Origin of the sequence: Shewanella zhangzhouensis, from assembly GCF_019457615.1 — a bacterium.
GTDB lineage: Bacteria > Pseudomonadota > Gammaproteobacteria > Enterobacterales > Shewanellaceae > Shewanella > Shewanella zhangzhouensis.
In genome coordinates this window covers 335,172-427,500 of sequence record NZ_CP080414.1, presented here as the reverse complement: position 1 = coordinate 427,500, position 92,329 = coordinate 335,172, and the positions used below count along the sequence as shown (strand labels likewise).

Here is a 92,329-nt window from a genome sequence, read left to right as displayed (position 1 = left end):
ATCACGGCTTTTTCGAACTGGCGAAGTACCGGCGTGCCCACCATTTGCTCTTTGGCATCGTACGCCTGGCGCCAGGTATCCACGATACGCTCACGCAGGGTCTCTTCGTGCAGGTCGTCTTCTTTATCCAACCATTCCTGCACAGGCAATTGCAGACCAAACTCTTTGGCAAGGCGATCTTCCAGACCCGGCACATCCCACAGTTCTTCCACTGACTGAGGTGGAATATATTGGCTGATTACGCCGTCAACCACATCGGCCTGGATGTTCTTGATCGTATCTTCGATGCTTTCGGCATCCATCAGCTCGTTACGCTGGGCGTAAACAACCTGACGCTGGTCGTTGGCTACGTCATCAAACTCGAGCAGTTGCTTACGGATATCGAAGTTACGTGCTTCTACTTTACGCTGAGCGTTTTCAATGGCACGGGTCACCCATGGGTGCTCAATGGCTTCGCCCTCTTCCATGCCCAGCTTCTTCATCATGTTGGCAACGCGCTCAGACGCGAAGATGCGCATCAGGTTGTCTTCCATCGACAGATAGAAGCGAGATGAACCCGGATCGCCCTGACGACCTGAGCGACCACGCAGCTGGTTGTCGATACGGCGAGATTCGTGGCGCTCGGTACCCAGAATGTGCAGACCACCGGCTTCAACCACGGCGTTATGGCGAACTTCCCAATCGGCGCGGATGTTGGCGATGTCGGCTTCAGTTGGGTTTTCCAACGCCTCAATTTCTGACTTCCAGTTGCCACCCAGCACAATGTCAGTACCACGACCGGCCATGTTGGTAGCCACGGTCACGGCACCACTGCGACCCGCCTGGGCCACAATTTCCGCCTCTTTCTCGTGGAATTTGGCGTTCAGTACCTGATGGGGGATTTTATCCTGGTTCAGCAAACGCGACAGCAGCTCTGACTGCTCAATGGAAACGGTACCCACCAGCACAGGCTGACCGCGCTCACGGCAATCTTTGATGTCGGTGATGATGGCCTGGTATTTTTCACGGGCAGTGAGGTATACCAGATCCGGCATATCTTTACGCACCATAGGGCGGTTGGTTGGCACCACCACGGTATCCAAACCATAAATGTGCTGGAATTCGAACGCTTCGGTATCGGCAGTACCCGTCATACCGGCAAGCTTCTCGTACAAACGGAAGTAGTTCTGAAAGGTAATGGAGGCGAGCGTCTGGTTTTCGTTCTGAATGCGCACGCCTTCTTTGGCTTCAACCGCCTGGTGCAGACCTTCAGACCAGCGACGGCCCGGCATGGTACGACCGGTGTGCTCATCCACGATAACCACTTCATTATTTTGCACCACATAATCCACGTCCTTTTCGAACAGGGTATGGGCACGCAGGGCCGCGTTAACATGGTGCAGCAAGGAAATATTCGCTGCTGAATACAGGGAGTCACCTTCGGCAAGCAGGCCAGCTTCGGTCAGCAGTTGCTCAACCTTTTCCTGACCGCGCTCGGTCATGTGCACCTGACGGGCCTTCTCATCGATGGAGTAGTCACCCTCACCCACGAACTCTTCGCTGTCTTCCTTTTCCTGACGGATAAGGCTTGGGATCAGTTTATTGACCCGCATGTAAAGTTCAGAGCTGTCTTCAGCGGCGCCGGAGATGATCAGTGGCGTACGGGCTTCATCGATAAGAATGGAGTCCACTTCGTCAATCAGGGCATAGTGCAGTGGACGCTGGACGCGATCGTTTGGCGAAAACGCCATGTTGTCGCGCAGGTAGTCAAAACCAAATTCGTTGTTGGTGCCGTAAGTGATATCGGCATCGTAGGCGGCTTTTTTGTCGGCGTGGCTCAAACCAGCCACGTTTACACCGACAGACATACCGAGGAATTCAAACAGTGGGCGGTTGTTCTCTGCGTCGCGGCGAGCCAGATAGTCGTTCACCGTGATCACGTGCACCCCTTTACCGGTCAGGGCATTGAGGTAAGCAGGCAGTGTGGCGGTCAGAGTTTTACCTTCACCGGTGCGCATCTCGGCGATGCGGTTACTGTCCAGCACCATACCGCCCATCAGCTGCACGTCGAAGTGGCGCATCTCAAATACGCGTTTGGATGCTTCACGAACAGTGGCAAAGGCTTCAGCCATCAGCTCATTGAGAGTGTCGCCCTTTTCGAGGCGGGCCTTGAACTCGGCCGTTTTGGCCTTGAGTTCCTCATCGGAAAGCTTCTCGTATTCCGCTTCCAATGCGTTAATTTTTACTACGACCTTGCCCAGTTGTTTCAGGGTGCGGTCGTTACGGCTACCAAAAATTTTTGTCAGTAAATTACCAAACATCTGATTACTTATCTCAATGAAGGCCAAGTCCCTGGACGAGTCTCACAGCCAAAGTTGTTAACCTGCCTTGCGGTAGACATATTTCTGTGGGTCAATCTGCTGACCCGACCGCAACACTTCGTAGTGAACATGGGGACCGGTAGAACGGCCGGTACTGCCCATGGTGGCAATTTTTTCACCCTTGGCGACTACATCACCTACAGCTACTGACAAAGTTTTATTGTGGCCGTAGCGGGTACGCAGACCATTGCCATGATCTACTTCCACCAGTTGGCCATAACCGAACATGTCTCCGGCCCATGTCACTACACCACCTGCGGTGGCGATAACATCGGCCCCCTCTGTGCCGGCGAAGTCAATGCCTTTATGCATGGTTCTTCGGCCGGTGAAAGGGTCATTGCGTAAACCGTAGGGCGACGAGAGATAGCCTTTGCTGACAGGGCGCCCTGATACATAACGTTCTTCATCTATATGGAGATTGGCTGCCACGGTTTCAAGTAGTGCCAGCTGAGCGTCATTGTTATCAATTCTGAGTGCCAGCTTATTCATGTCTTCAATAAGCTGGTTGAGTTCGATAGCAGAGCCGAGATCGCTCGAGCCACCCACGCCGGCTTCGGCGGAGAAGTCGAATTGATCTTCAAGCTTGTAATTTTGAGCAACCTGCTGACCCAAAGCTTCCAGGCGAGTAATCTTCGCCTGCATGCGGCCTACGTAGGCGGTCAGAGTTGCGAGTTGGGATTCGGTCGCATTTTTCAGCTCAAGCACTTCGCGCTTTTGGCTTTCACGCGCCTGGCGTTCATTGTCGACACTGGCCTGCTGGCTTTCAAAACGGGCACTGTTGTGCTGATACAGACCTGCGCCTGTGGCCAGCAACAATACCGGAAGCAGCAACCATCGTTTACCGGGCTGCCAACGGGTTACACCGCTGCGGCCTTGAATAAAAACTGTTACACTCATAGCTTCAATCAGCCATCTTCTTATTGAATGAAAAAGTTACCTCAGGACCTCGCTGCGCTCATGCACACGACCGGCACTCTGCCGGATATCGCCGAAAAGGCGGAGCTGCTCAACAATCTGGATCAAGTCGTGAAACAGATGGTATCAGGTCCGGTCGCGGAGCAACTCAAGGTAGCCAATCTCCGCCACGGTACTCTCGTTATAGAAACGGCAACGGCCGCATGGGCCGCCCGCATCAACTTTCAAAAGCCTATGCTACTGAAACAACTGCAGGCCGAAACGCTCCCAATGCTCACCGCTATTGACGTTAAAGTCAACCCGGCGCTGGCACACTATCGGCCAAAAGCCACAGTGAACACCAATCAACTCAGTGAAACAGCAGCGGCACATCTCGAAGCGCTGGCAGAACATACCGAAGGCAGTCTGGGCCAGAAACTGAAACGGCTGGCTGCATTGGCCAGCCGTCACAGGCAGTCATGAAGTTAACTTATCATGCTCAGGCAAACACTGCATTGCCGGGCATGGCAAAACTGACAGGTGCGTCAGCTTCTTTGTCAAAGCTCACCAATTCCCAGGCATCCTGAGCGGCAAGCACTGCCCTGACCAATTGGTTGTTCAGGGCATGGCCGGTCTTATAGGCACAAAACTCACCTATGATGGCATGACCGGCGACATAGAGATCGCCAAATGCATCCAGGATCTTGTGCTTAACGAACTCGTCCTCATAACGCAGGCCATCGGGGTTGAGGACGCGGTATTCATCAAGCACCACGGCATTTTCCATGCTGCCACCCAGCGCCAGATTGTTGGCACGCAGATACTCAATATCGCGCATAAACCCGAAAGTACGGGCACGGCTGATATCTTTCACAAAGGCAGTAGAGGAAAAGTCCATCACCATATGCTGTTGGCTGCGGGCAATCTCAGGGTGATTAAAGTCAATGGCAAAGTTGACTCTGAAGCCCTGGAACGGACGGATTTCCGCCCACTTGTCGCCGTCTTCCACACGTACGGTGCGCTTGATACGCAGATATTTTTTGGGCGCTGACTGCTCCTGAATACCGGCACTCTGCAGCAGGAATACGAAGGGGCTGGCGCTGCCATCCATAATCGGGATTTCGGGCGCGTCCACTTCGATAACGGCATTATCAATGCCGAGACCTGCCAGGGCGGCAAACAGGTGCTCGATAGTCGAAATGCGAACACCTTCATCATTTACCAGAGCGGTACACATGGTCGTTTCCCGAACCATATTCGCCAAGGCTGGAATGGCCACGGCGGGGTTCAGGTCGGTACGCATCAGTACTATCCCTGTATTGATTGGCGCGGGTTTAATGGTAAGCGTGACCTTATTACCGGAGTGCAATCCAACACCGGTGGTCTTAACCATTTCTTTAACTGTTCTTTGAAAAATCATTCAGTTACCCGTTTTGCATTCAACAAATCTCTGTCACTCAGGCAGTCGAAAACGACAGCCAAGAGTGCGGCTGGTCAGACATGCTACCACAAGTCAGGCATTTCACAAAAAATAAGCTACTTTGCCACTTTGCTGTCTGTACCGGTTTTTTTACTCAGTCAGCCTGCTTGCGCAGAAAAGCCGGAATATCCAGGTAATCAAGCTCGTTCTTCGGTGCAGTCGCTACCTGAGGTGCAGCTGATGGTACAGCATTACCTTTGGGTGCGGCTGGCTGAGTCTGATATACAGGCTCTTCGGCTACAAAGGTTTCAACCTTTGGCTCAACAACCACAGGCTCCGGACGAGGCTGAACCTTGGGTACCAGCTGGATATCAGGCTTCTTATCGGCGCCGATACCGGTGGCAACCACGGTCACACGCAGTTCATCGCTCATCTCTGGGTCGATAACGGCACCCACGACCACGGTCGCGTTGTCTGACGCGTAGGCCTTCACGTGGTTACCCACGGTTTCGAACTCTTCGATGGTCATGTCCATACCGGCGGTGATGTTCACCAGCACGCCACGGGCACCGGCGAGGTCGATGTCTTCCAGCAATGGGCTGGCGACAGCGGCTTCAGCAGCTTCTTCGGCGCGGTCTTCACCACGGGCAACACCGGTACCCATCATGGCGTTACCCATTTCAGACATAACGGTTTTCACATCGGCGAAGTCGACGTTAATCAAACCTGGACGGGTGATGAGCTCGGCAATACCCTGCACAGCGCCCAAGAGCACATTGTTGGCAGCCGCGAAGGCATCCAGCAGTGATGTACCACGGCCCAATACCTTGAGCAGCTTCTCGTTGGGGATGGTGATGAGGGAGTCAACGTGCTTGGCAAGCTCTGCAATGCCCTGTTCGGCATAGGCCATACGCTTTTTTCCTTCGAAGGGGAATGGCTTGGTCACCACGGCCACAGTGAGAATGCCTTCTTCGCGGGCCACTTCGGCCACCACTGGCGCAGCACCGGTACCTGTACCACCGCCCATACCGGCAGCGATAAAGATCATGTCCGAGCCCTTGATAGCAGCGCGGATGCTTTCTTTGTCTTCCTCGGCGGCCGCACGGCCCACCTCAGGATTGGCACCGGCACCCAGGCCCTTGGTCACATCACGACCCAGTTGGATCGTTTGACCCGCAGCTGACTTGCGCAGCGCCTGTGCGTCAGTGTTGGTTGCCACGAACTCAACACCTTCAATATTGTGCTTAACCATATGTTCAACGGCGTTGCCACCGCCGCCACCGACGCCGATGACTTTAATCACCGCCTCGTCAGAATGAGTATCCATGATCTCAAACATGGTCTGAATCTCCGTTTGCCTGCGTTAGTTAAAATTCACCCTTAAACCAGCTCTGGACCCGATTCCAGACACTGGTGACCCCTTGACGCTGCGGACGCTCGTATTGCCGCTCAAGCACCCGACGCGCGCCATAGTGAAGCAGCCCCACCCCGGTGGAGTAAATGGGCTGATCCACATATTCGTATAAACCTTTGACCGGCATGGGCGACGCCACCCTTACCGGCATGCCGAACACAGCTTCGGCTACATCGACAGCACCTTCGATTGAAGCGGTACCGCCGGTGAGCACTATGCCTGCGGCAATCTGATCTTCCAGTCGAGCGCTGCGAAGCTCTTTAAGTACCAGCTCGAACAGCTCCTGATATCTTGGCTCAACCACTTCAGCCAGGGTATGGCGAGACATGGTGCGCGACGGACGGCCCCCCACAGAGGGCACTTCGATACTGTCTTCGCGGCTGACCATGGCACTGCGCGCACTGGCGTATTGCACCTTGATTTGCTCGGCATGTGACAGCGGCGTCCTGAAAATTTTGGCGATATCGTTGGTCACCTGGTTACCGGCCACAGGTACTACGGCGCAGTGACGCAGAGCACCATTGGTGTACACGGTAATGTCTGTGGTACCACCACCGATATCCACCAGGCACACGCCCAGGTCTTTTTCATCATTGGTCAGCACTGCATCGGCCGAGGCGATACCGGAAAACACCAGGTCATCTACCTTAAGACCACAGCGCTCGACGCTCTTGGTAATGTTTTTGGCCATGTCGTTGGCGCAGGTGACGATATGCACCTTGGCCTCCATACGCATGCCAGACATGCCGATGGGGCTGCGGATCCCTTCCTGCACGTCGATGGCGTATTCCTGCGGCAACACGTGCAGGATGCGGCGCTCCGTGGGGATCTTCACCGAGCGGGCCGTGTGGATGACGTTGTCCACGTCTTCCTGAGTCACTTCTTCATCGTTGATGGACACCATGCCGCGCTCGTTCTGGCAGGCGATGTGCTTGCCGGAAATCGACATGTACACAGACGACACCTGACAATCGGCCATCAGTTCGGCCTGATCCAGTGCCCGCTGCACGCTGCGCACGATAGAGTCGAGGTCGTTCACCCCACCCTTGTCCATGCCCCGGGAGGGATGGTTGCCAAGACCCACAATGCTGATCTCTCCGTCAGGCATGACTTCGCCGATGATCGCAGCGACCTTGGCGGTACCTATGTCCAATCCGACTATCAGATTTCTATCCTGGTTCTTGGTCATCAGTTAGCGACTCTCTTGTTTTGTCTCATCCCAGCCTACGGCCAATCCTGTGTCGTAGCGCAAATCCACTCTGGCGACGGCCTTTGGCTGCTTGGCCAGCGTGGGGTACACATTGATAAAGCGCTGTACCCTCGCCATCTTGTCTTCCCGCCCAAGTTCCAGAGTGATGCCGTTATCAAGCACGGCAATCCACGCATGTCTTGGACTCAGGCTCAGGCTCTCAAGCCCATAGCCATTAATCCTCAGCAGTTCCGCTATCTGCCGGTAAGAGGTGAGCACCTCTGCCGACATATTTTCTGGCCCGGACAGTTTGGGCAGGTCGGTCAGCCCCTGCTGCTCAGGTGCGCTGAACACCTCGCCCTGCTCGTTCACCCAATCCATGCCGTTCCAGCGGGCGGCGGCCTGCTGCTCCTGTAGGTACACCTTGATACGCGCCGGCCACATCCGTCGTACCGATGCCTTGTATACCCAGGGCAAGGCTTCAATCGCCTGCTGTATTTCCATCACATCGGCGCTGAAAAAACTTCGCGCCATCAGTTTTTCCATGGCACCACGGATTTCTTCCTCCGTGGTGTACACCCGGTCGCCCTTGATAACCAGGGCCTCAATGGGCAGGGCTTCTGCATTGTTCAACAGCCCATGGAGCCGATAGCCGCTGTACCCCAATCCGGCCAGCACCAGCAGAAAAAAGCTAAAACCGGTAATCAGGTACCAATTAAGCGAACATAATCCAGCCCAAAACTGCGCTCCGCGCTGGCGAAGCTCCGGCCCTCTGGGCCGCTTTTCCGGCGGCGCCCTGCGCGTCGGGGTTTTCCTGTCTCTTGCCAACGCCTGCTCCTCAGCGCCGAGCCACAGAATAACCGGCCATTATATAGACCCGGGATCTCAGGTCAAAGACCAAAGAGAACAACCACTTAACTGATGAAATTTTCAACAGCATTCAGCTATTTTCCACCTTGGCAAATCCAAGCTCGGTAGCCGCCAACTCCCGGGACAATGCACCAATATTGCCAGCCCCCTGGCACAGCAGCAGATCGCCATCGGCCAACACATCCGGCAGCACGGACGTCAGCTGCTCTGGGCTTGCCACAAAAATCGGCTCCAACTGGCCACGCTGACGGATAGAGCGGCACAGGGCGCGGCCATCGGCACCGGGAATGGGCGTTTCTCCGGCGGCGTATACTTCCAGCAATACCAGCTTGTCGACCTGGGACAACACTTCGACGAAGTCCTCGTACAGGTCGCGGGTACGGGTATACCTGTGGGGCTGGTATGCCATCACCAGGCGCTTATCGGGCCAACCGGCGCGGGCGGCTTTAATGGTCGCAAGCACTTCGCTCGGGTGGTGGCCATAGTCGTCCACCAGCATGACCTCACCGTTGGGAGTCGCAAACTTGCCCAGATGTTGGAATCGGCGACCTATACCCTGAAATTCGGCCAGCGCTTTAACGATGGCCTCGTCTTCGATGTCATCCTCTGTGGCCACGGCAATGGCCGCCAGGGAGTTAAGCACATTGTGCTGCCCGGGCAGATTCACCTTGAGTGACAGGTCGTCTTTGCCCTTGCGGCGCACGGTAAAGCGGCAGCTGTGGCCTTCCTGTACAAAGTTCAGCGCCTGCACATCGGCATCATCACTGAAACCGTAAGTCACGACCTGACGGCCAATGCGCGGGATAAGCTCGCGCACCACTGGGTCGTCCACACATACCACGGCCACACCGTAAAACGGCAGATTGTGCATAAAGTCCACGAAGGTGGACTTGAGCTTTTCGAAGTCGCCGCCGTAGGTGTCCATATGGTCGGCTTCGATGTTGGTCACCACGGTCACCATGGGCTGCAGGTGCAGGAAGCTCGCATCACTCTCGTCGGCCTCGGCAATCAGATAACGGCTTGAGCCCAAACGGGCATTGGTGCCGGCACTGTTAAGCAGTCCGCCTATCACAAACGTCGGGTCACGCTCGGCCTGACCATAGATACTGGCAATCAAACTGGTGGTGGTGGTTTTGCCGTGGGTACCGGCAACCGCCACGCCATGGCGATAACGCATCAGCTCGGCAAGCATCTCTGCGCGGCGCACTATGGGAATACGCTTCTCTTTGGCAGCGGCGATTTCAGGGTTGTCCTGCTTGATGGCGGTTGATACCACCACCACATCCACACCACTGACGTTATCGGCGCCATGGCCGATAAAAATACGGGCACCCAGACTTCCCAGACGCTCTGTCACGGCATTGTCGGCGATGTCCGACCCGCTGACCTGATAGCCTTCGTTTACCAGTACTTCGGCAATCCCGCCCATACCGGCGCCGCCAATACCAACAAAGTGGATGCGGCGCACGCGGCGCATTTCGGGGATCATGGTACGAAGCTGTCTGTACTTCTCTGTCTGTGTCATAACTAACCTTTATTTCGCCAGTTCGCGGCAAACCTCAGCCACACGTTCGGTGGCATCCAATACGGCCGCCGCCCTGGCCCTTTCACCCATACGGGTCAATTCATCTCTGTCACCGGCAAGCAACTGCAGCTTGTCGGCCAAAAGCTCTGTGGTGGCAATGGGCTGGGGCACCAAAAAGGCCGCGCCTGCATCCACCAATACCCGGGCGTTCATGGTTTGGTGGTCGTCCACCGCATGGGGATAAGGCACCAGAATACTGGGCAGCCCCACCGCAGCGAGCTCAGATACGGTCAGGGCGCCCGCCCGGCACAGCACCACATCGGCCCAACGATAGGCCGCTTCCATATCATCAATAAATTCAGCAATCTTGACGCCGCCATCCTGGCCCTGCTGCTGATACTCGGCCTGCACCGCCGACAGATTGTTCTTACCCGTCTGGTGCCACACAGTCACAGGCTGGAGCTGGGCGATTCTGGCGGTGACCGAAGGCATCAAATCGTTAAACACCTTGGCACCCAAGCTGCCGCCAACGACCAGTACTTTCAGCGCTTCGGTACGTGACTCACGGGGCTTGGCTCCCAGTGCCACCAGCTCTTCGCGGATGGGATTCCCCACGGTTGTTCCCAGAGTGCCGAAAGCGCCCTCGAACGCGCAGAGCACCCGGGTCGCAATCCGGGACAATAACTTATTGGTCATACCCGGAATGGCATTTTGCTCATGGAGCACCAGAGGAATGCCACAGAGTTTTGCTGCCACACCGCCCGGGCCACTGGCGAAGCCACCCATGCCAAGCACCACATCCGGTTTGAACTGACGAATGACCTTTCTTGCCTGCATCACGGAGCGCAGTACCTTAAAGGGTGCGGCGAGCTTACGCAGCAAACCATTTCCGCGCACGCCCTGAATATCGATAAAGTCGATATCGAAACCATGCTGAGGCACCAAACGCGCCTCCATGCGGTCGGCCGTGCCGAGCCAGCGTATTTGCCAGCCTTCACTGGCGAGACGCCTGGCCACCGCCAGCGCAGGAAAGACGTGACCACCGGTGCCACCGGCCATCACCAAGAGTCTTTTGCCTGTCTGTGGGCCCATTTAGAGTCTCCCCTGTACTGCCTGAATCTGACTCAGGCGTTTTTCATAATCGATGCGAAGCAAAATACACACGGCCGAGGTCATTACCCACAAACTGGAGCCGCCGTAGCTGATAAAGGGCAGCGTCAGCCCCTTGGTGGGCAACATGCCGATACTGGCACCCACATTCACCACGGTCTGGAAACAAATCCAAATCCCGATGGCGTAAGCGAGGTAGCCTTCAAAGGCACGCTCGAGCCCCAAACACTCGTTACCCAGACGTATGGCGCGCAGCGCCACAAACATCAATGCCAGCAGCACCATTACAATGCCGATAAATCCCAGCTCTTCCCCAATCACCGCAAAGATAAAGTCGGTATGGGCCTCTGGTAAGTACTCCAGCTTCTGGATGCTGTTTCCCAACCCCTGCCCCAGCAAATCACCCCGGCCATAGGCCATCAGTGACTGAGTGAGCTGGTAACCACTGCCGAAGGGGTCTTCCCAGGGATTAAGGAAAGACGTCACACGGGCGACACGGTAAGGTTCGAGCACAACCAGTGCGACGAAGGCCATCACGCCGGCAAAAATCAACAAAAAGAAGTCGAGCAACCTGGCACCGGCCAGGAATAGCAGGCCAACTGTACCCACAAAGAGCACAACCACTGTGCCCAAATCCGGCTGGGCCAGGATCAGGAGTGCATAAAGAGCAAATACGGCGATGGGTTTATAAAACCCCTTGGCGTTTTCACGTACTTCCTGGAGCCTGCGCACCAGGTAACCCGACAGGTAAATGGCAAATACCAGCTTGGCCATTTCGGCCACCTGGATACGTATCGGCCCCACACTTAGCCAACGCCTGGCGCCATTCACCGTAGTGCCCACCACCAGCACGGCAATGAGGAGCACAAAGACACCCAGCAGCAACAAGGGGCTGTATTTTTGCCAGCTTGCCATGGGGATGCGCAGCACCACGGCGGCAATCGCCACACAGCCCACCAAATAAAACACATGGCGGTACATAAAGTGGAAGGGATCGTCCTTCAGACTCTGGGCCTCTGGCATAGAGGCCGACATCACCATCACAAAACCAAATGCCATCAATCCCAGCACAACAGACAGCAGCGCACGGTCGTACAACTGGTTGCCGGGCGCACTACGTCCGCTTAACCAGCTGGTCCAGAAATGACCACTACGCTCAAACAGGGTGAGCTGTTTGCTGTCAGTTGCCATAGACCCGCCCCACGTTGGCCCTGAAATCATCTCCTCGGGCCATAAAGTTGGTGTACATGTCCAGGCTGGCGCAGGCTGGTGACAAGAGCACTATGTCACCCGGGTTTGCCAGGGCTTTTGCCTTTTCAACCGCTTCGGCCATGGTTGCCACCTTAATGGCACCTTCTTTCAACGCGGCAATCTTGTCGCCATCACGGCCGAGGGTAATAAGGTAGCTAACGGCCCCCAGCGCATCTCGCAGAGGTTCGAAGTCAGCCCCTTTACCATCGCCACCGGCAATCAGGATGATGTCACCCAGATGCTCCGCAAGGCCATTGAGCGCCGCGACAGTCGCACCCACGTTGGTGGCCTTGGAGTCGTTGACCCAGGCGATGCTGTTATGGCTTGCCACCAGTTCACAGCGGTGTGCCAGCCCGGTAAATTCCTTCGCGACCTTCACCATGGCCTCACGGGAAATACCCGCGGCTTCGCAAAGCGCCATGGCGGCGAGCAAGTTGGCGTGGTTATGGCTGCCAATCAGGGCCACATCCAATAAATTCATGATTTCACTGGCGCCGTGGTAAATCTTGCCATCCATCAGCCCCCAGTCATCAAGCTCGGGGACACCCAAACCAAAACTGACGGTATTGCGTGGTTCATCCGGCATGGTCGCCGCATCGTCACGGTTGTAGACGCTGAGCTTACTTTGGGGATAGAGCCTCAATTTGGCCTGACGATAGGCTTCGAGGTCTGTGTACCTGTCCATATGGTCTTCACTGATGTTCAGGCAGGTGCCGGCAATGCAATGAAGACTGTGGGTGGTTTCCAGCTGGAAGCTGGACAGTTCCAGCACAAAGAGCTCTGCGCCTTTGCCCAGCAGTTCCAGCGCGGGTACGCCAATATTGCCGCCAACGGCAACGGACTTGCTATCAGCCCTGGCCATTTCCCCCACCAGAGTGGTCACGGTTGACTTGCCATTGGAGCCAGTAATGGCCAGCACACAGGGCGGCATGTCCTGAATTTCGCGGGCAAAAAGCTCCACATCGCCAATCACTTCAATGCCCATATCCATGGCCGCGCGCACTTCTGGGGTATCGACGGCAATGCCCGGACTGATGATGATGCTCTGTGCCTGCACCAGATAGCGGCAATCGAAACCACCCGTAACCAGCGACACATCCGGAAACTCTGCACTGAGTACATCCATACCCGGCGGCTGGCGACGGCTGTCCATCACCAGCGGCACTATGCCTTTGCGTGCCAGAAAGCGCACCACCGACAGCCCCGTGGCACCAAGGCCCAGAACGACGTGTGAGTGTGGCTTATCCAGTGGCAGACCCATAATTACCTCAGCTTCAGCGTGGCCAGACCCAGCAACACCAGGAACAGGGAGATGATCCAGAAGCGGACAATCACCCGTGGCTCCGGCCAGCCTTTGAGCTCATAGTGGTGGTGAATGGGTGCCATGCGGAAAATCCGCTGGCCACGCAGCTTGTAAGAACCCACCTGCAAAATCACCGACAGGGTTTCCATCACAAACACACCGCCCATGATCACCAGCAGGATTTCCTGACGTACCAGCACGGCGATGGTGCCGAGCGCAGCGCCCAGAGACAGCGAGCCCACGTCACCCATAAAGACCTGTGCGGGATAGGTGTTGAACCACAAAAAGCCGAGGCCAGCGCCAACAATGGCGGTACAGACAATTACCAGCTCGCCCGAGCCCGGCAAATAGGGAATATGCAGGTAGTTGGCAAATTGCACGTGACCGGACAGGTAGGCAATCAGCGCGAACGCTGCAGCCACCATGACGGTTGGCATGATGGCCAGGCCGTCCAGACCATCGGTCAGGTTCACCGCGTTGCTGGCGCCCACAATGGTGAAGTAGGTCAGCACAATAAACATCAGGCCAAGCTGCGGCAGAATATCTTTAAAGAAAGGCACCACCAACTGGGTTTCACCCGGATGCTTGGTCGAGTAAAACAGATAAAAAGCCACCACAAGCGCCGCCAGCGACTGGAAAATGTATTTCCAGCGCGCAATCAGCCCCTTGGGGTCTTTACGCACCACCTTGCGGTAGTCGTCGATAAAGCCAATCAAGCCAAAGGAGCCCAGCACAAACAACATGACCCACACATAGCGGCTGCCCAGATCACCCCACAGCAGTACGCCGATAAAGATGCCGGCCAAAATCAACAGCCCACCCATGGTTGGGGTGCCACGCTTGCTGAAATGTGACTCTGGACCATCATTACGCACTACCTGTCCAATCTGCAGCACCTGCAGACGCTCAATCAGTTTTGGGCCCCACCAGAGGCTGAACATGAGTGCCGTCAGCAGCGCCAGAATGGCTCTGAAGGTCACATAGGAAAACACGTTAAACCCGGTGTAAAACTGGGTCAGATATTCGGCCAGATAAACCAGCATTTATTTCAGCTCCCCGCGCCCATGGGCGGCTGTTAAGGCCTCGACAACCCGCTCCATGGCGGCGCTGCGAGACCCTTTCACCAACAGGGTCATATCTCCCTCTACCCCGTTGATATAGTTAATCAATTCACTCACGAGAGCATCCAGCTCTTCGAAATGTTTACTGCCAAAAGCCTGGCTGGCATGGCGGCTTAAGCGGCCCAGACAAAACAGGCTGTCGAGACCGGCTTCTTTGGCCTTCTGCCCCAGCTCAAAGTGCAAAAGGGCAGCATTGTCGCCTAATTCACCCAAATCGCCCAGTACCAGGGTCCTGTTTGTAGAAATTTCTTTCAGCCAGTCGATGGCGGCACCCACAGAATTGGGGTTGGCATTGTAGCTGTCGTCCACCAGGAGCAGACGTCCCAACTGACGTGGCATCATACGGCCTTTGACCGGAGCCAGTTTGGCAAGACCCGCCGCTATTTCTTGCAGAGGTAAGCCCAGGGCAATGCAGATGGCGGACGTTGCCAGCGCATTGGATACCTGATGCTTACCTGCCAGCGGTAGACTCACGGTCACATGGTCGCCACCGTGGCACAGGTAAAAGCTGTATCTGCCGAATGCATCAGCGGTCACTTCCCGGGCGGTAATGTCGGCCCCGGCGCCAAGACCAAAAGTCAGTACCCGCTTGCCCTTGAGTTTGGCGAGCATGGTACCTGCATAGCGGTCGTCCAGATTCACAATCCCCACTCCGTCGTCCGCCAGATGCAGATAAATTTCGGACTTGGCCTCGGCAACACCGGCCTCAGAGCCAAAGCCTTCGAGGTGAGCACTGCCTACGTTGTTCACCAACGACACCGAGGGACGAACCAGCGATGAGGTGTAATCAATCTCACCCTTGTGGTTAGCACCCAGCTCAAATACCCCATACTCGTGGCCCTGCTCCAGACGCAGCAGTGTGAGGGGTACGCCAATTTCGTTGTTAAAGTTACCTGCGGTAAAGAGCACCGAGTGCTGCTGCGACAGCACGGTAGCAACCATCTCTTTTACGCTGGTTTTGCCGTTGGAGCCGGTAAGCGCCACACACACGGGATTAACCCTGTCCCGCACTACTGCGCCTATCTGGCCCATGGCTTTTTGTGTATCGGCAACCACCAGTTGTGGCAGCGCGAGCGGCAGCTCACGTTCAACCAAAAGCGCTGATGCCCCTGCAGAAACCGCTGCGTCGGCAAATTCATGGCCGTCAAAACGCTCACCTTTCAGTGCCACAAACAAGCTGCCCGCGGTCATTTTGCGACTGTCGCTGTCGAGATGTGACACGACTACATCTTCGCCGCAAAGACGCCCATGGGTGGCCGATGCCAATTGAGTCAGACTCAGAGGGATCACAGATTTTCCTCACTTAATGTGCGCGCCAGCGCGCGCTCATCGTATTCATGTTTCACACCGGCGATTTCCTGATAGGTCTCATGGCCCTTACCGGCCAGCAAAATGAGATCGCCTGCCTTTGCCATCGACACCGCATGGCGAATGGCGGCAACCCTGTCGACCATGCACAGGGCGCGTTCAGGGGCAGCAAGGCCCGCCTTCATATCGTCGAGAATTGCACTGGGGTCTTCGCTGCGGGCATTATCGGATGTCAGCACCAGGTTATCGGCAAAGGCTTCTGCCGCTGCGGCCATCAGCGGACGCTTGCCCTTGTCTCTGTCACCGCCACAGCCAAATACAATCCAAAGCGCGCCTTCACAGTGATGGCGGGCCGCCTTGAGCGCCTGCTCTATGGCATCGGGGGTATGGGCATAATCCACAACAAGGGAGACCCCATCTTTACGGGGGAAACACTCCATCCGTCCTGGAACGGCTTCGAGTCTGGCGGCGGCAGCGACCAGCTGCGGCACCCCATAACCCAGCTGCGCCATGGCGCACAGGGCCGCGAGCAGATTGGAAAGATTGAAGGCACCCAGTAAGCGGCATTCGAGGGGCAGCTCCCCACCGGGCCACACCAAGGTGGCGGAGAAGCCCGCATGATGAAAATGGGCATTCTCAAAACGCCAAGTCGCCTTGGAATGTCCAAGGCAGCTGAACCCCGTGGCCGAGCCCATGCCGTCAAACCACTGCTCACCGACTTTATCGTCGAGATTGATAACACGGGCGCTTAAACTGCCAAACGCAAAGAGGCGACGCTTCGCAGCGGCGTAGTTATCCATATCGCCGTGGTAATCCAGATGATCGCGGCTGAGATTGGTAAACACGGCCACTTCGAAAGGCACAGCCTCTACCCGCCCCTGTACCAGACCGTGACTGGAGACTTCCATAGCGCAGACTTTGGCACCCTGATGTTCAAAGTCATACAGGTCGGCCATTACACGTACTGCATCTGCGGTGGTGTTGCCCACATCCTGCAACTGTCCCCAAAGGCCGTTGCCGAGGGTGCCCATCACTGCGGCTTTATCGCCCAAAAGTTCTGTAAGCTGGGCAATCAGTTGGCTGACAGAGGTCTTGCCATTGGTGCCGGTAACCCCCACCACCTTAAGCTTGCCCCTTGTCAGGGCGTAATATTGCCGGGCCAGTGCGGATACCTGACGATTCAGTTGGAAAAAGGCGATGCAAAGCCCGGGTTCATGGCTGACCTTACCGTGCTCATCCGGGTCGTCTGTGTGTACCAGCGCCGCCGCAGCCCCCTTGGCAAAAGCAGCCTCAAGGTAGGCCCGTCCATCGGTTTTATAACCCGGCACAGCAATGAACAGGCCACCGGCTGTTAACTGCCGACTGTCTATCACAGGGGCATTAACCGACTCAGTGCCTGCGTAATGAAACCAGGGGGCCAATAAGTCTTTGAGCAACATCATTCAGCCTCCCGCAAATTCGCCGCCAGCTGCACTTGCTCACGGGTACTGATGGGCTCAACGTTCAGCATTTGCAGTGCACCGGCCATCACCTTTGAAAACACAGGCGCCGACACGTCGCCGCCGTAATATCTGTCACCCTTGGGTTCGTTGATAACCACCGCAATGGCAAGACGCGGGTTATTGACGGGGGCTACCCCGGCAAAAGTGGCCAGGTAATCGTCACCGTAACCGCCAGCCACCGCTTTACGGCTGGTACCTGTTTTACCTGCGACCGGATAACCGTCGATATGTGCCTTGCGCGCCGTGCCGCCCTGCTCAGTAACGCCAACCAGCATGTTCATGACGTTGTTGGCCACCTGGGGTGACAACACCTGCTGACCTTCAGGCTTCTGCTTCAACTTCAGAATGGACGCTGGATAAAGCACACCACCGTTACCCAGGGTCGCATACATGCGCGCCAGCTGCAGCGTGGTGGTAGTCAGGCCGTAACCAAAGGCCAGGGTTGCGCGCTCAAAATCAGACCAACGGTGTTTTTCCTGGATAAGACCGGCACTTTCGCCCGGTAAGCCTATACCCGAGTAATTGCCCAAACCTATGGAGTAGTAAGTGCCAAGCAGCTGTTCTACCGGCATTCCCAGGGATAACTTGGCAACGCCCATGTTGCTCGACTTCACCAGAATTTTGGTGAGCGACATATCGCCGTAATTGTTGGAGTCCCGCACCTGGCGTCCACCCAGCCGCATCCAGCCGGGTGATGTGGGGATAATGTCTGATGCCTTGACAGTGCCTGACTCCAGCGCGGCGGCCACCACAAAGGGTTTTACCGTTGAGCCGGGCTCGAAGGTGTCGGTCACGGCACGGTTACGCATCTTGAAACTTTGCCAGTCATCGCGGCTGTTGGGGTTGTAGGATGGGGTGTTGGCCATAGCCAGCACTTCACCTGTCAACACATCGATGACCACCACAGAGCCAGAGGTCGCCTGATGCATCTCGGTGGCGCGCTTCAGCTCTCGGTAGGCAAGCTGCTGAATACGCTGATCGATGCTGAGCACCAGGTCGTTGGGGCTCTCGCCTTCCTGCACTATGTCCAAACGCTCAACCACATGGCCATCGCGGGACTTACGTACTTTCTGTTTGGCAGGGGTTCCTGTCAGCCAGTTGTTGTAGGTACTTTCAATCCCTTCAATACCCAGATCATCAATGTTGGTCACCCCAATCAGCTGCGCAGTGATCTCCCCGGCCGGATAGTACCGGCGTGACTCGGGTTTGAGGTAAACGCCGGGCAGCTTAAGCTGGCGAATATACTCGGCCACAGCAGGGGTAATTTGCCGTTTAAGATAGGTAAAACGTTTACTTGGGTTGTCTTGAACCCGGGAAATCAGTGTATCTGGCTTTTCGTGGAGTACGTCTGCCAGGGCCTGCCAACGACGCATGTCGGCAAAACCATTTTTGTCGTGGACTTCTTTGGGGTCTGCGTATACCGCCTGTACCGGCACACTCACTGCCAGCATTTCACCATTGCGGTCGGTGATAAGCCCCCGCTGCACGTCGCTGCTGCTGGTGCGCAGAGTGCGCATATCGCTTTCACGGCGCAGTTTGTCCGGCTCAATCAACTGAATATATGCGGCGCGGCCAACCAGACTGGTAAACAGCAGACACACAAAGCCCACCACAACGTAAAGACGCCATGGGATGGGTTGTGCTTTCTGGTTGCGTTTTGCCTGCTTACTCATGGCACTCTCACTACCACTTCTTCATTGGGAAGGGGTCTGACCATATTCAGTTCCTTAGTCGCTATCCTTGTGATCCTGCTGTGCTCTGCCAGCGATTGCTCTTCAAGCAACAGATTTCGCCATTCAATGTTCAGCCGATCCCGCTCCTGCATCAGCAGCGCTTCTTCTGAAGTCAGTTTGCGGCTGACATGGCTTGTATATACAACTGCGACACCATTCAACATCACACAGAGCGCGAGTAAAAACGTCCATTTGTGATGCCACAGGTCCATCAACACAATACGTGGCAAACTCAGCGGCTTACTCATCGGTAACTCCTCAGAATGGCAGGCGCTCTGCCACTCTCAGTACCGAGCTGCGCGCTCTGGCGTTTTGTTCAATTTCTTCATCCGACGGCTTCATGGCTTTCCCCACGGGCAGCAGAGTGCGCGACTTATTCAACTGCGCCTCGGTGACAGGCAAACCATGGGGCAACTCTTCACCCTGGCTGTGGCGGCGGATAAAACGCTTCACGATACGGTCTTCCAGTGAATGAAAACTGATAATGGACAGACGGCCGTGGGGAGCGAGCACTTTGAGCGCCCCCTCCAATGCCTGATCGATCTGTTCAAGTTCACTGTTGATGTAAATGCGGATCGCCTGGAAAACGCGGGTAGCCGGGTGTTTGTTACGCTCTTTACTTTTGGCGACTCTGGCTATCAGGTCTGCCAGTTGTTTGGTGCGGGTAAAAGGCGTTTTTTCTCTATCGGCCGCGATACAGCGAGCGATGTGGCGGGCATTACGCTCTTCGCCATAGGTTTTAAACACCCACGCCATGTCTTCGATTTCAGCCCGGGCCAACCATTGGGCCGCCGTTTCGCCCTGGGAGTTATCCATGCGCATATCCAATGGACCGTCGCGCAAAAAGCTGAAACCCCGTTCTGCATCGTCAAGCTGCGGAGAGGAAACGCCCAAGTCCAGCAGGACCCCATCAATCTTGCCAACCAGGCCAAGTTCTTCGACGTACGTAGCCAGTTGACCGAAGCCGCCGTGTACAATCTGGAAGCGGCTGTCGTTAGCAAACCGCTCTGCCGCCTTAATGGCCTGAGGATCCCTGTCGATGGCAATCAGGCGTCCATCAGTTCCCAGACGCGACAATACCTCACGGGAATGCCCGCCACGGCCAAAGGTACCGTCGATATAAATGCCGTCAGCCCGAATATTGAGCCCGTCAACGGTCTCAGCAAGCAGTACGGATAAATGGGCAAAATCCTGGCTCATCGCGTTCTTCTTATATCCTTGGGTTCACTCATCAGAGCGAAAAATCTGCAAGACGCTCATTGGCTGCCAGATCCTCGCTGCGGATAACATCCTGTGCGCTTTGGATCTGGGCCTGCCACTGGGCTTCGTCCCATAACTCAAACTTGTTCAGTTGCCCCACCAGCATTGCTTTCTTGTCCAGCTGAGCGTACTGACGCAAAGGGGGCGGTAACAGCAAGCGGCCATTGCCGTCCATTTCTATCTCGTGGGCATAGCCGAGTAACATCCGCTTAAGCGCACGTTCTGTGGGCTGGGTATCGGACAGTTTCAGTAACTTGGCTTCAATCAGGCTCCATTCGTCGGCCGGGTAGATGAGCAGGCAACTCGCCTGAATGTCCACCGTGATGACCAACTTGCCCTCATGGCCAGACAACAGGGGTTCGCGGTATCGCGTTGGAATCGCGATCCGTCCTTTGGCATCAAGATTGATTGCACTGGCCCCTTTAAACACCGTTGTCTGTTTCCCCTGTTGAGGTTGCTCGATCCACAAAGATCCACAATTTCCCACAATTGCTAAGTGTAGGGACAGTGCGCAACCTATGTCAAGGGCACAAAACAGCGATAAATCCAGACGGCAAGCGGCCTCGCGCGAAGTTTAAACATTGTTGTTCGCGTGGAGAAAAGTGGCAAAAAATTGCTAAACAGTGGAAAAAACACACATTAAATGCCAGTGAATTTTTAATAATCTTCCCGGGATGGTGAGGTGCTGTCCCTTTTTAGAAACAAAAGGTGGATTTTCAACCTTGAACTGGCTCCCACAAATCTGTGAAGATGCGTGACACCTTCGACTGATTAACCCCCTTTAATGGCATCCATCACACAAGTTCGACGCTGGCACCGGCTGTTGGCACCACTGATAGGGATACAAGTCCTGCTCTGGTGCATCAGCGGCGCCTATATGGTGCTGACCGACATAGACAATATTCACGGTGATCATCTGGTGGCCGAACCTTTGCTCCCTATCGATCATGCCCAGGTACGACTGACCTTTGCCAGTGTAAAAGCCGACTACCCAGGTGCCATGCACATACGTCTGAAGCAAACCCCGCAAGGTCCGGTGTATTTCTTTAAAGAGGGTGGCATGGCCAAGGCCATTAACGCCAAGACTGGTGAGCCGCTGACACCACCGGATGAAGCCTCAATCCGGACGCTCGCCACGCTTGTATATACAAGCAATGATCCCATTGCCAAAGTGAGCCTCTATGAGGAGCAGGCCCCCGCAGAAATGAGCCCGCGGCTCTTACCTCTGTATCGTGTTGATTTTGATGCACCTCTGTCACCCAGTCTTTATTTTTCGGCCAATACCGGGGAGCTTGTGGGTAAGCGGTACGACGGCTGGCGCTTGTTTGATTTCCTGTGGATGCTGCACATCATGGATTACGCCGAGCGGGACAATATCCACAATAATCTGCTTCGCATCGCGTCACTGCTGGCCTTGTTATTGGCCCTTACAGGTTCAATGCTGGCATGGCGCAGCTTAAAGCCCACCTCTAAAAGCAAAAAGCCGGAGGGCACGGCATGAACTGGCTAAAATGGCATCTTTATCTTGCAACCTTGTGTGGTCTGCAAATGCTGTTGTGGCTCGGTTCCGGCCTGGCGCTGAGCCTGATTGATGAAGAGTATCTGGACTCAAATAGGAATCGCGTAAGAGACACGGGCATGCCGATGAATGCACCGCGCCACTTCCATGCAAATGAGGTCTCCCTGCCTGCGCAAGTCACCGAAATCCGCCTCGACAGCATCTTATCCAGGCCAGTTTATCGTTTAATGTTGGGGGAAAAGAGCCTGAGTCTATGGGCGGATACTCTGACACCTATGGTGCTGGATGAGCCCCTGCTTCGCCAGATAGCTGCCGCCAGCATCAATTTACCCCTGGAGGAGCAGCCTCAGTATCTGCCCGGCGATGAAACAGGATTTCCCGCATCGGTCAAAGTCGCCTTGTTTAAGGCCTACAACGACAGGAACACCCGCGTGCTGGTCGATGCCGACAGTGGCAAACTCCTGGCCCATAAAGACATAGGTTCTGATCTTAAAGAGCTGCTGCTGATGCTGCACTTTATGGACTATGCACCGGGTAATGGCATTGCTTTTAACCATCTCGGGATCCGCATTTTTGCGTTACTGACATTGTTGATGGTATTCACGGGCGCCTTGGTCGTGTGGCAGCGCTGGCAGGGCGGGTTTTACCTGTTGCGCAAAGCTGACGCCAATAGCCAACACCTCAGCGTGTTTGATCTTAAGGGTAACGAACTGGGTCAGTTCTGTGCCGGCCCTTCACTCCTTGAAACCATCAATGCCAATAACCCCTTATTGCCGACTCAATGCGGCGGCGGAGGCAGCTGCGGTCTCTGTACCCTGGTCTTTATTGACACTCCACCCGCGGCCACCGAGGCCGACATCAAACGTCTTGGGGAGAAAGTGGAACAGGGACAGCGCCTCGCTTGCCAACATGGCGCTTATACAGGCCGTGTGAGGCTTGCTAACAAAGCCCAGGAGCGCTATTGGCATAAGCAGTGCCAGATATCCGAACCCAGCAGCAATGAAAATGTCTAAATATTAGGCAGAACATGCCGATAACCAGTGCAGGAAGCACAGGAGGCGGGAATGAGTGGATTGGACAGCATCTATGCCATGTTGGCAAGACCGGTAAAGGCAACGCTGGAGCGGAGTCGCCGGGTAAAACAGCTGGATAATGATACGGCTATCGATAAGGATAGCCATGAGGCCCCTCAGTCTCAGTTACCGCCGGACATTGCTCACAAACAGGGTCAGGCAGACGACAACAACGGCCAACCCAAGCCCAGGGAAAGTGTCAACAAGCCCGCAGTAGAGCGGCGGGCCCGCCGCACTGGTAGTCATATCGATATTGAGGTTTAAGATTGCCTTAATATTGTACAGCTGCTTAAATGGGAGTTTTCCAATGGAAGGAAAATTCAGTGGATCAGGCAAACTCCCATATTCCTCAAAAACATTCTTTCAAATTCCATGGTGATAGCACCGAATACTTCGGGATATGGATAGTTAATATCCTATTGTCGTGTATTACCTTAGGGATTTATTCTGCCTGGGCCAAAGTACGGACCAATCAGTATTTTTACGGCAACACGGAACTGGATGGCGACAGATTCGAATATCTGGCTAAGCCTCTGCAAATACTGCTAGGTCGTATTATTGCAGCAATCGTCTTTGCCATCTGGATTAGCACCAGTACTTTATTTCCACTGGTTAATGCGGGGCTTGGTGTGCTACTGATGTTGGTTTTCCCTTTCTTGGCTACCCGTAATATTCGATTTGATGCACGCATGACACGCTTTCGAAACGTTCGATTCGACTTTCAAGGCAGTTATGGCGGCGCCTATATCGCTTTTCTTGGAAAGCCTGTAATCGCTTATGTGCTGCTATTGATAGGCCTGATGCTTTCAATGGCGGCTATCGAAAGTAAAAGTATCTTGGCGATATGCGCTGCTTTGATAGGCCTCGTAGCAGTTATAATATTAACCTACAGCTGGGTAACGGCCGGAGTTGCACGCTACATTGTCAATGGATACCGCTACGGAGAGACCCAATTTAAAGCCAAAGTCGACACCGGCGAATACATGGAAATCGTTGCTTGGGCGGCATTGATAGTGGCGGCTTTTGTCGCAACATTTTTAGCTCTAACCTTGGGTGCATCGGATTTTCAACCGAGTTTCAGACTTATTCGTGACAATTCAGAGGCACAACTGGCGAAGTCGGTTCTTTTTATCGTATTTTTCGTTTTCCTATATTTTTCAATCTTTATTTTTGGCACCATAGTCTACGGCTTTATCAAAGCGAAGACTCGCAACTATCTGTTTAACCAGATTGCTATTGATGACAATCTGCGTCTCAGCTCAAATATCCCAGTATCTGGCTTCATTGGCCTAATGCTTACCAACGCGCTCATTACCATATTCACCCTAGGTCTAGGCCGCCCTTGGGTTGACATTCGAACGGCAACATATTTGGCAGAATATACCCATGCATCGGGAGATATGGGTTTCGCGCATATACAGGATCACAATGCCGGAACCGATAATGCCATTGCAGATGAAATGGTTGATATATTCGACTTGAATATCGGTGCCATTTAATATGGTAATACTTATCGAAGGGCATTTACTCGCCCCCAAACAAGCTAAAAAGCATCCCGCAGCCGTGCGTTTGGATGATCAAGGGTTCGTGACACTCAGCTCTGACGTTTATCAGTGTAAGAGCCATCTTGAGGTTATTGGAATAACAGACGCAGTTGGCAATCTGGCCCGCAACCTTTGCTTCAATGGAGGATGGGTATTTGTATCCAGTGACACCGCTAAACTTAACGACTGGATAAAAAGGCACAATCGCCCTTCCCTGGTAGCAAGTATTGAACGTCATCTTTCGCTGGCCATTTTATGCAGTGCCATACTGCTCTTTCTTATGTGGGGTACTTATCGATTTGGTTTGCCGCTGGCTGCTAAAACACTTGCGGCCATGATGCCTGTTTCGGTGCAGGAATATTTGGGAGAATACAGCCGCGACAGCATGGAAAGCCTGGGTTTAGGAGAGTCGCATCTAGATGCCAAGACTCAGGCCCAAGTCCAAAAAACCTTCCATTCGCTATTAAGCCAGCTGGACTCGCAAGGGTACCAGTTTCATCCCGCCCCAAAGCTTTATATGATGGGAAGCAAACTGCCAGACGGGCTCATTCTCAATCCTTCATCCAATGATGTTCCCCATCCGGGCATGATAAATGCGTTCGCCCTTGCTGATGGCAGCGTGGTGTTAACCGACGCCATGATCAATTTAGCGATTGATAAAGGTGAGCTGGAGAGTGTGATACTGCATGAGCTTGGCCATCATCATTATAACCACCTGATGACTTCCCTGATCCAGAGTACACTGCTATCTGTCACCGTCGCCATGATTATGGGTGACAGCAGTGGACTGGCAGATATCATGGCAAGTTCTGCAGTACTGGGGCTAACCCTGGGGTATTCTCGTCACGATGAGCGTGAAGCTGACGCCTTTGCCATCAAGCAGATGCAGTCAATATACGGCAGTACGAAGCCGTTGGCTGATCTGTATCAAAAACTGGAGGCTCAGCCGGGGATGTCTAACATACCCAGTTGGCTAAGCACTCATCCCGACTTGAGTGAACGCATAAATACCATCAGGGCGCAGTAATTGCCCCCTGGTTCAAGCCTCTGTTTAAACCCATTTAGCTCAGGCTGCGGCGCACGGCATCTTGCCATCCAAGGTATAGAGCCGCTCTTTCTTTATTATCCATCAAAGGCACAAAGCGCCTGTCGATGCCGCTTTTATGGCGGATTTCATCCACACAGGACCAGAAACCAACGGCGAGACCACCGAGGAATGCCGCTCCCATAGCGGTGGTTTCGGTGAGCGCTGGGCGCAGTACCTCAACTCCCGAGATATCCGCCTGAAACTGCATCAGAAAATCGTTGGCTACCGCCCCGCCATCTACCTTAAGTTGCTTAAGCGCCACGCCGCTGTCTTTACTCATGGCATCCAGTAAATCACGGCTTTGGTAGGCGATGGACTCCAGCGCCGCCCGGATGATGTGATTGCGGTTGGCGCCCCTGGTCAGTCCCACCAGAGTGCCACGGGCATCCGGGTCCCAATAAGGGGCGCCCAGGCCGACAAAGGCAGGCACCAGGTACACGCCATTGGTGTCGTCTACCTTGGAGGCAAAGTATTCGGTATCGCTGGCATCGCGGATAAGCCCCAGCTCGTCCCTAAGCCATTGAATTGTGGCGCCGCCCATAAACACGGCCCCTTCCAGCGCATAGCTGATACCACCATCATCGCCCACTGCAATGGTGGTCAGCAGGCCATGCTCTGATTTCACCGCCTGCTTACCGGTATTCATCAGCAAAAAGCAGCCGGTGCCGTAGGTGTTCTTGGCCATACCGGGCTCGACACACAGCTGGCCAAAGAGCGCCGCCTGCTGATCGCCAGCCATGCCCGCCACCGGAATTTCGGTGCCCTCACCGGCGATACGGGTAGTGCCGTACACCGCCTGAGACGACTTCACTTCGGGCAATAAACTGGCTGGAATATCCAGTGCCTTAAGCAACTCTGGGTCCCATTCGCCCCTGTGGATGTTGTACATCAGGGTACGCGAGGCATTGGTGGGGTCGGTCACATGGACCTTGCCTTCGGTGAGTTTCCACACCAGCCAGGTATCCACGGTACCAAACAGCAGCTCACCCGCGTCGGCACGCTCACGCACACCGGGCACATTGTCGAGGATCCATTTGATTTTGGTGCCGGAAAAATAAGGGTCGAGCAGGAGGCCGGTTTTATCGCGAAACAGCGGCTCCAAACCCTGCGCTTTAAGCGCTTCACAAATGGCGGCGCTGCGGCGGCACTGCCATACAATGGCATTGCACACAGGTTTACCCGTGTGCTTATCCCAGATGATGGTGGTTTCACGCTGATTGGTGATACCGATAGCAGCCACTTCGTCGCTGTGAATACCGGCCCGGGCCAGGACTTCAATCAGAGTCGAGCTCTGGGAGGCCCAGAGCTCCATGGGATCGTGCTCAACCCAGCCGCCCTTGGGGTAAATTTGGGTGAATTCGCGCTGCGACACTGCCACCAGGTTGGCATCCCTGTCAAAAACAATGGCGCGGGAGCTGGTTGTGCCCTGATCCAGCGCAACCACATATTGCTTGTCCACTGGGCAGTCCTTTTATTCTTGTGTCAGTACTTCAGGTGCGTCTTCCATCACAGCATCTCTGGGCTCACAGCCATGGGCAGGGTAATACCAGATAGACGAAATCTTCTCGCCCACCAGCTCATACACACCAATAGAGCACTGACTGTTGATTTCACCATCGAGGTTCCAACTGACCTGCTCGAGAATACTGACGTAGCTGCCGGACACGGTCAGCGACAGTATTTCAGCATGCGCACCGGGCAGAGATTCAAAATAGTCCTGCAGTGCCGCACCAAACTCAGTCTGGCTCTCGGCCTTGGTGTCCACCTTTTGGCCTTTGATATGGTTCCAATACACGGCTTGGTTTGTTTGGGCCAGCATCTGAGCCACATTCTGTTGATTGAACCCTGCCAGAAACTCACGCACCACGGCTTCGGGAGAAGCCTGTGCAGCGGCAGGAATGGAAAGCAGAGCAGCGAGCAGGAAAGCGGGTTTCATCGAACACCTCTTGTTTTGCGGAATTGGCCTGTATGCAGCGTAAACACACTGTCACAAAAGCAACACTATACAAGATATTGGCGCAAGCAAAAGCCCCGCACGGGCGGGGCTTTTTTCAAACACGCTATTACATCTTATAGCTTAACTGCAAACCGGCCAGCCACACGCTGCCACCGGCTTCACCGTTAAAGCTGACCTGAGCCAGACCGGCCAGGTCCTGATGTTCATCAATAGGCGCGAAACCGTGGGCACGAATATAAGTGATGGCCATATCCACAGTCAGGTTTTCGCTGGCGCGGTAACCGGCACCCAGGCTGAACCACAAACGGTCGGAGTCAGGGATGGTGGTGGTACGGAACTCATCATCCACGGCAGTGCGGTCAACTGCAAAGCCGCTGCGGACGGTCCAGTCTTTGTTCACGTTCCAGGTAGAACCTACGGCAACGCGCCAGTTGTCCTTGAAGTTCTCTTCTTTCACCAGATCTGACTCGATGCCACCCACTGGCTTGGTTTCGCCGGGGAAGTATGCCACCAGACGGTCGAACACGCTCCACTGGGTCCAGTTAACGCTGGCGTGCAGCGCCACATCGTCACTCAGCTGATGGAAGGAAGAGAGCTCGGCAAAGGCTGGCAGCTCCAATGGCAGATAACCGTCGATATCCAGGTTCTGGCCACCTGTGTAGATAAGACCATCAGCTGTGCCGGACAGCTCCAGCTCTACACCGCTGTGATAGGCCAGGCCGAATCTGTGGTTTTCAGAAGGCTGCCAGCTACCACCCACTTGCCAGCCATAGCTCACATCGTCGCCTTCCATGGTCTTGAGCACAGTACCAGGCTCAGGCAGACGCGCGGCAATTTGTGGTGGCAGGTTAGGATTGGCCTTGATGGCACCCACCCAGTAAGGTGTGGCGGCACCAATGCTCCCGTCACCATACACAATGCGAACACCGGCGCCCAGGGTTACGGCATCGTTCAGGCGATAAGCGATGTTGGGGTTGAACTCAACCGTGGTGATTTCGGTGTGATGGCCAAACAAGGAGGCCGCGTGAGTGGCAGGCAGCTCGGTGGCCAGACCGTAGTTGGAGTTCACCGCCAGACCCCAGGTCCAGTTGTCGTTGATTTGGCTTGAGTAATAGAAGTTAGGGATAAGGGCGCTGTCGGCAACGTCATAGGCGTCGGCATTCAGCGTCACGCCCTGAGGACCCAGTACAGGAGAAGCAATATGCACATCACCTGTCACGTCTACTTCGGTAGCCACGTAGATGCCACCGCCAGACACCTGACGACCGCTCAGGTACGCCAGCATGGCAGGGTTACGGGCCTGAGCTGCGGCGTTGTCCGCCATCGCCGCTTCACCGGCAAAGGCACGGCCAAGACCGGTGGCAGAATATTCGGCCAGCTGGAAACCGGCAGCGTTAACCTGAGTCGTAATCCCCATAAGAGCCGCTGATACGGCAAAAGTCAGTACACTCTTTTTCATTATCATTCTCTGCTGATGTTATTGATTTTTCGTTCGGCAAATAGAGCATTCACTCGAAACAAGTGCATGGCAGTGTATTCATACAGAAGATCTTTGCAACCAAAAGCCGCAAAACAGCGAATTCAACTACAACAAGCAAAGAAGTGGAGTGAGAAAATGACCTGGATCACAGCTTTAAACAGAAAAACCGCACACAAAAACACAATAGCGTTCGCAATACAGAATAAACATCAACGAAAAATAAAAATTAATGCACTGTTTTTATTTGATTTTCTATTAAAAATAGAAAGAAACAGTCGTAAGCTAAAAACAACACCCGTTTACAGCATAAATCACTGTCCATTTTAGTTCCGCAAACCAAGACCAGATCAAGCAGAGAGCTAAACCATTCTAAATCAACAACTTGAACATGATTCACCGCAATAAAAAACGGCCATTTGTAACCCTCTATGGTTGCAAATGGCCGTATATCCAAACGACTGCTACAGCTGTACGCCGAAATCTGTCAGCTGGCGGTTCAGCGACGCCAGGCTGGAATACGTGACTCGTAGTCGCTGATGGCAGCTTCGTGGGCCAGGGTCAGACCTATGGCATCCAGGCCCTTGAGCAGATTCTGGCGGGCAGACTCGGCCAGGGTAAAGCCGAACTCGGCACCCGATGGCGATACCACCTTGAGGTTTTCCAGATCCACAGTCACCTCGGCGCCTTCATTGGCTTCCACCTCGTCCATCAGTTGACGCACAGCCGCTTGCGGCAAGCGAACCGGCAACAGGCCGTTGTTGATGGCGTTGCCATAAAAGATGTCGGCAAAGGTGGGCGCAATGATGGCGCGCAGGCCAAAGTCTGCCAGTGCCCAGGGGGCGTGCTCGCGGCTGGAACCGCAGCCAAAGTTTTCCTGTGCCAGCAAAATAGTGGCGCCCTTGTACCTTGGCTTGTTGAGGTTGAACTCGGGGTTTTGGGTATCGCCGGCGTCATCCAGATAACGCCAGTCGTGGAACAGATGAATACCAAAGCCGTCCTTGGTCACCTTGGACAGGAACTGCTTGGGGATGATCTGATCCGTGTCGATGTTGGCCGAATCGATGGCCACCGCCAGCCCCGTGTGGGTAGTAAAAGCCTGCATGATTAATCCTCCAGGGGTCTGTGAACACGAATATCGACAAAGTGACCGGCAACCGCGGCCGCAGCGGCCATGGCAGGGCTCACCAAGTGAGTGCGGCTGCCGCGCCCCTGGCGTCCTTCAAAGTTGCGGTTACTGGTGGAAGCGCAGCGATCGCCCGCTTCCAGCCTGTCGTCGTTCATGGCAAGACACATGGAGCAGCCCGGCAGACGCCACTCAAAGCCCGCCTCGAGGAAGATTTTGTCCAGCCCCTCGGCCTCGGCCTGCAGTTTTACCTGGCCTGAACCCGGCACCACGATGGCGGTTACGCCACTGGCGACCTTACGGCCCCTGGCCTGAGCAGCGGCAGCACGCAAGTCTTCAATACGGGAGTTGGTGCAGGAGCCGATAAACACCTTGTTGATGGCGATATCGGTCATAGGGGTGCCCGGCGTCAGGTCTACGTAGGCCAGCGCCTTTTCCATGCCGGTACGCACCACGGGATTGGTTTCATCGGCAGGGTTTGGCACCACGCCATCGATGGCGACGACCTGGCCCGGATTTGTACCCCAGGTCAGCTGCGGCGCAATGGAGGCGGCATCCAATACCACTTCGGCATCGAACACGGCATCGGCATCTGTGTGCAGCTCACGCCAGTCGGCCAGGGCCTGCTGCCAGGCATCGCCCTTGGGGGCAAACTCACGGCCTTCGAGGTAGGCAAAGGTGGTTTCATCCGGGGCCACCATACCGGCCTTGGCACCCATTTCGATGGCCATATTGCACACCGTCATGCGCCCTTCCATGGAGAGGTCACGAATGGCCTCACCGCAAAATTCCACCACATAGCCGGTGCCGCCATCCATGCCGATTTTGCCGATAATGGCCAGCACTATGTCCTTGGCGGTGATGCCTTCAGCCACCTTGCCGCGCACCTCGATTTTCATGGTCTTGGCCTTGTTCTGACGCAGGCTCTGGGTGGCCAGTACGTGCTCCACTTCCGAGGTGCCAATACCGAAGGCCAGCGCACCGAAGGCGCCGTGGGTGGCGGTGTGGGAATCGCCGCACACAATCACAGTGCCCGGCAGGGTAATACCAAGCTCAGGCCCCATCACATGCACAATACCCTGATTGGGGTGGTGAATATCGTACAGGCGCACATTGAAGTCGCGGCAATTGTCGGCCAGGGTCTCAACCTGAGTGCGGGCCATGGGGCTTAACGCTGTCAGGCTGGCGCTCTTGGTAGAGGTGTTGTGATCCATGGTGGCGAAGGTTTTTTCCACCGCCCGCAGCTTGCGGCCGGCCATCTTCAGGCCACTGAAGGCCTGAGGCGAAGTGACCTCGTGCACCAGATGGCGGTCGACATAGATAATGGGCGCTTCACCGGCAGGCTCGGCCACCAGGTGGGCGTCCCACACTTTTTCATACAGAGTCTTTCCCATCACACACCTTCCCGGATTGCCTTGGCGATAAAGTCGCCCATTTCTTTGGTTGATTTGGCGTTGTGACGCTGGTCCGCAGACAGCAGCTCGCCGGTTAAGAAGCCCGCTTCCAAAGCGGCACCCACGGCGCGTTCGATACAGGCGGCGGCTTCTTCCTGCTTGAGGCTGTGACGCAGCATCAGCGCGGCAGAGAGTATTTGCGCAATCGGGTTGGCGATGCCTTTGCCGGCGATATCCGGCGCACTGCCACCGGCGGGCTCATACAGGCCAAAGCCTGAGCCATTCATGGAGGCAGAAGACAGCAGGCCCATGGAGCCGGTGAGCATGGCGATTTCATCCGACAGGATGTCACCAAACAAATTCGAGCACAGCATCACGTCGAAATCGAACGGACGACGCAGCAGCTGCATGGTGGCGTTATCGATATAGATGTGCTCCAGCGTCACATCGGGGAAGTCTTTGGCTACCTCTTCCACCACCTCGCGCCACAGCACTGAGCAGGCCAGCACGTTTGCCTTATCCACTGAGGTCACCTTGCCGCGACGACCACGGGCGGCCTCGAAGGCAATTTTGGCGATGCGGCGGATTTCGCGGCGGCTGTAACGCATGGTGTCGAAGGCTTCTTCGTCTTCGCCCTCGCCCTGACGGCCTTTTGGCTTACCAAAGTAGATGCCGCCGGTGAGCTCACGCACACAGAGCACGTCAAAGCCTTGGGCTGAGATATCGGCGCGCAGGGGCGACATATGTTCAAGACCGGTGTGCAGCCTGGCCGGGCGCAGGTTACAGAAAAGCTCGAAGTGACCACGCAGAGGCAACAGCGCGCCACGCTCTGGCTGCTCATTGGGTGGCAGATGTTCCCACTTGGGGCCGCCCACAGAGCCGAACAGGATGGCATCGGCCGCTTCACAGCCCTTGAGGGTGGCATCCGGCAGCGGACAGCCATGATTGTCGATGGCAATGCCGCCCACATCGTATTCGCTGTATTCGATATTAAGGTCGAAGCGTGCCTCAACTGCGGCCAGCACCTTACGCGCTTCTGCCATCACTTCGGGGCCAATGCCGTCACCGGCCAATACGGCTATCTGATAACTCATGCTTTGCTCTACTCCCTGACACACTTTTTAAATTAAATTCGCTAATAGTTGGATGAAGCCATAAAAACACGGCATTACACGCCGCCGAGCTCACGGGTTTGCTGCATCTGCTGTTTACAATAGGCCACCTTGTCGGCGCGCCAGGTCAGATTCATGACATGCACCAGCGCCTGTGCCGAGGCCTCAACCACGTCGGTGGCCAAACCCACACCATGGAAGTTACGGTCATCATAGCGGGCGGTAATGTCTACCTGACCCAGGGCATTTTGCCCCTCGCCCTTGGCTCCGAGCTTGTAGCTGCTGATATTAATGGTGCGATGGGTCGCGCGGGCGATGGCGTTATAGGCGGCATCCACCGGGCCATTACCGGTAGCGGCCTCGGTGATCACCTCATCCCCAACGGACATGCGCACTGTAGCGGTAGCCTTACCTTCGGTAGAGTCTGACTGCACCACCAATTGCTCCATCACATAGTGATCGTCATCCTCGGCCTGCGCCTCCATAAAGGCCAGTGCTTCCAAATCATAATCGAACACCTGCCCTTTTTTGTCGGCAAGCTTCAGGAAAGCGGCGTACAGGGTGTCCATGTCGTAATCGCCAGCGCCATAACCCATTTCTTCCATGCGGTGTTTAATCACGTGGCGACCGGAGCGTGAGGTCATATTCAGGTTGTTGCGGTTCAGACCTATGCTCTCTGGCGTCATGATTTCATAGGTGTTTTGCGCCTTTAACATGCCGTCCTGGTGGATACCCGAGGAGTGGGTAAAGGCATTGGAGCCAACAATCGCCTTGTTGGGCTGAATGGGCATGTTGCACAGTTGACTCACCAGCGATGAGGTGCGGTGAATTTCGCGGGCATTGATGTTGGTATGCAGACCCAGCATGTCTTTGCGGGTGGCCAGAATCATGGCGATTTCTTCCAGCGAGCAATTCCCGGCACGCTCGCCGATACCGTTCACGGTACATTCAATCTGACGTGCACCGGCCTGCACTGCGGCGATGGAGTTGGCCACCGACAGGCCCAGGTCGTCGTGGCAGTGCACCGAGATCACGGCCTGGTCGATATTGGGCACTCGATTGAACAGGGTCTGGATAATGCCACCAAACTCGCTGGGGACTGTGTAGCCAACGGTGTCGGGAATATTGATGGTGCGGGCACCGGCGTTAATGGCGGCTTCAACCATGCGGCACAGATTATCAATCGGTGTGCGGCCAGCATCTTCACAGGAGAATTCCACGTCATCGGTAAAGCGGCGGGCGTATTTCACCGAGCCAACAGCCATCTCCAGGACTTGATCAAATGAGCGCTTGAGCTTGCTCTCTACATGGATATTAGAGGTGGAGATAAAGGTATGAATTCGGAACTGCTCGGCCACAGACAATGCCTGGGCAGCAGCATCTATGTCTTTTTCCAGCGCCCGCGACAGGGCACACACCCGGCTGTTTTTAATATGGCGGGCAATGGTTTGCACTGATTCAAAATCACCGGGAGACGAAACGGGAAAGCCCACTTCCATCACATCCACACCCAAACGCTCAAGGGCCAGAGCCACCTGCAATTTTTCTTTTACCGAAAGACTCGCAGCCAACGCCTGCTCACCGTCTCTCAGGGTAGTATCAAAAATGATGACTCTGTCTGACATTCCCATTCTCCATGGAACCGATTCGGTTCTCGTTGTACAACTCATGTGTTTGAAAACAAAAAACCCCGCGTGGTTGGCGCGGGGTTTTGTGAAGGCTTTGCTTGGCTAGCGAGCGTGCGACACTAATTCCTCCGCGCAGGGATTGCGAGAGTAAGAAGAAGGAGGTTGATTAGTGCAACAATTCTATTCATAAAAATAAGATATTTATGCTGAGTAAAAACCAAGCGAGTGCCTAATATGTAACTTGCCCTCTTAATAGTGTCAACCCCCAAATTTTTCATCATCTGTCAATTCAGTCTGGCTTACTTTCGGTTTTATAGGCTTTTTGAACTCAGCTGTGCCTAAAAAATTATCCACAACATCAGCGATGTAGGATATAACAGTGAATACCTGCCGCAGGCAGGTCTCGTCAGCTTTATGCAAAATTGACTGCGACATTGCTATACTGTCCCCCCTTTAAAAGTCGCTGGCTATTGGAGAACTATGGGATTTCATCACCGGATTTGCGGCCTGCTGCTGTGGCTTTTGCCACTGCTGGTGCTCGCCCGGGAGCCAATGGATGAAATCGGGACGCTGGTTTTTCAGTATCCGGCCGAAGCCAAGTCCCAAATCGCGCTGCTGGAAGAGGAATTCAGACGCACTCCAGCCACAGAGCTAAACAGCCTGCGACTCAAACTGCTTAAGTGTGAACTGCTGCTGCAGCAGGGAGATAACGAGGCCGCCATCAATCTGGCTCAAATGGGCGAAGCTACCGCCAAGCGGCAAGGGGTTGAATATGCAAGACCTTACTTTATTGCTTGTCTGGCCGATGCCTATAGCCGTTACAACAATGTGCAGGTAGCACTGCCACAACTGGACACCGCCGTCACCCTTGCCAAGCGCTACCAACAACCCCAGGCGTTGATACAGGCGCTGAGGTTAAGGGGAAAGCTGGATACTGAAGCACAAAACTACACCTCCGCAATTGAAGACCTGCGCGTAGCGCTGGATGCGTATGAAGGCATACAAAACCAGCAACAAAACTGGATATGGCCGCCCAAGCCGTTGATCTATGGGGCCATGGGGCAACTGATGCTCGCCACAGGCGACCTGGATCAAGCCCGCCATTACAACCAACTTGGGCTCGAGCACATAGACAGTAAGGGAAAAGTTCGTTTGGAATTACTGCTCAATACCGCCGAGATTGCCATTGCAGCGGGCAAGGAAGGGGATGGTGCAGATTACCTGGCTCAGGCCAGACAATTACTGCCGGAACTGAGCAGTCCACTGGAGTTGGCGCTTGGCTACAGTCGCACAGCGGCCATTGAGCTGACCAGAGGTCGCCCTGACATCGCTGAAGACCTGCTGAATATCGCGTTAAATACCTTTACTCAGCAACAAAATCAGCGCTATGCCATGAGAGCACAGGGATTGCTGGCGCAGGTGGAGTTTGCCAAGAATAACCCCCCTGAAGCCTTAAGATTGATGTCACAGGCGATCGCTACCGCGCAGCAACTGCAGCTTTATCCTGAGCAGGCCAAATACCAGCTGCAGCTTGCGAGATTCCACGAGTCTGAGGGTCAATTCGATAAAGCGTTCCATTCACTGGACAAAAGCCTTCAGGCAACAATCCAAGCCCACCGTCTCATGAATCAAACCCGTACTCAGCAACTCAATACCCGCCTGGGGCAGCGCAGCATAACGGCCGAAGTGGAGCTCAATCCTTTGTCCTCCTTTCCGGGGCAGAGTAATTTAAGCTGGGTTTACAGCCTGATGCTGGTAATGATTTCCTTGCTGCTGGCGTTGGTGCTGTGGCAAATGATGAGACAGTTCAGCAGCCGAAGTCGCCCCGCTGAGAACAATGTGCCCCAATCTCCCATTCAATGGCTGGAGCAGGCAATGCAGCACGCCAAACGCGGCGGTCATTCATTGTCGGTTTTGTTGCTGGGGGTAAAAACGCTGGATATTCAGGAAATAAAAACCCTGACGGCGGCAATGAAGCTCAGACTCAGGGAAACAGACAGCCTCTACCTGCTGAATGACAACGAAATATTAATCCTGTTACCCTACACCAGTAATCAGGGTGCCGATTTGGTTGTTCAGCAGCTCAGTCCGGCGCTGGCGCCATGGCAAGACAGTAAAATTCTTCTTGGCCAGGCCAGCATGCACCAATTTGATACCTCAGAAACCCTGCTGAAACGTGCCACCACCCGGGGCATGACCCGCAGTGCACTGACGACTAATCCCCACTGATGTAAGCGGCTATCTCGTCGAGGAACTCACCGCCAAACCGTGCCAGTTTGCGCTCACCCACGCCGTTGACGGCCAACATCTCAGCCTCGGATTTGGGCAGCATCCACGCCATTTCGGCGAGGGTAGCGTCGTTGAACACCAGATAGGGCGGCACATCCTGCTCTTCGGCTATGGTGCGCCTCAAATTCTTCAATCTGGCAAACAACTTACGATCGTAATTTTGCGGCGTTCGACTCGATGTGCGCTTACGCGGCACATCACTGAGGGTAAGACGAGGCTCGGCAAGCATCAGCGCCACCTCACCTTTCAGCACCGGTCTGGCAGCGCTGTTCAGGCGCACCGACGAGCCACGGGTAATATCCTGGCTGGCGAGTCCGAGGTGAATAAGCTGACGGGTGACACTGAGCCAATACTCGGTGCTCTTCTCTTTACCAATACCCCAGGTCGAAAGCTTGTCGTGCCCCCTGTCTACCACGGAAGCGGCTTTGGAACCCCGCAAGACTTCAATGAGATGATTCACCCCAAAACGTTGATTTAGCCGATAAATACACGAAAGCACCTTTTGCGCATCTTCGGTGCCGTTATAGCGTTTGGGTGGGTCGATGCAGATGTCGCAGTTACCGCAGGGTTCGTTGGCTGCTTCACCAAAGTAGTGCAGCAATACCTGACGGCGGCAGGTTTGCGCCTCGGCAAAGGCCGCCATGGAATACAGTTTATGAAACTCCACCTGTTGCTGAGGCCCTGGCTCCTGCTGTTCAATCAGATGCCGCACCCGGCCTATATCGGCGGGGTCAAACAACAGCAAAGCCTCGGCATCCAGGCCATCCCGACCGGCTCTGCCGGTTTCCTGATAGTATGACTCAATGCTCTTGGGAATATCGTAATGCACCACAAAGCGCACGTTGGACTTGTTGATGCCCATACCAAAGGCAACTGTGGCCACCACCACATCGATTTGGTCTTTCAGAAACCTGTCCTGTACGCTCGCCCGTTCATCCTGAGTCATGCCCGCATGATAACCCTCAGCATAAAATCCCTGTTGTCTGAGCCGCTCGGCGACCTCGTCCACCCGGCGACGACTGCTGCAATACACAATACCGTTGGCACCCTTTTGCGACTGAATAAATTGCCGCAATTGGTTGGCTGCATTGAGCTTTTCGGCCACTGTGTAACGAATATTGGGCCTGTCGAAACTGGCAAGATGCTGGAATGGCTGTATGCCAAGACGTTCGCAGATACTGCCGCGGGTTGCTTCATCTGCGGTGGCGGTGAGCGCCATCACAGGCACATGGGGGAAGCGCTGTTTCAGCTGGCCCAGTGCCGCATATTCTGGCCTGAAATCGTGGCCCCATTCGCTGATGCAGTGGGCTTCATCCACCGCAAACATGCTGATATGCAGCTCATCAAGCCGGCTTAAAAAATCCCCCTGCAACAAACGCTCGGGCGACACATACAGCAGCTTAAGTTCACCGAACCTGAGTTGGCGCAGCACCTCTATAGCCTGCTCCCGGGGCTGGGAGGAATTGAGATACGCAGCAGCAACACCGGACTGAATAAGGCTGTCGACCTGATCTTTCATGAGTGAAATGAGCGGCGATACCACCAGTGTGACACCGGGCAACACCAATGCAGGGACCTGATAACAAAGGCTTTTACCGCCACCGGTGGGCATGATCACCAGGCAATCTTCACCCTGACACACCCGCGTCATCACCTCCCGCTGGCCGGGCCTGAAATCCCGATAACCAAATACCTGTTGCAGGCAATGGCTCAGGGGATCCTGGGTGTGTTCTGATGCTGGTTGTTCCATGAAACTGCCGGAAGGTAAACAAGGCGGTCATTCTAACCAAGGTAGCGGCCTGTGTCTTGTCGCAATCGTCCTAAAGGGCAGCAGAGTAGCCCACCCAACACAATGCCACGAAAGCTTGCCAAACTGTGGTTACAGCTTGCCAGACGATACCGTATGGGATTATGTGTATCGCTTGAGACAACAATGCCAGCCACGTACAATTCGCAGCCCGGCAGTTGCCAACCAGCCAGAGAACGCCTGAATGAACACCGACCACGAATACCGCAAGGGCATATTACTCGCCATTGGCGCGTACACCATGTGGGGCTTCGCACCTTTATATTTCAAACTATTGGAGCAGATTTCTGCCACCGACATCCTGCTTCACCGGGTTATCTGGTCGTTTGTGTTTACCGCGTTGCTGATGGTATTCATCGGCGGCTTTGGCAAGCTGCGCCAACTGCTGAAGGCCCCCAAACAGCTGTTGGTGTTGCTGGTTACATCGATTTTGATTGCAGGTAATTGGCTGCTCTTCATCTGGGCGGTCAATAACGACCATATGCTGGATGCCAGCCTGGGTTATTACATTAATCCGCTGCTCAATGTCCTCTTGGGGATGGTGTTTCTGGGAGAGAGACTCAGGCCATTACAGTGGTTTGCCGTGTTTCTCGCCACCGTTGGCGTGGCGGTGCAGGTGATATCGTTCGGTTCTATTCCCGTGGTATCGCTGGCGCTGGCAGGCTCTTTTGGCATTTATGGGCTGCTGCGAAAAAAGGTCAAGGTGGACGCGAAAACCGGACTTTTGGTAGAAACCGCCATCTTGATGCCCGTTGCCCTGGGTTATTTGTTGTTGACGCTTGGCAGTGCAGAGCACAGCATGCTCAGCAATAACTGGCAGCTCAATCTGCTGCTCGTCGCCGCCGGAATTGTAACTACAGCGCCGCTGCTCTGCTTTGCAGGGGCTGCGGTGCGTATTCCCTTATCCATGCTGGGATTTTTTCAATATATCGGCCCCAGCATTATGTTCATACTCGCGGTCAGCCTCTATGGCGAGCCCTTTGGCGTGGAAAAGAGCGTCACCTTCGGTTTTATCTGGACAGCACTGGCGGTATTTACGCTGGATATGCTTAGGCGCCGCGGTTGATACCAGCGCCCCTGACAGCTGCGTCGTAAGACAGATCAGCCTGTATAAGAAAGAAGCCCGGGTATCACACGCCCGGGCTTTTTAGTCTCAAGACTCTCTCTTTCCCTTGGAAGGATTGATACCGTTTTGGTGAGTCCAGACTGCTGATCCATTTGGCCAGCGCTTCTTCTCAGCATTCCCTCAGTGTATTTATTCTCAGCGTTCTTTTTCGCTATGCAGGGCGGCCAACAAGGCCTCTCCGTCTGGTGTGCTGAGCACAAGGGTATACCCCTCATCCACCGGGATAACCAGTAAGGGATCGTCACCTGTCACAGACACCAGCGCCTTGGCATCATCCCCCTTAAGGCGAAACCACCCCAGATTGTATCCCGGCATTCCCACACCATTGGTGCGAAACCCAAGTTTGGGCGCATCTGCGGCTGATGTTGCCACCAGGCGAGCGTCATCAAGCTGTAAAGACGATACAGGAATGGTACGGCTGTAAGCGGGCAAGTCCAGCACCAACCTATCCTGCTCGAGGCGGGCCTCGGGTGATAAGGCACCAATGAAAATCCACCCCAACAGGCCCACCACAGCAAGAATAATGCCCGTGGCAACGGCGCTGGCTGTTTTGGTCATGGGTTTACGCCGAGCAAAAATGCCTATCAATATCACACCCATCAGCAAGCCTACCGCCCCCCAGAGTGCGCTGCCGGCAAGTGGCGTGAGTAAAAAACTTTGTGTTGTCATCAATCTGCCCCAACTCTCATCAGTTCGCCCAAGGTTGCGCGAAAGACATAATATGTCAAGAACATTAGACATAAAATGACAAAATAGCAGCAGCCATAAACAAACAACCAGCCATGTGGCTGGTTGTTTCGGCAGGATGGATTATTGCAGATCCAATGCGAGAATTTTTGAGCGGCGCTGGTAGTTGTAGAGCTGCTTTTTCTTGGTCGGTAAGGCTTCGACTTCAACCAACTCAAAGCCGTGCTCCAGAAACCAGTGAATACTGCGGGTAGTCAGTGCAAACAGGCGTGCGTAGCCCCTCACTCTTGCCTGGCCTATGATGTTTTTCAAAAGCAAACTACCCCGGTCGGCATCGCGGTAATCCGGATGTACAACAAGGCAGGCAAACTCACCGGCATTGTCTTCTTCAAAGGGATACAGCGCGGCGCAGCCTATCACCAGACCATCCCGTTCAATGACCATAAACTGCTCGATTTCCATCTCAAGCTGTTCGCGGGAACGGCGCACCAGAATGCCCTGCTCTTCCATGGGGCGGATCAGGTTAAGAATGCCACCAATGTCGGCAATTGAGGCGCGGCGCAGTCGCTCGGCGCTTTCGGTTACGATTTGAGTACCAATACCGTCGCGGGAGAACAGCTCTTGCAACAAGGCGCCATCTTCGAGATAGCTCACCAGGTGGCAACGTGGCACCCCATTACGGCAGGCATCGATGCTCGCCTTCAAAAATGCCAGGGTTCCCACACAGGCCTGACCGCCTTCCTGCATCTTTGAGAAAATTTTCTGGGCATCGTTTGGCATCAGCTCGGCAATTACATCGCCGTCACGACCCAGAATACCGTTTTGCGAGCTGAACCCTATCATCTTGTCCGCTTTGAGCTTTACCGCAACCTGGGTGGCCACTTCCTCGGCCGTCAGGTTGAAACTCTCACCGGTAACCGAGGCGGCAATCGGCCCCATCAGTACAATACCCCGGCTGTCGAGTTGATGCTTAAGCCCACTCACATCGATACGACGCACCCGGCCAGACAGGCAAAAATCCACCCCATCTTCCACGCCCAGCGGCTGGGCAATCACAAAGTTGCCGCTGACAACGTTCAGCTGCGTGCCCTGCATGGGGGTATTGGACAGACTCATGGAAAGCCGTGCTGTAATGTCGAATTGGAGCGCACCGGCGACCTGCTTAATCACCTTCAGGGTATCTTCATCGGTGATACGTACCCCGTTGTGGTAGGCAGGTGCAATACCATGCAGCTCAAGCGCCGCATCAATCTGCGGTCTGGCACCGTAAACCAGCACGATACGGATCCCCAAACTGTGCAGCAAGGCCACATCGTTGATGATGGCGCGAAATTGGGGTTGTACCATGGCTTCGCCGCCCAGCATGACTACAAACGTCTTGCCGCGGTGAGCGTTTACATAAGGGGCGGAATGACGAAAACCGTCAACCAATTCGGTAGTTCGCACGGGCTGTTTTGTCCTCACAGTCACCGACGCAGCACACACTGCGCCAAGTTGAATTCTTGCGCAATTTTATTGAATTTAAATTCACATTTAAAGCATTTGTTTTTACCAAACCCATGTTTCATATTAATGAAACGGTACGGCAACCGCATAACAATGCCAAAGTGTTCATCTAAATGCACATCAGTACATTAAAGCACACAAATCGCGGATTCACCTGAAATCCGGGCAATAAAAAACCCCGGCACAAAGGCCGGGGTTTTCAAAAGCTTGACCAAGTAAATTACTTGATTTTGGCTTCTTTGTAGATAACGTGCTGACGGATCACAGGATCAAACTTCTTGATCTCCATCTTTTCTGGCATGTTACGCTTGTTCTTGTCAGTGGTGTAGAAGTGACCAGTTTTAGCGCTTGAAACCAGCTTGATCTTTTCGCGATTGCCTTTAGCTTTAGCCATTTTCTATTACACCTTCTCGCCACGGGCACGAAGTTCAGCAACAACTACTTCGATACCTTTCTTATCGATAATACGCATACCTTTAGTGGAAACACGCAGCTGTACGAAGCGCTTTTCAGTTTCCAACCAGAAACGGTGGTTCTGCAGGTTAGGTAAAAAGCGACGACGGGTCGCGTTCTTTGCGTGCGAACGGTTGTTACCAACCATTGGTCGCTTGCCAGTAACTTGGCATACTCTTGACATGTCAATCTTCTCCAAACAGTTTTTAACGCTCGAGCATTAATGTACCTCGTATGGCCGTCGCCCGAGGCACAAAGAGGGCGCATTTTATACACGAAAGGCCATGGGAGATCAAGTAAAGATCATCCAATCCACCCTCGCTCGGCAAAGGAGACTATCTCCCGGTCCCCTACAACCATGTGATCCAGTAAGGATACATCTATGGTTGCCAAGGCATTTTTCAATCTTTCAGTGATCCGTCTGTCGGCTTGGCTGGGTTCAGCTACCCCAGACGGATGGTTATGGCAGACAATGACCGCTGCCGCCCGCTTTTCCAACACCAGCGACACCAGCTCTCGGGGATATACCGACGCTGCATCTATGGTGCCTCGAAACAATTCGACAAACTGGATGACCCTGTGTTGGCTGTCGAGCAGCAAGACGGCAAATACCTCATAGGCCCTGTCCGCCAACTGAAATCTCAGGTAATCCCGGGTCAAATCCGGACTTGTCAGCACGGCACCCCGCTGCAAAGATTCACCCGCCAGTCGCCTGGCAAGCTCAGCAGAAGCCTGAAGCTGGGCGTATTTTACCGGACCCAGGCCCTGGAGTCGACACACCTGCTGCTTAGTTGCACTGAATAAAGGTCGTAATCCACCAAATTCACCGATAAGTTGCCTTGCCAGGTCCACTGCATTTTGGCCACAAACCCCGTTTCGCAGCAGCACAGCCAGTAATTCTGCATCCGATAATTGAGCTGCGCCCCGCTGCAATAATTTTTCACGGGGCCCCTCTCCCTCAGGCCAGTCCCGAATTGCCATCCCTTGCCTCCCGCGTCCCGTCTTTGGGAACCACTTGCATGCTAAGTTTTTGACTTTGGCCGCTCACTCTTGAGGCGGCGTCTATGGTATGGTTAGCGCCAGTTAATTTTAGTCGGGATCTGCGTGTGAGCCTGAATAATAGAAAAATCCTGCTGGGGATTGGTGGCGGCATTGCTGCCTACAAGAGCGCTGATTTGGTGCGCCGTTTGAAAGAACAAGGCGCCGATGTGCGCGTGGTGATGAGCCAGAGCGCCTGCGAATTTATCACGCCGCTGACACTGCAAGCCCTCAGCGGCTATCCGGTCAGCATGGATTTGCTCGACCCCGCCGCCGAAGCCGCCATGGGTCACATTGAACTGGCCCGCTGGGCAGAGCTGATTATTCTGGCCCCAGCCACCGCCAACCTGATTGCCCGCATGAGCATAGGCATGGCGGATGAGCTGATCACCACCACCTGCCTTGCCACCTCGGCGCCCATCGCCATTTGCCCGGCAATGAACCAGCAGATGTACGCCAACCCGGCGACCCAGGCCAATTTAAACACGCTACAGCAACGTGGCATGCAGATTTGGGGCCCCGGCAGCGGCAGTCAGGCCTGCGGTGAAGTCGGTGCAGGCCGTATGCTGGAGCCGCTGGAAATCCGCACTCTGGCAGAACAGTTTTTTGCTCAAAAGGCCCAGGCAAGCAGCGCCCTTCACGGCGTCAGGCTGATGCTGACCGCCGGTCCCACCCGCGAAGCCATAGATCCTGTGCGTTATATCTCCAACCACAGCTCAGGCAAAATGGGCTTTGCCCTGGCCGAGGCCGCTGTAGCCATGGGCGCAGAAGTGACTCTGGTGTCAGGTCCTGTGACACTTTCCACACCCAAAGGCGTAAGCCGCATCGATGTGGACTCGGCCGAACAAATGTTGGCTGCTGTAATGCAACATATTGACCAGCAAGATATCTTTATTGGTTGCGCCGCTGTCGCCGACTATCGGGTTGCCGATGTTGCTGCCGGTAAAATTAAAAAGAGCAGCGAAACCATGCAGCTTGCGCTGGTGCGCAATCCTGATATCTTAGCCACGGTTGCCGCCCTGGAGGCGCGACCCTTTACGGTGGGATTTGCCGCCGAAACCCACGACGTAGAAACCTACGCCCGAGATAAGCTCAAACGCAAAAATCTCGATATGATCGCGGCCAACGATGTGTCTGTGCCGGGTCAGGGGTTTAATTCGGATACCAATGCTCTGCGCGTCTTCTGGCCCCAGGGCAACCAGGATTTGCCAGCAACCGATAAGCTGTCGCTGGCATACCAACTGCTTTCGCTGATATCGACAAAAATAACCAAAAAATGAAAACACCGATCGAACTGAAAATTCTCGACTCCCGCATAGGCTCGGAATTCCCACTGCCGGCCTATGCCACCCCCGGCAGTGCCGGCATGGACCTCAGAGCCATGCTGGATACCGAGCTGACTATAGCCCCCGGCGAAACCGTGCTCATACCTACCGGTATCGCCGTGCATGTGGGCGACCCCAGCCTGGCGGCCGTGATCCTGCCCCGCTCCGGTATGGGCCATAAACATGGCATAGTGCTGGGCAACCTGGTTGGGCTGATTGACTCTGACTATCAGGGTCCGTTGATGGTGTCCTGCTGGAACCGTGGCAAAGAGCCCTACACCCTGCAAATCGGCGACCGCCTGGCACAGCTGGTGTTTGTTCCTGTGGTACAGGCTGAATTTAAACTGGTGGACGAGTTCGACACCTCAATGCGCGGCGAAGGTGGTTTTGGCCATTCAGGCACCCGCTAACGTTTGCATTTTGTGTGAAGGAATCTCAATGGCCGCCAAAGAAAAAATCAGCCGCCGCGAACATATTCTCCAGTGTCTCGCGCAGATGCTGGAAACCAATCCGGGACAACGTATTACCACCGCCAAACTGGCCGCCGAAGTCGGAGTTTCAGAGGCGGCGCTGTATCGCCATTTCCCCAGTAAGGCCCGCATGTTCGAGGGCCTGATCGAATTTATCGAAGACTCATTGCTGTCGCGCATCAATCTCATCATGGATGACGAGAAAGACACCATGCGACGCTGCCAACTGGTCCTGCAGCTGTTGCTGCTGTTTGCCGAACGTAACCCCGGCATTTCCCGGGTACTGAACGGTGATGCCCTGCTTGGCGAAAACGAGCGTTTGCGCAGCCGTGTCGGAGCCCTGTTTGCCAAGATTGAAACCCACCTCAAACAGATATTGCGGGAGAAAACCCTCCGCGAAGGCAAGGGCTTTGAGCTCGACGAAGCCATGCTGGCCAACCTGCTGCTCGCCGTGGCAGAAGGCAGAATCGCCCAGTACATTCGCAGCGAATTCAAACAAAAGCCCACCGAGCACTTCGATGAGCAGTGGGGCTTTATTCAAAAGCAACTGTTACAAAGCTAACCCACCCTGGCCCGCCACACAGGTTCCATCCGGTGGTGGGTGCAGCGAACACCTACAATTTCAGTATGAATTTGCATCAAATAACGGTATTCTCCCGCACTCGCGCAAAGACCCAGGTAATTGCTCTGGTATTTTGCCGCAGCGGCCAAGGCCGAAGATGTGGTTGGAGGTAAAAATGGCACTCAGTGAAGCAGCACAAAAGGTTCAGGCCGCGCTTTTGGAGCGGGGACTGGAAACACCCATGGTTCCTTGCGGACTCACCAGAGAGGAGCGCAAAGAGCGAATCGAAGAGCACATGCGGGCAATTCTTGGCCTGATGTCACTGGATTTAACCGACGACAGCCTCGCCGATACCCCACGTCGCATCGCCAAAATGTATGTGGATGAAATCTTTTCGGGCCTCGACTACGAAAACTTCCCCAAAATCACTGTCATCGACAACAAGATGGGCGTGGATGAAATGGTGCGGGTACAGGACATCAGCCTGACCAGTACCTGTGAGCATCATTTGGTCACCATAGATGGCACCGCCACCGTGGCCTATCTGCCACGCAAGAAAATCATCGGTCTGTCCAAAATCAATCGTATTGTGCGCTTCTTTGCCCAGCGTCCACAGGTACAGGAACGCCTGACCCAGCAAATTCTGGTGGCCTTGCAGGCACTGCTGGAAACCAAAGACGTGGCCGTGAAAATCGACGCCGTACATTACTGCGTAAAATCCCGCGGTGTGATGGATGCCACCAGCTCCACCACCACCACAGCGCTGGGCGGTATCTTTAAGTCCAACCCGGCCACCCGGGCGGAATTTTTACATCAGCCCCGCTAAAACCTTATCGTGTTTCCAATAAAAAACGCCGCAATCAGCGGCGTTTTTATTACCTGAAGATAACGGCTCAGATGCCGTATTGCTCGCGGTAAGCACGCACCGAGCTCAGCACCTCTTCCATGCCTGGCTTCTCGGCGAGGAAGGCAATCAGGTCTTCCAGCTTGATGATGGCCACGATGCCGCAGCCAAAGTCACGCTCCACTTCCTGAATGGCAGAGAGTTCGCCCTTGCCCTTTTCCTGACGGTCCAGTGCAATCAACACCCCGGCCAGTTCGGCACCATTGGCCTGAATGATTTCCATCGATTCACGAATGGCAGTACCTGCGGTGATCACGTCATCCACCAGCATCACCTTACCTTTAAGCTCGCTGCCCACCAGGTTGCCGCCTTCGCCGTGGTCTTTTTTCTCTTTACGGTTAAAGCAATAAGGCATGTCGATATCGTGGTGTTCTGCCAGTGCGACCGCCGTAGTCGTGGCAATGGGAATACCCTTATAAGCCGGGCCAAACAGCAAATCGTAATCGATACCCGCATCCACCAGCGCGGCGGCATAAAAACGGCCCAGACGGGCCAGATCGCGACCGGTATTGAACAAACCGGCGTTGAAGAAGTAAGGGCTCTTACGACCGGACTTGAGAGTAAACTCACCGAATCTCAGTACATTACGCTCGAGAGCAAACTCAATAAACTCGCGCTGATAGGCTTTCACTGTCTTTCCTCTATCATGTGTCTGGCAGCCCAAGCCGCCAATTTTACAAGGTGTAGGGTGGCAAAAAGGCCCCTCTCGGAGCCTTTAAAAAATCAATTCTGCAATCAGTTCAGAGCCGCTTTCTGGGTATCGATGATCTCACGGATACCGTGCTTGGCCAGCTCCAGCATGGTCAGCAACTCTTCGTGGGTGAAGGGCTCACCCTCCGCGGTGCCCTGAACTTCGATAATCTTGCCGGTTTCAGTCATCACCACGTTCATATCGGTCTCGGCGGCGCTGTCTTCCACATACTCGAGGTCACAGATGGCTTCGCCGTTGTGAATACCCACGCTCACGGCGGCAATCAAAAACTTCAGCGGATTGGCTTTCACCAGCCCCTTGCCGCGGGCCCAGTTCAGCGCATCCACCAGCGCCACACAGGCACCAGTGATAGCCGCAGTGCGGGTGCCACCATCGGCCTGAATAACGTCACAGTCCACCACTATGGTGTTTTCGCCCAACTGCTTCAGATCCACGGCGGCGCGCAGTGCACGGCCAATCAGACGCTGGATTTCCTGGGTACGGCCAGACTGCTTGCCACGGGCGGCTTCGCGGTCCATACGGCTGTGGGTAGAACGTGGCAGCATGCCGTATTCGGCAGTCAACCAACCCTGACCACTGCCCTTAAGGAAGCGTGGTACACCCTCGGTGAAACTGGCGGTACACAGCACCTTGGTTTCGCCAAACTCCACCAACACAGAGCCTTCGGCGTGGGCAGTAAAGTTACGGGTGATGCTGATGGGGCGGGTCTGAGCCGGGGTACGATTACCTGGACGCATGGCGATTCCTGTGACGTATGAACTTCGCAATAATTTGGCTGCCTATTATAGGGCTATGCAGAGCGAGTTGCCACGGTGGATTTTGAATACACTCCGTGGGTTGTAAACGGTCATTAGCAGATTTTGCTCACGTTCAGGGCCATGACGCTGGCCTGGCTTGTGGTTATAATGACGTCCAGACTTAGCCGAAAATCAGCCGGAATCCCTATGATCCACAGCATGACCGCCTATGCCCGTATCGAGCATAAAGCCGCCTGGGGCAATGCCTCTTTTGAAATCCGCTCAGTGAATCAGCGCTATCTGGAAACCTACCTGCGCCTGCCAGAGCAGCTGCGCAGCCTCGAGCCAGCCCTGCGTGAGCGCTTGAGAAAGCGCCTCAGCCGAGGAAAGGTCGAAGTCAATCTGCGCTATGACGTTGCCAGCGACACAGGCGCCGAACTGAACATCAACCAGGACCTCGCCCGTCAGCTCTTGGGCGCGGCCAATTGGCTCAAGGCCGAAGCAGGACAAGGCGACATCGCCCTGACCGACATTTTGCGCTGGCCGGGAGTCATTGCCACCGCTGAGCAGGACATGGACGCCATCAGCGCCGAGCTGCTGGGCGCCTTCGATAAGGCACTGGATCAGTTTGTGGAAGCGCGAGGCCGCGAAGGCAACGCCATCAAGGAGATGCTGGAAAGCCGTCTCAGCGCCGTAGAAGGTCAAATCGCCATTGTGCGCGAGCACATGCCAAAGGTGATTGAATGGCAACGTGAAAAGCTCACGTCCCGCCTTGCTGAGATTCAGGGGGAGCTCGACAGCACCCGTATCGAGCAGGAAATGGTGCTGCTGGCACAAAAACTCGACGTAGCCGAAGAGATGGACCGCCTCGAGGCGCACATCACCGAGGCTCGCCGCATTCTCAAGAAGGGTGGCAGCGAAGGACGCCGCCTCGACTTTATGATGCAGGAGTTCAACCGCGAGTCGAACACCCTCGCCTCCAAGTCCATCAGCACAGAAATCACCGCAGCCGCAGTGGAGCTGAAAGTACTTATCGAGCAGATGCGAGAGCAGATCCAGAATATTGAATGATGTTTGTTGGAAGTCAACAACTGACATAAAACGATTCAAAATCAAATTATTATGTAGATTTGAAGGTCATAAAATCCAAAGCTATCCTGTCTTGTTTGGGTAGTTATGGGTAGTAGATTGGGGAGTATTTTCTCGCTATAGTTTGCAGAGTGAGACTGTACTCCCCAATTTTTTTGAGGCTGAAAAGTGGGCAAGTTGCATGATAAAACCGTCAAGAAACTGATCAAGGAAAAACCTTCAGTCCGGCATGCCGATGGTGATGGACTATATCTGATGACCCCCAAGCGCGGCGATGCCTACTGGATGTTGCGCTATACCACCGCGGCCACAAAACTCCGGCGTGAATACACCATAGGCAAGGTAGTTGACTGGTCACTCGCCGATGCCCGGGATGAAGCGGCCAAGCTGAGGTTGGCGATCAAGCGAGAGGGAGCCGATCCGGTTCAGGAAAGACAAAAGGTCAACGGTAATCCCTTCAAGACCCTGAATGATCTGTATGCCGACTATTACCAGCTACGGCAACGGGAAATTGCTACACACGAGAAAGAACGCAGCCTTTACGAACGCGAGATTGCCTGGCGCATTGGCAAAGTCGAGTTGGAGAAGATAAGGCCTCTCGATGTCAGTGAGATCCTGCGCGACATCGCAAACGGCTATGGCGACAAACCGCCGAGGCCAACCATTTCCAACGACGTTATGCGCATGCTCAAGCGCATCTTTGATCACGGCATGAAGTTGGACGTAACCCAGTTCAACCCAGCCAGTCCGTTCCGTCCCAGGGATGCCGGCGGGGAGGAACAAGCCGCTAACTACCCAATGACCGAATCCGAAGTGATTGAGTTCTTCACCAAGCTCAGAGCGATCCCGGCACAGTTCAGCCGCGAAAACTACTTAGCATGTGCCCTGCTGATAGCCACCTGTACCAGAAAAATGGAGCTTTTGGCCGCTCCATGGCACGAGTTTGACTTGACGAATCGGCTGTGGCACCTCCCCAAAGAGCGCACCAAGAAACGCCGTGCTATCGATATCCCACTCAGTGAACCGGCACTGTCATGGCTGGAAGAATTAAAGATCCGCAGTTGTGGCAGTGACTGGGTGTTCCCGGCCAGGCGGATAAGCAGGCAGGCTCGCACTCCCCACGTGTGTGAGAACACCCTGAACCATGCGCTGAAAAAGTTGTTTGAGCAGGGCTTCTTCTCGTTTGATAAGCGCCGGGTCCATGATTTGCGCGGTACCGCCAGAACTATGCTCGGTAAGATGGGGGTTGACGACAGCCTTGCCAAGCGTTGCCTGAATCAGCAAGCTGGAAATAGGGTCGATGAGATCTACAACCGGCATGCCTATTTTGAAGAGCGCAAAGAAGCACATACCAAGCTCGGTGAGTGGCTGGCCCCTTTTGTTAATGGCAGTGAGACAAATAAGATTGTCGATTTTGATGCGGTTTGCAAATCATAATTTTCACGGTATTAATTGGCGTGAAATGACAAATATACAAACTTCCAGAAGCAGATTGGTTTGATAAATTCCTAAATCACGTCAATAATTGACGTATATTTTATTGTTTACAAACCACCCTGAGGCTAGCCATGCTCAATACTGAAGCCAGACAGCAGCTGCAGAAGGTGCTGCCCTTGGATATGGTAGCCACCAAATCATGGCTGGAGGCACAAGGGCTCAACTTGCACTTTCTGGACAATGCTGTGCGCAACCAGACCCTGATCCCTCTTGCAGCAGGTGTTTACTCCAGGCAGGAAGCAAGGCTCTCCTGGAAAGGCATCGTTGCCTCTTTGCAGCGCATGTCCGATGCCCCCATCCATGTCGGAGGCTTAACCGCGTTAGAGCTTGAAGGCCTCGGTCATTACCTGTCCAAGGGAAGCAAACCAAGGGTTCAGATCTATTCCGATGCTGCGCTCCCCAAGTGGCTGGACAGAATCAAGATCCCAGCGCAGATTGAGTGGCACGGTACGCGCCGCCTGTGGCCTGAGACGCTGATGCAAGACGACAAGTATCTCCGGCAAGACACTTGGCAGGCATCACTCCCCCCACTCCGCTATTCCTGTCCAGAGAAAGCCATTCTGGAACTCTTGGCAGCGATGCCCAAGACCATCAGCTTTGAACATGCTGACCAGCTTATGCAGGGACTTCACAACCTCTCACCACGCAAGTTGGATGCCTTGCTGAAAGCCTGTTGCAGCATCAAGGCGAAGCGGCTCTTTCTCTGGTTGGCAGGAAGGCACCAACACGCCTGGCTCAAGCACCTGAAACCTGATTGTTATGAGTTGGGAACCGGTAAGCGACTGATCGCCAAGGGCGGCAGGCTGGAGCCAACCTGGCAAATCACTGTACCGAAGGAGATGTAAAGCACATGGATAGACAAAGCCATTACTACCGACAAGTCCAGCTATTGCTGCAGCTCATTCCCTTCGTTGCCCGGCATGACTGTTTCGCCCTTAAAGGTGGAACGGCTATCAATTTGTTCGTTCGTGACTTTCCCCGGCTCTCGGTCGATATCGATCTGGTTTTTCTACCCATGATGGAGCGGAATGAGGCCCTGAAGACCATCAAGGACAATCTTGGAGCACTGGCCTCGACCATCATGGTCAGTCTCGAAAATACCAGGGTTATCCGTTCGTTTCAGGATAAAGCGGATGCCCTGCGTCTACTGGTGGAGCGTGATGCCGTTCAAATCAAAATTGAACTCTCACCCGTACTGCGCGGCACGGTTTACGAGCCCCTGGTCATGCCGGTCAGTGAAGCCGTCGAAGAGGAGTTTGGCTTTGCCGAGATGGCCGTGGTGAGCTTCGCGGATTTGTATGCGGGCAAAATTTGCGCAGCGCTGGATCGCCAACACCCGCGAGATCTTTTCGACATCAAGCAGTTGCTCGATAGCGAAGGGCTCACCGATGACCTTCGCAAAGCACTGCTGGTGTACATCATCAGTCACCCGCGGCCTATTGCCGAACTGCTCAGGCCACACTTCAAAGACATTTCCGCTGTCTATGAAGGGGAATTTCGTAACATGGCCGATCAGGACATTCCACAGGCTGAACTGGAGGCGGCACGGGAGCAGCTGGTGAGGCTCATCCATACCTCGCTGACACCACAGGAGCGGGCGTTTTTATTGTCATTCAAAAATCGTACACCCGATTGGTCACTCCTTGAGCTCTCCGGTATCGACCGGTTACCTGCCGTCCGCTGGAAACTGCAAAACTTGGCCAAGATGCCCCCCGAAAAGCATGTAGAAGCTTACGTCCGGCTCGAAAAAATCCTGAAGATATAAAAATCCCCAGCACACCATGTGTCGGGGATCTGATCTTGCTCAAGTGGCCTTTCGCTGTTCAATCCACCACAACAGATCCGAAAGTCGCCACGCCACACAGTGAGCGCTCAGCTTGACCCGTTTGGGCACCAGCCCTTGCCGCTCCATGGTCCACCACTGTGTGCGACTGACGCCGGTAATCGCCCTGCGATCATGCTCTCTGACCAGTCGTTCACACTGGCCAGACTGGCTGAGTACTTGAGCACGGACATCTTCAGTGGGCAATACGAAGGTTTGTTCATTCATTACGTTTTCCTCCGGAGATTGAATGGGAAAAGTGGGAAACTGGGAAATTAGTCATCAAGTTCCAGCTCCTGTATTCCGGCATAGATGCGTTCAGGCCACAGTGCGAAAAAACGATGGGACTTACCTTGGATCATGAGTTTTAGCGTTGCCCGCTCAGGCTCGTTGGTTGCAAGCCATCCCCGCTGGAGCATCGGCATCACCTCACGCATGTACTGGCCAGGCATGTCCAGCTGCCGCAGAAACTGTTTCTTATCGATCAGCCATTGCCGCTCACCATCAAGCTCTCGGATGTAGCCCAGCAAAGAAGTGGCATTTTGATGACCGAGTGGTTGCAGAGCCTTCTCCCATTTCGGCAGCAAAACTTTTAAGCGGGACAGAACTTGGTGTTCCTCAGAGTTCATCACATGACCCCGAGCAGCCAGCCACTGCATCCAAACCTGCTTCACTGAATCGACGGACTCTTCCTCATCCCAGGGCACCAGGTAATTTCTAGAAGCAAGAGAAAGTACCGTTGCAACCAGTGCAAAGCGCTGCAGCACGCGAATTACCTGCGATGACATATTGCTGGTTCGCCACTGATCAACCAACCGCTGGATCTCAGACTTGGCGTAGTGGGCAAGCTCATCCGTCGATGTCAGCAGGTTCATCCATTCGGGGAACAGGCTCCCGTGATACCGGCTGGTCTGCAGCTTCAAATGATCGACAAACAGTTGCGGACACTGAAAGCGATGCAACGCATCAAAAGTGCCAAATCGACCAAAAACAGGTATTTCGACCAAACGGATCTGTTGACCGGCCTTAGGCCGCTTCCCAAGCGATTGAAAAACTTCTGACAGCCAAACTTCACCGCTGCTCAACGCCAATGTCCGCCAGTGAGAAGGTCTGGCGAGTGCTCCGCTTTCCGTTGCCCGCAGCTTACTGGTACCCGCGACTATATGGTAAACAGCAATATCGACGTCCTCTGGCCGTGCCAGGCCAATTTCATCCAGTGCGAGTAACATGTCATGCTGCTCGGCGGCCACCGCCGCCAAGCCATTCGCCGTGGAAATCCAGCTGCGAACGAAAGATCTATCGCTGTAAACCGATGCCGCCAATTCAAGTAGCGATGTCTTCCCGGAGGAGGAAGGCCCGACCAAATGAAAAATACCGTTCTCCACGGCGGCTGGATGTAGCAGCGGCGCGGATAGCGCCACGCCCACCACAAACACCATCAACGGATTTCCGGTACATAGAGCGCCCACCTGTGATTGCCACTGCGCCAAAGTGCCGGCGCATTTCAGCATCGAGTCGTTCAGTTGACCGGCGTAGTAATAAGGTTCAGCGTTTGTACCAACGGACCAATCCTGAGTGACATAAACACTGTCATGCCACCCCGTAGTATCGACACAAATTCCTGAAGGGGCTTTCAGAATCTCTTGCAGCAAATAGCGCTGCAAACGCGACCAGCTTTGTGGATAGGGCTCTAACCAATAGCCCGAATCAATCAGGGCATCACGTACCTGGCGTGACTGATCACCATGTAATACCCGGTTGAATACTATGTCCTGTAGCAAAACACTATCCATGTTGCGCCACTGGATTAACGCACCAAAACCATGTTTACGGGTATTTCGCCGAGTTCTGGCTACAACCCTTATCCACCCGCCAACAATCTGCCAATCGCCCTTTTCAAGGCATTCCAGATGTGCATCAGTTAGACGAAACTCCATTATCGCTTCCTATTACAACTCTGCCATCCAGCGACGAACATCCACCGCTCTGAAACGTACAGCCTTGCCCATTGGATTAGGCTTGATGGGCTGAGGAAACTTGCCAGCTTTGACATAACGGCGCAAAGTTGGCTGGGATAGTTTGGTTAGTGAACACACTTCTTCATACGTGAGTAGATTGTTCAGTGATGCGATATTCATATGTTGGTATCTCCCATAACATCTTGATTTGTCATGAGCGATCATACCGTTCACCGAGTACAATCCTCGTCGCTGGAATTGTCCATTTTGGGCACATTGAGCGATATTTATCGGTGCTGCAAATACAGGAATGAGAACAAAGAATTAAAACTATCAACTCACAAACCAGAATGTAACAAATTGAATTTTAATGACTAAACCCAAACCGTTACATGTCACGCTATTCATTCGTGACATGTAACGCCAGAATTTTTATTCTAAACACTCACAGAACTGTTCAGAATATTCATGGAGAGCGCTATGGCTAAAACACTGAAACAAATGCTGGAAGAACAGCCTGAGCATGTTGTCGCGGCTGCGGCAGAAAAGGCATCATTGATACTGGCAGAGCTGGATAAGAAAAAGCAGCTCGAAGAGGGAGGGAAAATGGATGGCAGTGATCAAAGCTAATCGTCGGTAAAGGTTCGGAAGTCATCATCATAGCTTCCCAAAAGCCATCGTCTCTGATGCCGACGCTTCGCAGACCTTTCCTGCGCAATGCTATGCCGCTGCTTGAACATCCACACGATAATAACCGAAATACCCAGGGCCAATGCCGCAGTCCATTTAAAGCACAGTAGAGCGATCCAAAAGAGCACCATGAGCCTGGGAAGGCGCATATACCAGCAAAGCACACGCCACAACCACACTACCAAAGGCAAACAGATCAACAACCAGACGAAGTTGGTGTTGCCATAGGCCGCCAATCCTGTGACAAAGAGCAGCATCAAGAGAATATTGCCTAGGAATTTCATCGTCGGGGACTCTCCCGAAAAAATTTCACATGTGAAAGTCAGCACGTTTAAAGACAGGCTACCACGGCACAGGAAAATGCAAGCTCTAACCAGCTTAGTTACGTGGTTTTTGATCATCTTCAGACATAGTTTGGTTCGCTTTATAGCTATATAGGCACCAGGCGAACACTGCAGTGAAAAACAGCCAGAGCCCGAACATTCCCCATTCAAAGGCATTCATGATTACCCTCCTGCTAGCGGTATAGAATTCATCATGGATCCAGATCCACGAAATCACAACAACCAATTGAAAGTTATTAACTTTGTTCTGAAAGAACATTTTTAGTGGAAAACGTATTGGCCCACATTCCACACTGGAAAAAAGCTGGCTATTCCTAGCCAATGCCTACCCATTAACTTTCCACATAACTATCTATCTGGAATCTTGGCGCTCAAATTCCACATACGTGGAAACAAAGTTCGAAATCACAGGTTGGAATAAACCCACCGATGCGCCTATCTATCTGGAATCTTGGTGCCAGCATTCCCCTCTGGACTATTACGACTGATATTCCAGAACCTAGATGGAACCTGAGGCGTATGGAACGTTGGCGGATAAATTCCTATCTATCTGGAATTTCAGAGAAGGCAATCGGACTTTCGCGATTACAGCTCACCAAATCACAAATTCGAAGCCTAAGCCCGACGCAATATATGTGGATCATCAAAAACCCATCGAAAAACTACCTCTCAGTCATTATCACTAACGAACACAGGGCAATGACACCCATACTCCATCCAAAAGCGATCTGTTGGTGGCTTTTTGAATGCTGAATCGAGCTGACCGATGACTTAGGGTGTTTTTTGATTGCCCACTATTGGCCGATACTCCGGATTAAAACAGATGAATGGGTACCTATGCGGCATTAAGCGGGTGAAACCAATAGAGGCTCAATGAGTAGTAGCGTATACTCGACAACCAATAGCAATGGTGATAACCACCTCAGCCCCAAATGTCATGGCAGGCCCCACCTATGAGGAGCAAGTAATGTCCGAGATGGATGATCGCTGGTTATCGGTCGATGAGATCAGCCAGTACCTGGGTGTCAGCAGTGACACCGTTTATCGCTGGATTGATAAGCAGGGCATGCCCGCCCACCGCATGGGACGTCTTTGGAAGTTTAAGAAAGATGAAGTTGATGAGTGGGTCAAGGGTGGCGGCGCGGCGGACAGGAGCAAGATGAATGAGCAGGAAGAATAGAAATGACAATTCAGTCGATCTGAATAGAATCCTCCCTGGGAGGCTATCAAGCCCCATGAAAACCACTAGTCCACGACTTCGAAGGGTTGGTAATGGGGCCCTATGGTTAGAATAGTGCAGACAAAGCAAACCATGGAAAGCTGCAGAGGCGACACCTTTGACGGTTGGCCTGCCCGTACCCTGCTGGAGGCGGGCGACATTCCCATTGCCCAAATCGCCGAGCTTGCCCTGCGTGAAGGTCAGAGCTCAAATCCTTTGTACCGGGTCCACCGCTGGTTTGCACGCCGAGTGGGCTCTCAGTTCCGTTCGATCATCACCGCGCTGACCCTTCCCCCTGACAAGACCGACGCCTTTTGGGATACCTATCTCGGAAAGACCTCCGTGCATGGCGCCGTCGTTCTCGATCCCTTCATCGGCGGCGGGACAAGTTTGGTGGAGTCCATGCGCTGCAACGCCCGGGTGATTGGTTTTGATATCGACCCGGTCGCGACCTTTATTACCCGATTTGAATTGGCCGCCTCCCTAATGGAGGATCACTATCCGGAAATCGAGCAGATCTGCAATGAGATCGCCCAACTCATTATGCCGTTGCATCGAACTATGGTGGACGGTGTCGAACGGGATGTTCTTCATCATTTCTGGGTCCAGGTGAAGCAGTGCTCGAATTGCCAGAACGACGTAGAGCTCCATCCCCATTTCCAACTGGCCTACTCCAAAGAGAAGGGCCTGCAGTGGGTATTCTGCAAGGACTGTCATGCGGTCCACGAATTGCCGATTGAACGCAAGGTGCTGCACTGCTCTTGCGGCAAGCGCACCACTATCAGCGCGGGCACGCACGGCAACGGGATCATGACTTGCCCGACCTGCAAGCACACACAAAAGATCGCAGCGGACGACCTTGACGGTGCCGAACGTCCCGCTTGGAGACTCTTTGCCCAGGAGTATCTGGTCGGAACCGGCAAGAACTGCACTAGGCATTTCAAGCGTGTCGAAGAGGCGGACAAGGCATTGTACGACCGAGCCACCCGTAAGCTGCGGATGATCGGGGGTGGCTTGCTTGTGCCGGCGAGAAGCATTCCCCGCGAGGGGCGTTCGGATGGACGACCTCTGATCCACGGGATTCGGCATTACGCAGACTTTTTCAATGACCGGCAGAAGCTCCACCTGCACCTTCTCGGTTCGGCCATTGGCCGAGTGGAAAGCGATGAGGCGCGGCGCTGCCTTGAGTTGGCCTTCAGTGAGCATCTCACCACGAACTGCATGTACACGGCCTATGCGTTTGGCTATCGCAGAACGAGCCCAATGTTCTCCATTCACTCATACCGGCACATCACTCGTCCGGTTGAGCTGAACCCTTGGCAGGATGGCGTTGGACGGGGGACGTTCATCAACACAGTCCGGAAAATATCAAAGGCAATTGCCTTTGCCAAAGCGCCCGAGGAGCTGCATCCGGAAGGCACCAGAGTCGCTTATGAAGATGATTTCGAGCGCGAACAAGCCTGCCTTGGCTCTGTCGATGATGTATTGAGCGGCAGCGCCACGGCGGCTATTGAAACCCAGTCTTCCGAGGAACTCCATTTACTACCGGACGGCTCAGTGGATCTCGTGCTGACCGATCCGCCGTATTTCGACAATCTGAGCTACTCGGAACTCTCGGACTTCTATTTGGCCTGGCATCAGGCTTTGAGAATCGCACCGCCCCCGTATGACGATAACGTCACTTCGGCTCCGATACTGCAGAACCTGGCCATCACGCGACGGTCCGACGAAGCCATCAAGGGATACCAGGAACGGCTTCAGCAGATTTTCATGGAATGCAATCGAGTGCTTAAGCCGGATGGGATCTGCGTGTTCACCTACCATCATAAACTCGCATCGGCGTGGGATGCTCTCGGCACGGCTCTACTTCATTCGGGACTCTCGGTAACCAAGGTGCTGCCCATGCGTGGCGAAGGCCAAGGAGGCCTTCACACTTACGATGGCACCATCAAGTGGGACGCGGTGCTGGTCTGTCGCAAGAAGAAAGGCGTCATCAAGAGGGGCGTTCCGGTCATCAGCGAAACCGCCTTCAAAGACGCTGTCTTGGAGGCGGAATCTCACTTTGAGGCCTTGTCCGCCCATAAACGGATCGGCTTCAAAATACCTGATTTCACAAATTTGGCTCGGGCGTTGGTCGTCAGTAGAGGTTTCTTAGGCGAGGCGGATACCAGCACACGACCGATGTCGGATGCATTGAAGAACATACCAACCCCGGGAGAGTTGTGATGGCGAAACTCGATAAAGGAACGCTTGCCCTAACATTCAAATTCGATTGTGACCGGTTTCTCCGGTTTCGACTGGCCAGTGATGCTGAAAGGGACTCACTTGGGATCTCTGCCGAAACCTACAAACGCCCTGGTATTGAACTTATCAAAGCAGCCGGGCGGCGTTGGGAAGCCGACAAATACCAGGATCTGATCGACACCTCGGATGATGGGAAAGTTGTGTTCCTTCTCGAGGACAAGGTCGATGATCTTCTGGGACGGAAGCCCTTCAAGAAAATCCAGAACCTTTTTGACATCCTCCGGCAACAGGAGCCACCCCAGGCAATTATCGAGGCGGAGTTCACGGTTCCCACAAACATCACTCCCGGCCTTCAAAAGGCATACGACGATTTCGGTCTCGACCAGGTAAGAGTGCGCCCGGACATCCTTTGGATACATCCAGGTGGTACTGGTGCGCCGCTGATTGGCAATGGGACTGTGCCTGAATACGAAATCCATATCATTGATGTGAAAATGGCTGCGGAGCCATCCCTGCGGCACTTCACGGAAGTGACCTACTACGCTCTGGCATTGGCCACAGCCATCCAGCAAGAAGGTCTTGGCGGCAGATATGCCGTTTCGGCGGAAGGCACCATCTGGCCAGGAAGCCATGACATCAATGCGTTCAGGAATCTGGTCCAGCTTTATCAGGCCAAGGGAGCCGCAGATCCTGTTTCCAAGGCCCTCAGCGAAACGTTGATTCGGGTTCCGTATGAGGTCTATGAAGTCCACGTGAAGCAGTTTTTCGAGGATCGTCTTCTCAGGGTTCTGCAGACCGACATGGAGGATGCCAGTTGGCATGTCGGTCCCAAGTGCCAGCTTTGCGACTACGTTCGCTATTGCCGAGATAAGGCATCTGAATGCGATCATCTTTCCCGGCTGGCCTGGCTCAATCAAGGGCAGGCGGAACTTCTCCGTTCAAATGGCATTACCACTACGGCGGGACTGACTGAAGCCGTGACTACCGCCGATGATCGGTGGCAATCCGTTATCGACTCCAGCCACCAGTTGCGGGCGGATGGGCCAGCGCTGGCAACTCGCGCCCGTTCCTTGACCGAGGGGGCACCCTTGCTGGTCGATGGACGGCGCAGCGCCATGATCCCCGCGTGGACTGACCAAAGCATCTTTATCACGATTCATTTCGACCCGGGCTCTGGTATCTCCTTTGCCCTGGGCGCGGCGCGGCTCTATTTCCCGCACGGCCGCAAGCCGGGCGATCCTCCGGTGACGGACGAAAAGATTTTCATCGTTGACCGTGTCGATGCGATGAACCCGGAAACGGAGCGCGAGAGGCTGAAGGAATTTGCGACCGTGGTTTCTGAGTGGTTAGATGAGGTGTCGACCGTCAATACAGGTCTACCCGCCCGTGACCGGCTATCTTCCCATATCTTCTTCTGGGACATGCTGGAGATGCGACAGCTCAAGCGCATGTTCGAGCGTCATATGCAGAACCCTGACGTGATCGAACTGATCGAGATACTTACCCGATTCTTCCCACCGGACAGCCTGTTGCCCGATCCGGATGCTTTCAAGTCCCAGCCTGGGACAATCGTCAAGGAAGTCCTGCGAATGCTCGTTGGGCTGCCGGTTGCCCACGATTACTCCCTGTTTGATGCAGCGAACAGTTTCTTCCCAAATGTTCGGGAGGATGGAACCCCGTATAAATTCGATCTGCCTTTTGGGTTCGCTACCCCAATGAGCGATCAGATCCCCTTCGAACGTGCCTATGAGCTGTGGCAGGACAAAATTTTCGTCCGCCATTTCAATAAACTTCACCCTACTGACCCGTCCAAGTGGAGACGCTACACCCGGGACGAACTCTACGATGGCATTAAGCGGGCCACTAAGGTTCACCTGCAAGCTTTGCAGCACATCGTCCGGCGACTGCGTGAAAATTACAAAGACCGGTTGGTGCTGAAAAAGAGCGGCTTCTCTGCCGCACGATCCTCCCAGGCAAGTGTTCCGGAGGCGGCAAGAAGCCTGATCGCTTTTGAAAAGCTCAATGTCGCATGCCAGGAAATGGAGAACCGGAACACTCGCTCAATGCCCGTCGATGAACGGGAGGCGAGGTTTTTCTCGATACGCGGGTTGACCTTGAAGCCTCAAGCAGAGGCTGATCCGATCATCGATGAGATCAAGTTCGCGAATCCACAGTACCAACACGAAACGCTCTATGTTTTCGATTTTTCACCGACCAGCAGGGATTCCAGAATCAAGGAAGGCGAATTTACCGTCGCGCTGTCCAACGAGAATGAATACGTGGATCTCGACGAACCGTGGCGTCGGCGACTTGGACTGGGTTTCCAGGATGCAGAAGAACTGCTGGGCGAACACGGCCTGACCGAGCGGTGGATGACGAACAAGTCGATAGGGGCATTGCTTCAGGTAGAGGTCATTCGGTTGGAGGCCATGCAGGACAATCCCTATGTGGTTCTTAAGCCAGGTCACCAGGTGCTCTTTCAGTTTGCCGTCGCCCAAGGACTCGTGGCACTCGACTCACCGCTTGTCCTCGATCCGATGTACCGGGACTTCTCGAGCGACAGGATAGAAAAAGCATTGAGGTCTGTCGGCGGCAAGGCAGCACCGATCAAACGTGCCAGGAAGCGGAGGTAAGGCAATGGCTAAGAGACCGACAAAAATGACCGAACCAGCCCATAGCCTGATGTATACACCCGGCTCGCTGGCAGCAGGAAAAACATTCGCCGACACCAACCAGTTGTACGCGAAGGTAACACCATATCTGAAGGATGCCTTTAACGAAAAGCAGGAATCCCTTTTTCACGATGCATTCGGAAACAGGATTTCTTTGCTTTGGGGGCCGCCGGGTACAGGAAAGACCACGGTCTTGGCCGGGACTATTCTTGGGTGGATTGAACATTACGCCGAGGCGGGAATTCCGCTGCGTGTCGGTATCGGGTCTAGCAACTACAACGCTATCGATAACGTCCTCAACGAAGTCCTGGAACTGATCAACAGGCGGACGGCCACGGTCGGAGCGTTAGCTTGCCCAGTTCGTGTTACAAGGGTGAGGAGCGCCTCCTCCGCGCCTCCCTTGAGTGATCAGATCGAAGATATGCCGAGTACCTCCGCAAGGGCTCAGGGCTTTGTGAATGCCCTGAAAGGCGACGATCCCGGGATCATCATCGTAGGGGGCACCTGGCAGCAACTTGGGCGACTTGCCGAGAAAGATCACCAGGATAGCGAACCGACAGCCGAATGGTTTGATCTTCTGGTGATCGACGAGGCATCACAGGTTCAGGTTGCTGCGGCTGCGGCCTACTTTCTGCTTTTGAAGCCTGATGGGCATGTTGTCCTTGCAGGTGACGACCGGCAGCTTGGGCCGATCTACGGCTTCCAGATGAAGGATAGCGTTCAAGGGCTGTTTGACTGTATTTTCTCTTACATGAAGGAGACCCACGGCATCACCCCGGTGCAGCTTAAACACAACTACCGGACCAACGTGGAAATTTCCGCATGGCCCTGTAAGCGTTTTTATAAGAACGAATACGAGGCGTTCTTCCCCGAGAGAAAGCTGGATCTCGCCATCAATATTGATGGAAGACCAGCCGACTGGCCTGAGCAGTTGCCATGGTCCGACCAGTTTCTCCGCATTCTGGACCCAGCCTGCCCTGTGGTGGTGATCAGCTACTCCGCCAACACCTATACATTATCGAACCCTTTCGAGGCGCAGATCGTTTCCGCTTTGACCCTTTTGTACAAGAAGCTGGTCGACGCACAACAGTTTGGAGTAAGCGCCCAGAAGTTTTGGACGCAGAAAATCGGCATCGTCACTCCCCACCGAGCCCAGATGGCATCCATCAGAAATCTGCTCGTGGACGCAGCCGGTATGACGATGGACCCGCCTCCATTTGTGGACACTGTAGACCGGTTCCAGGGTCAGGAACGCGACCTCATCCTTTCCAGTTACGTGGTGGCCGACCGGGATTTTGTTGCGTCAGAAGATGCGTTCATCCTAAGCCCACGACGATTCAATGTGACGCTGACCCGAGCGAGAAGCAAGTTTGTGATGCTTATTAGCGACGCGCTTCTCCAGTATCTGCCATCCGATCCGGACGTGGCCCGTGACGCCGCTCACCTACAGCTCTTCGCCGAGCAATATTGCAGTTCGGTATTCGACACCATCGACTTGCCGTTCTTTGAACGCGGGGTTCTGTCGACCATGAGATGCAAACTAAGGGGGCGATGTGAGAATGGAGGGGAATAGATATTATGAATTCTAAACCTGAAGACGTCGGAGCCAGAGCCTGTTGGCTTGTCGGAGCAATATATGGAAAAAGTAGTCGTCTCACTGCTGCTCGAATTGAGAAGAAAGATCTTTAACGCTGGGAACGGATTGTAAATGCCCTGGACTTCAGATCATACCAAATGGCTCATCGATACCGGTGAGCGACTAAAGACCGCCGATGGCAAGGAGGTCGAGGTCTGGGAGCTTCGTCATGAGAAAGATGAGGCCGTGCTATCGGCCTGGGCGAAACACTTTCGAAATCATTACTGTCTGGATACCGAGATCGATTTCCTCCGGGGTAAACGCCCGCGACCGGACTATCTGACCAATATCAAGTTCCCTTGCAGAACATCCAAACTCGGCCCAGGAATCAGAGCAGGAGATTTCGGGGAAATTCTGGTTTCCGATTACCTGCAATGGCTTCTCGGTTACTGGGTACCCAGGGTACGGTGGTCATCAAAGGTTGTTCGAGATGAATCGCCCAAGGGCAGCGATGTCATTGGATTCCGATTTCACAAAAAAAACGGCGAAGCCTCCACCAAGGACGTGTTGTTTGTTTTTGAATCCAAGACAAAATTCTCCGCCTCTACAATCAATCGCCTGCAGGATGCCATCAACGATTCTGCCAAGGATCACATTCGCATCGATGAATCACTGAACTTCATCAAGCAAAAGCTCTTTGAAAAAAGGGAAATCGAACAGGCTCAAAGGATCGAGAGATTTCAAAGCCCAGTAGATATGCCCTACAAGGAAACCTACGGCGCTGCAGCCATCATTTCAGACGAATTTTTCGACGCCGAAGAATTGGCTGCAGCTGACTGCGGGAAAATTCCCAAGTCAGCAAAATCAAAGGAGTTCTTCCCTCATCCAAATGGTGACAGCCTAGTTCTCTTGGTTATCAAGGGACCCAGCATGATGGACCTTGTCCACGAGCTCTACAGGAGGGCTGCGGATGAGGCCTGATAGAAAATCCAATCGTCTTTTGGGTGTTACTCGATCAAAAGCAAAGATGATCGAGTACCATGTACCTGAAGAATATCAGGAGATAGATTTATCACTACATCCTAATAAGCTCTTCACCATTTCGATTGGCCTGCTTGGTGACCTCGCCGCCGCCATCAACCGGGTGGAGCCAGATCCCGATTCCCTCGCAGAGCTAAAAAACAATCTGCTATTTTCCGCCCGTTTTTTCGACTCCTACCTCCAATCAAAGCTGAACGAGACACTTGATCCATACCTAGTGCTTCTGGGCTCCGCCTCCTTTTACCTGTGTGATCTTCCCGGAAGCGCGTCGGTATTGGCGAAGCGCATCGATGGCGACTGCCCGGATCTGGATGGCGATAGTTTGGAGTACCTGTTGCTCTGGTTGCTGCAGGCCGATCTGGGAACCTATTTTGATGGAGCTGAGGGGCCGTTCGGCGGATTCATCGACGGGATTTCAAAGTGGATTCTCCAGTTTTTTGAGGATGGGAACGGCGAAAAAAATCTCCTCGATTTGGCCATGAAGCTGCGGGACGCCGTCTATGAATTCGGCACGCCCAGGCAGCTTCTTTTTGGTGATGTGATCGCAGCCGTTCTGAGGAAAAAGCTGGAAAACTCCGCCTGGAAGGCTTTGCCGTCATATTCCGGGCTGCCCCGAGACAAATGGCTCCATGCGCTGCAAAAGGATTCGTTCATCAAGGAACTCTGGCCTGCACAACACCTTTTGGGCCAGGCGGATGTTCTCAAAGGCGAGTCTGCCATCATTCAAATGCCCACCAGCGCTGGCAAAACGAAGGCAACGGAGCTGATCCTTCGAAGCGCGTTTCTGGCCGACCGCGTGTCACTGGCCATCATCATCGCCCCGTTCAGGGCACTGTGCCATGAGATCAAGAACAGTCTCGTCGAGGCATTCCACAACGAACCCACTAGGGTGGATGAGTTATCCGATGCCCTACAGACCGACTTCGAGATTGCCGAACTCCTGGGGCACAAACAGATTCTGGTTATAACCCCCGAGAAGCTGCTTTATGTTCTTCGGCATGCTCCCGAGCTGGCTACCCACGTTGGCCTGCTGGTTTTTGATGAAGGCCACCAGTTCGACAGCGGCACCCGAGGCATCACATACGAGCTGCTCCTGACGTCGCTGCGCTCCATGATTCCTGAAGGAACCCAGAAGGTGCTGATCTCAGCGGTCATCAGCAACGCCGAGGCTGTTGGAGAATGGCTGAACGGGGAGCCCAATGTCGTCGAAGGAACAACCCTGATTCCGACTTTCAGGTCGATCGGGTTCGCGAGCTGGCTCGATCAGTTGGGAAGGATCGAGTACGTCGACAGCCGTGATGCCGAACAAGGCGAGTTTTTCGTTCCCAGGGTGATTGAAAGATTCAATCTCGGGAAAAGAGGCAGAGAGCAGAAAGAACGTCATTTTCCAGAGAGGGACGATGGCCAGGCCATTGCACTCTATCTCGGTATAAAACTGGCCCCTAATGGAAGCATCGCCATCTTCTGTGGCAAAAAATCAACAGCGACAAGCATCTGTGAAAAAGCGGTAGAATTCATTGATCGTGGTATTCCGTTTCCACTCCCACAAGAATTCTCAAATCAAATGGAGGTTGAACGGCTCCATTACCTCCATGCTGCGAATCTTGGACCTGAAGCATCGGCTTCAATGAGTGCTGAGCATGGCATATTTTCTCATCATGGCAATACACCACATGGTATCCGCCTTTCAGTGGAACACGCTATGCGTGAAAACCTCGTGCGGTTCGTTGTTTGCACCTCCACACTGGCGCAGGGCGTAAATCTCCCAATTCGGTACCTCATTGTTACCAGCGTCTACCAGGGCATGGAGCGCATCAAGGTTCGCGATTTCCACAATCTCATTGGCCGAGCGGGCCGAGCGGGGATGCATACTGAAGGCAGCATTTTGTTTGCCGACCCTATTGTGTATGACAAGCGCCGCAACCGAAAAGACGGTTGGCGGTGGGATATAGTCAAGGAGCTGCTTGATCCAACCAAGTCAGAGGAATGCGCAAGCAGCCTCTTTCAACTGATCCCTCTGGTTATCCGGAATGACCGTACCAAGTCAAAAGACAAAATGAATCATTCGTTGACATGGGACATCCTGTCTTTTGCCAAAGCTCATATAGCCGGGTGGGATTCCCTGAATGAAATTATCACCAAGATTGCTAAACAATACGGTAGAAACGGTTTCACGGTCGATGCGGTTAAACCGCAATTCGAATTTTTCAGCCTGACTCTCGCCTCCATCGAAGGCTTTCTTCTCTCCAACTGGGATGCTGTTGATAATGGGTTGACGGAGGAAGACATTGCTGATCTCGCGGAACAGACATTGGCGTACTTCTTGGCTGATGATGAGAAACGGGAACAGATTCAAGAATTGTTCAAGCTTCTGGCGGAAAACATATCAGAGAATATTACTGACGTTAATCGGCGAAAAGCATTTGGCAAAACACTCTATGGTGTCAACGATGCCAAGGCGATTGAGGGGTGGGTTCAAGATAACGCTGATGAACTTCTTGACGCCCAAAATGGAGACGAAGCTTTTGACCTCGTGTGGCCATTAATAATGGGGCATGTACACAACAAAGCTTTCAATAAGTTCGACAAGAAGAACGTCCTGAAAGAAATTACGAAGAAGTGGATTTCAGGAACCCCATTTCATCAGCTTTTCAGAATTGCCGACAATAATAAATGCAAGCTCGGTAAGGGGAAGAGGCCCAGGAAAGTCAAAATCGAAAATATCATTGATATCTGCGAGGGCGGTCTTGCCTACGATGGGGTTCTTCTTGTGAGTGCATTGTGTGAATTTGTAGAAATGCTGGACCGCGAAGGAACAGATGACCCGATCAATCGTCTCCAAATTTTCCAAAAGCGACTGAAATATGGTCTGCCGAACGAAGCCACCATTGCCCTTTACGAGCTTGGCTTTTCGGACCGCGTCATCGCTCAGGACCTCGCCGCATCCTTGAACCTGGCAGCGACTCAGAAGAGGGATCTCGTGAAGGCGCTGAAAAAAGATCGGGACGGAGCCAGGGCGGTAATGGAGAAATACCCAAGCTATTTCCAGGAGAGGATGAATGAACTCCTGTAGTAGAAATCCAGATCATCAACCAAGGCTATCTCGCGCTCTACTGTTGGCCAGATTGTTGGCGGACCGCAGAGCCTACGGCAGTTCTCTGGGAAAGCTCGCATTTCTCCAGGAGTGGGCATGAACAAGCAGACGCAGCCATCACCAAGAGAACATCATTTCTACGTTGCAATAGCCAAGTTCCTTTTCCACCATCCGGAGCATGGCATTGTATCGGTGCGGGACCCGATCAAGATCAAGGATGCAGAGCGGTACGGACTCAGCCCTCTCTTACTCTACGGATTGACGGTTGCCGGGTTACCCATTCGATGGATGACCTTTACCCCGGTCGATCAGCCCAAGGCTTTCCAGGATGCTCTTCTGGAAGCCTGGAATAACGCTGAGGGATTGCGTGGCCGACCGGACATCCTGCGGATCAACAGGCACCTCGCGACGGCCAGCCCTGAACTGGTAGGGGAAATGGCAAAAATCGGAGTCCAGGTCGAAGTCGCCAATGCCAGGGAGAAATCCCTTCCCGCGTCCCTGCGCTCAGCCCAGGACGCCAGCCGGTGGCTGCTGAGGAAGCACGACGGAAATGACTGCTCTCTTAACGGGTCCATCCAGGCCCTTTGCCGGTACGCTCAGGATGACCACGATTTTCGTGTCAGGGAGGGCCACAGAGGCGTGAACAGTCGCGAGGTGGAAGACAGGCTCCAGCAGTGGCTGGCCTTACCGGCGCAAGTGACAGTGCCAACAGTGACCAACGGGCTCGACTGGGCACCTGGTCCATGGCTGTCTTCCTGGCAGACCTCCCTGCCGCCAGATCAGCCCCGATATTTCAACCTCGATGGGTTTGATGGCAGTACCTGGCTACTGACAGGTGAGAAGGCAGCGGAGGATATCGTTGAGGATGAAGATGTCTGGGCCGACAGTGACTATGACAACGCGGCCGAAATCGCCAAGAACCTTGTGGCGTGCTGGCCCAATTCACCTGCAGAGATTGCCAAGTGTGCCGGGATCACCCTGCGGGAACTCCAATGGTTCACTTCGGGGAAGGCGTCCCTTGACCGGCATGCGCGTTTTGACCTGGAAGCCTTACTCGGCATCGAATACGACGAAAGTATGGGCAGATATGTGGAGGCCGGACCTTATGTCCTAGTGGCCCACAAACCACTGGCCCTAAAAGAAGTCTATGAAGGCATTTCCAGCGGTGGAGATGCATGTCCCTGTGAGATTGTCCCTCGTCTGGGAACTTCCGACCCAAGCTGGCGATACGTGTTGATCAACACTTATGGAGAGCCCCCGAGCATTGTGATGGCACCTCGCGGAGCAAAAATCACGGAGCGCCTTTCTGAGTTGCTAATGAATTATGGGGGCATCAAGGCTGTCGCTCCGGGGTTCTACCGAGATGTCGTTTCTACCTGCGCCCGGGCCTGCCGTGAACCTGCGGGTAATATTCGTGAGATGAACGATTTCGCGAAGCGCTACGAAGCGCATTGGGCAGGTTGCGCCTGGCAACCGGAATGAACCGACATGGTTAAGTCAAAGCATAGAGATTAGTATTGTCAGGTTGGTGTTCCCACTTTCCCAGTTTTCCCACCTCAACAAGCCTGAGGTGGGCTTGTTGGCATAATGTTCACTCAGCACAAACCCAATAAGATTTTTGCTTGTGGGTAGTAAAGCGGGTAGTGAACACAGCAGAAATATGGAAAATAAACTTAAGATATTGTTTTAATTAGATTATTAAATTTTAATTTACGAGCAGATCCAAAACGTAGAGTAAGTTTGTCCCTGCTACGCCTTATTAAAATCCTGTTATAGCCCTTGTTATAACAGGATTTTTTATTTTAAACGCCCATAGCTGTTCTGGGTTGTTTGCTGCTTTTGGCAAAAGAGGAAGGCGCACAAAAGGTTTATCAACCCATGTGCGCATTCCATCAATTCGCAGTTTCTGTCACTGCTGGCTTATTCAGCCAGTTCAAAAACCAGCTCACCGCCATTCAGCAGCTGCTGATGGGTTAATATGGCACTGTCGTGCTTTTTACCATTCAGCCACACGGCCTTCACCCATCCATCGCCTTTTTTTATGATATTTAATGACTTGCCATTGGGCAGCATCACGGTCGCTTTGGCAAACTGGGGGGTGCCCAGCACATAGTCGCCGCCTACGGGATTAAGCGGATAAAAGCCCATGGCGCTGAACACATACCAGGCCGACATCTGGCCCAGGTCGTCGTTTCCGGCCAGACCATCAGGCTTGGCCAGATACATGGTGTCGCGGATTTCTTTAATCCGTGCTTCGCCATGCTGCTTTTTACCGGTAAAGGCATACAGGTAGGCCACATGATGCACAGGCTCGTTGCCGTGGGCATATTGGCCGATAAGGCCGGAGATATCCGGGGAGACATCCCCCTGCATTTCAGAACTGGTGGAGAAAAGCTCATCCAGCTTGGCCACAAAGCTCTGCTCATCGCCGTACAAAGCCATCAGGCCCGGCACGTCGTGGGGCACAAAAAAGCTGTACTGCCAGGCGTTGGCCTCTGTGTAGTCGGTGTTGCGGTGCTCCACATAGGTGGGGTTGAAAGGCGTGACCCAGTTTCCTCTGTGATCCTTGCCGCGCATAAAGCCGGTTTCAGCGTCAAACAGGGTTTTATAGCTCTGCGCCCTTTGGCTGAACAGCTGATAATCCGCGGTTTTACCAAGCGCCTTGGCCATTTGCGCTATGGCCCAGTCATCAAAGGCATATTCCAGGGTTTTGGACACGGCCTCCACTTCCAGATCGGAAGGCACAAAGCCGTATTCCCTGAACCTGTCGATACCGAATCTGTCCTGCATCGCCGAGGCCTTGATGGCAGCGTAAATGTGTTCCGGGTCGGCGCTGGTTAAGCCCTTTAAATAAGCATCCACAATCACGGGCACCGCATGGTAGCCAATCATGACGTCGGTTTCGTTGGACATCAGGTCCCAGGTGGGCAACAGTCCTGTCTCGTCATAGAAACCCAGCATGGACTTGACCATGTCATCGACCCGTTCGGGGTTGCTGAAGGTCAGCAGCGGATGCAGGGCCCTGAAGGTGTCCCAGAGGGAAAACAGCGAATAGCGTCCATAGCCAGGGTTGGCATGGGCGGCGCCATCGGCACCGAAAAAAGCGCCATCCACATCATGGAATACCTGAGGCGCGACAAAGGCATGATAGAGCGCCGTGTAAAACTTGGTTTTGTTGACCTCGTTGCCGTCTTCAATCTGAAACTTACCGAGCTGCTGCGCCCAGGCCTGGCGGGCATTGGCTTTGATTTGAGCAAAGCTCAGGTCTGCCACCTCGGCCTTCAGGTTAGCTTTGGCACCGGCAATGCTGGAGTATGACAGTGCCACCCTGGCTTCCACCACTTTTGCCGCTTTCTCCGCAGAAGCACCAACTGACGTAGAACCCGCCGACGACGAACCAAAGTTCAGCACTATGCGGCCTTTTTCGGCCTGTAACTGCTCACCCTTGATGGGCTGGTTTTCGCTGTAGAGTTGATGGCTGAAGGGCTGATCAAACTTAGCCACAAAGTACAGCGGCTGATTTTTGGCCCAGCCGGTAGACAGGCGGTAACCCGTCAGAGTGTGCTCATCCTCTACCCGCAGAAAGGTGACCACGGATTTGTCATAGTTTTGGGCATAGCCCAAATCAATCAGCAGCTGTGCATCCGTGTCGCCATCGAAGCGATAACGGTGAACCCCGGTGCGGGTGGAGGCAGTGAGCTCCACCTGCACCTGCTCTTCCGGCAGATACAGGCTGTAATAGCCAGGGGTCGCACTCTCTTTGGCATGGCCGTAATGGGTGAAAATTCTGTCTTTGTCGTCTCTTGGCCGGGTCAGGTAGTCGCCGCGAAAGGGCATTACCAACACATCCAGCATGTCGCCCACGCCTGTGCCCGACAGGTGGGTGTGGCTGAAGCCCAACAGGGTATCGTCAGAATAGTGATAACCCGAGGTCCAATCCCAGCCCTTGGATGGGTTATCCGGGCTCAGCTGCACCATACCAAAGGGCACCAGGGCTCCGGGAAAGGTGTGACCGTGGCCTCCCGTGCCGATAAAAGGATCGACATGCCCGAGGGCCTGGATTTGGGCCGGAGACTCGGCCTGCAGCTGCTCGACGCTTGCAGTGACGGGCTCTATAGCCGCCCTTGGGGCACAGCCCGCTACCGTCAGTAAGGAGAAGGTCAACAGCGTTGGGGTTAACAACATGGGTGTCAGACGTGGTAAGGACTCGATGCCCTCTTTCAGAGTTATTGTTTTCATTAATCTTTCAACTTATCCAACCAGTTTTTCTTCAGGAACCAGGATGTCAGTATCGCCAGTGCCAATGCCAGCCATACCTGAGTCCATTGCTGGATAACCAAGTAGATGGGCAAGGCCACCAGGCAAATCTGCCAGGCCATACCGACCAGAATATTCACCATATCCCGCAGCGGATGTGTATCCACCTCAAAATCAGGATCGGCGGCTTTGACTTTGTCATGCACCGGCCCCCAGCAGCCCCAGGGACGTACCTGACGGTAAAAGGCGCACAGCACTTCGTCCGGCTCGGGACGGGTCGCCAGTGTCCCCAGGATGGAGCCCGCCAGACTCAGCGCCAGCAGCAGCGGGAAGGCAAACAGCGGATGGGTACCAGGCATAAAGAGCGGCAGACACAAGGATGCCAGCAAGCCCGCCATCATGCCCCAGAAGTAGCCGTAGGCATTAAAGCGCCACCAATGCCACTTAAGCAGGTTGGCCGCGGCATAGCCGCCAAAGAGAGCGCCAAAGATCCACTGCATGATCTCATTGATGCTGGAGAGCATCAGTCCCAACCCGACACCAATCAGTACCAGCACCAGTGACACCAGATAGCTGACCTTAACGTAGGTCCTGTCATCGGCATCCGGGCGGAAATAGCGCTTGTAGATGTCATTCACAAAGTACACGGGGGCAGCGTTGAGAGAGGCGGCCAGGGTCGACATAAAGGCCGCCAGGAGACCGGCTATCAGCAGCCCCGTCAGGCCCACGGGCACAAAGTTATGAATGGCATAGGGCAGGATTTGCTCGAAATCGAAGTTGCCACCCTGGGCCTGAATTTCCGGGCCCATGTACACAAGCGCCAACACGGTAAGGCCGGCCACCATCATGTAACGGGGGAAAAACATCACCAAAGACACCAGACCGCTCATCTTGGCCGCTTCCTTGGGTGAGCGGGTCGCCAGAATGCGCTGCATATCGTAGTTGGGCACAGGGCCCGCCATGGAAAAGAGCACGCCCTTGAACAGCATCATCATGATCATCAGGCCAATCAGCTCCAGACTGTCGGCACGAACCTTTTCGGTCACGCTGTCAATCAGCCCCTGCCAGTTGAGATCAAGCTGCCAGCCAAACCAGATGTTATCCCAGCCTTCCGGGGTGGCGGCCTTGATTTGCTCCGGGGTCACCAGATTAATGGCAATCAGGCCCACGGCCACGGCGGCTATGGTCATGATCACAAACTGCATCACCTCGGTAAACACCACCGAATACATGCCGCCCTTAATCACATACAGGCAGGTTACCGCAAAAATGATCAGCGCATAGGTGTCCGGCGACAGCTGCCATGGGAAGAAAATGGCCGCGAATTTACCAATGCCTTTAAAGGCATAGGCGATAAAGCCGATGGCGCTGACAATGGCAAATATCACCACCACCAGCTGGCACAGCTCGGCGCCTCTGCCACTGCCAAAGCGGGTCTGCAGCCACTGGGCCCCTGTCATCACGTTGGAGCGGCGCAGCCACACCGACAGGTAAACCATCAGGAATACCTGGTTGAAGATGGGCCACACCCAGGGCAGCCAGGCACTCTTCAAGCCGTAAACAAAACACATGGACACCAACCACATGGTGCCTGCGATGTCGAACATGCCCGAGGCATTGGAAACGCCGAGCGCCCACCAGGGGATTTCCTTGCCCGCCAAAAAGTAGGCATTCATGTCTCTGCTGGCAAGGCGGGAGATATAAACCCCAAGCCCTAGAGTTCCCAACAGATAGGCGCCTATGACCAGTAAGTCCAGCCAGGCCAGGGTCATTGGGTTTCCTCCTGCACCAAGGATTGACAGCGAATGCCCTTCACCAGGGCCGCCTTGGCATTTTCATCCATGCCCGGTAAAGCTATGTGAATGCGCTTTGGCTCGCCGGGGAGCAAATCGAAGAAGTTGTCCGAAAAATTACCGGCTAGGTCTGGTAACTCCAAATGGCACTGGCGAATAAGCGTATTGGTGCCAAGGGTCAGGCTAAGCCCTTCTGCATCAAAGCCTGGTTCAATGGTCAGCTCCGGCGTTTTCAGTGCCTGGTCTTTGCTGGGCACAAAATAATACAGGCAATCCGTCAGCAGTTGCCCCTGCTCATTCAGCAAGCGTCCCCGCAGCACCAGCTGAGTGGCATCATACTCGCCAAGCAGGCTTGCCCTATCCAACTGGCACACCAGGGTGCTGGTATTCAGGGGGGTACCAATCGACTGCCGCTCCTGCCACAGGCAGTTGCCGTCAAAGTCCAGCAGCTCAAGTTCAAGCCTTGCCTTAAGCGGTTCAAGGCGGTCGCTCACCAGGCGAACACGCACTGCCTCATCGACCTCATCCACCACCAGCAGATCGGTGCGGAAACTGCGTTTGGCCTGATAGTGCAGCGCCTTCCAGCGACCGTAGTAATCGATGCCGGACCAGGACGCCGCAGGCCAGGTGTCGTTAAGCTGCCAGTAGAGGCTGCCCATGCAGAAGGGGCGCGCCGCGCGGTGGGCTTCAAACGCCAGCTTCAAGCCTTCGGCCTGTTGCACCTGACTTAAAAACAGCAGCCGCGGGAAGTTTTCCGGATCCCGGTACTCCTGCTCCATGTAGCTGCGGATCAGCTTGTTGCCCCGGGGGTGCTTCTGATGCACCCTGAGTACGCTTGAGTCCAGATGCCAGTCGACCTCCTCGGTAAAACGCGCCATGGATGAGGCCAGCGGGAATGACTGAAAGCCAAACTCACTCATAAAGCGGGGAATACGTTTCTGATATTCGCTGAAGGGCTCCTCGCCGTGCCACACGCCCCAATAATGGTGATTGCCTATGTGGTCCATGTCTTCTTCCCAGAAGCCAATGGGGGACGAGCGCAGATAAAAACGTCCGGCGTCCAACTCGGCCACGGCGCCGGGCAGACACTTATCAAACAAGCGGATGTAGTCGTCCTTCAGGCGGGCATAGAGCTCTTCGCTGTAGCCAAACTTCTCGGGCCACTGCCAATGCTTGATGCCCATATCCACTTCGTTGTTACCGCACCAGAGCGCCAGGCAGGGATGATTACGCAGGCGTTTGATGTTGTAGGCCGCTTCCTCGCGGACATTATCCAGAAATGCCTCATCGGCCGGATACAGGGAGCAGGCAAACATAAAGTCCTGCCAAATCAGGATGCCGTTCTCATCGGCCAGGCGATAAAAAATATCATCCTGATAAACGCCGCCGCCCCACACCCGCAGCATATTCATGTTGGCGTCCACCACGGCCTCAAAGTCTGCCCGATGACGCTCGGGCGTCATGCGGTGGATAAAGCTGTCGCCGGGAATATAGTTGGCCCCCTTCATAAACACCGGCTGACCATTCACCCTGAGGTAGAAGGATTGCCCCATGCCATCGGCTTCGTTGATGACTTCCAGGGTACGCAGGCCAACGGCCTGACTGTGCTGGGACAGAATCTCATCGTCACTGAGCAGGGTGAATTGAAATCCGTACAGATGGGCCTCCCCCAGGCCATTGGGCCACCAGAGGCGGGGATTGGCGAGCTCGAAGTCCAGTCGCAGCGCCGATTGTTCAGTCAGCTGCACTTCGCGGTTAAGCGGCACTTCGCGGTCAAGCTCGGGCGCAGCGGGGCATGCGACCCGCAGAGTCAAAGGGCGCTCTTGCTGAAGCTGAGCAGAAATCTCCAGGCTGACATCGAAGCTGAATTCGGCCTTATCACTGCTGAGACTGTGCTGAATAAAGTGCACGTCCTCGATACGACCTTTTTTTATCCCTTGCAGACCGATGGCTCGCCAGATACCACTGGTCACAAATCTTGGGCCCCAATCCCAGCCAAAATGGCAGGGCGCCTTACGGCTGTAGACGCTGAGTTTCTCGACCGACTTGTCGTTTTCCGCCGGATAGGTGAAGCCCGCCGCCTGATGCAGCGGCAGGGTTTCTTTAATAGGCGAACGAAAGTGAATTTCCAGCAGGTTTTCCCCAACCTTCAGCAGCGACTTACAGGCAATACGCTGACCAATAAACATATTGCGACTGTCGCCAAGCTTATGGCCATTGAGGTACAGGTCGCAATAGGTATCCAGACCTTCGGCCACCAGCTGCACCTCATCGTTTTGCCACCAGTCCTCGCCCAGGGTAAAGGTCTTGCGATAGTGCCAGTCCTCTTGCTCAATCCATTGCAGCGCCTCTTCGTTATCCCGATAGAAGGGATCGTCAATCAGGCCATTGGCGAGCAGATCGGTAAAGTTACAGCCGGGCACCTGGGCAGGCAGCCATTCGGCTTTACCCTGCTGACGAAATTGCCACTCTCCGCCCAGATCCATTGTTTGACCAAAAGAGTCCAGTGATCGGCTAAAAGGCTCGAATGAATGTGTTGTCATAATGCTCTTCAACATGTGAAAGGCCGCCCTTGCGGCACTTGTAATAAGGAATGCGCCCGGATATTGGCCACCAGCTCCGCCACCCTGGCCTGGCTCACGGGGCCGGATTTGGCATTGGCTGAATTCTGCAAATTTGGCTCTGTGAAGTTGGCGTCGCGTAAGCTTGAGTCGAGAACGGCTGAGTAGGTATGCAGCGACCAATGGCTGAAGCCATCCAGTTCACTCAGGATATGCGCCACATTGTCCGGGCCGACACCGCCCCCGGCGACCAGTTCAATGCGTCCCGCCGCGCGGGTGAGCAAGGCCGAAAGACGGGGTAAGCCCTCGATAACCCCTAGCCCGGACTCCCAGGGCGTACCCGCGCTGAGGACCCGGGATACCCCGAGGTCGATAAGTTGCTCCAGCGCCTCAAATTGATTTTCGATGGCATCAAAGGCGCGGTGAAAGGTCACCTGCAACGAGAGGTGCTGCGCCAACGCCAGCAGCGGCGACAAGGCCATGATATCCAGCCGGTTGTGGCTGTCCAGCACCCCCAGCACTATGCCATCGGCGCCCTGCCCTGCTGCCCGATAAATGCTGTCCTGCATCTGGGTAAGCTCGCAGGCCGAATAGCAAAAATCACCGGCTCTGGGTCTTATCATCACCAAGAGACCAGGTACATCGGCGAAAGCCTCCCGGGCAATACCCATGGCGGCATCTGTGGGCGTCAGCCCCTGATGCTGCATTTGCCCACAGAGCTCGATACGACTGGCGCCGCCCGCTTTGGCGGCTGCCACGTCGGCAGGCAGCGAGAGCAGGTCATCGGCATCGATGCAGACTTCCAGCGGTATCATGGCAACAGCTCCAGATAGCCAAGGTGGGCATTGATGCTCTCTTTGCCATCGGCTTTAAGGCCGATAACGGCCAGTTTTTTACCTGCAAGCTGTTTACCAGCCAGCTGTTCGCTGGCAAGGTCCCCGAGCTTCAGTGATTGAGTAGTCCAGTTGCTGTGATTACCCAGGGCAAGAGTCAGCCGCTCACCGTCGGTGGTTTCAAGGTAAAGACTCAATCCTTTGGCCTGCCCCCGGCTTATCAGGGTTAGCCGGCTGGATTCACTGAGAACTGCATCTAGTGCATAAAGCGGGGCTGTGGCTTGACCGGGCGATTGACCTTTCACCGCCAGACTGCTGCCGCCCTGATAAACGGTATCAAAATCAAAACTGAGCTTAAGCGCCCCTTCGCTGGCAAATTGCCAGGTAGGCAGGAGATCCTGACGGCCCATGTTGGTCCAGGGGCCGCCCTTAACCTCACCCTTCTCCACCCACTGTTTACCCTGTCCGGTATTAAAGCCGGTGCGAAGCGGCAGGCTTGCCAGGGTGGACTTGGCGGGCAAATAAACCCCGATGCCCCTCCAACCGGTTTCATCCGGGGTGGCAAGGTTCATATCGTCACCGGCGAACAATCGCACTTCGGTGGCGTAAAAACGCGCCTCATCGTTTGGGTCTTCACGGAAGCGGCTGAAGGCCGGGGTATGGGGTTCACCCTCAAAGTTAAAGTTCACATTGGGGGCAAACAGGGCGATGGAGGTCATGGCCTCACCGTCATCGAATAACCAGTCGAGCCACTGATGGCGGCTGAAGGCACGCTGGGCATTGCGGCTCGGCCAGAGATCGGCCCCCACATACACATCATAGGGAGAACGGCCCAGGGCCTCAGCCTCCTGCACAGATGCGCGCACCATGTCTTTGTTCCACCAGTAGTTGAGGAAGATGGCATCGGATGAGCGAACTGTGTTTTGTAGACTGCTTTGTAAACCACCCGGCGAATCGTCCTGCACCCTGTCTTGCAAATAAGCCCGGTTATGCTGATTGAGCTGGTTTTGCCAACGTACCTCGCCGCTGGCAATCATGGCGTCGTACCAGTGGATTTCCATGCCCTGGGGGGCGTTGGCGGTAAGGTATTGCACAAAGGCGAGCATACGCCCGGCCAATTCCCGGCCGCGCACCGGATCGCTTTTATCCGCCACCAAATTGTTGTCGGCATCCTTCACGGCGGTCAGGTCGGTTTCCTGATTAATCAGCCAACCATCAAAACCGTAATAGCGGGCCATCTGGATAAGTTTGTCGGCAACAATAAAGTGCCCTTGGGCGTCCTGCTCGAGCAGGGCCTCAACCTTGTCGGCGCTGCCGCCCCACTGCGCCACCCCGAGAAAGACAGAGCCTATCACCTTCACCCCGTTTTTATGGGCGGTGTCGACCCAGGGCCGCGCGGGAATTTGCACCCCAAGGTCGGCAGTACCGGCAAACCAATTGAGCACATCGATTTGCGACCAGTGGGTAAAGTTGTACAGGTTGAACTGCCCCTGGGTTTCCAAATAGTTGGCAAAGTTATTCATGCCATCGGGGGCATAGAGCACCTTGGCGTCAGACACTTTCTGCCCGGCCAGAGGCGCGCTGAACCGCGGTGCCAGCGGCACCTGAGACACATTGCGGCTATCTGCCGTGGCACCCACGGGCGACCAGGCCTTGGCCTCGGCTATGGTCAGTGCGAAGGGAGGCTTGCTGTCGAGAATGCCCCCGACCGCCTTATCTGTTTCCGGCTGGGTTTCGGCCCAGACAGGAGGTTGCAGCCAAAGGCCACAAAGCACTAAGGCCAGTGAGAGTGCGGATTTCTTCATGGGTTACTCCCCAGCAGACTCTTGCCGTCAATCAGGGTGGCCCCGGATTGCTGACGTACCGCGTAGTTAAAACCACTCTGGATGCAATAAGCGCCGTATTCACCGGCCTTGTTCAGTGCCAAAAATCCCACCTGGAACTGGGCGTAGTCCCCCAGTTTACGGGCGATGCGCGCCACCGCTTGCTGGCAGGCTTCTTCCGGGCTCGCGCCCTGGCGCATCAACTCCACCACCAGATGGCAGCCCACTGTCTTTATCATCAGCTCGCCCATGCCGGTGGCGGTGGCGGCGCCGACGTCGTTGTCCACATAGAGACCTGCGCCAATCAGGGGGGAATCACCCACGCGGCCATGCAGCTTATAGGCTGCGCCGCTGGTGGTGCAGGCACCGCTGAGATTGCCGTCAGCGTCCAGTGCCAGCATGCCTATGGTGTCGTGATTCTCGATATTGATGGTTTGCACTGTTTGCTCTTTCAGCCAGCGTTGCCAGTCGGCTTTAGCCTCGGCCGTGAGCAGCTCTTCCTCAACAAAGCCCTGTGACAGGGCAAATTGTTTGGCGCCTTCTCCCACCAGCATCACATGGGGCGTCTTTTCCATCACCAGACGCGCCACCGAAATCGGGTGCTTTATGCCCTGCAAAAACGCCACCGAGCCGCAGTTCATGTGCTCATCCATGATGCAGGCATCCAGGGTCACCTTGCCGTCTCTGTCAGGATAACCACCGTAACCCACGGTGCGTACCTTGGGGTCGGCCTCGGGTACCCGCACACCGGCTTCCACGGCATCCAGCGCCCTGCCGCCTTCCTTGAGCACTTGCCAGGCCGCTTCGTTGGCCGGCATGCCGTGCTCCCAGGTGGAGACCACTATGGGTTTATTCACCTTGCGGCCGAGAGCCATGGCGGGCGCAGCAAGTCCAAGCATGGATGCCAGCGACGACAGTTTAAGGAAATCCCTTCTTGAACCCATGGCTTAACGCTCCTGTATGCGTGAATTGCCCACGTGGCACTGGCGGGCAAAGAGGATGGCACCTTCTTCGGGGGATGCCCTGGATGGACCTATCCTGGCGGATAAGTCAGGGTCGAGCCAGGGCGCGATTCGGGGCGCTATGCCCCCCACCAGCGATAAACGCTCGACTCCCGTCGCCAGCAAACGGCGAATCACGCCATTGATAAACGCGGCGCCTTGTTCAATCAGCGTGAGCGACATGGCATCGCCAAGGGCGGCCTCGTCAAACACCTGTGGGGCAAACCGGGCAAAGTCGGTGGCGTTGGCGTGCATCAACTGCTCAGCCAGGCCCATGGCCGTTGTGCCATGTAAGAGCTTCTCGGTCAGACTGGTGCGGGGCCCTATACCGTCGGCGTCCAGCAATACCGCCTTAACCGCTTCGAGCCCAAACCAGGAGCCGCTGCAGGTGGCATTGATGGGAAAACCATGGCCGCCAATCAGGATTTGCTGCCCATTCACATTGGCAAGGGAGCTGAATCCCGTACCCAAAATAATCACGCCGCCATCGGCTCCCTGATGGGCACCCAGGGCGGCCACATGCAGATCCGTGGTGCTGTGCCAGGCGGCAAAGGGGTGCTGCCACTGACTCATCACCTGCTGCAGCTTGGGTAAGTGCAGCCCCGCCAGCCCGGCGCCCACAATCAGCCTGTGATATTGGGTATCGAGTTTAGCGGCGCAGAGCGCCTCATCAATGGCTGCCATGATGGCGGCCTGACTTTGGCTTACGCCATTGACCGGATTGGCGGGACCGGCAACACCGTGGCCCAGCACCTGGCCGTTATCGTCTGTCAGCAGAGCGCGGCAATGGCTGCCGCCGGCATCTATGCCCACCCAATAGTACGCGCCATCCACAGCCCCTTTGGGGTCCCCGTCCTGATGCGCTGGGACATGCGCTCCCATGGCCGAATTGGTACTCGTCCCGTGGGAAGAAGCCTGATGGGCTGCCATTGTTGTCATTTCGGTCATCGACTGCCTTCCTGCGGCTGTGGGTTAAGCGGGATGGCCGAGAGCTTTCGGCTCCAGTCCAGCGTACGCTTCAGATAATAATCCCCGGGTAAGTCGCCATAATCCAGATAGCGGTAGTCGGGCAGCTGCTTCACGGCGGCGGGTTCAATCTGGGTGCCTTCGTGCCATTCATTAAAGGAGGTGATGGTGACTATGTCAGGCCGGGTCTTGAGTGCCTGACTGAACATCTGGTCGTAATAACGGCCCTGTTCGCGGGACTTGAAATTGGCGCCGTTCCAGGGACGAATTCTGTCATCGGCATAGCCGGGGCCCACGCTGGGGATAAAGAGCTTGCTATGGGCACTGGCCCAGTCGGCAAGATAGGGCCAGTTGGCGCTGGTGCTGCCCCAGACAAAACCTTCGCTGGCAAAGTAGGTGTAAAAGCCATCGAAGCCGGTAGTGAGGAAAAAGGCTTCTTCGCCCTGGTTTACCCATAAACCGATAAATTGCCCATCCAGTTCGGGGGTGCGCAGGCTCAGCTCTCCCCCCGGCAGCAACAGCTTTTGCCATTCACTTACCGGCAGCTTGTAAGAGTCGTAAACGTAGTAAAGGGGTTTGCCCTGGTAACGGTACAAGGCGGGATGCGTGCCAAATTTCTGCATTAATTCAGCAATAATGGCGTGGAATTCTTCGGCGCTGCGGTAGTTGGGTTCGATATGAAAATTGATCTGCAGGCCTTTTTCGGCGGCCTTGTCCATAAAGAGATCAATGGATCTGGCAGCAAAATCGTCGGCCCCCAGCCAACTTACCGACACCACGCCGATACCGGCCTTACGCATCATCTCCAGATGCTGCTCGATAATCTCGGGGTCGTGGGAGCTGTAACTGCCAAGTTCCGGATAAAAGTTGGCCCCTATGTCGTCGGCACCGGGAAAGTCCAGGCGCCCCTCGAGGGGGATATCACCATAGGGCAAGACCCTGTGGTTCCAATGTTGCCACTGGCCATCCTGCTGCGGATTACCGTACCAGCCATAGTAAAAAACATGAAGGCGTGAGTTGCCCGAAGGCTCGGATGGTCCCTTGCTGCACCCCGGCAGCGAGCAGGTGAATAACACCAGCAGTAGAATGCGGTAAATCTGTATCAAGGTCGTGTTCCAGCTTTGCTTAGTGACTGATACCGCCCCTGTTACGGGGCAAGTATCAAGGACAAGCACTGCGAGTGAGGGCAGTCGTACTACTCGGTACTGCCGACCGCCCTCTCGCCACGCTCAGGGGGTTACAGCTCAGGGCCAATCAGCTCGATTTCAGCGATTTGCATCAGGGTATCGTCGCCTTTGTTTTTGGTGACATTGAGACGATAGCTGCTGAAAGCAAAACCGTTACCCATTTCGAACAGCTTACGCTCAAGCCGGTTGTCCCAGGACTCGCCAATCCAGCTACCCAGACGAACCCAGGTCTGGCCGCCGTCATTGGAGCCTTCGACGTTGAAGTTCTCAGGGTCGCGGCCATCGGCATCATCGGCACTGGTGATGGCAATGCTGCTGACTATCCTGGCCTGGGGCAGATCCAGCTGGACCCAGGATGGGTCTTCCTCGGTCGGTGCGCCTTTCCATTCGTTATGATCCAGCCACTTGGTGCTGAGATCGTTATCGAATGCCATGGCTGCTGCCTCGGCTTCGCTGATGGCATTGCGGGCACTGGCCACGGCACCGGCTGAGGATGAGTGATCCACCGACATGTACTGGGGTCCAATCAACTCTATCTCGGCCACCTGCATCAGGGTGTCATCACCCTTGTTTTTGGTGATATTCACGCGATAGAAGCTGAAGCCCAGATCGTTACTGAAGGGGAATACCTTGCGCTCGAAACGATCATCAAAGCCTTCGCCAATCCAGCTGCCCAGACGTACCCAGTTGGTGCCGTCGTTGGACGCTTCGATATTGAAGTTTTGCGGATCGCGGCCATCGGCATCGTTGGCACTGATCATACCCAGCTTGTTAACGGCAACCTGAGTTGGGAACTGCACCATCACCCAGGCTGGGTCTTCTTCGCTCGGTGCACCTTTCCAGTCGTTATGATCCAGCCACTTGGTGCTCACATCACCATCAAACGCCTTGGAACCGGCTTCCGAATCGCTGATGGCGAAACGGGCGCTGATTTGGGTACCTGCCATCATGCCGTGGTTGAGGTCCGGCAGTTTAGGCCCTACCAAACCGATTTCCGCCACCTGCATCAGGGTGTCATCGCCCTTGTTCTTGGTGATATTCAAGCGGTATGAGCTGTAGGCCAGGCTGTTGGTCACGCTGAACTGTTTGCGCTGGAAACGCTCATCGAAGCTCTCGCCTATCCATTCAGACAGGGTCAGCCAGGTTTCACCGTCGTTGGAGGCCTGCAACTGGAAGTTCTCCGGGTCACGACCTTCGGCATCGTTGGCGCTCACCAATACCAGGGTATCCACCGCCTTGGGCTCGACCAGATCCACCCTCACCCAGGATGGGTCTTCCTCACTCGGTGCGCCTTTCCAGTCGTTGTGATCCAGCCACTTGGTATTGACGTCTTTATCAAATGCCATGGTTTCTGCTTCACCATCACCGATGCGATTACGGCCGGTAATGCTGGCAATACCTGTGGCATTGGCATGGTCTTCGCTGGTGTAAATCGGGCCGACAAAGGCAATCTCAGCCACCTGCATCAGCGAATCGTCGCCCTTGTTTTTGGTGATGTTCAAACGGTAGTAACTGAACTCCAGACCATTCACAAACCGGAATTCTTTGCGCTCGAAACGCTCATCAAAACTTTCGCCGATGAACTCGCCCAGGGTTATCCAGTTTTCGCCGTCGTTGGAGGCCAGCACCTGGAAGTTTTCCGGGTCGCGGGCAGGGGCATCGTTGGCACTGGTGATAAACAGGCTATTCACCGCCTGAGGCTGGGCAAACTTCACCTGCAACCAGGATGGGTCTTCCACACTGGGGGCCCCTTTCCACTCGTTGTGATCCAGCCACTTGGTGTTCACGTCACCATCGAATGCCATGGCCTCGGCTTCAGAATCGCTGATGCGGTTGCGGCCTGTGATAACGGCAGTGGCAAGATTCTCAGCGGTGGTCACTTCCTTGACCGGCCCGGAACTGGTGGCGGTTTCAAGGAAAGGCAGCTTGAGGTCTATCACGCTGTCGGCGGTTAAACCGAGTTCTGCCAGGTAAGGCACGGCGGCGATGGAAGCCAGCATGCGTTCACGCAGTGGCGTCAGGGCGGTGATATCCCCTTCGTTGGCCAGGGCAATGGCAGCAGTGACCTCGCCCATTAACCCGGCAAAGGTTTCCCCTTCGCCCAGATTGGCGAAGGCCGCATTCACCAGCGACAGCTTGATGATGTCCTGGCTGGCATAGGTGTCCTGACACTCTTCATGGGTCACGGTATTGCCATCGGCGTCGGTTTCAGAGACTTCCTGACACTCTTCACCGGTCACAAAGTTTGCCATGGCCTCGGCACTGATAAGCGCTGAGCTGAACACATTGGCCTTGCTGTTAACGCCAAGGGCTTTCAGCAGCAGCTGTGAATTGTCCGCCAGCGCCATTTCATACAGCTGACGCACAGACACATTGCGGCCGCCTGCCACCTCGGTGGCCACCAGGTCACTGGCAATACTGGTCAGGGCATTGGCCTGGAAACTGGCGTCTGCCGTGCCATCACTGCCGTTGGCGTAAGGCACCTGCACATAGGCCAGGGTGGTAAAGTGTGCGCCGGACAGGGGCGCACCGCTCAGCACTTCGCCCATGGCAACACCGGCACAGGTCACCGCATCGCAGATCATGGTTGTCTGGTCGTCGGCGGCCACGTCCACTTTGAACATGCTGTTGATGCCAAAGCCGGGCTGGCCGGTCACGGTAAAGTTGATGCTGCCGTCATCACCGGTACGGTTGTCACCGCTCATCTGTACCTGGCTGCCATTGAGCTGAGACACGGTTACCAGCGCATTGGCCAGGGTGCCTTTCACGGCACTGCCGGAGATATCAGCCACGGTCACATCAATGGTGGCCGGGATATTGGCTGGATCCGGATCATCCGCACCGCCACAACCGTAAAGACCCGCGAGAGAGAGCGCAATTAAAGTAGACAACCTGCTGTTTTTGAAAACTTTCATTTTTATTCCTCGTCATTCTTGACTGAAAGCCGCCCAGGCGGCCTATTCGTTAAAACCTGTAGGTGGCGCCCAAGTAGAAGCGACGACCGGCGTAGGCGTTCTGGATGAAACGGTTGTCCGTATCATTCCCCAGATGCACGTAGGTTTCCGATTGGGTCAGGTTAATCACAGAGGCCGACAACACCAGGCTGTCGGTAAGGTTGTAACTGGCATTGACGTCTATCTGGTCATAGGCTTCGGTATAGAAGTTGGTCTCCCAGGAGGCGACATAGCCGCCCACGCTTGGACCACGCTTGTTATAGGAAGCACGGACACTCAGGTCGTCGTTTTCGTAGAAGGCAGAGAAGTTCCACTGGTATTTGGAGCTGCCAATCAGCGGCGACTCACCTACCTTCTGCCCATCCAATTCGACGTTGGCCTGATTGGTGTTGTTGCGGGTGTAGTTGGCATAAATACCAAAACCGTTGTCAAAGAAGTGCTGCATAAACACTTCCATACCGCTGGAGCTGGCATCGGTACCGTTGGCGACTGTGTAGAAGTCGCGTACCAGCAGGTCATCGCCACCGGCGGTGACTACCTTGTCGCCGGCGTTGGGCAGGGTGAAACTCTGCTCAGGAACGCTGCGGGTGGTGTCTATGATGAGCGGCACCACGAAGTTGTCGACGTTCTTCTTGAAGAAGGCAATACCCACACCCGAGCCTTCGCCGTAATAGTATTCCAGCGAGGTATCGAACTGAGTGGACTCCATGGGCAACAGCGATGAGTTACCGCCTGAGCCGGTCCAGCCTTCGCTGTCGCGGATGCTGTCGAAATCATCTGCGGCGCTGCGGTCGGCGGAGTATTCGTTGGAGGTGTACACCAGTGTCTGGTATTGGCCCAGATCATCGTAACCGGGGCGAGCCATCACCTTGGCGGCGGCGAAACGCCACACCCAGTTGTCGGCCAGATCCCACACTAGGTTCAGGCTGGGCAGCCATCTGTCGTAGGTGTTTTCTTTTTCAAGGTAAACAAAGTCTTCAACTCTCTGCTCGTCTTCCGGCAACAGATTGCCCTGGGCATCTTTCCAGTCGAGGCGATAGAGGATCTTGTCGGACGAGCCGGAGGTAGTGGTGGTGCTCACATAGCGCAAACCCAGGTTACCGCGGAAGTCTTCATAGCTGAAATCGGCCTGCAGGTAAGCGGCAGTGATTTCTTCCTGTACGTTGTACACGTAGTTGGGTTCGATACGGGTGTACTGAACAAAGTTCTCGCTGACGATTTGCTGATAACGCTGCCAGTCCACAGCCGGGAACAGGTTGGTATTGATCACATCCGACAGATTGCCAAGTGAGCCTGGCATGATCACGTCTCGGATATCAGGGATGCCGCCGTTGCGGGAATAGTCATCGTCCAGATTGATGGTGCCGGCGGCTTCGCCTGCGGCAATATCAAAATCCGGAGAGAGGTAGAAGGTATTGCGGGTATCGCGATGTATCTTGCCATCACGGTACTTCAAGCCAAAGTGCAGGGTGTGCACCATGCCCCAATCCACAAAATAATCCACATCCAGCGAGGCGTATTTCTCTTCCTGGGTACCGGTCACAAAGCTTGAGTCGGTGGCGCCCACGTCGGCCTGGCCACCGATACCGGCAGTCAGGTTTTCAATCATCTTGGGGTCCATATAAGTGGTCATCTTATGGCCCGAGAGATCATAGCCATAATAGAGTGACGACTCGTTGGCATAGTAAGCGGCGCGGAATTTCTCAGATGGGCCGCCCTCTGCTTCGGTTTTACCGAAGGTCAGCTTGGCATTGAAATTGTCGCCTTCGTACTTGGCGTAGAAATCGAAGGTGTCTGACACAGACTCTTCGCGTTTGTATTCACCATTAATACGGGGAATGGCGGACAGACGCTGGGAGCCTGAAGTACCGGCGGAGTAATCAATCCCGGTCACGTATTCGGCTTCGGCATCGACCCGCACATCGGTCCAGAAGTTATCGTTGTTGTTCCACTCGGGGTATTCAAGCTGATTGAGAATGGAATCCTGACCGAGGGTGAAGCGGAAGTAGTTCATACCGAACTCGAGTGAGTCGGTTGGACGCCACTGAGTGGTTACCTGAAAACCTTCGCGCTCGCGCTGCTCTTCCAGCACTTCCTGCACCATACTCTGGGGCGCATAGCCCTTGGCGCCGCCTTCAACCAACTGGTTGTCCTTGCGCTCCTGATAGAGGAAGTTTTTGTTGATGATATTGACGCGGGCACTCTGGGAGCGGTTGGTTCTGTCCTGACGGGTGTAGCCGAGCAGGAAGCCCAGATCTTCATCATCATTTTTCCAGGAATAGATACCACTGAACTGAGGTTCGTACTTGTCGGTGATATCGGCGTTGCTGTACTCAAGGTTAATAATCCCTGAGTTTTTATCCATATTCAGTGGTTTACGGCTGTACATCAGCACGGTACCACCTATGCCGCCCTCGTCGAGACGAGCCTCGGACGATTTGAATACCTCTACCCTTTCAATCATGGTCGATGGCATGAGGGCATAGGAGAAGGAGCGGGAAGGTTCGCCGGGGGAGGAGGCGATAAAGTTGCCGTTGAGCTGGGTGAAGGTCAAATCCGATGACAGACCACGGATACTGACAGTGGCACCTTCACCACCGCTGCGCTGAATAACCACCCCGGGCACTCGCTGCAGCGAGTCTGCAACGTTTTTGTCCGGGAACTTACCTATGTCTTCTGCGGTAATGGCATCAACCACGGCATCAGAGGTGCGCTTTATCGACAGGTTTTCTGCAGATGAAGCACGAATTCCCCGGATTTCAATGACTTCGATATTCTCTTCGTCTGCTTTTTCAGCCTCGGGGGTTTGCGCGTATCCCATGGCACTCAGTACCGAGAGACACAGCAGGGACTTTGCAAATATTCGCTGATTACGAATAACTTTATTGTAATTACTTGTTGTCATAGGGTTTTCCCTCTCCTCTCATTAATGTAATCGTAAACAAGGATTTAAGAAATCTCGGACAACAAACCAATAAAATCATTGCATTACGGAAACATTAGTTTTTTATAAATATAAGGACGTAAGGCACATTAATGTAATCGATTACATTGGCTTCGAATACTAAACCGCCATAAACAGGGAGTCAACAGCAAAAAACCTGTCGTCAACAATTTATTTACAGAGTGAGATATAGGAAATAGCGCGCTGCGCAGCATGAAATACCGCGGAATACAGCGCTCAGCCTTCTGATCGGGCAGGGAGAATTTTTTGGCTTTGAATCAGAGCATTAGCTCTAGTTTTTGAGTGGCCCCGTACTGCCGCGCTCCAGTAAATGGAATGGCAGTATGACCCGGGATCGCTTCAGTGGTTGACGGTTGATTTGTTGCACAAGCACTTCAACGGCATTGCGTCCCATCTCATAGGCAGGCTGGTCTATGGTGGTCAGCGGCGGGTCCATATAAGCCGACACCTTGACGTTATCAAAGCCGGTGACAGAGATATCATCGGGGATCCTGAGACCCTGGGCTTTGATTTCAAACATGGCGCCGATGGCGATATCATCGTTGAAACAGAAAATCGCACTCGGACGGGGATTGCGGCTTAGCAGCTCTCTCGCACCTTCGACACCCGTCTCTATGCTGTAGCTACCACCAACGAGCATATCATCTTTAAAATCAATGCCTTCACCCTTTAGCACACTCATAATACCCGTGAGGCGATCATGGTGAATTTGGCTGCGGCGCTGGCCGGCAATGATCCCGAAATGCCTGTGGCCAAAGCCTATCAGATGGTGGGCCAGGGCTCTGCCTGCGGCGTGGTTATCGAGCTCGATAAAGGGATACTTGCGCTCTCCCTCGATACGTTCGCAGACACTGACCATGGGCACAGTGGCGGCCAAATCGGCATCGTTATCGGAAAAAGGAAAGGAATGATCCAGTTGGATGAGGCCATCGGCCCTGTTGGTGAGCACCATGCTGGCATACTCATGCTCCCGAGCTTCGAGCCCCTGAGTATCACCGAGCAGCACACAATAGCCTTTTTCCTGGGCCGCCTGCTCTATCCCTTCGATAATCCGCATAAAAAACGGGTTCACCAGGTTGGGAACCAACACTACTATGGCATTGGATTTACCGGTTTTAACGCTGGTTGCCATCCAGTTTGGACGATAACCGGCTTGCTTTACTGCCTGCATGACCTTGGCACGGGTTTGCTCGCTGACTCTTTCCGGGCTCTTTAATGTCCTTGAAACAGTCGCGGTGGAGACACCCGCCAGTTCACTTACCTTCTTAATATTGGTCATTAAGTATTGAATTTCCTGATGAATATGCCATCCGGCCTGAGATAAGGCATTGCAAGCAGCTAGATTTTTACCGTAACAATCATAAAACAAATTAGCACTTTAAGGAAGATGTAATCGATACCATTGCAAGCTCAAATAGCAGATTTAATGCTTTATATGGGGATTTTACCGGGTAAACGATACGATAACCTAGACTGCATAAATGTAATCGATTACAGTGAGACAAATCCCCCTACAAAGTCACAAGTGGGCAACATGCTTGTGACCGGATAACCTGGAGACAGAAAATAATGATAAGGTCCAAGGTCTGTATTGCTGTCATAGGACTGTCGCTGGTCGCATGCCAGACAAGCAATCACAGCGCATCTCCCACACACGCAGCTGCCACACAGCCAACCAATCTGGTCAGTCAGGATCTGGTGCAGTACGTGAACCCCCTGATGGGAACAGACTCCAAGTTCAGCCTTTCCAATGGCAACACTTACCCGGCCATCGCCACGCCCTGGGCCATGCACTTTTGGAGCCCCATGACGGCGCCCATGGGCGACGGTTGGACCTACAAGTACGACGACGATACCCTGCGCGGCATCAAGCAGACTCACCAGCCCAGCCCCTGGCTCAATGATTACGGTGCCTTTTCCCTGATGGCGGTGACCGGTGAGCTCAAGTTTAAAGAGGATGAGCGGGCCTCCTGGTTCTCCCACAAGGCCGAAACCGTCAGTCCGGATCACTACTCTGTGTACCTGGCCGACTACGATGTCACCATGGAGGTCACGCCCACCGAGCGGGCGGCCCAGTTCAGATTCACCTTCCCCGAAACCGAGCAGGCCTACATTCTGCTGGATGCCTTCAATAAAGGCTCCATGGTTCGCATCCTGCCGGAGCAGCGCAAAATTGTGGGCTATGCCCGCAATAACCATGGCGGTGTACCCGACAACTTCCACAACTACTTTGTGATTGAGTTCGATAAAGATTTCGAGCTGACCCACACCTGGCACGATGATTGGGCATTACAGCCAAACCAGCTCAAGAGCGAAGGTGAGCATGTGGGTGCCATCATCGGCTTTAAAACCCAGCGCGGTGAGCAGGTGCATGCCAAGGTTGCTTCCTCATTTATCAGCCCGGAGCAGGCCGAAATTAACCTGCGCCGCGAAATTGGTGAGCAGAGTTTTGCCCAGACCCAGGCCGCTGCCAGACAAAGCTGGCAAAAGGAGCTGTCGCGCATCCGGGTAGAAGATCAGGACATGGAGCAGGTAAAGACCTTTTATTCTGCCCTCTATCGGGTGCTGCTGTTTCCACGCAAGTTTTACGAGTACGACGCCAACAACCAGCTGGTCCATTACAGCCCCTATAATGGCGAAGTACTGCCCGGATATATGTTTACCGACAATGGCTTCTGGGACACCTTCCGCGCCGTGTTCCCCTTCTTCACCCTGATGTATCCAGAGCTGGATGCCCAAATCATGGAAGGTCTGGCCAATACCTACAAAGAATCCGGCTGGTTGCCTGAGTGGGCCAGCCCCGGCCATAGAAACGTGATGGTAGGCTCCAACTCGGCCATCAACATTGCCGATGCCTATTTAAAGGGGATTCGCGGATTTGATATCGAAACCCTGTACGAGGCCGCCAGGAAAAACGCCGAGGTAAACGAAGGCCGACCCATGACATCCGTGGGCCGCGAAGGCGTGGATTACTACAATAAGCTGGGCTATGTCCCCTATGATGTGGGCATCAATGAAAACGCCGCCCGAACCCTGGAATACGCCTTTGCCGACTTTAATCTGTACAAGCTGGCCAAGGCCCTTGGCAAAACCCAGGACGCCGAAATGTTCAGGCAGCGCGCCTACAACTATCGCCACCTGTTTGATACCGAAACCGGCTGGATGCGCGGTAAAAATCAGGACGGCAGCTTCCAGTCACCCTTCAACCCGCTCAAATGGGGTGATGCCTTTACCGAAGGCAACGCACTGCACTACAGCTGGTCGGTGTTTCACGATATTGAAGGCCTGAAACAGCTCATGGGCGGCCAACAGGGCTTTATCGACAAGCTGGATCAGGTGTTCGATATGCCGCCGCTGTTCGATGATTCCTACTACGGCTTTACCATCCACGAAATCCGCGAGATGCAAATCGTCAACATGGGCAATTACGCCCATGGCAATCAGCCTATCCAGCACATGATTTATCTCTACAATCATGCCGGTCAGCCCTGGAAGGCCCAGCAAAAAGTCCGTGACGTGATGAATCGCCTCTATTCGGCAACCCCGGATGGTTACTGCGGCGATGAGGATAACGGCCAAACGTCGGCCTGGTACGTGTTCAGTGCACTGGGCTTTTACCCGGTCACACCGGGCACCCCCGAGTATGTGATTGGCAGTCCCCTGTTCGACAAGGTCACCCTGACACTGGAAGACGGAAAGACCTTCGTTATCCAGTCAGACAATAACCTGGATGCCAACCCCTATATTCAGCAGGCCTTGCTCAATGGAAAGACCTTGAACCGGAGCTGGCTCGATCATCATGAGATCCAGGCCGGTGGTACCCTGAACTTCGACATGGGTGCCACCCCCAATAAAGCCTGGGCCAGCGATGCCAATGCCCAGCCTTACTCCATGTCGTTGGAAACAACGCGTCCTTAAACCATGTCCCTGAAACAAGGACGCATCAGCGTCCTTCGACACACGAGAACCACTATGGCAATGATTCCATCAACTCCAGCACAGGGCGGACAGGGCAAAAGCAGCCACTTTGCCTTTGCCGCCATGACGACGCTGTTTTTTATCTGGGGCTTTATCACAGCCCTGAACGATATTCTGATCCCACACCTGAAAGCGGCCTTCGAGCTCAGTTACACCCAGGCCATGCTGGTGCAGTTTTGCTTCTTTGGCGCCTATTTCATCGTCTCGCCCTTTGCCGGCAAGCTGATTGAAAAAATTGGTTATATCCGGGGCATTGTCACAGGTCTGTGTACCATGGCAACCGGCTGTTTGCTGTTTTACCCGGCGGCAGAAGTCTCGGTTTACGCCCTGTTTTTGCTGGGTCTTTTCGTATTGGCGAGCGGCATCACCATATTGCAGGTATCTGCCAACCCCTATGTGGCGATTTTGGGGCCTGAGCGCACTGCAGCCAGCCGCCTGAGTCTGGCCCAGGCCATTAACTCCCTGGGCCATACCCTGGCGCCCCTGTTTGGCGCGGCGCTTATTTTTGGTGCCGCAAGCAACGCCCATGCGGTGCAGCTGCCCTACCTCATTCTGGCCGGTGCCGTACTGCTAACCGCCGTGGGCTTTGTGTTTTTGAAGCTCCCTGCCCTGCAAACCGACCACGAAACCCATGTCAGCGCCAGCGACAGCATTTGGCAGCACAAACACCTGGTGTTGGGCGCCCTGGCCATCTTCCTCTATGTGGGCGCCGAAGTATCAGTTGGCAGCTTTTTGGTGAACTATTTTTCCGAGAGCCATATTGCCGCCCTGACCGAGCAGGAGGCCAGCCGCATGGTGTCTTACTATTGGGGTGGTGCCATGGTGGGCCGCTTTGTGGGCTCAGCCCTGACCCGCATTCTGCAGCCAACCTATGTGCTGGCCACCAATGCCCTGATGGCCATACTGCTTTTAGTACTGACCATGAACAGCAGCGGCTCTCTGGCCATGTGGTCTGTGCTGGCGGTGGGTTTC

General features: G+C 54.4%; 74 protein-coding genes (2 of these 74 only partly in view). 26 read left to right on the top strand and 48 right to left on the bottom strand.

Annotated features, from left to right (window positions below; translation table 11 throughout):
• Both secA and K0H63_RS01900 read right to left on the bottom strand, forming a co-directional pair.
• Nucleotides 1-2,300: the 5' portion of a preprotein translocase subunit SecA gene (gene secA, locus K0H63_RS01905; protein ID WP_220066478.1), read on the bottom strand. Its footprint begins 427 nt before the window's first position; the window shows 2,300 of its 2,727 coding nt (coding positions 1-2,300); the start codon lies at nt 2,298-2,300; its stop codon lies off the left edge, out of view.
• 57 nt (nt 2,301-2,357) lie between these two features.
• Complete coding sequence (locus K0H63_RS01900) at nt 2,358-3,257, bottom strand: M23 family metallopeptidase (RefSeq protein ID WP_203325794.1); 900 nt, start codon at nt 3,255-3,257, stop codon at nt 2,358-2,360.
• A gap of 27 nt (nt 3,258-3,284) precedes the next feature.
• On the opposite strand from K0H63_RS01900, the gene K0H63_RS01895 reads away from it, so the two are divergent.
• Nucleotides 3,285-3,737 (top strand): DUF721 domain-containing protein, encoded by a 453-nt coding sequence (locus K0H63_RS01895; RefSeq protein ID WP_011758481.1) that lies wholly within the window; start codon nt 3,285-3,287, stop codon nt 3,735-3,737.
• 16 nt (nt 3,738-3,753) lie between these two features.
• Here K0H63_RS01895 and lpxC read toward each other — a convergent pair whose 3' ends face one another.
• The 15 genes from lpxC to mraZ form a co-directional block, all read right to left on the bottom strand.
• Nucleotides 3,754-4,674, bottom strand: a complete 921-nt coding sequence (gene lpxC, locus K0H63_RS01890) for a UDP-3-O-acyl-N-acetylglucosamine deacetylase (RefSeq protein WP_220066477.1) — start codon at nt 4,672-4,674, stop codon at nt 3,754-3,756.
• Between the two features lie 154 nt (nt 4,675-4,828).
• Nucleotides 4,829-6,013, bottom strand: coding sequence for a cell division protein FtsZ (ftsZ, locus tag K0H63_RS01885; protein WP_220066476.1), 1,185 nt, complete (start codon nt 6,011-6,013; stop codon nt 4,829-4,831).
• Between the two features lie 28 nt (nt 6,014-6,041).
• Nucleotides 6,042-7,277: a cell division protein FtsA gene (gene ftsA, locus K0H63_RS01880; RefSeq protein WP_011758478.1), complete on the bottom strand. Its 1,236-nt coding sequence runs from the start codon at nt 7,275-7,277 to the stop codon at nt 6,042-6,044.
• 3 nt (nt 7,278-7,280) lie between these two features.
• Nucleotides 7,281-8,105: a cell division protein FtsQ/DivIB gene (locus K0H63_RS01875; protein ID WP_220066475.1), complete on the bottom strand. Its 825-nt coding sequence runs from the start codon at nt 8,103-8,105 to the stop codon at nt 7,281-7,283.
• Nucleotides 8,106-8,217: 112 nt separating this feature from the next.
• On the bottom strand, nt 8,218-9,672 hold the full coding sequence (murC, locus tag K0H63_RS01870; RefSeq protein ID WP_220066474.1) for a UDP-N-acetylmuramate--L-alanine ligase: 1,455 nt from the start codon (nt 9,670-9,672) through the stop codon (nt 8,218-8,220).
• A gap of 9 nt (nt 9,673-9,681) precedes the next feature.
• Nucleotides 9,682-10,764, bottom strand: coding sequence for an undecaprenyldiphospho-muramoylpentapeptide beta-N-acetylglucosaminyltransferase (gene murG, locus K0H63_RS01865; RefSeq protein ID WP_220066473.1), 1,083 nt, complete (start codon nt 10,762-10,764; stop codon nt 9,682-9,684).
• Nucleotides 10,765-11,973: a cell division protein FtsW gene (gene ftsW / locus K0H63_RS01860; RefSeq protein WP_220066472.1), complete on the bottom strand. Its 1,209-nt coding sequence runs from the start codon at nt 11,971-11,973 to the stop codon at nt 10,765-10,767. It abuts the gene before it with no gap.
• Nucleotides 11,963-13,294: a UDP-N-acetylmuramoyl-L-alanine--D-glutamate ligase gene (gene murD, locus K0H63_RS01855; protein ID WP_434086742.1), complete on the bottom strand. Its 1,332-nt coding sequence runs from the start codon at nt 13,292-13,294 to the stop codon at nt 11,963-11,965. Before murD ends, ftsW begins: the two co-directional genes overlap by 11 nt.
• A 2-nt stretch (nt 13,295-13,296) precedes the next feature.
• Nucleotides 13,297-14,379, bottom strand: coding sequence for a phospho-N-acetylmuramoyl-pentapeptide-transferase (gene mraY / locus K0H63_RS01850; RefSeq protein ID WP_011758472.1), 1,083 nt, complete (start codon nt 14,377-14,379; stop codon nt 13,297-13,299).
• Nucleotides 14,380-15,747: a UDP-N-acetylmuramoyl-tripeptide--D-alanyl-D-alanine ligase gene (locus K0H63_RS01845; RefSeq protein ID WP_220066471.1), complete on the bottom strand. Its 1,368-nt coding sequence runs from the start codon at nt 15,745-15,747 to the stop codon at nt 14,380-14,382.
• A complete protein-coding gene (murE, locus tag K0H63_RS01840; RefSeq protein WP_220066470.1) occupies nt 15,744-17,207 on the bottom strand; it encodes a UDP-N-acetylmuramoyl-L-alanyl-D-glutamate--2,6-diaminopimelate ligase in 1,464 nt (487 codons plus the stop codon). Before murE ends, K0H63_RS01845 begins: the two co-directional genes overlap by 4 nt.
• On the bottom strand, nt 17,204-18,940 hold the full coding sequence (locus K0H63_RS01835) for a penicillin-binding transpeptidase domain-containing protein (RefSeq protein ID WP_220066469.1): 1,737 nt from the start codon (nt 18,938-18,940) through the stop codon (nt 17,204-17,206). Before K0H63_RS01835 ends, murE begins: the two co-directional genes overlap by 4 nt.
• On the bottom strand, nt 18,937-19,248 hold the full coding sequence (gene ftsL, locus K0H63_RS01830; protein WP_011758468.1) for a cell division protein FtsL: 312 nt from the start codon (nt 19,246-19,248) through the stop codon (nt 18,937-18,939). The genes K0H63_RS01835 and ftsL overlap by 4 nt, the downstream gene beginning before the upstream one ends.
• 10 nt (nt 19,249-19,258) lie before the next feature.
• Entirely contained in the window at nt 19,259-20,200 is a 942-nt protein-coding gene (gene rsmH, locus K0H63_RS01825; protein WP_220066468.1) for a 16S rRNA (cytosine(1402)-N(4))-methyltransferase RsmH, read from the bottom strand.
• 31 nt (nt 20,201-20,231) lie between these two features.
• Nucleotides 20,232-20,690: a division/cell wall cluster transcriptional repressor MraZ gene (gene mraZ, locus K0H63_RS01820; protein ID WP_220066467.1), complete on the bottom strand. Its 459-nt coding sequence runs from the start codon at nt 20,688-20,690 to the stop codon at nt 20,232-20,234.
• A 393-nt stretch (nt 20,691-21,083) separates the two neighbouring features.
• On the opposite strand from mraZ, the gene K0H63_RS01815 reads away from it, so the two are divergent.
• From K0H63_RS01815 to K0H63_RS01795, 5 genes are read left to right on the top strand one after another with little or no spacing between them, the layout of a single operon-like run.
• Entirely contained in the window at nt 21,084-21,761 is a 678-nt protein-coding gene (locus tag K0H63_RS01815) for a PepSY domain-containing protein (RefSeq protein WP_220066466.1), read from the top strand.
• Nucleotides 21,758-22,792 carry a PepSY domain-containing protein gene (locus K0H63_RS01810; protein WP_220066465.1) on the top strand — a complete coding sequence of 345 codons (1,035 nt, stop codon included), beginning with the start codon at nt 21,758-21,760 and terminating at the stop codon, nt 22,790-22,792. The genes K0H63_RS01815 and K0H63_RS01810 overlap by 4 nt, the downstream gene beginning before the upstream one ends.
• Before the next feature lie 51 nt (nt 22,793-22,843).
• Nucleotides 22,844-23,116 carry a hypothetical protein gene (locus tag K0H63_RS01805; RefSeq protein WP_220066464.1) on the top strand — a complete coding sequence of 91 codons (273 nt, stop codon included), beginning with the start codon at nt 22,844-22,846 and terminating at the stop codon, nt 23,114-23,116.
• Nucleotides 23,117-23,175: 59 nt separating this feature from the next.
• Nucleotides 23,176-24,351 carry a YjgN family protein gene (locus K0H63_RS01800; protein ID WP_220066463.1) on the top strand — a complete coding sequence of 392 codons (1,176 nt, stop codon included), beginning with the start codon at nt 23,176-23,178 and terminating at the stop codon, nt 24,349-24,351.
• A 1-nt stretch (nt 24,352) separates the two neighbouring features.
• Complete coding sequence (locus K0H63_RS01795; protein ID WP_220066462.1) at nt 24,353-25,423, top strand: M48 family metallopeptidase; 1,071 nt, start codon at nt 24,353-24,355, stop codon at nt 25,421-25,423.
• A gap of 34 nt (nt 25,424-25,457) precedes the next feature.
• On the opposite strand, the gene glpK is transcribed toward K0H63_RS01795, so the two are convergent.
• From glpK to K0H63_RS01755, 8 genes are all read right to left on the bottom strand, one after another.
• Entirely contained in the window at nt 25,458-26,942 is a 1,485-nt protein-coding gene (gene glpK / locus K0H63_RS01790) for a glycerol kinase GlpK (protein ID WP_220066461.1), read from the bottom strand.
• Nucleotides 26,943-26,954: 12 nt separating this feature from the next.
• A complete protein-coding gene (locus tag K0H63_RS01785) occupies nt 26,955-27,419 on the bottom strand; it encodes a nuclear transport factor 2-like protein (RefSeq protein ID WP_220066460.1) in 465 nt (154 codons plus the stop codon).
• 127 nt (nt 27,420-27,546) lie between these two features.
• Nucleotides 27,547-28,899 carry an outer membrane protein transport protein gene (locus K0H63_RS01780; protein ID WP_220066459.1) on the bottom strand — a complete coding sequence of 451 codons (1,353 nt, stop codon included), beginning with the start codon at nt 28,897-28,899 and terminating at the stop codon, nt 27,547-27,549.
• A gap of 517 nt (nt 28,900-29,416) precedes the next feature.
• Nucleotides 29,417-30,022: a 3-isopropylmalate dehydratase small subunit gene (gene leuD / locus K0H63_RS01775; protein ID WP_220066458.1), complete on the bottom strand. Its 606-nt coding sequence runs from the start codon at nt 30,020-30,022 to the stop codon at nt 29,417-29,419.
• A 2-nt stretch (nt 30,023-30,024) separates the two neighbouring features.
• A complete protein-coding gene (gene leuC / locus K0H63_RS01770; protein WP_220066457.1) occupies nt 30,025-31,437 on the bottom strand; it encodes a 3-isopropylmalate dehydratase large subunit in 1,413 nt (470 codons plus the stop codon).
• A complete protein-coding gene (gene leuB, locus K0H63_RS01765) occupies nt 31,437-32,531 on the bottom strand; it encodes a 3-isopropylmalate dehydrogenase (RefSeq protein WP_220066456.1) in 1,095 nt (364 codons plus the stop codon). Before leuB ends, leuC begins: the two co-directional genes overlap by 1 nt.
• Before the next feature lie 74 nt (nt 32,532-32,605).
• Nucleotides 32,606-34,174, bottom strand: a complete 1,569-nt coding sequence (gene leuA, locus K0H63_RS01760; protein WP_220066455.1) for a 2-isopropylmalate synthase — start codon at nt 34,172-34,174, stop codon at nt 32,606-32,608.
• 261 nt (nt 34,175-34,435) lie between these two features.
• Nucleotides 34,436-34,612 (bottom strand): hypothetical protein, encoded by a 177-nt coding sequence (locus tag K0H63_RS01755; protein ID WP_220066454.1) that lies wholly within the window; start codon nt 34,610-34,612, stop codon nt 34,436-34,438.
• 45 nt (nt 34,613-34,657) lie between these two features.
• Here K0H63_RS01755 and K0H63_RS01750 point away from each other — a divergent pair, with 45 nt between their 5' ends.
• Nucleotides 34,658-36,406 carry a tetratricopeptide repeat-containing diguanylate cyclase gene (locus tag K0H63_RS01750; protein WP_220066453.1) on the top strand — a complete coding sequence of 583 codons (1,749 nt, stop codon included), beginning with the start codon at nt 34,658-34,660 and terminating at the stop codon, nt 36,404-36,406.
• On the opposite strand, the gene recQ is transcribed toward K0H63_RS01750, so the two are convergent.
• Nucleotides 36,393-38,216, bottom strand: a complete 1,824-nt coding sequence (recQ, locus tag K0H63_RS01745) for a DNA helicase RecQ (RefSeq protein WP_220066452.1) — start codon at nt 38,214-38,216, stop codon at nt 36,393-36,395. The two genes, K0H63_RS01750 and recQ, sit on opposite strands and share 14 nt — an antisense overlap.
• A 241-nt stretch (nt 38,217-38,457) precedes the next feature.
• Here recQ and rarD point away from each other — a divergent pair, with 241 nt between their 5' ends.
• Complete coding sequence (gene rarD / locus K0H63_RS01740; RefSeq protein ID WP_220066451.1) at nt 38,458-39,339, top strand: EamA family transporter RarD; 882 nt, start codon at nt 38,458-38,460, stop codon at nt 39,337-39,339.
• A gap of 195 nt (nt 39,340-39,534) precedes the next feature.
• On the opposite strand, the gene K0H63_RS01735 is transcribed toward rarD, so the two are convergent.
• From K0H63_RS01735 to radC, 5 genes are all read right to left on the bottom strand, one after another.
• Complete coding sequence (locus tag K0H63_RS01735) at nt 39,535-40,068, bottom strand: hypothetical protein (protein WP_220066450.1); 534 nt, start codon at nt 40,066-40,068, stop codon at nt 39,535-39,537.
• Nucleotides 40,069-40,209: 141 nt separating this feature from the next.
• Nucleotides 40,210-41,532, bottom strand: coding sequence for an amino-acid N-acetyltransferase (argA, locus tag K0H63_RS01730; RefSeq protein WP_220066449.1), 1,323 nt, complete (start codon nt 41,530-41,532; stop codon nt 40,210-40,212).
• 280 nt (nt 41,533-41,812) lie between these two features.
• Nucleotides 41,813-41,986, bottom strand: a complete 174-nt coding sequence (gene rpmG, locus K0H63_RS01725) for a 50S ribosomal protein L33 (RefSeq protein ID WP_011758450.1) — start codon at nt 41,984-41,986, stop codon at nt 41,813-41,815.
• A gap of 6 nt (nt 41,987-41,992) precedes the next feature.
• Nucleotides 41,993-42,229: a 50S ribosomal protein L28 gene (gene rpmB, locus K0H63_RS01720; protein ID WP_011758449.1), complete on the bottom strand. Its 237-nt coding sequence runs from the start codon at nt 42,227-42,229 to the stop codon at nt 41,993-41,995.
• 119 nt (nt 42,230-42,348) lie between these two features.
• A complete protein-coding gene (gene radC, locus K0H63_RS01715) occupies nt 42,349-43,026 on the bottom strand; it encodes a RadC family protein (protein WP_220066448.1) in 678 nt (225 codons plus the stop codon).
• A gap of 83 nt (nt 43,027-43,109) precedes the next feature.
• On the opposite strand from radC, the gene coaBC reads away from it, so the two are divergent.
• The 4 genes from coaBC to folE all read left to right on the top strand — a co-directional run bounded on the left by coaBC (nt 43,110) and on the right by folE (nt 46,266).
• Complete coding sequence (coaBC, locus tag K0H63_RS01710; RefSeq protein ID WP_434086741.1) at nt 43,110-44,363, top strand: bifunctional phosphopantothenoylcysteine decarboxylase/phosphopantothenate--cysteine ligase CoaBC; 1,254 nt, start codon at nt 43,110-43,112, stop codon at nt 44,361-44,363.
• Nucleotides 44,360-44,818: a dUTP diphosphatase gene (gene dut, locus K0H63_RS01705; protein WP_220066446.1), complete on the top strand. Its 459-nt coding sequence runs from the start codon at nt 44,360-44,362 to the stop codon at nt 44,816-44,818. Before coaBC ends, dut begins: the two co-directional genes overlap by 4 nt.
• A gap of 28 nt (nt 44,819-44,846) precedes the next feature.
• Nucleotides 44,847-45,440 (top strand): nucleoid occlusion factor SlmA, encoded by a 594-nt coding sequence (gene slmA, locus K0H63_RS01700; protein WP_220066445.1) that lies wholly within the window; start codon nt 44,847-44,849, stop codon nt 45,438-45,440.
• Between the two features lie 175 nt (nt 45,441-45,615).
• A complete protein-coding gene (gene folE / locus K0H63_RS01695) occupies nt 45,616-46,266 on the top strand; it encodes a GTP cyclohydrolase I FolE (protein ID WP_220066444.1) in 651 nt (216 codons plus the stop codon).
• A 67-nt stretch (nt 46,267-46,333) separates the two neighbouring features.
• On the opposite strand, the gene pyrE is transcribed toward folE, so the two are convergent.
• Together pyrE and rph are read right to left on the bottom strand one after the other, a co-directional pair.
• Nucleotides 46,334-46,975, bottom strand: coding sequence for an orotate phosphoribosyltransferase (pyrE, locus tag K0H63_RS01690; RefSeq protein WP_220066443.1), 642 nt, complete (start codon nt 46,973-46,975; stop codon nt 46,334-46,336).
• Nucleotides 46,976-47,079: 104 nt separating this feature from the next.
• Entirely contained in the window at nt 47,080-47,793 is a 714-nt protein-coding gene (rph, locus tag K0H63_RS01685) for a ribonuclease PH (protein WP_011758441.1), read from the bottom strand.
• A 207-nt stretch (nt 47,794-48,000) separates the two neighbouring features.
• Between rph and K0H63_RS01680 the strand changes: the two genes are divergently transcribed.
• The 4 genes from K0H63_RS01680 (at nt 48,001) to K0H63_RS01665 (ending at nt 52,144) form a co-directional block, all read left to right on the top strand.
• Entirely contained in the window at nt 48,001-48,864 is an 864-nt protein-coding gene (locus K0H63_RS01680) for a YicC/YloC family endoribonuclease (RefSeq protein WP_220066442.1), read from the top strand.
• A gap of 186 nt (nt 48,865-49,050) precedes the next feature.
• Entirely contained in the window at nt 49,051-50,319 is a 1,269-nt protein-coding gene (locus K0H63_RS01675) for a tyrosine-type recombinase/integrase (protein WP_220066441.1), read from the top strand.
• A 182-nt stretch (nt 50,320-50,501) separates the two neighbouring features.
• On the top strand, nt 50,502-51,224 hold the full coding sequence (locus tag K0H63_RS01670) for a type IV toxin-antitoxin system AbiEi family antitoxin (protein ID WP_258405695.1): 723 nt from the start codon (nt 50,502-50,504) through the stop codon (nt 51,222-51,224).
• Between the two features lie 5 nt (nt 51,225-51,229).
• Nucleotides 51,230-52,144, top strand: a complete 915-nt coding sequence (locus tag K0H63_RS01665) for a nucleotidyl transferase AbiEii/AbiGii toxin family protein (protein WP_220066440.1) — start codon at nt 51,230-51,232, stop codon at nt 52,142-52,144.
• A 39-nt stretch (nt 52,145-52,183) separates the two neighbouring features.
• Here K0H63_RS01665 and K0H63_RS01660 read toward each other — a convergent pair whose 3' ends face one another.
• The 3 genes from K0H63_RS01660 to K0H63_RS01650 are packed head-to-tail and all read right to left on the bottom strand — an operon-like array spanning nt 52,184 to nt 54,339.
• Nucleotides 52,184-52,429, bottom strand: a complete 246-nt coding sequence (locus K0H63_RS01660; RefSeq protein ID WP_208136440.1) for a helix-turn-helix transcriptional regulator — start codon at nt 52,427-52,429, stop codon at nt 52,184-52,186.
• Between the two features lie 47 nt (nt 52,430-52,476).
• Entirely contained in the window at nt 52,477-54,138 is a 1,662-nt protein-coding gene (locus K0H63_RS01655; RefSeq protein WP_110027403.1) for a DUF927 domain-containing protein, read from the bottom strand.
• A gap of 12 nt (nt 54,139-54,150) precedes the next feature.
• Nucleotides 54,151-54,339 carry a helix-turn-helix transcriptional regulator gene (locus K0H63_RS01650; RefSeq protein ID WP_110027404.1) on the bottom strand — a complete coding sequence of 63 codons (189 nt, stop codon included), beginning with the start codon at nt 54,337-54,339 and terminating at the stop codon, nt 54,151-54,153.
• 300 nt (nt 54,340-54,639) lie between these two features.
• Between K0H63_RS01650 and K0H63_RS01645 the strand changes: the two genes are divergently transcribed.
• Complete coding sequence (locus K0H63_RS01645; protein ID WP_170123795.1) at nt 54,640-54,789, top strand: hypothetical protein; 150 nt, start codon at nt 54,640-54,642, stop codon at nt 54,787-54,789.
• On the opposite strand, the gene K0H63_RS01640 is transcribed toward K0H63_RS01645, so the two are convergent.
• Complete coding sequence (locus tag K0H63_RS01640) at nt 54,786-55,133, bottom strand: hypothetical protein (RefSeq protein WP_110027406.1); 348 nt, start codon at nt 55,131-55,133, stop codon at nt 54,786-54,788. The genes K0H63_RS01645 and K0H63_RS01640 overlap by 4 nt on opposite strands.
• A gap of 1,027 nt (nt 55,134-56,160) precedes the next feature.
• Here K0H63_RS01640 and K0H63_RS01635 point away from each other — a divergent pair.
• The 7 genes from K0H63_RS01635 to K0H63_RS01605 all read left to right on the top strand — a co-directional run bounded on the left by K0H63_RS01635 (nt 56,161) and on the right by K0H63_RS01605 (nt 68,521).
• On the top strand, nt 56,161-56,373 hold the full coding sequence (locus tag K0H63_RS01635; protein ID WP_001293242.1) for a helix-turn-helix domain-containing protein: 213 nt from the start codon (nt 56,161-56,163) through the stop codon (nt 56,371-56,373).
• Nucleotides 56,374-56,487: 114 nt separating this feature from the next.
• Nucleotides 56,488-58,638 carry a hypothetical protein gene (locus K0H63_RS01630; protein ID WP_220066439.1) on the top strand — a complete coding sequence of 717 codons (2,151 nt, stop codon included), beginning with the start codon at nt 56,488-56,490 and terminating at the stop codon, nt 58,636-58,638.
• On the top strand, nt 58,638-61,289 hold the full coding sequence (locus tag K0H63_RS01625) for a hypothetical protein (RefSeq protein ID WP_220066438.1): 2,652 nt from the start codon (nt 58,638-58,640) through the stop codon (nt 61,287-61,289). The genes K0H63_RS01630 and K0H63_RS01625 overlap by 1 nt, the downstream gene beginning before the upstream one ends.
• A gap of 25 nt (nt 61,290-61,314) precedes the next feature.
• Nucleotides 61,315-62,901, top strand: coding sequence for a DEAD/DEAH box helicase (locus tag K0H63_RS01620; protein ID WP_220066437.1), 1,587 nt, complete (start codon nt 61,315-61,317; stop codon nt 62,899-62,901).
• A gap of 135 nt (nt 62,902-63,036) precedes the next feature.
• On the top strand, nt 63,037-63,885 hold the full coding sequence (locus K0H63_RS01615) for a Hachiman antiphage defense system protein HamA (RefSeq protein WP_110027412.1): 849 nt from the start codon (nt 63,037-63,039) through the stop codon (nt 63,883-63,885).
• Nucleotides 63,875-67,018: a DEAD/DEAH box helicase gene (locus K0H63_RS01610; RefSeq protein WP_220066436.1), complete on the top strand. Its 3,144-nt coding sequence runs from the start codon at nt 63,875-63,877 to the stop codon at nt 67,016-67,018. The genes K0H63_RS01615 and K0H63_RS01610 overlap by 11 nt, the downstream gene beginning before the upstream one ends.
• 117 nt (nt 67,019-67,135) lie before the next feature.
• Nucleotides 67,136-68,521 carry a hypothetical protein gene (locus K0H63_RS01605; RefSeq protein ID WP_258405634.1) on the top strand — a complete coding sequence of 462 codons (1,386 nt, stop codon included), beginning with the start codon at nt 67,136-67,138 and terminating at the stop codon, nt 68,519-68,521.
• Nucleotides 68,522-68,959: 438 nt separating this feature from the next.
• Here the strand turns inward: K0H63_RS01605 and K0H63_RS01600 are convergent, their stop codons facing one another.
• From K0H63_RS01600 to K0H63_RS01550, 11 genes are all read right to left on the bottom strand, one after another.
• On the bottom strand, nt 68,960-71,224 hold the full coding sequence (locus K0H63_RS01600) for a GH92 family glycosyl hydrolase (RefSeq protein WP_434086759.1): 2,265 nt from the start codon (nt 71,222-71,224) through the stop codon (nt 68,960-68,962).
• A 53-nt stretch (nt 71,225-71,277) separates the two neighbouring features.
• Nucleotides 71,278-73,068, bottom strand: a complete 1,791-nt coding sequence (locus K0H63_RS01595) for a sodium:solute symporter family protein (protein WP_220066434.1) — start codon at nt 73,066-73,068, stop codon at nt 71,278-71,280.
• The gene (locus K0H63_RS01590) at nt 73,065-75,575 is read right to left on the bottom strand and encodes a beta-mannosidase (protein WP_258405633.1); all 2,511 of its coding nucleotides are present in this window, start codon (nt 75,573-75,575) and stop codon (nt 73,065-73,067) included. The genes K0H63_RS01595 and K0H63_RS01590 overlap by 4 nt, the downstream gene beginning before the upstream one ends.
• A 65-nt stretch (nt 75,576-75,640) precedes the next feature.
• Entirely contained in the window at nt 75,641-76,465 is an 825-nt protein-coding gene (locus K0H63_RS01585) for a copper homeostasis protein CutC (RefSeq protein WP_220066432.1), read from the bottom strand.
• A complete protein-coding gene (locus K0H63_RS01580) occupies nt 76,462-78,288 on the bottom strand; it encodes an endo-beta-N-acetylglucosaminidase (protein WP_220066431.1) in 1,827 nt (608 codons plus the stop codon). Before K0H63_RS01580 ends, K0H63_RS01585 begins: the two co-directional genes overlap by 4 nt.
• Nucleotides 78,285-79,250, bottom strand: a complete 966-nt coding sequence (locus K0H63_RS01575; protein WP_220066430.1) for a glycosylasparaginase — start codon at nt 79,248-79,250, stop codon at nt 78,285-78,287. The genes K0H63_RS01580 and K0H63_RS01575 overlap by 4 nt, the downstream gene beginning before the upstream one ends.
• A gap of 3 nt (nt 79,251-79,253) precedes the next feature.
• Nucleotides 79,254-80,255, bottom strand: coding sequence for a glucosamine kinase nucleotide-binding domain-containing protein (locus tag K0H63_RS01570; RefSeq protein WP_258405632.1), 1,002 nt, complete (start codon nt 80,253-80,255; stop codon nt 79,254-79,256).
• Nucleotides 80,252-81,379 carry a glycoside hydrolase family 71/99 protein gene (locus K0H63_RS01565; protein WP_258405631.1) on the bottom strand — a complete coding sequence of 376 codons (1,128 nt, stop codon included), beginning with the start codon at nt 81,377-81,379 and terminating at the stop codon, nt 80,252-80,254. The genes K0H63_RS01570 and K0H63_RS01565 overlap by 4 nt, the downstream gene beginning before the upstream one ends.
• 131 nt (nt 81,380-81,510) lie before the next feature.
• A complete protein-coding gene (locus tag K0H63_RS01560; protein ID WP_220066429.1) occupies nt 81,511-84,375 on the bottom strand; it encodes a discoidin domain-containing protein in 2,865 nt (954 codons plus the stop codon).
• A gap of 49 nt (nt 84,376-84,424) precedes the next feature.
• A complete protein-coding gene (locus K0H63_RS01555) occupies nt 84,425-87,319 on the bottom strand; it encodes a TonB-dependent receptor (RefSeq protein ID WP_220066428.1) in 2,895 nt (964 codons plus the stop codon).
• Between the two features lie 331 nt (nt 87,320-87,650).
• Nucleotides 87,651-88,658 carry a LacI family DNA-binding transcriptional regulator gene (locus K0H63_RS01550; RefSeq protein ID WP_220066427.1) on the bottom strand — a complete coding sequence of 336 codons (1,008 nt, stop codon included), beginning with the start codon at nt 88,656-88,658 and terminating at the stop codon, nt 87,651-87,653.
• A gap of 290 nt (nt 88,659-88,948) precedes the next feature.
• On the opposite strand from K0H63_RS01550, the gene K0H63_RS01545 reads away from it, so the two are divergent.
• Together K0H63_RS01545 and K0H63_RS01540 are read left to right on the top strand one after the other, a co-directional pair.
• Entirely contained in the window at nt 88,949-91,297 is a 2,349-nt protein-coding gene (locus K0H63_RS01545; protein ID WP_220066426.1) for a GH92 family glycosyl hydrolase, read from the top strand.
• Nucleotides 91,298-91,351: 54 nt separating this feature from the next.
• Nucleotides 91,352-92,329 carry the 5' portion of a sugar MFS transporter gene (locus K0H63_RS01540; RefSeq protein WP_220066425.1) on the top strand. 261 nt of this gene lie beyond the right edge of the window, so only the first 978 of its 1,239 coding nucleotides appear in the window; the start codon lies at nt 91,352-91,354; its stop codon lies beyond the right edge, outside the window.

Bases quoted from the DNA above. Each gene is read 5' to 3' on its own strand.
- K0H63_RS01900 (WP_203325794.1), bottom strand. From the start codon at position 3,257: ATGAGTGTAACAGTTTTTATTCAAGGCCGCAGCGGTGTAACCCGTTGG.
- K0H63_RS01895 (WP_011758481.1), top strand. From the start codon at position 3,285: ATGAAAAAGTTACCTCAGGACCTCGCTGCGCTCATGCACACGACCGGC.
- lpxC (WP_220066477.1), bottom strand. From the start codon at position 4,674: ATGATTTTTCAAAGAACAGTTAAAGAAATGGTTAAGACCACCGGTGTT.
- ftsZ (WP_220066476.1), bottom strand. From the start codon at position 6,013: ATGTTTGAGATCATGGATACTCATTCTGACGAGGCGGTGATTAAAGTC.
- ftsA (WP_011758478.1), bottom strand. From the start codon at position 7,277: ATGACCAAGAACCAGGATAGAAATCTGATAGTCGGATTGGACATAGGT.
- murC (WP_220066474.1), bottom strand. From the start codon at position 9,672: ATGACACAGACAGAGAAGTACAGACAGCTTCGTACCATGATCCCCGAA.
- murG (WP_220066473.1), bottom strand. From the start codon at position 10,764: ATGGGCCCACAGACAGGCAAAAGACTCTTGGTGATGGCCGGTGGCACC.
- ftsW (WP_220066472.1), bottom strand. From the start codon at position 11,973: ATGGCAACTGACAGCAAACAGCTCACCCTGTTTGAGCGTAGTGGTCAT.
- murD (WP_434086742.1), bottom strand. From the start codon at position 13,294: ATGGGTCTGCCACTGGATAAGCCACACTCACACGTCGTTCTGGGCCTT.
- mraY (WP_011758472.1), bottom strand. From the start codon at position 14,379: ATGCTGGTTTATCTGGCCGAATATCTGACCCAGTTTTACACCGGGTTT.
- murE (WP_220066470.1), bottom strand. From the start codon at position 17,207: ATGATGTTGCTCAAAGACTTATTGGCCCCCTGGTTTCATTACGCAGGC.
- K0H63_RS01835 (WP_220066469.1), bottom strand. From the start codon at position 18,940: ATGAGTAAGCAGGCAAAACGCAACCAGAAAGCACAACCCATCCCATGG.
- ftsL (WP_011758468.1), bottom strand. From the start codon at position 19,248: ATGAGTAAGCCGCTGAGTTTGCCACGTATTGTGTTGATGGACCTGTGG.
- rsmH (WP_220066468.1), bottom strand. From the start codon at position 20,200: ATGAGCCAGGATTTTGCCCATTTATCCGTACTGCTTGCTGAGACCGTT.
- K0H63_RS01810 (WP_220066465.1), top strand. From the start codon at position 21,758: ATGAACTGGCTAAAATGGCATCTTTATCTTGCAACCTTGTGTGGTCTG.
- K0H63_RS01805 (WP_220066464.1), top strand. From the start codon at position 22,844: ATGAGTGGATTGGACAGCATCTATGCCATGTTGGCAAGACCGGTAAAG.
- K0H63_RS01795 (WP_220066462.1), top strand. From the start codon at position 24,353: ATGGTAATACTTATCGAAGGGCATTTACTCGCCCCCAAACAAGCTAAA.
- K0H63_RS01785 (WP_220066460.1), bottom strand. From the start codon at position 27,419: ATGAAACCCGCTTTCCTGCTCGCTGCTCTGCTTTCCATTCCTGCCGCT.
- K0H63_RS01780 (WP_220066459.1), bottom strand. From the start codon at position 28,899: ATGAAAAAGAGTGTACTGACTTTTGCCGTATCAGCGGCTCTTATGGGG.
- leuD (WP_220066458.1), bottom strand. From the start codon at position 30,022: ATGCAGGCTTTTACTACCCACACGGGGCTGGCGGTGGCCATCGATTCG.
- leuC (WP_220066457.1), bottom strand. From the start codon at position 31,437: ATGGGAAAGACTCTGTATGAAAAAGTGTGGGACGCCCACCTGGTGGCC.
- leuB (WP_220066456.1), bottom strand. From the start codon at position 32,531: ATGAGTTATCAGATAGCCGTATTGGCCGGTGACGGCATTGGCCCCGAA.
- leuA (WP_220066455.1), bottom strand. From the start codon at position 34,174: ATGTCAGACAGAGTCATCATTTTTGATACTACCCTGAGAGACGGTGAG.
- K0H63_RS01755 (WP_220066454.1), bottom strand. From the start codon at position 34,612: ATGTCGCAGTCAATTTTGCATAAAGCTGACGAGACCTGCCTGCGGCAG.
- K0H63_RS01750 (WP_220066453.1), top strand. From the start codon at position 34,658: ATGGGATTTCATCACCGGATTTGCGGCCTGCTGCTGTGGCTTTTGCCA.
- recQ (WP_220066452.1), bottom strand. From the start codon at position 38,216: ATGGAACAACCAGCATCAGAACACACCCAGGATCCCCTGAGCCATTGC.
- rarD (WP_220066451.1), top strand. From the start codon at position 38,458: ATGAACACCGACCACGAATACCGCAAGGGCATATTACTCGCCATTGGC.
- K0H63_RS01735 (WP_220066450.1), bottom strand. From the start codon at position 40,068: ATGACAACACAAAGTTTTTTACTCACGCCACTTGCCGGCAGCGCACTC.
- rpmG (WP_011758450.1), bottom strand. From the start codon at position 41,986: ATGGCTAAAGCTAAAGGCAATCGCGAAAAGATCAAGCTGGTTTCAAGC.
- rpmB (WP_011758449.1), bottom strand. From the start codon at position 42,229: ATGTCAAGAGTATGCCAAGTTACTGGCAAGCGACCAATGGTTGGTAAC.
- radC (WP_220066448.1), bottom strand. From the start codon at position 43,026: ATGGCAATTCGGGACTGGCCTGAGGGAGAGGGGCCCCGTGAAAAATTA.
- coaBC (WP_434086741.1), top strand. From the start codon at position 43,110: ATGGTATGGTTAGCGCCAGTTAATTTTAGTCGGGATCTGCGTGTGAGC.
- dut (WP_220066446.1), top strand. From the start codon at position 44,360: ATGAAAACACCGATCGAACTGAAAATTCTCGACTCCCGCATAGGCTCG.
- slmA (WP_220066445.1), top strand. From the start codon at position 44,847: ATGGCCGCCAAAGAAAAAATCAGCCGCCGCGAACATATTCTCCAGTGT.
- folE (WP_220066444.1), top strand. From the start codon at position 45,616: ATGGCACTCAGTGAAGCAGCACAAAAGGTTCAGGCCGCGCTTTTGGAG.
- rph (WP_011758441.1), bottom strand. From the start codon at position 47,793: ATGCGTCCAGGTAATCGTACCCCGGCTCAGACCCGCCCCATCAGCATC.
- K0H63_RS01680 (WP_220066442.1), top strand. From the start codon at position 48,001: ATGATCCACAGCATGACCGCCTATGCCCGTATCGAGCATAAAGCCGCC.
- K0H63_RS01670 (WP_258405695.1), top strand. From the start codon at position 50,502: ATGGTAGCCACCAAATCATGGCTGGAGGCACAAGGGCTCAACTTGCAC.
- K0H63_RS01665 (WP_220066440.1), top strand. From the start codon at position 51,230: ATGGATAGACAAAGCCATTACTACCGACAAGTCCAGCTATTGCTGCAG.
- K0H63_RS01660 (WP_208136440.1), bottom strand. From the start codon at position 52,429: ATGAATGAACAAACCTTCGTATTGCCCACTGAAGATGTCCGTGCTCAA.
- K0H63_RS01655 (WP_110027403.1), bottom strand. From the start codon at position 54,138: ATGGAGTTTCGTCTAACTGATGCACATCTGGAATGCCTTGAAAAGGGC.
- K0H63_RS01650 (WP_110027404.1), bottom strand. From the start codon at position 54,339: ATGAATATCGCATCACTGAACAATCTACTCACGTATGAAGAAGTGTGT.
- K0H63_RS01645 (WP_170123795.1), top strand. From the start codon at position 54,640: ATGGCTAAAACACTGAAACAAATGCTGGAAGAACAGCCTGAGCATGTT.
- K0H63_RS01640 (WP_110027406.1), bottom strand. From the start codon at position 55,133: ATGAAATTCCTAGGCAATATTCTCTTGATGCTGCTCTTTGTCACAGGA.
- K0H63_RS01635 (WP_001293242.1), top strand. From the start codon at position 56,161: ATGTCCGAGATGGATGATCGCTGGTTATCGGTCGATGAGATCAGCCAG.
- K0H63_RS01625 (WP_220066438.1), top strand. From the start codon at position 58,638: ATGGCGAAACTCGATAAAGGAACGCTTGCCCTAACATTCAAATTCGAT.
- K0H63_RS01620 (WP_220066437.1), top strand. From the start codon at position 61,315: ATGACCGAACCAGCCCATAGCCTGATGTATACACCCGGCTCGCTGGCA.
- K0H63_RS01615 (WP_110027412.1), top strand. From the start codon at position 63,037: ATGCCCTGGACTTCAGATCATACCAAATGGCTCATCGATACCGGTGAG.
- K0H63_RS01610 (WP_220066436.1), top strand. From the start codon at position 63,875: ATGAGGCCTGATAGAAAATCCAATCGTCTTTTGGGTGTTACTCGATCA.
- K0H63_RS01605 (WP_258405634.1), top strand. From the start codon at position 67,136: ATGAACAAGCAGACGCAGCCATCACCAAGAGAACATCATTTCTACGTT.
- K0H63_RS01600 (WP_434086759.1), bottom strand. From the start codon at position 71,224: ATGTTGTTAACCCCAACGCTGTTGACCTTCTCCTTACTGACGGTAGCG.
- K0H63_RS01595 (WP_220066434.1), bottom strand. From the start codon at position 73,068: ATGACCCTGGCCTGGCTGGACTTACTGGTCATAGGCGCCTATCTGTTG.
- K0H63_RS01590 (WP_258405633.1), bottom strand. From the start codon at position 75,575: ATGGATCTGGGCGGAGAGTGGCAATTTCGTCAGCAGGGTAAAGCCGAA.
- K0H63_RS01585 (WP_220066432.1), bottom strand. From the start codon at position 76,465: ATGATACCGCTGGAAGTCTGCATCGATGCCGATGACCTGCTCTCGCTG.
- K0H63_RS01580 (WP_220066431.1), bottom strand. From the start codon at position 78,288: ATGAAGAAATCCGCACTCTCACTGGCCTTAGTGCTTTGTGGCCTTTGG.
- K0H63_RS01575 (WP_220066430.1), bottom strand. From the start codon at position 79,250: ATGGGTTCAAGAAGGGATTTCCTTAAACTGTCGTCGCTGGCATCCATG.
- K0H63_RS01570 (WP_258405632.1), bottom strand. From the start codon at position 80,255: ATGACCGAAATGACAACAATGGCAGCCCATCAGGCTTCTTCCCACGGG.
- K0H63_RS01560 (WP_220066429.1), bottom strand. From the start codon at position 84,375: ATGAAAGTTTTCAAAAACAGCAGGTTGTCTACTTTAATTGCGCTCTCT.
- K0H63_RS01555 (WP_220066428.1), bottom strand. From the start codon at position 87,319: ATGACAACAAGTAATTACAATAAAGTTATTCGTAATCAGCGAATATTT.
- K0H63_RS01550 (WP_220066427.1), bottom strand. From the start codon at position 88,658: ATGACCAATATTAAGAAGGTAAGTGAACTGGCGGGTGTCTCCACCGCG.
- K0H63_RS01545 (WP_220066426.1), top strand. From the start codon at position 88,949: ATGATAAGGTCCAAGGTCTGTATTGCTGTCATAGGACTGTCGCTGGTC.